This window comes from Pseudoalteromonas sp. P1-13-1a, from assembly GCF_001401875.1.
In the GTDB taxonomy this organism is placed as follows: Bacteria; Pseudomonadota; Gammaproteobacteria; order Enterobacterales; family Alteromonadaceae; genus Pseudoalteromonas.
On the sequence record NZ_LKDV01000001.1, the window covers coordinates 173,015 to 288,357 of the forward strand.

The 115,343-nt window shown below is 39.9% G+C and carries 104 protein-coding genes (2 of these 104 running past the window's edge); 50 read left to right on the plus strand and 54 right to left on the minus strand.

The genetic code is table 11. From position 1 onward, the window contains the following. The 4 genes from AN391_RS00825 to AN391_RS00840 all read right to left on the minus strand — a co-directional run. Positions 1–258, minus strand: partial view of an ABC transporter substrate-binding protein gene (locus AN391_RS00825; RefSeq protein WP_055013623.1) — the start only. The gene continues 636 nt to the left of window position 1, outside the view; 258 of the gene's 894 nt are visible here — the first part of the coding sequence; its start codon is at positions 256–258; its stop codon lies off the left edge, out of view. A gap of 89 nt (positions 259–347) precedes the next feature. Next, a complete protein-coding gene (locus AN391_RS00830; RefSeq protein WP_055013624.1) occupies positions 348–860 on the minus strand; it encodes an RNA methyltransferase in 513 nt (170 codons plus the stop codon). Beyond that, positions 860–1,372, minus strand: a complete 513-nt coding sequence (locus AN391_RS00835) for a YcgN family cysteine cluster protein (protein WP_055013625.1) — start codon at positions 1,370–1,372, stop codon at positions 860–862. Before AN391_RS00835 ends, AN391_RS00830 begins: the two co-directional genes overlap by 1 nt. 96 nt (positions 1,373–1,468) lie before the next feature. Continuing rightward, on the minus strand, positions 1,469–3,310 hold the full coding sequence (locus AN391_RS00840) for a DUF885 family protein (RefSeq protein WP_055013626.1): 1,842 nt from the start codon (positions 3,308–3,310) through the stop codon (positions 1,469–1,471). Positions 3,311–3,462: 152 nt separating this feature from the next. On the opposite strand from AN391_RS00840, the gene AN391_RS00845 reads away from it, so the two are divergent. The 3 genes from AN391_RS00845 to AN391_RS00855 all read left to right on the plus strand — a co-directional run bounded on the left by AN391_RS00845 (position 3,463) and on the right by AN391_RS00855 (position 8,070). After that, complete coding sequence (locus tag AN391_RS00845) at positions 3,463–4,734, plus strand: amidohydrolase family protein (RefSeq protein WP_055013627.1); 1,272 nt, start codon at positions 3,463–3,465, stop codon at positions 4,732–4,734. A 211-nt stretch (positions 4,735–4,945) separates the two neighbouring features. After that, positions 4,946–7,363, plus strand: coding sequence for a TonB-dependent siderophore receptor (locus tag AN391_RS00850; protein WP_055013628.1), 2,418 nt, complete (start codon positions 4,946–4,948; stop codon positions 7,361–7,363). Between the two features lie 155 nt (positions 7,364–7,518). Next, complete coding sequence (locus AN391_RS00855) at positions 7,519–8,070, plus strand: GbsR/MarR family transcriptional regulator (protein ID WP_055013629.1); 552 nt, start codon at positions 7,519–7,521, stop codon at positions 8,068–8,070. 49 nt (positions 8,071–8,119) lie between these two features. On the opposite strand, the gene AN391_RS00860 is transcribed toward AN391_RS00855, so the two are convergent. Together AN391_RS00860 and AN391_RS00865 are read right to left on the minus strand one after the other, a co-directional pair. Then, positions 8,120–9,136, minus strand: a complete 1,017-nt coding sequence (locus AN391_RS00860; RefSeq protein ID WP_055013630.1) for a lytic transglycosylase domain-containing protein — start codon at positions 9,134–9,136, stop codon at positions 8,120–8,122. Next, positions 9,129–9,416, minus strand: coding sequence for a YcgL domain-containing protein (locus AN391_RS00865; protein WP_055013631.1), 288 nt, complete (start codon positions 9,414–9,416; stop codon positions 9,129–9,131). The genes AN391_RS00860 and AN391_RS00865 overlap by 8 nt, the downstream gene beginning before the upstream one ends. A gap of 155 nt (positions 9,417–9,571) precedes the next feature. Here AN391_RS00865 and minC point away from each other — a divergent pair, with 155 nt between their 5' ends. The 4 genes from minC (at position 9,572) to AN391_RS00885 (ending at position 13,216) form a co-directional block, all read left to right on the plus strand. Continuing rightward, the gene (gene minC, locus AN391_RS00870) at positions 9,572–10,282 is read left to right on the plus strand and encodes a septum site-determining protein MinC (protein ID WP_055013632.1); all 711 of its coding nucleotides are present in this window, start codon (positions 9,572–9,574) and stop codon (positions 10,280–10,282) included. A 5-nt stretch (positions 10,283–10,287) separates the two neighbouring features. Continuing rightward, on the plus strand, positions 10,288–11,097 hold the full coding sequence (gene minD, locus AN391_RS00875) for a septum site-determining protein MinD (protein WP_024031716.1): 810 nt from the start codon (positions 10,288–10,290) through the stop codon (positions 11,095–11,097). 1 nt (position 11,098) lies between these two features. Beyond that, positions 11,099–11,362 (plus strand): cell division topological specificity factor MinE, encoded by a 264-nt coding sequence (minE, locus tag AN391_RS00880; protein ID WP_004586362.1) that lies wholly within the window; start codon positions 11,099–11,101, stop codon positions 11,360–11,362. A gap of 180 nt (positions 11,363–11,542) precedes the next feature. After that, positions 11,543–13,216 carry an RluA family pseudouridine synthase gene (locus tag AN391_RS00885; protein ID WP_055013633.1) on the plus strand — a complete coding sequence of 558 codons (1,674 nt, stop codon included), beginning with the start codon at positions 11,543–11,545 and terminating at the stop codon, positions 13,214–13,216. Positions 13,217–13,242: 26 nt separating this feature from the next. Here the strand turns inward: AN391_RS00885 and rnd are convergent, their stop codons facing one another. The 3 genes from rnd to AN391_RS00900 form a co-directional block, all read right to left on the minus strand. Further along, on the minus strand, positions 13,243–14,373 hold the full coding sequence (gene rnd / locus AN391_RS00890) for a ribonuclease D (protein ID WP_055013634.1): 1,131 nt from the start codon (positions 14,371–14,373) through the stop codon (positions 13,243–13,245). Positions 14,374–14,424: 51 nt separating this feature from the next. After that, positions 14,425–16,077: a long-chain-fatty-acid--CoA ligase FadD gene (gene fadD / locus AN391_RS00895; protein ID WP_055013635.1), complete on the minus strand. Its 1,653-nt coding sequence runs from the start codon at positions 16,075–16,077 to the stop codon at positions 14,425–14,427. A gap of 115 nt (positions 16,078–16,192) precedes the next feature. Further along, complete coding sequence (locus AN391_RS00900; RefSeq protein ID WP_055013636.1) at positions 16,193–17,044, minus strand: alpha/beta hydrolase; 852 nt, start codon at positions 17,042–17,044, stop codon at positions 16,193–16,195. A gap of 577 nt (positions 17,045–17,621) precedes the next feature. Between AN391_RS00900 and AN391_RS00905 the strand changes: the two genes are divergently transcribed. After that, on the plus strand, positions 17,622–18,911 hold the full coding sequence (locus tag AN391_RS00905; protein WP_055013637.1) for an alkaline phosphatase: 1,290 nt from the start codon (positions 17,622–17,624) through the stop codon (positions 18,909–18,911). A gap of 64 nt (positions 18,912–18,975) precedes the next feature. Here the strand turns inward: AN391_RS00905 and AN391_RS00910 are convergent, their stop codons facing one another. From AN391_RS00910 to AN391_RS00920, 3 genes are all read right to left on the minus strand, one after another. Further along, positions 18,976–19,305, minus strand: coding sequence for a hypothetical protein (locus AN391_RS00910; protein WP_055013638.1), 330 nt, complete (start codon positions 19,303–19,305; stop codon positions 18,976–18,978). 68 nt (positions 19,306–19,373) lie between these two features. Continuing rightward, positions 19,374–20,078 (minus strand): tRNA (adenosine(37)-N6)-threonylcarbamoyltransferase complex dimerization subunit type 1 TsaB, encoded by a 705-nt coding sequence (gene tsaB / locus AN391_RS00915; RefSeq protein WP_055013639.1) that lies wholly within the window; start codon positions 20,076–20,078, stop codon positions 19,374–19,376. 9 nt (positions 20,079–20,087) lie between these two features. Then, a complete protein-coding gene (locus tag AN391_RS00920; RefSeq protein ID WP_055013640.1) occupies positions 20,088–22,004 on the minus strand; it encodes an ATP-dependent DNA helicase in 1,917 nt (638 codons plus the stop codon). A 344-nt stretch (positions 22,005–22,348) separates the two neighbouring features. Here AN391_RS00920 and AN391_RS00925 point away from each other — a divergent pair, with 344 nt between their 5' ends. Continuing rightward, positions 22,349–23,632, plus strand: a complete 1,284-nt coding sequence (locus tag AN391_RS00925; protein WP_055013641.1) for a sodium:proton antiporter — start codon at positions 22,349–22,351, stop codon at positions 23,630–23,632. A 127-nt stretch (positions 23,633–23,759) separates the two neighbouring features. Then, complete coding sequence (locus AN391_RS00930) at positions 23,760–25,697, plus strand: cytochrome c/FTR1 family iron permease (RefSeq protein ID WP_082422649.1); 1,938 nt, start codon at positions 23,760–23,762, stop codon at positions 25,695–25,697. 79 nt (positions 25,698–25,776) lie between these two features. On the opposite strand, the gene AN391_RS00935 is transcribed toward AN391_RS00930, so the two are convergent. Continuing rightward, positions 25,777–26,025 (minus strand): hypothetical protein, encoded by a 249-nt coding sequence (locus AN391_RS00935; RefSeq protein WP_055013642.1) that lies wholly within the window; start codon positions 26,023–26,025, stop codon positions 25,777–25,779. A 434-nt stretch (positions 26,026–26,459) separates the two neighbouring features. Between AN391_RS00935 and hisG the strand changes: the two genes are divergently transcribed. The 11 genes from hisG (at position 26,460) to AN391_RS00990 (ending at position 35,209) form a co-directional block, all read left to right on the plus strand. Beyond that, positions 26,460–27,359 carry an ATP phosphoribosyltransferase gene (gene hisG / locus AN391_RS00940; RefSeq protein ID WP_055013643.1) on the plus strand — a complete coding sequence of 300 codons (900 nt, stop codon included), beginning with the start codon at positions 26,460–26,462 and terminating at the stop codon, positions 27,357–27,359. A 5-nt stretch (positions 27,360–27,364) separates the two neighbouring features. Beyond that, positions 27,365–28,666 carry a histidinol dehydrogenase gene (hisD, locus tag AN391_RS00945; RefSeq protein WP_055013644.1) on the plus strand — a complete coding sequence of 434 codons (1,302 nt, stop codon included), beginning with the start codon at positions 27,365–27,367 and terminating at the stop codon, positions 28,664–28,666. Further along, positions 28,656–29,765: a histidinol-phosphate transaminase gene (gene hisC / locus AN391_RS00950; RefSeq protein ID WP_055013645.1), complete on the plus strand. Its 1,110-nt coding sequence runs from the start codon at positions 28,656–28,658 to the stop codon at positions 29,763–29,765. The genes hisD and hisC overlap by 11 nt, the downstream gene beginning before the upstream one ends. Continuing rightward, complete coding sequence (hisB, locus tag AN391_RS00955) at positions 29,762–30,823, plus strand: bifunctional histidinol-phosphatase/imidazoleglycerol-phosphate dehydratase HisB (protein WP_055013646.1); 1,062 nt, start codon at positions 29,762–29,764, stop codon at positions 30,821–30,823. Before hisC ends, hisB begins: the two co-directional genes overlap by 4 nt. Next, complete coding sequence (gene hisH / locus AN391_RS00960) at positions 30,820–31,410, plus strand: imidazole glycerol phosphate synthase subunit HisH (RefSeq protein ID WP_004586382.1); 591 nt, start codon at positions 30,820–30,822, stop codon at positions 31,408–31,410. The genes hisB and hisH overlap by 4 nt, the downstream gene beginning before the upstream one ends. Before the next feature lie 33 nt (positions 31,411–31,443). Beyond that, positions 31,444–32,178: a 1-(5-phosphoribosyl)-5-[(5-phosphoribosylamino)methylideneamino] imidazole-4-carboxamide isomerase gene (locus tag AN391_RS00965; RefSeq protein WP_055013647.1), complete on the plus strand. Its 735-nt coding sequence runs from the start codon at positions 31,444–31,446 to the stop codon at positions 32,176–32,178. After that, complete coding sequence (gene hisF / locus AN391_RS00970; RefSeq protein ID WP_055013648.1) at positions 32,160–32,939, plus strand: imidazole glycerol phosphate synthase subunit HisF; 780 nt, start codon at positions 32,160–32,162, stop codon at positions 32,937–32,939. The genes AN391_RS00965 and hisF overlap by 19 nt, the downstream gene beginning before the upstream one ends. Beyond that, a complete protein-coding gene (gene hisIE / locus AN391_RS00975) occupies positions 32,930–33,544 on the plus strand; it encodes a bifunctional phosphoribosyl-AMP cyclohydrolase/phosphoribosyl-ATP diphosphatase HisIE (RefSeq protein WP_054981937.1) in 615 nt (204 codons plus the stop codon). Before hisF ends, hisIE begins: the two co-directional genes overlap by 10 nt. Before the next feature lie 123 nt (positions 33,545–33,667). Beyond that, positions 33,668–34,162, plus strand: a complete 495-nt coding sequence (locus tag AN391_RS00980; RefSeq protein ID WP_055013649.1) for a lipoprotein — start codon at positions 33,668–33,670, stop codon at positions 34,160–34,162. Further along, positions 34,163–34,348 (plus strand): DUF1289 domain-containing protein, encoded by a 186-nt coding sequence (locus AN391_RS00985; RefSeq protein WP_055013650.1) that lies wholly within the window; start codon positions 34,163–34,165, stop codon positions 34,346–34,348. A 63-nt stretch (positions 34,349–34,411) separates the two neighbouring features. Continuing rightward, entirely contained in the window at positions 34,412–35,209 is a 798-nt protein-coding gene (locus tag AN391_RS00990) for a glycosyltransferase family 25 protein (RefSeq protein ID WP_055013651.1), read from the plus strand. On the opposite strand, the gene AN391_RS00995 is transcribed toward AN391_RS00990, so the two are convergent. From AN391_RS00995 to AN391_RS01015, 5 genes are all read right to left on the minus strand, one after another. Continuing rightward, a complete protein-coding gene (locus AN391_RS00995; RefSeq protein WP_055013652.1) occupies positions 35,204–36,820 on the minus strand; it encodes a M56 family metallopeptidase in 1,617 nt (538 codons plus the stop codon). The genes AN391_RS00990 and AN391_RS00995 overlap by 6 nt on opposite strands. An 11-nt stretch (positions 36,821–36,831) precedes the next feature. Then, a complete protein-coding gene (locus AN391_RS01000; protein WP_055013653.1) occupies positions 36,832–37,212 on the minus strand; it encodes a BlaI/MecI/CopY family transcriptional regulator in 381 nt (126 codons plus the stop codon). Positions 37,213–37,469: 257 nt separating this feature from the next. Further along, complete coding sequence (locus AN391_RS01005; protein ID WP_055013654.1) at positions 37,470–38,741, minus strand: O-acetylhomoserine aminocarboxypropyltransferase/cysteine synthase family protein; 1,272 nt, start codon at positions 38,739–38,741, stop codon at positions 37,470–37,472. Between the two features lie 103 nt (positions 38,742–38,844). Continuing rightward, positions 38,845–40,914, minus strand: a complete 2,070-nt coding sequence (locus AN391_RS01010) for a bifunctional diguanylate cyclase/phosphodiesterase (protein ID WP_055013655.1) — start codon at positions 40,912–40,914, stop codon at positions 38,845–38,847. A gap of 151 nt (positions 40,915–41,065) precedes the next feature. After that, positions 41,066–42,847 (minus strand): M61 family metallopeptidase, encoded by a 1,782-nt coding sequence (locus AN391_RS01015; protein WP_055013656.1) that lies wholly within the window; start codon positions 42,845–42,847, stop codon positions 41,066–41,068. Between the two features lie 203 nt (positions 42,848–43,050). On the opposite strand from AN391_RS01015, the gene AN391_RS01020 reads away from it, so the two are divergent. The 8 genes from AN391_RS01020 to ilvN all read left to right on the plus strand — a co-directional run bounded on the left by AN391_RS01020 (position 43,051) and on the right by ilvN (position 52,873). Continuing rightward, positions 43,051–44,586: a GGDEF domain-containing protein gene (locus tag AN391_RS01020; protein ID WP_055013657.1), complete on the plus strand. Its 1,536-nt coding sequence runs from the start codon at positions 43,051–43,053 to the stop codon at positions 44,584–44,586. Positions 44,587–44,665: 79 nt separating this feature from the next. Further along, entirely contained in the window at positions 44,666–46,009 is a 1,344-nt protein-coding gene (gene ppnN, locus AN391_RS01025; RefSeq protein ID WP_055013658.1) for a nucleotide 5'-monophosphate nucleosidase PpnN, read from the plus strand. 10 nt (positions 46,010–46,019) lie between these two features. After that, complete coding sequence (gene xni, locus AN391_RS01030; protein ID WP_055013659.1) at positions 46,020–46,793, plus strand: flap endonuclease Xni; 774 nt, start codon at positions 46,020–46,022, stop codon at positions 46,791–46,793. Between the two features lie 69 nt (positions 46,794–46,862). After that, a complete protein-coding gene (locus AN391_RS01035) occupies positions 46,863–47,249 on the plus strand; it encodes a DUF3192 domain-containing protein (RefSeq protein WP_055013660.1) in 387 nt (128 codons plus the stop codon). 6 nt (positions 47,250–47,255) lie between these two features. Continuing rightward, positions 47,256–48,944, plus strand: coding sequence for a hypothetical protein (locus tag AN391_RS01040; RefSeq protein ID WP_055013661.1), 1,689 nt, complete (start codon positions 47,256–47,258; stop codon positions 48,942–48,944). A gap of 189 nt (positions 48,945–49,133) precedes the next feature. Then, positions 49,134–50,141 (plus strand): isocitrate dehydrogenase, encoded by a 1,008-nt coding sequence (locus tag AN391_RS01045; RefSeq protein ID WP_055013662.1) that lies wholly within the window; start codon positions 49,134–49,136, stop codon positions 50,139–50,141. A 510-nt stretch (positions 50,142–50,651) separates the two neighbouring features. Beyond that, positions 50,652–52,376, plus strand: coding sequence for an acetolactate synthase 3 large subunit (locus AN391_RS01050; RefSeq protein WP_055013663.1), 1,725 nt, complete (start codon positions 50,652–50,654; stop codon positions 52,374–52,376). After that, positions 52,376–52,873: an acetolactate synthase small subunit gene (gene ilvN, locus AN391_RS01055; RefSeq protein WP_004586403.1), complete on the plus strand. Its 498-nt coding sequence runs from the start codon at positions 52,376–52,378 to the stop codon at positions 52,871–52,873. Before AN391_RS01050 ends, ilvN begins: the two co-directional genes overlap by 1 nt. Positions 52,874–52,982: 109 nt before the next feature. On the opposite strand, the gene AN391_RS01060 is transcribed toward ilvN, so the two are convergent. The 16 genes from AN391_RS01060 to AN391_RS01135 all read right to left on the minus strand — a co-directional run bounded on the left by AN391_RS01060 (position 52,983) and on the right by AN391_RS01135 (position 64,850). Continuing rightward, complete coding sequence (locus tag AN391_RS01060) at positions 52,983–53,258, minus strand: HU family DNA-binding protein (protein WP_004586404.1); 276 nt, start codon at positions 53,256–53,258, stop codon at positions 52,983–52,985. Positions 53,259–53,464: 206 nt separating this feature from the next. Continuing rightward, a complete protein-coding gene (locus tag AN391_RS01065; protein ID WP_055013664.1) occupies positions 53,465–54,004 on the minus strand; it encodes a DUF3833 domain-containing protein in 540 nt (179 codons plus the stop codon). Between the two features lies 1 nt (position 54,005). Next, positions 54,006–54,518: a chalcone isomerase family protein gene (locus tag AN391_RS01070; RefSeq protein ID WP_082422650.1), complete on the minus strand. Its 513-nt coding sequence runs from the start codon at positions 54,516–54,518 to the stop codon at positions 54,006–54,008. Between the two features lie 11 nt (positions 54,519–54,529). Beyond that, positions 54,530–55,042 (minus strand): DUF2878 domain-containing protein, encoded by a 513-nt coding sequence (locus AN391_RS01075; protein WP_055013665.1) that lies wholly within the window; start codon positions 55,040–55,042, stop codon positions 54,530–54,532. Continuing rightward, positions 55,017–56,279, minus strand: a complete 1,263-nt coding sequence (locus tag AN391_RS01080; RefSeq protein ID WP_055013666.1) for a cyclopropane-fatty-acyl-phospholipid synthase family protein — start codon at positions 56,277–56,279, stop codon at positions 55,017–55,019. Before AN391_RS01080 ends, AN391_RS01075 begins: the two co-directional genes overlap by 26 nt. Before the next feature lie 53 nt (positions 56,280–56,332). Then, positions 56,333–57,070, minus strand: a complete 738-nt coding sequence (locus AN391_RS01085; RefSeq protein WP_055013667.1) for a DUF1365 domain-containing protein — start codon at positions 57,068–57,070, stop codon at positions 56,333–56,335. Next, a complete protein-coding gene (locus AN391_RS01090; protein WP_055013668.1) occupies positions 57,063–58,319 on the minus strand; it encodes an NAD(P)/FAD-dependent oxidoreductase in 1,257 nt (418 codons plus the stop codon). The genes AN391_RS01085 and AN391_RS01090 overlap by 8 nt, the downstream gene beginning before the upstream one ends. After that, on the minus strand, positions 58,316–59,026 hold the full coding sequence (locus AN391_RS01095; RefSeq protein WP_055013669.1) for an SDR family NAD(P)-dependent oxidoreductase: 711 nt from the start codon (positions 59,024–59,026) through the stop codon (positions 58,316–58,318). The genes AN391_RS01090 and AN391_RS01095 overlap by 4 nt, the downstream gene beginning before the upstream one ends. A 2-nt stretch (positions 59,027–59,028) precedes the next feature. Further along, positions 59,029–59,457 carry a nuclear transport factor 2 family protein gene (locus AN391_RS01100; protein ID WP_055013670.1) on the minus strand — a complete coding sequence of 143 codons (429 nt, stop codon included), beginning with the start codon at positions 59,455–59,457 and terminating at the stop codon, positions 59,029–59,031. A gap of 1 nt (position 59,458) precedes the next feature. Then, entirely contained in the window at positions 59,459–60,853 is a 1,395-nt protein-coding gene (gene phrB, locus AN391_RS01105) for a deoxyribodipyrimidine photo-lyase (RefSeq protein WP_055013671.1), read from the minus strand. Further along, complete coding sequence (locus tag AN391_RS01110; RefSeq protein ID WP_055013672.1) at positions 60,853–61,806, minus strand: DUF523 and DUF1722 domain-containing protein; 954 nt, start codon at positions 61,804–61,806, stop codon at positions 60,853–60,855. Before AN391_RS01110 ends, phrB begins: the two co-directional genes overlap by 1 nt. An 8-nt stretch (positions 61,807–61,814) precedes the next feature. After that, positions 61,815–62,495, minus strand: coding sequence for a ChrR family anti-sigma-E factor (locus AN391_RS01115; protein WP_055013673.1), 681 nt, complete (start codon positions 62,493–62,495; stop codon positions 61,815–61,817). Next, positions 62,488–63,111 (minus strand): sigma-70 family RNA polymerase sigma factor, encoded by a 624-nt coding sequence (locus AN391_RS01120; RefSeq protein WP_055013851.1) that lies wholly within the window; start codon positions 63,109–63,111, stop codon positions 62,488–62,490. The genes AN391_RS01115 and AN391_RS01120 overlap by 8 nt, the downstream gene beginning before the upstream one ends. Positions 63,112–63,180: 69 nt before the next feature. Beyond that, positions 63,181–63,762 (minus strand): LON peptidase substrate-binding domain-containing protein, encoded by a 582-nt coding sequence (locus tag AN391_RS01125; protein WP_055013674.1) that lies wholly within the window; start codon positions 63,760–63,762, stop codon positions 63,181–63,183. 223 nt (positions 63,763–63,985) lie between these two features. Next, entirely contained in the window at positions 63,986–64,264 is a 279-nt protein-coding gene (locus AN391_RS01130; RefSeq protein ID WP_055013675.1) for a hypothetical protein, read from the minus strand. A 226-nt stretch (positions 64,265–64,490) separates the two neighbouring features. Further along, positions 64,491–64,850: a hypothetical protein gene (locus AN391_RS01135; protein ID WP_055013676.1), complete on the minus strand. Its 360-nt coding sequence runs from the start codon at positions 64,848–64,850 to the stop codon at positions 64,491–64,493. A 167-nt stretch (positions 64,851–65,017) separates the two neighbouring features. On the opposite strand from AN391_RS01135, the gene AN391_RS01140 reads away from it, so the two are divergent. Beyond that, complete coding sequence (locus tag AN391_RS01140; protein WP_055013677.1) at positions 65,018–65,647, plus strand: hemolysin III family protein; 630 nt, start codon at positions 65,018–65,020, stop codon at positions 65,645–65,647. A 155-nt stretch (positions 65,648–65,802) separates the two neighbouring features. Beyond that, the gene (locus AN391_RS01145) at positions 65,803–65,979 is read left to right on the plus strand and encodes a hypothetical protein (protein ID WP_235576461.1); all 177 of its coding nucleotides are present in this window, start codon (positions 65,803–65,805) and stop codon (positions 65,977–65,979) included. A gap of 249 nt (positions 65,980–66,228) precedes the next feature. Here AN391_RS01145 and AN391_RS01150 read toward each other — a convergent pair whose 3' ends face one another. Together AN391_RS01150 and AN391_RS01155 are read right to left on the minus strand one after the other, a co-directional pair. Then, complete coding sequence (locus tag AN391_RS01150; RefSeq protein WP_055013679.1) at positions 66,229–66,540, minus strand: MGMT family protein; 312 nt, start codon at positions 66,538–66,540, stop codon at positions 66,229–66,231. Further along, entirely contained in the window at positions 66,530–67,426 is an 897-nt protein-coding gene (locus tag AN391_RS01155; protein ID WP_055013680.1) for a LysR family transcriptional regulator, read from the minus strand. Before AN391_RS01155 ends, AN391_RS01150 begins: the two co-directional genes overlap by 11 nt. Before the next feature lie 123 nt (positions 67,427–67,549). Here AN391_RS01155 and AN391_RS01160 point away from each other — a divergent pair, with 123 nt between their 5' ends. From AN391_RS01160 to AN391_RS01175, 4 genes are all read left to right on the plus strand, one after another. After that, positions 67,550–68,632, plus strand: coding sequence for an efflux RND transporter periplasmic adaptor subunit (locus AN391_RS01160; RefSeq protein WP_055013681.1), 1,083 nt, complete (start codon positions 67,550–67,552; stop codon positions 68,630–68,632). 2 nt (positions 68,633–68,634) lie between these two features. Further along, a complete protein-coding gene (locus AN391_RS01165) occupies positions 68,635–71,712 on the plus strand; it encodes an efflux RND transporter permease subunit (RefSeq protein WP_055013682.1) in 3,078 nt (1,025 codons plus the stop codon). An 80-nt stretch (positions 71,713–71,792) separates the two neighbouring features. Next, entirely contained in the window at positions 71,793–72,053 is a 261-nt protein-coding gene (locus tag AN391_RS01170; protein WP_055013683.1) for a hypothetical protein, read from the plus strand. Between the two features lie 8 nt (positions 72,054–72,061). Next, entirely contained in the window at positions 72,062–72,646 is a 585-nt protein-coding gene (locus AN391_RS01175; RefSeq protein ID WP_055013684.1) for a hypothetical protein, read from the plus strand. Between the two features lie 9 nt (positions 72,647–72,655). Here the strand turns inward: AN391_RS01175 and rluF are convergent, their stop codons facing one another. The 10 genes from rluF to AN391_RS01225 all read right to left on the minus strand — a co-directional run bounded on the left by rluF (position 72,656) and on the right by AN391_RS01225 (position 88,130). Then, on the minus strand, positions 72,656–73,642 hold the full coding sequence (gene rluF / locus AN391_RS01180) for a 23S rRNA pseudouridine(2604) synthase RluF (protein ID WP_055013685.1): 987 nt from the start codon (positions 73,640–73,642) through the stop codon (positions 72,656–72,658). 76 nt (positions 73,643–73,718) lie between these two features. Further along, positions 73,719–74,789, minus strand: coding sequence for a DUF418 domain-containing protein (locus tag AN391_RS01185; protein WP_055013686.1), 1,071 nt, complete (start codon positions 74,787–74,789; stop codon positions 73,719–73,721). Between the two features lie 34 nt (positions 74,790–74,823). Beyond that, complete coding sequence (locus tag AN391_RS01190) at positions 74,824–76,038, minus strand: EAL and HDOD domain-containing protein (RefSeq protein ID WP_055013687.1); 1,215 nt, start codon at positions 76,036–76,038, stop codon at positions 74,824–74,826. A 91-nt stretch (positions 76,039–76,129) separates the two neighbouring features. Then, positions 76,130–77,665, minus strand: a complete 1,536-nt coding sequence (locus AN391_RS01195) for a glycogen synthase (RefSeq protein ID WP_055013688.1) — start codon at positions 77,663–77,665, stop codon at positions 76,130–76,132. 41 nt (positions 77,666–77,706) lie between these two features. Beyond that, positions 77,707–79,008, minus strand: coding sequence for a glucose-1-phosphate adenylyltransferase (gene glgC / locus AN391_RS01200; RefSeq protein ID WP_055013689.1), 1,302 nt, complete (start codon positions 79,006–79,008; stop codon positions 77,707–77,709). A 14-nt stretch (positions 79,009–79,022) separates the two neighbouring features. Beyond that, entirely contained in the window at positions 79,023–81,560 is a 2,538-nt protein-coding gene (locus AN391_RS01205; RefSeq protein WP_055013690.1) for a glycogen/starch/alpha-glucan phosphorylase, read from the minus strand. Continuing rightward, positions 81,553–83,616 carry a glycogen debranching protein GlgX gene (gene glgX, locus AN391_RS01210; RefSeq protein WP_055013691.1) on the minus strand — a complete coding sequence of 688 codons (2,064 nt, stop codon included), beginning with the start codon at positions 83,614–83,616 and terminating at the stop codon, positions 81,553–81,555. The genes AN391_RS01205 and glgX overlap by 8 nt, the downstream gene beginning before the upstream one ends. Beyond that, complete coding sequence (gene glgB, locus AN391_RS01215) at positions 83,609–85,828, minus strand: 1,4-alpha-glucan branching protein GlgB (protein WP_055013692.1); 2,220 nt, start codon at positions 85,826–85,828, stop codon at positions 83,609–83,611. Before glgB ends, glgX begins: the two co-directional genes overlap by 8 nt. Further along, the gene (gene malQ, locus AN391_RS01220; protein WP_055013693.1) at positions 85,821–87,818 is read right to left on the minus strand and encodes a 4-alpha-glucanotransferase; all 1,998 of its coding nucleotides are present in this window, start codon (positions 87,816–87,818) and stop codon (positions 85,821–85,823) included. The genes glgB and malQ overlap by 8 nt, the downstream gene beginning before the upstream one ends. Positions 87,819–87,827: 9 nt before the next feature. After that, positions 87,828–88,130: an isoamylase early set domain-containing protein gene (locus AN391_RS01225; RefSeq protein ID WP_055013694.1), complete on the minus strand. Its 303-nt coding sequence runs from the start codon at positions 88,128–88,130 to the stop codon at positions 87,828–87,830. A gap of 374 nt (positions 88,131–88,504) precedes the next feature. Between AN391_RS01225 and AN391_RS01230 the strand changes: the two genes are divergently transcribed. Further along, positions 88,505–89,443 (plus strand): hypothetical protein, encoded by a 939-nt coding sequence (locus AN391_RS01230; protein ID WP_055013695.1) that lies wholly within the window; start codon positions 88,505–88,507, stop codon positions 89,441–89,443. A gap of 56 nt (positions 89,444–89,499) precedes the next feature. Here the strand turns inward: AN391_RS01230 and AN391_RS01235 are convergent, their stop codons facing one another. Both AN391_RS01235 and AN391_RS01240 read right to left on the minus strand, forming a co-directional pair. Continuing rightward, a complete protein-coding gene (locus tag AN391_RS01235) occupies positions 89,500–90,672 on the minus strand; it encodes a cellulose-binding family II protein (protein ID WP_055013696.1) in 1,173 nt (390 codons plus the stop codon). A 126-nt stretch (positions 90,673–90,798) separates the two neighbouring features. Next, the gene (locus AN391_RS01240; RefSeq protein WP_055013697.1) at positions 90,799–91,227 is read right to left on the minus strand and encodes an Lrp/AsnC family transcriptional regulator; all 429 of its coding nucleotides are present in this window, start codon (positions 91,225–91,227) and stop codon (positions 90,799–90,801) included. A gap of 182 nt (positions 91,228–91,409) precedes the next feature. On the opposite strand from AN391_RS01240, the gene AN391_RS01245 reads away from it, so the two are divergent. The 13 genes from AN391_RS01245 to AN391_RS01305 all read left to right on the plus strand — a co-directional run bounded on the left by AN391_RS01245 (position 91,410) and on the right by AN391_RS01305 (position 105,836). After that, positions 91,410–92,615 carry an aspartate aminotransferase family protein gene (locus AN391_RS01245; protein ID WP_055013698.1) on the plus strand — a complete coding sequence of 402 codons (1,206 nt, stop codon included), beginning with the start codon at positions 91,410–91,412 and terminating at the stop codon, positions 92,613–92,615. 45 nt (positions 92,616–92,660) lie between these two features. After that, positions 92,661–93,695 (plus strand): arginine N-succinyltransferase, encoded by a 1,035-nt coding sequence (astA, locus tag AN391_RS01250; RefSeq protein WP_055013699.1) that lies wholly within the window; start codon positions 92,661–92,663, stop codon positions 93,693–93,695. A gap of 7 nt (positions 93,696–93,702) precedes the next feature. After that, on the plus strand, positions 93,703–95,169 hold the full coding sequence (astD, locus tag AN391_RS01255; protein WP_055013700.1) for a succinylglutamate-semialdehyde dehydrogenase: 1,467 nt from the start codon (positions 93,703–93,705) through the stop codon (positions 95,167–95,169). A gap of 27 nt (positions 95,170–95,196) precedes the next feature. Then, complete coding sequence (locus AN391_RS01260) at positions 95,197–96,000, plus strand: DUF1338 domain-containing protein (protein ID WP_055013701.1); 804 nt, start codon at positions 95,197–95,199, stop codon at positions 95,998–96,000. Positions 96,001–96,055: 55 nt separating this feature from the next. Then, on the plus strand, positions 96,056–96,910 hold the full coding sequence (locus tag AN391_RS01265) for a transporter substrate-binding domain-containing protein (RefSeq protein WP_055013702.1): 855 nt from the start codon (positions 96,056–96,058) through the stop codon (positions 96,908–96,910). Positions 96,911–97,203: 293 nt separating this feature from the next. Beyond that, positions 97,204–98,427 carry a type III PLP-dependent enzyme gene (locus tag AN391_RS01270; protein WP_082422651.1) on the plus strand — a complete coding sequence of 408 codons (1,224 nt, stop codon included), beginning with the start codon at positions 97,204–97,206 and terminating at the stop codon, positions 98,425–98,427. A 629-nt stretch (positions 98,428–99,056) separates the two neighbouring features. Next, complete coding sequence (locus AN391_RS01275; RefSeq protein ID WP_055013703.1) at positions 99,057–99,314, plus strand: DUF3081 domain-containing protein; 258 nt, start codon at positions 99,057–99,059, stop codon at positions 99,312–99,314. Next, positions 99,314–99,619, plus strand: coding sequence for a hypothetical protein (locus AN391_RS01280; RefSeq protein ID WP_055013704.1), 306 nt, complete (start codon positions 99,314–99,316; stop codon positions 99,617–99,619). The genes AN391_RS01275 and AN391_RS01280 overlap by 1 nt, the downstream gene beginning before the upstream one ends. Positions 99,620–100,034: 415 nt before the next feature. After that, positions 100,035–100,610: a transcriptional regulator BetI gene (gene betI, locus AN391_RS01285; RefSeq protein WP_024031790.1), complete on the plus strand. Its 576-nt coding sequence runs from the start codon at positions 100,035–100,037 to the stop codon at positions 100,608–100,610. 1 nt (position 100,611) lies between these two features. Further along, the gene (betB, locus tag AN391_RS01290; protein ID WP_055013853.1) at positions 100,612–102,075 is read left to right on the plus strand and encodes a betaine-aldehyde dehydrogenase; all 1,464 of its coding nucleotides are present in this window, start codon (positions 100,612–100,614) and stop codon (positions 102,073–102,075) included. A 10-nt stretch (positions 102,076–102,085) separates the two neighbouring features. Next, complete coding sequence (betA, locus tag AN391_RS01295; protein WP_055013705.1) at positions 102,086–103,753, plus strand: choline dehydrogenase; 1,668 nt, start codon at positions 102,086–102,088, stop codon at positions 103,751–103,753. Positions 103,754–103,904: 151 nt separating this feature from the next. Further along, positions 103,905–105,122 (plus strand): BCCT family transporter, encoded by a 1,218-nt coding sequence (locus AN391_RS01300; protein WP_055013706.1) that lies wholly within the window; start codon positions 103,905–103,907, stop codon positions 105,120–105,122. 9 nt (positions 105,123–105,131) lie between these two features. Next, complete coding sequence (locus AN391_RS01305; RefSeq protein ID WP_055013707.1) at positions 105,132–105,836, plus strand: TorF family putative porin; 705 nt, start codon at positions 105,132–105,134, stop codon at positions 105,834–105,836. A 241-nt stretch (positions 105,837–106,077) separates the two neighbouring features. Here the strand turns inward: AN391_RS01305 and AN391_RS01310 are convergent, their stop codons facing one another. The 3 genes from AN391_RS01310 to fdxA all read right to left on the minus strand — a co-directional run bounded on the left by AN391_RS01310 (position 106,078) and on the right by fdxA (position 110,917). Further along, positions 106,078–107,982, minus strand: a complete 1,905-nt coding sequence (locus AN391_RS01310; RefSeq protein WP_055013708.1) for a bifunctional diguanylate cyclase/phosphodiesterase — start codon at positions 107,980–107,982, stop codon at positions 106,078–106,080. A 223-nt stretch (positions 107,983–108,205) separates the two neighbouring features. After that, positions 108,206–110,452 carry a carbohydrate binding family 9 domain-containing protein gene (locus tag AN391_RS01315; protein ID WP_055013854.1) on the minus strand — a complete coding sequence of 749 codons (2,247 nt, stop codon included), beginning with the start codon at positions 110,450–110,452 and terminating at the stop codon, positions 108,206–108,208. A gap of 141 nt (positions 110,453–110,593) precedes the next feature. Continuing rightward, a complete protein-coding gene (fdxA, locus tag AN391_RS01320) occupies positions 110,594–110,917 on the minus strand; it encodes a ferredoxin FdxA (protein ID WP_055013709.1) in 324 nt (107 codons plus the stop codon). A 192-nt stretch (positions 110,918–111,109) separates the two neighbouring features. Between fdxA and AN391_RS01325 the strand changes: the two genes are divergently transcribed. Next, entirely contained in the window at positions 111,110–112,717 is a 1,608-nt protein-coding gene (locus AN391_RS01325; protein WP_055013710.1) for an NAD(P)/FAD-dependent oxidoreductase, read from the plus strand. A 130-nt stretch (positions 112,718–112,847) separates the two neighbouring features. Here the strand turns inward: AN391_RS01325 and AN391_RS01330 are convergent, their stop codons facing one another. From AN391_RS01330 to AN391_RS01340, 3 genes are all read right to left on the minus strand, one after another. Next, positions 112,848–114,149 (minus strand): DEAD/DEAH box helicase, encoded by a 1,302-nt coding sequence (locus AN391_RS01330; RefSeq protein ID WP_055013711.1) that lies wholly within the window; start codon positions 114,147–114,149, stop codon positions 112,848–112,850. 68 nt (positions 114,150–114,217) lie between these two features. Then, positions 114,218–114,649 carry a hypothetical protein gene (locus tag AN391_RS01335; RefSeq protein ID WP_055013712.1) on the minus strand — a complete coding sequence of 144 codons (432 nt, stop codon included), beginning with the start codon at positions 114,647–114,649 and terminating at the stop codon, positions 114,218–114,220. Position 114,650: 1 nt separating this feature from the next. After that, positions 114,651–115,343, minus strand: partial view of a MipA/OmpV family protein gene (locus AN391_RS01340; RefSeq protein ID WP_055013713.1) — the 3' portion only. Its footprint extends 111 nt past the window's final position; only the last 693 of its 804 coding nucleotides appear in the window; its start codon lies off the right edge, out of view — the gene reads right to left on this strand; its stop codon occupies positions 114,651–114,653.

A 115,343-nucleotide genomic window follows, 5' to 3' on the forward strand; every position in this document is an offset into this window, starting at 1 on the left:
GCTATAGCCAGCACTGTTAAATATAGATACGGTAAATTGATACACCCACCCTTTATTACACAGTTTGTTACCTATGTAAGGCGGCCAATCTTCAGTAACAACGTGAATAGTTTTAGTGCTGTTAGGTACGCTAAATAAATAACCTGATTTATAGCGCTCACCTGTTACAGTGTAGGATGTATCGTCCTGCATGTAAGTCACAGGGACCTGAGCAAAGCAAAAAGGTGAAAGTAAAAACAAAACTAACAATATGCGCATAGTTACACTTTATTTGGAATATTTCCCTAAAGTGTAGAACTAAGTACGCAAAGTAAAAGAAATTTTATTAAGATAGTTTTGCTCGAAGCTTAGGTTTTATCCCACTTCATTTTATTATTGGTATCGCGCGAATTAATAATGGTTGAATCACTGCTCTCTACACCACCGAGCTTTGCTAAACGGTCGTACAATACGACATTACAAGTAGCAGCAAGGTTCATACAGCCAATAGTTGGCACGTACACGACTTCATCACACCATTTTAAAACATCTTTTGGTATAGAGCCGTCTTCAGGGCCGAATAAATAAAATGCATTTTCTGGGTGCTTAAAATCAGGCAAAGGTGTCGCGCCTTCAATGAGTTCAATAACCACAACAGTTGCACCTTCTGGTTTTACGCTTTGTAGATTATCAGTGGCATTTAAGGGGATCCGCTCAACAACGTTTTTAGTATCGGTATGAAATTTTTTAGCGTTTAAATAACGGCTACCGGTAAAGAAAACTTGCTTTGCATCGTAGCAACCCGCAGCACGTAAAACACCGCCTACATTTGTAGGGCTTTTAGGGTTTATTAGACCTATGCTAGCTTTTAAGTTGCTCATTAATCGCAATCCTTAGTGGGCCACTCAGCTATGTATAAATCAAAGTCATCAAGCTTTACGTCACAGTCTTTTACTGTTTTATCTTTAACGGATATACCTAACTCATGCATTTGTGATTTTTCGCCATTGTTTAAAAGCGGGTGCCACGATGCTAAACCACGGCCTTCGTGTAATCGGCGATAGCTGCAGCTTTGCGGCATAAAAAAGATATCTTTAAGGTTGGCTTTGGTAAGCTTTACACATGAAGGAACAAGCGTCTGGCGGTTTTCGTATTCGCTACAACCACAAGTGTTGTTATCAAGATATTGGCAAACAATGTTAGTGAAAATAAGCTCTTCACCTTCGCGTAATTGATCCGTAGCGGTAAACTCGTCTTCATCCTCACTGTCAATAAAAGTGTTTAAACAACATTTTCCGCAACCATCACAAATCGCTTCCCATTCGTTTTGGTTCATATCGGCTAAACTTTTTTTAAGCCAAAACTGTGTATTTGCTAATTCTTGATCAAACATAATTTACTCGCGCCCCTAAAGAGCGCGCATTCTAACGTATTGCAGCTATACGCGCAAAGCCCGTGCTTTTATCAACACGGGCGTTCGCGTATTGTTTTATTTCTGCGTAGCAACCCAACGTTTAATTTTTTCTTCTAAAATTGGCATTGGTAGTGCGCCGTCAATCAGTATTTGAGTGTGGAAGGCTTTAATATCAAACTTATCGCCTAGCGCCTTTTTAACGTAATCACGCAGCTGCTTAATTTTAAACTCACCTAACTTGTACGAAAGAGCTTGGCCAGGCCATGCTATATAACGCTCAACCTCTGCAATTACATCGCTTTTAGCCATAGATGAATTAGCTAGCATGTAATCAATCCCCTGCTGACGAGTCCAACCTTTTGCATGAAAGCCAGTATCAAGCACCAAACGCATCGCTCTAAGTTGCTCATCCGCTAAACGCCCATACCACATATAAGGGTCGGTAAATAAGCCAAGTTCTTTACCTAAGCTTTCTGCATACAATGCCCAACCCTCAGCAAATACGGTGTAGCCACCAAACTTTCTAAAGTCGGGTAAGCCTTCTATTTCTTGCTGTAGGGCAATTTGAAAGTGATGACCCGGTGCAGCTTCATGTATAGAAAGTGTTTCAAGCAAAAACTTTGGCTGTGCTTTTAAATTAAACGTGTTTATATAAAAAATACCGGGGCGTGAACCATCGGGTGCTGGGGCCGCATAAGATGCGCCCGCAGCAGATTGCGCTCGATATGGTTCAACCGCTTTAACAACATAGGGGGCTTTAGGGGCAATATCGAATAATAAAGGAACACGTGCATCTATTTTTTGCTTAACATCTTCATACGCAGTTATTAATGCCCTTGGCGTGTCGTAATAAAACTCATCTGAATCACGTAAGTGCTGAAAAAACTCAGCCAATGGCCCATTAAATCCAACATCCTGTTTTACTTTTTTCATTTCATCTAAAATGCGTGACACTTCACTTAACCCAATGGCGTGTATTTCATCCGCAGATAAACTCAATGTGGTATTTTTTTTAATTTGGTATTCATACCATGCTTTACCATTTGGTAAATCTCTATAGCCAACCGTTGTACGACTATTAGGAATGTATTCATTAACTAAAAATTCACTCATACTTTTATAAGCAGGTACTAATTGCGTCATAATAAGTGAGCGGTACTGCGCTGTGATCGTCTCTTTTTGATCTGAGGTAAATGATTCAGGGAAGTTTTTAATCGGTCCCCAAAATAAAGAGTCTTCAGCACGTTTAACAACATGCGCTGCAAATTGCGGCTGTAGTTTTTTAGCTAAAGGTTTTGGTAAAGAAATACCTTGCTTTAAACCTTCCCCCATTGAGCGTTGAACACTTGCAAGCCAAGCTACAAAACCTTCGCTGCGCTTTATAAAATGACTATAATCTTCGGCTGTATTAAACGGTTGTGCGCTTTGCCCTGAGCCAAAACCCGCAAAGGTATTATGCGCGCCTGCCATTTGATTTATTGGTAGCATGTAAGATGGAAATTGCATGCCTTCCAAATTAAGCGCCAAATCTCGCGCTAGTATTTCGTAACTTAAAAGTGCCTGCCCTGTTAATTGCGATTTATCAATAAGGGCAAGGCGCTGCTGGTACTTTTTATAAAAAGCGGTTTTTTTAGCTCGATTTTTAGATGAAATCTCTGGGGTAAACTTATCGTTGAATTCACTGCGACCACTGTAGGTTGCATTAATAGGTTTAAAGCTCAGTAACTCGTTATAATATTGGGCTACAAGCACATCTAATTGCTGCTCATAAGAAAGCTCTGAAACAATAGCTGCGGGTGCGTTTGACGTGTTTAGCTGTGCACTACTACCTGTGTTATTACTGGTTTGTGTGTTCATACAGCCGCTTAATGCAAACATAACGCCACTAGCAACTAAGGCAAGTTTAATTGATTTCATGATAATCCTTTTTAGTATCGTCAGCCGATTATGCGCATTTAACCTGCGTTAATAAAGTAATTACGATAAATGGGGATTAACCTATTATATTTACACTTTTATATTAGGTTGTTACATTTTAATTAATGAACCGCCACCAGAAGAAAAACACAATGAAAAAAAAGCTACTCAGCGCCTCCATTGCACTTATGTGTTTAGGAAGTTTTAACGCGCAAGCCCTTACTTATGTAACTGCTAAAGCATTAATAGATGTAAAAACAGGTGAGGTTATTCACTCCCCCCTGCTCACAATAGATAATGGGGTGATAACCGAGGTTACACCAAACAAAAAACCAAAAATAACCAAAGATGATCAGCATATTGATTTACCCGAGCTTACTTTAATGCCGGGACTTATGGATATGCATATTCATTTAACTAGTGACCCAACAGTATCGCGAAGTGAGCGTTTAAGTCAGTCGGTACCGCGCATGGCTATTAAAGCCGCGCATTTTGCTAAAAAAACATTGCTTGCTGGTTTTACCACCCTTAGAAATGTAGGTGCACAAGGCTACAGTGTGATTGCAGTACGTGACGGGATTAACGCTGGCGACATTATAGGCCCTCGAATCTGGGCGGCGGGCCCATCTCTTGGTATTACAGGCGGACATTGTGACAATAACCGTTTACCGCCTGAGCTAAAATATACTTCAACAGGGGTAGCTGATGGCCCATGGGCTGCACGCTTAAAAGTGCGCGAAAACATAAAGTATGGCGCTAATGCGATTAAGTTTTGTGCCACAGGGGGCGTTTTTTCTAAAGGAACAAAAGTAGGTGTACAGCAATATTCATTTGAAGAAATGAAAGCGATTGTTGATGAAGCCCATATGCGCGACCTACCTGTAGCGGCTCACGCACATGGCACAAGTGGTATTAAAACCGCCATAAAAGCTGGCGTAGATAGCATTGAACATGCCAGCTTTTTAGATGATGAAGCCATCTCGCTTGCAAAAAAACATGGCACCTGGCTTTCTATGGATATTTATAATACCGAATATACACTAAGCTTTGGTAAGCAAAATGGCGTAGATGAAGAAAATCTCAATAAAGAACGTCAAGTGTCTAAAAAGCAGCGTGATAGCTTTAAACGCGCAGTAAACGCAGGTGTAAATATGGTATTTGGTACCGATGCTGCTATTTATCCTCATGGCGATAACGCCAAACAATTTAGCCGTATGGTTAAATTTGGCATGAGCGAACTACAGGCTATTCAGGCTGCCACGATTAATAGTGCAAAACTATTAAAAATAGAGAATAAACTGGGTCAGTTAAAACCAGGATTTGCAGCCGACATTATTGCAGTTGACGGTAATCCTCTTGAGAACATTTCTGTGCTTGAGCACATTCCTTTTGTTATGAAAGCGGGCGTTGTTTATAAAAAGTAGTTACTAATACGTGTACTGATTTATAAAAGCATGGAAGTTTCTAGGCCCATGCTTTTTTATTTTCCGCATAAAAGTTAACCTTAAATTTACTTTTTTGAACAATTACCCACCTAACTCGCAATTAATTTCACTTTTTTAGACTTTTTTATTCACTTAACGAATAATAACTATTACTATTCGCACACTTCAATAAATGCGAATTATTATCAACATGAAAAAATTCAAATACTCTCTTATTACACTTGCGTGTTTAAACTCATCGTTAGCTGTTGCTGCAACAACAGCTGAAAAAGACATAGAACGCATTAGTGTTTACGAAAAGCAAAATCAAGTTGTAATGAGCTCAGGCCTTGCTACGAAGTCTGATATGTCGTTAATGGAAACACCGGCACCGGTTGTAATCATTGACCGTGAACTCATAGAGTCACAAGGTGTAGATAGCCTCCAAGAACTTGTACGTAACGTGAGTGGTTTAACTCAAGCTGGTAATAACTACGGTATAGGCGACAATTTAGTTATTCGTGGCCTTGATGCTAACTATACTTACGATGGCATGTACGGCGGTGCCGGCTTAGGAAATACATTCAACCCAACGCGTTCACTTACTAATGTTGAGTCGGTTGAGGTGCTTAAAGGCCCTGCTACGGGTTTATATGGCATTGGTAGTGCGGGCGGTGTGATTAACCTAATTGAAAAAAAGCCAGAATTTGAAGAAAAACATAAAATTTCTGCTGAGCTTGGTCAATGGGATAGCTATTCACTTGCCTTTGATAGCACCAATGCAATTACTGATGACTTAGCCTACCGCGTAATGGCTAAAACGGCCTCAAGCGATGGCTTTCGTGATTTAAAAGAAGACAGAGACGAGCTGTATACCTCACTTAAGTATGTGCTTAGTGACAAGCAAGATATCATGCTCTCTGCCGCTTACATAAAAGATTCTATCGCGGTTGACTCTATCGGCCACCCTATTCGAATTTATAACGCAGAGACCGCCAATGGGTTAACTGCGGGTGAAGTAACCGGAGCCGATTTAGCAAATGATCCTTCAGGCAACGGTGTACAACTCACTGCCGCGCAACAAGAACAACTTGCTAATTCACTTTCAGCAACCGACGGACTTACACCATATGATTTTGGTACTAACGGTATCATTTCTCCAATGGCGGATGACAATGAAGGTGAAGAGCTTCGCTTTAAGCTAACGCATAATTACTTCGTTACCGATGATTTATTTTTAAATCAACAACTACAATACCGTAATTACACATCAAGCTTTGCGCGTCAAACGGGTGCGTTTAACTACGTGTATTCAACACGTAGTGGCATTATTAATAATGACCCACGTGCCCCATTAGTAGAAGACGGCGAGTTATACCCATTTGCTGCTCGGCGCCAAGAATACCGCCAAGTAGAAGCTGATGAAAAATCATGGCAGTATTTTTTAGATTTACGCTATGACTTTATGCTTGGTGACATTGATAACGAACTACTCGTTAATGCAAACTACGAAGACAGAGACATTCGCTTTAAGCAGTACTCTATTTACGATGCAGACAAAGTTATTTATGACAGCGAAGGCGAAGTACTTTACCAAGGCACATTACCGTATATTTATGATATGCGCTCGCCAAATTGGCCAACAGGTAACTTTGATGACTACGACCCACTTAAAACCAGTGACTATAATAAAAAAGTACAGGCATGGGGTTTAGGTATTCAACATGTAGGCTACATAACTGATGCGCTTACTACGCGTGTAGGTGTGGCGTATAATCGTATCAAGCAAACGTATGAGCACTTTGGTGTAGATGAGCGTTACAGCTCAAGCCGCGCTGAGCCAACGCCTGAAGCAAACACATCTGACAGTGGCTTAACGTATAACTTAGGCGCAACATATCAACCAACTGAAGACTTTTCGGTATTTATTAACCATGCTAAAGGACGCACTGCTTACAGTGTACTTGGTTCAGTAGCAGGCAATGAAGCCGACCGTGAAGACTCTGAATCTATCAGTAACGATTTAGGCTTTAGATTTAAAGCATTTGATGATCAATTGTTAGCATCACTTGTGATATTTGAAAGCGCGCTGACTAATTTAGAATACGCTAACCCACTTTATGAAGCCGGTGTATCAGGCCCTGATGTAGTAGAAAGCTACTACGATGGCGAAGAACAAACTAAAGGTGTAGAGCTTGATTTAAATGCACATTTAAATGAGCAATGGAAAGTAAATATAAACGGTGTATACCAAGATGCACGCGATAAATCTAATCCAAATAGCAGCAGCTACGATACGCGTCAAAAAGGTGTGCCATATGTAACTGCAAGTACGTGGGTTACCTACTACGCAGATATGTTTAATTTACCAGAGGCTGTTAATATCAGTGGTGGTATTACATTTGTAGATAACAGAAGCACGAACTCAAGTTCATTTAGTATTCCTGATGGCTATGTACCAAGCTACACCGTTTACGATGCTGCGGTATCTTACACGACCGATAAATGGCATATGCAGCTTAATTTAAACAACTTGTTTAATAAAAAGTACTACTCTAAAGCCATGTTTTTAGGTGGCATGCCAGGCGAAGAGCGTAACGCTAAACTAAGCTTTAGCTACACACTTTAACCCATCCAGGCAATTAATTTACTCCTACTAAAATAAGTAGGAGTAAATTAAACTTATTCCCCATTTAGTGCTCTAAAAAGATACCTAGCTAAGCGTTGCTATAATTTATAAGCGTGCTAGCATTACTTTCTGAATTTACTGAAACTTAATAAGCTATGAGTCTATCTGAAAAAAATTTAGCCTTTGTCATGCATTGTGGTGAGATGGGCAGCCGCTGGGGTTTCAATCGTACGATTGGTCAAATGTGTGGTTTGCTGATCATCACCAAAGAGCCAATGACCGCTAACGAAATTGCCGATGCATTAAGTATCTCTCGTGGTAATGTGAGTATGGGTATTAAAGAGCTGCAATCTTGGCAGTTAATAAAAGTACACCACATACCTGGCGATCGTAAAGAATATTACGCCCCTGCGGGTGAAATTTGGGATATGGCAAACCGTGTATTTGAAGAGCGTAAAAAACGTGAAATAGACCCTACACTTAGTCTTCTTCGGGATAACTTACTCGATAAAGCCAGTAATGAAGAAGAGCTATACGCACAAAAGCAAATGAGTGAAATCCATAACTTGCTGGAAACAGTTACTAAGTGGTCGTCAGAATTACAACGTTTAAGCCCTGAGCAACTAAATAAACTTATGAAACTAGGCTCTGGCATTGGCAAGGTGATCGATTTGAAAGACAAAATTTTTAAAAAAGATCATGATTAAACAAAAAAAGCCGCATCGCGGCTTTTTTTATTACACAGCAGCGTATAAGTTATATTTTTGGATAACCAATTCTATCTGATAAGTAACCCACGCTGGTGGCAAAGTAATACGACCGATTCCAGTGCATAAACACTTTGTAGTTATCATACGCTAAGTACATACGCCCATTAATATCGTCTGGCATTACCAGTGCGGCACGTACATCTACATTAGGTAAATCTGAACCATCGGCTCTGCGAACACCTAAAGCTTGCCACTCAGCTAACGAGCGCTCAGAATCGTTCCAATACTCTAACCATTGCTTGCGCGTTTTAGTGCCACGCTTAAGAACATATTGACTGTCAAAGTTTTCAGGTAGCTTTACTTGGCGACCCCAAGTAAGTGAGTCATCCCAGCCCTCTTGTTTTAAATAATTGGCAATTGATGCAAATGCATCTTCTTTGGTGGTCCAAATATCTTTTCGGCCGTCGTTATTGTAATCAACTGCGTAGGCGTTAAACGAGGTAGGCATAAACTGCGTCTGCCCCATAGCCCCTGCCCAAGAGCCTTTAAATTTATCAAGCGTAATATGGCCTGATTTTAAAATATCTAATGCAGCCCAAAGCTGGCGCTTATAAAGTGCTTCACGTCGTCCGTCAAAGGCAAGCGTAACAAGTGATGAAATAACATTATGGCCACCTTGGATTGTGCCAAAGTTACTTTCAAGGCCCCATAATGCCACTATAAAGCGTGCTTGAACGCCATATTCTTTAGCTACTTGCTCTAGTACGTCTTTATTTTCTGCGTAAAGCTTACGAGCACGATCAATTTTCCATTGTGGTACACGTTTTGGTAAGTAAGTTTCAAGGGTTTCTTTTACCTCTGGCTGATTTTTATCAGCCGATACGACTTTTTCTTTGTAAGACGCAGTGGCAAATGCCTTGTCTATTAATTTGCTATCGTACCCTTTAGCAATGGCCTCTTGTTTTAAATCACTTAAATAAGTTTGAAATTCGGCCTGTGTTTTAGCGGCTACAGAGCCACTTAAACACACTGAGCATAAAATTACGGCTAACTTTTTAATCACTATCAACTCCGTTTTCTTTTCGTAATTGGCTAAGTAAATTTTCTTGTGGCGGTGGAATTTGCAAATAGTAGCCTTTATCGGGATCGGCTAAAGCCTCTTTTACAGTTTCAAGGTCGGCACCGCCTAAATGATCTCGCTTTGCTAAGTTAATGATCATTACATAAATAGGTTGACCAAACATTGCCAGTAATGGTTCAGGCACTTTACTAAAATCATCTCTTTTTTCAACAAATAAGAAGGTATCCGCTTTTTTCTTACTTTTATATACCGCAGTGAGCATAATGGCCCTATTTAATCTTGCTTAACATTGCCGCACACTATAACATGAGAGTAATAATAAGTTAGAAAAATTAGATTAGAAATTTCATTAAAGGCCTTATTCAGCCTACGTTTATCTAAAATTAATTTCTAATCAGACAAATCAATTGAGCGTGTATGTCGGAACAAATTTTTGAACTAAAAGGGAATCTTTTTACGTTATCAGTATTGCATCTTTATAGCACTGATATTGCCCTTTTAGCAGAACAGTTGTATGTAAAAATAGCCCAAGCTCCTCGTTTTTTTGAAGGAGCGCCTATTGTTGTTAATTTAGAAGAAATTAAAAACAGCTCACTTGATTTTGACCATTTAAAGTCTCTCATTGAGCGTATGAGCTTTAATGCAGTAGGTGTATGTAATGGCTCTGATGAGCAACACACCCAAGCTAAAGCCGCCGGCCTATCTGTACTTAATTACTCTCAAGATGCTAAAAGTGCCCCTGTAAAACAACAAGAGGCACCCAATACCTCTATTGTTGAAAAAAACGTATACCTGCCTGCGCAAGTAATTAAAGGTACGGTGCGCTCAGGGCAACAAGTTTATGCAAAAGATAGAGACTTAATTGTACTCGGTGCGGTCAGTCATGGCGCAGAAGTAATAGCCGATGGAAATGTGCATATTTATGGCACCCTACGCGGACGCGCTATTGCAGGTGCTAAAGGGACAAAAGACGCCTGCATTTATTGCCAAAAACTTGAAGCCGAATTAGTTTCAATTGATGGCAATTATTGGATCAGCGACTCATTACAAGGTGAGCACTGGGGCAATGCAGTACAAATACAACAAAAAAACGAATCATTAGAAATTTCAGCTTTGGTTAAAGGATAAATCTCATGGCAAAAGTAATTGTCGTTACCTCTGGTAAAGGCGGTGTTGGTAAAACAACATCAAGTGCTGCAATAGGCACCGGTTTAGCTTTAAAAGGCTATAAAACAGTTATTATCGATTTTGATATTGGCTTACGTAATCTAGATTTAATTATGGGGTGTGAGCGCCGTGTAGTTTATGATTTTGTAAACGTAATAAATGGCGAAGCCAATTTAAATCAGGCGCTTATTAAAGATAAACGCGTTGAAAAATTGTTTTTACTACCTGCATCACAAACACGTGATAAAGACGCCCTTACCCGTGAAGGCGTAGAGCGCGTATTAAACGAATTAAAAGAAGACTTTGACTACATTGTGTGTGACTCACCTGCAGGTATAGAAGCCGGTGCAATGATGGCGATGTACTTTGCTGATGAAGCAATTGTTACAACAAACCCGGAAGTGTCTTCTGTTCGAGATTCAGACAGAATTTTAGGTATTTTACACAGCAAGTCTAAACGTGCTGAAGAAGGCCTAGAAAATATTAAAGAGCACCTTTTATTAACACGCTACAACCCTGAGCGTGTTGAAAAAGGTGAAATGTTATCGGTAGAAGATGTCAAAGATATTCTATCGATTCCATTACTTGGTGTTATTCCTGAGTCGCAAGCGGTATTAAGTGCGTCTAACTCGGGGCAACCGGTGATACTTGATGGTGATTCAGATGCAGGGCAAGCTTACGCTGATGCAATTAATCGCTTATTAGGTGAAACAGTCGATTTTCGCTTCTTAGACGTTGAGAAGAAAGGCTTATTTAAACGGATTTTTGGAGGTTAATGTGTCTTTACTTGACTACTTCCGCTCAGAAAAGAAAAACAGCGCGTCATTAGCAAAAGAGCGATTGCAGATCATTGTCGCGCACGAACGTTCTCAACGCGGAACGCCGGATTACTTACCACAATTAAAACAAGATATTTTAGATGTGATCCGTAAATACGTGAACGTAAACACTGATGCAGTGCAAGTACAGTTTGATCAAAACGAAGATGATTTAGCGGTACTTGAGCTCAATGTGACATTGCCTGACGAAGAAAAAAAGTAGTACAGCAAAAAGCGGCATTTAAACTGCCGCTTTTTTCATTTTTAACTAAACCTTACGTTTATAGAAAGGTTAGTGAGCGCGTGTGTTTAGAATATTTAAGCTGATAATCGCTTTTGATCACTTATAAACAATGAATGTGGTAATATGTAGCCACTATTTCGTTATGTATTCGCAATTGCTATGTTTAATCCCCCGCCCTGTTTTACCTCGTTTTCTAAATCAATAGATAATATAGCTCTGCCAGAGAAATTTACGTTTCCATTTTATTATCAGCCCCACGAACTTAGCGTTTTGGCATCAAAGCAATTACAGCAGCAGCTGGCAACGCATCTACCTTATGATAAAAATAATCACCATGGTGACGGAAAGATGTTCGGTGTACTAGTTGTACAAAACCCACAAAAACAAATTGGCTTTTTATCGGCTTATTCAGGGCAACTTGAAAATTTAAGTTCTGAGATAAAATGTGTGCCTAATGTATCTACAATGGCATTGGAGGATGTGGGTTATTTGAAAGAAAGTAAAATAATTAACGAAATAAACACACAGATACATGCCCTTGAAAATGCCAGTACATTAAATAAATTATCGGCATCGTTAAGTCGAGATACAGAAAAATTTGAGCAGCAGTTACAAGCGCAACAAAGCGTAATGCAAGCCAACAGAAAAGCACGTAAAGAGGCGCGCAGTGCACTTGCGATTGAGCACAGCGATGCAATAACGCCTGAACAACAAGCAAGCTTGAATGAACTGGCAAAGCAAAGCATAGAAGATAAAAAACACTATCAAAGCATAAAAGATCACTGGCGCGATAAAATAACTCAGCAACAGCAGGCGCTTTATACCCTTTACGATGAAATAAAACAGTTAAAAAAACGCCGTAAAGTTTTATCTAAAAACCTACAAAAACAGTTATTTGCCCAGTATCAATTTTTAAATGCCAATCATGAGATTAAAGATCTCAACGCTATATTTGCAGCTTTGCCAGAGCATACTCCGCCATCAGGGGCGGGCGATTGCGCAGCCCCCAAGCTATTACAATACGCTTATCTTAATAATTTAAAGCCGCTAGCCATGGCCGAATTTTGGTGGGGCGGCGCTCCAAAATCGGCGGTACGCCAACATAAAAACTATTACCCATCTTGCTACAGTAAATGCCAACCTATTTTATCGCATATGTTAAAAGGCCTTAGCATAGAAGATAACCCACTACTCGTTAATCCTGCTGAAGGTAAAACGCTGCCCATAGTCTATCAAGACGATGATATTGTTATTGTAAATAAGCCAAGCGAGTTTTTATCTGTACCAGGTGTCAATATTGAAGATTCAGTGTATTTGCGTATTCAAACGCAATTTCCGCACGCTACAGGCCCGTTAATTGTCCACAGACTAGATATGTCTACATCAGGTTTACTCGTTGTGGCCCTTAATAAACGCGCCCACAAAGCACTCCAAAAGCAATTTATTGCCCGCACCATTGATAAACGTTACATTGCGTTAGTTGATGGTACAGTGCCACAAGACAGTGGCAAAATAGAACTACCATTACGACTTGATTTTGACGATAAGCCACGCCAACTTGTGTGTTATAAAAACGGCAAACCTGCACTTACTACATGGCAAGTGCTTGAACGTAAAAACAATATTACACGCCTACAGCTCTATCCTAAAACAGGGCGCACTCACCAACTTAGGATACACTGCGCTCATCACTTAGGGCTGAATACGCCTATTATCGGTGACACACATTATGGTAAAAAAGCCAACAGGTTACATTTACATGCCGAGTATTTGGCGCTAGATCACCCTATTACCCATAAGCGTTTAACATTTAGCATAGCGCCCGATTTTTAACAAAGCCTGTAGCTTAAGAAGTGGGTTTAATTGTCCCACTCTTTAAGCACATCTTTAACAAAACTGTAGCGCCAAGAATTAAGTAAATCAGGTTTAATATGATTTACCTTTTGGTCATTGGTGAGTTTCCAATTCCAGCTAATAAGCTGATTAATTTGCTTTTTAGACGCCATTACATCTTCTGGTATGCCCTGCTCTTTCGCTACTTTAGTGATTTTTTGTTTAATGTCTTTAGCCACTTTTTTATAAGCCGGAAAATCGATTAAACGTTTAAGCACAGGTGGATGCTGATCAACTGGCAGGGCTTTGGCTTTTTCAATACACTTTAGAATTTCGACCCCTGAGCGATTTACTTCCATCGATTCAACACCCGGAATTTGTCTTAGCGTATTTAAGCTCGAAGGCCCACGCTTAGCAATTTCCGTCATGTTGTGCTCTTTAAGCACAAAGTTAAGCGCTAAATTTTTACGAATAGCTTTATTACGACGCCATACAGCTAATTCTTTTAATACCGCTAGCTCATGTGGTTTTAGTTGCCATGCGTTTTTTATATCTTTATAAAGCAGCTCATCTGGGGTTTGAAAGGCGCGTTTATTTGCAATTAACTCGCTCTCATTTATTACAATATCAAATAACTCAGCTTTATTGATACGCTCAATTATTAGTCCAAAACAAGGCAATAAATGAAAGGTATCAGCGGCTGCATAATCGAGCTGCTTTTTAGTTAATGGGCGCTGTAGCCAATTTGTACGTGATTCACTTTTGTCTATTTCTATGCCTAATAGCTCTTTTACCATTAGCGCAAAGCCCATACAGTTGCCTTCGCCTAACAGCTGAAGAGCAAATTGTGTATCAAATAATGGAGCAGGTACAAAGCCTGCATATTTTTGAAAAACTTCAATATCTTCTGAAGGCGAATGCAACACTTTTAGTACGGATGGATCTTTTAATATTTGCCAAAATTCAAATAGCGATAGTTCTGCAAGTGGGTCTATAAGCGCGAGGTGCTCACCATCATATACTTGAATAAGTGCAACTTCAGGGTACAAAGTACGGCGACGCATAAACTCAGTGTCTATGGCTAAAATAGGCTTGTTTCTTATTTGTTCAACAAAGGTATTAAGTTGATTTTGTGTTTCGATCAATTTGTATTGCACTTAATCTCCTACAATAAAAAAGCCGGCTAATGCCGGCTCTTTTATAGTTTACTAATCTTTTAGGGCTCTTCTGAGAATTTTACCTACATTAGTTTTAGGTAATTCATCCTTAAACTCAACGAGTTTAGGAACCTTATAATTAGTTAAATTATCACGACAGTGATTTATTATATCTTTTTCAGTTAAAGAAGGGTCTTTTTTAACAACAAAAACTTTAACTTGTTCACCACTTACATCGTGTGGAATGCCGATAGCGGCGACTTCAAGTACGCCATCATGCATAGCAACTACTTCTTCTATCTCATTTGGGAACACGTTAAAGCCCGATACAATGATCATGTCTTTTTTACGGTCAACAATATAGAAGAAACCTTCATCATCGTATGTGGCTATATCACCAGTGGCGAACCAGCCATCTTGCAAACATTCTGCGGTTGCATCTGGGCGATTATAGTAACCTAACATAACTTGAGGACCTTTAACCCATAGTTCACCGGGTTCACCTTTTGCTGCCTCTTCACCGTTTTCAAGCATTAACTTAATTTCAGTATTAGGAGCAGGTAAACCAATTGAGCCATTGTAACCTTCTAAATCATAAGGGCTTACTGTCACAAGCGGTGCACACTCGGTTAAACCATAACCTTCCATTAATTTAGAATTAGTCACTTTTTGCCATTTTTCGGCTACGGGACGTTGTACCGCCATGCCACCGCCTAATGACATTTTTAAATGACTAAAGTCAAGCTCTGCAAACCCTGGTGTATTAAGTAGCCCATTAAATAGGGTATTTACACCGGTAATAGCGGTAAAATTATGCTGATTAAGCTCTTTAACAAACGCTGGCATGTCACGTGGGTTTGTAATTAATACATTTAAACCGCCGTATTTCATAAACGTTAAGCAGTTAGCCGTTAACGCAAATATATGATAAAGCGGTAATGCAGTAACAACCACTTCAGTACCACGGTCTAATACTTTATCTAAACAGCCCGATACTTGCTCAAGGTTACCAACCATATTGCCATGACTTAACATTGCCCCTTTAGATACGCCAGTTGTACCACCTGTATATTGTAAAAAGGCCAGATCAGATAAGTTCATTTCTGGACGCGTATACTTTGCAGGGTCACCGGCTAATACATCTGAAAACTTAATGGTATTTGGCAGGTTATAGCTAGGCACCATTTTTTTTATGTATTTAACCACAAAATTAACGATATGCTTTTTAATACCACCGACCATGTCGCCCACTTGGGTAACTACAATGTGTTTTACATCTGTTTTAGCAAGGGCTTTCTCAAGCGTGTCTGCAAAATTAGCCAGTATAAAAATAGCTGACGCGTCAGAGTCTTTTAGCTGATGCTCAAGCTCACGAACTGTGTAAAGGGGGTTTACGTTAACCACAACACACCCTGCACGTAAAATACCTAAAATAGCAATAGGCGTTTGCAATAAGTTAGGCATCATCACAGCAACTTTGTCGCCTTTTTTGAGACCTAAGTCATTTTGAATATACGAAGCAACACGCAGTGTCGCTGTATCTATTTCATCATACGATAATGTTTTACCCATATTAGTAAATGCAGGTAAATCTTTGTAATCGGTAAAACTTTTTTCAAACACTTCGAGTAACGAGTTGTAATGCTCAGGATCGATTGTTTCAGGCATACCTTCTGGGTAGCGCTTAAGCCAGATTTTTTCCACTCTTAGCCCCTGTTTATAATTATATTTTTATTAACCTTAATCTAAGTAAGGCACTTTAACAATTGAGCAAATACTCTAATGAAGGAATAATCCCACATTTGGCGCTAATTTACAATTAACATGCACCATTTTGCAGCATAAAGGCTTGAATATGCTCAAAACATAACCCACTGCTTTGCATATGGCAATGATGCCCACCATCTACATTAATTACCTTCAAGTTGTTGTAATAGCTAATATACTTGGCCAAATTTTGTTTTACAAATGAATAACCTTGGTTACCTAAAATTAATTGGCTTGGTGCTTTTAATTGCTTTATTGCACCAATACATTGCGCTTCATTAAACCTAAAACCTGAGTGATTTTTAAGCTTAGGGTCTGTCGTTAACACATACCCTAGTTCACTTTTCTTAATATTACGACTCATCAACAATGAGATAAGTTCGTTATTTAAATCTGTTGTACTTGCTCGCGCTTCGATAATTGCGGATTCGGATTTATAAATGCGCTGCTTTTTATTGTTAACACGCTCTCTATTGAGTATCGCCCCTTTTAATTGCTGACAGACCTCGTCAGATGGAGTCGTAACACAACCAATCCCCTCAATGAAGGTAACCGAATACACGTATTCACTAAAACAGCTAGCAAATAAACCTGCAACCATTGCTCCCATCGAGTGGCCGACTAAGTGCACCTTCGTTGCTCCTAAGGCCTTTATAAGTTGGTACACATCATCAATATAATCAACAAAATAATAATGCGCATCACTGCTTTTCCAATCAGATAATCCATGCCCTGCAAAGTCAATACAATACCAAGTATGCTGCGGATTAACCTTATCAAGCATAGGTGTGAAACTATTACTGTTATCTAGCCAGCCATGCATAGCAATAACTAGCTCACCACCACGTCCCTTTTGTAAACCACGTAAGGTTATATTTCTTGTTTTTATTTCAAATGGCTGCAAAAGACACCTCTTTTAACGTCCGACATTATTTATAACATACTAGTTGTCAGACCTCTAATACGAAAATATTTTGTATTTTTTGTATTTATAAAGACTCATCTACCATAAAGCTTTATTACCCTTTTTAATAATCACCTTTATTATTAATCAGTTATCACCATCACCGTTATGCCAACTAAACAAAAAAACATGAAATGAGCACGAATTTTTTTCGTCTTTGCAATGCGTATCACTATATTCGCTTCTTTATAATTAACATACATAAAAAAAATGGCTGTATTATTTTAATGACAGTTAATCAGCTCGAATTGTACACTGCGCTTTTTATTCTTACTTCAATTCATTATTATACAAGCGCATGTTGAATTTTACGGGTTGAACTTGTTTAACCTTGGGTCAGTTTATTCACGCTGAGAGTTTAATTACCAACCTGACTAAAATACCTAGCGATAAACCTTAGTCGCCTTTGATAAAATCGTTTATGCAGCGCATGTTTAGTGATTTTGCTGCAAATTCAACACGCCCTAACCATATACAATTGTGGTGCTGTTTTAAAAGCACATTCATAGGGATAAAAATGAAAAACCAACTTAGCTTATTAGCGCTTTTATGTGCATCTAGCAGTGTTTATGCAAGCGATGCACCTAAAAATGTAATTTATATGATTGGTGACGGAATGGGTCCTGCCTATACAACCGCTTATCGTTATTTTAAAGATGATCCAACCACCAAGCAGATTGAAACGACCGTATTTGATACTATTTTAACAGGCATGGCGCGTACTTACCCTGACGATCATACATATGTTACCGACAGTGCTGCAGGTGCAACGGCTCTGAGCAGTGGCCATAAAAGTTATAATGGCGCTATTGCCGTCGACACTGACAAAAAGCCTGTAAAAACCATGTTAGAAATAGCAAAAGAGCGCGGTATGACAACAGCGTTAGTGGCTACCTCGCAAATTAATCATGCCACGCCAGCCAGTTTTGCTACACATAATGAATCACGTCGTAATTACGATGCGATTGCAAATGAGTATATAGATAACAAAATTGCCGGAAAACTGCCTGTTGATTTAATGTTAGGTGGCGGTACGAAGTACTTTATTAGAGAAGATCGTAACCTAGTAGATGAATTTAAAGCTGCGGGCTATCAATACAACGACGATATAAAAAATCTTGGCCAAATTACGCAAATACCTGCACTTGGCTTGTACGCCCCAATTGGTTTGCCTTATGCGCTTGATGCTAACTCAAATCACTTAACACAGCTCACAGCTAAAGCATTTGATTTACTCGATGGACAAAATAAAGACGGCTTTTTTGTCATGATTGAAGGCAGTCAAATAGACTGGTGCGGCCATGCAAACGATGTAGCCTGTGCGATGGCAGAAATGGATGACTTTGCACAGTCGATTGAAAAAGCAAAAGCTTATATTGATAAAAACCCTGATACTTTATTGGTTGTTACAGCTGATCATTCAACTGGTGGTTTAACCCTCGGTGCGCACGGACAATATAAGTGGGATACAGACGTTATTAAAGGGGTAAAAGCAACTGCTAGCGAGCTGACCAAGCAATTACTCGCTGCCGATAACCTTGAGCCTATTTGGCGCGCCAACACAAATATTGAATACACACCGGCTAACAAGGTAAAACTTGAACAAGCGAAAAAAATGGGCGAAACAGCGCTTAATTTAGCCATTAAAAGTATTATTAGCGACGCCAGCTTTACTGGCTGGACAACAGGCGGGCACACCGCTGTAGATGTACAAGTATTTGCTTACGGTAAAGGCAGTGAGCACTTTAGTGGTGCTCAAAATAATACCGATATTGCTGATAAACTAATTGGCTTTATTAAACAGTAGCCATCAGCAAACATAAAAAAGCCCGAACCTGTGTTCGGGCTTTTTATTTTTTACTATTATTGGGCTAAGCGTAAATATCAACGCCAATTAAATCTTGTACTTCTGCTCTGCGCTCTAAGTTTGCAAATTCAGTATACGTAGAAATCGCTTTGCTCACTGTTGGGCTTGGCTGGTCATAAATAGTTTGGCTGTACTTTGCATTAGTAGTATTTTGACTAAAGTATTGATTAGCAAGCTCTACACCCGCTTTACTACTTTTTACATAGTCCGTATTTGTTTTATTACTGGCGCTATCGTCCGCTAAACCTTGTGGTTTAGAGGGTATAATTTTTGTAGAAGTAACCTTTGCAGGGATATCACCCGTAAAAAAACCAGCACCAATTGGCAAAGTCATAAATAACTTCCAACAATAAACAGTTTAAAAATTATGATTTAAAAACATTCAATATGCAACTTTTGAGCTTATTCACGACCCGGTAGTTTTTTCCATGTTACTGTATCGCGCACATATTTAGGTTGTGCATCACTTGCTTTTACAACGTCTCCGGCTAAAAAGGCCGTGTCTACATGGTTAAGCATATAGCGAGCATCTGGCAATGTAATATCTGTATTTATGGTTATATTGCTCGTGTTTTTAAGTGCATCAGGGTAACTTTTAAAACCCGTGCCTACAGCAATCGCGTGTTGCTCTTCACAACTTATGTGTTCTTCGCTTAATAGTTCAGGTTTTATAACGCACTCTTCATTGACCAATTGCATATGGGCGTTATTTACTTGGTATTGCGCAAAATAAATTTCCCCCATGCGTGCATCTATTGCAGAGTACACTACTGATGCCTGCACTTGTTCGTACGCTTGTTGGGCCATAATGGCCAAGGTAGATACACCCACTAATGGTAAGTTGGCCGAATAAGCTAACCCTTGTGCAATAGCAACACTAATGCGTACTCCGGTAAAACTCCCTGGCCCTTGGCCAAAACCAATAACGTCTAAGTCTTTTAATTTACACTGTGCTTTATTAAGAAGCTCATCAACTAAAGGGAGTATTTTTTGACTATGTTGCTGCGGGCATTCTTCAAAATGATGAAATGTTTGGCCCTCGAAGTGTAAAACTATAGATAACGCTTCTGTAGAGGCGTCTAGGGCAAGAATATTACTTTTAATCATTTTAGTACTCTAGTTAATGTGTTTTAAAAATGTGTTTGCATCTTCTAAGCTTCGCGTGCGACGCATCGGCGGTAAGCTTTTTAAAAATACTTGGCCATATTGGCGTGTTACTAAACGATTATCGCAAATAACCAGCACGCCTTTGTCTTTATTATCTCGTATCAAACGCCCTACACCCTGTTTAAGCGCAATAACTGCTTGCGGCAACTGTATATGCGCAAAGGGGTCTTTACCTTGCATTTGGCAATCTTGCATTTTGGCTTGCAGTAATGGGTCATCCGGTGCTGTAAAAGGTAACTTGTCAATAATAACACAGCTTAGCGTGCTACCACGTACATCAACGCCTTCCCAAAAAGAGGCTGTGCCTAATAATACAGCATTACCATGGCGCGTAAATTTTTCGAGTATTATACGCTTAGACATTTGCCCTTGCATATAAACTGGGTAGTCCATTTGTGTGGTTAATCCCTCAGCCACCAAATGCATCATCCGATAACTTGTAAACAGCACAAAACAGCGCCCTTTTGCCGATTTTATTAACTCTAGAGTTAATTTTATAATTGCATGAGGCATGTTCTCTGCGTGCGATTCTGGCAAATATCGGGGTAAGCATAAAAGCGCCTGATTAGGGTAATCAAAGGGGCTGTCAACCATCATACTCTTTGCAGGGGTAATACCTAAGCTGGCGTTAAAGTGATCGAGCTTATTATCAACCGATAGCGTGGCTGAGGTAAAAACAAACCCGGCGCCAGTGTCTTTCATCATTTGAGCAAATTTAGCAGAGACATTAAGCGGCGTAATATTAACCGTTAAATAACGCCTCGTGGTTTCGTACCAATAACTAAATCCGGTTTGAGCGGTATCAAAAACACGCTCCAACTGACCTTTAAACGCTAATGTACGTTCAAACGGGTGCTCTATTTTATCGCTTCGCTCTAGGCAGAGTTTTAATACTTGATAAACAAAGTCTAAATCGCTAATTACTCGGTGCAGCGCCGCACAAATCAGTTTGTCGCTGAGTTTTTCACGCCAATCTCCTCGGCTACCATCTACACCAAACTGTAAACGTAAATCAGCCACACTGGTTTCAAGCTTATTTAGGCTTTTTCCTAGTTGCAGCATATCGGGAATTTCAGCCCGGTATATTGCACGCAAATCGTTAATTAAATCCACCAGCTTTTTAGTACTAATGCTTTCCCCAAAATAGTCGCTAGCAATTTCACTAAGCTGGTGTGCCTCATCAAAAATATAGGCGTCGGCTGTGGGCATCAGCTCAGCAAAACCAGAGTCTTTTACCGCCATATCAGCAAAAAACAAATGATGATTTATAACAACTACATCCGCTTCAGCTGCATTTAGGCGTGCTTTACGTATGTAACACGATTGAAAGTCAGGGCACTCTTTACCTAAACAGTTATCAGCTGTCGAATTAACGTAGGGCAGTACTTTGGCATCTTCTTCAATACCAATACAATCAGCTAAATCACCCGAGTGTGTCTCACTTGCAAATTTAGCAACCATTGCAAGCTGATGCATAACATCAGGATCGTCAGTAGGTACATGGGCCACATGTTGGTTAAGCCTATAAGTACATAAGTAATTTGCGCGCCCTTTTAACAGGGCGGTTTTTTTAGATGCGTTAAGTGCTTTTACTAGTTGCGGTAAATCGCGGTGATATAACTGCTCTTGCAAGGCCTTAGAGCCTGTTGAGATAATCGTTTTGCCCTTAGATTTAAGTGCAGGCGCTAAATAAGCAAACGTTTTACCTGTACCCGTTCCCGCCTCAACCACTAACTGCGTGCAACTTTTTAATGCATCGTTAACGGCAACGGCCATATCAATTTGAGGTTGGCGAGGCGTGTATCCCTCTAAAGATAACGCTAACGGCCCGGTTGCACTAAACAGCTGTTTGATAATACCAGTCACTTTATAAAAAATAATAGCGCGATTTTACGTAAGCATGACTTTAAGGGCAAGCCTATTGGAATTAAAGGGCACGCATATTTAGGGTAAGGCTAAAATTGAATAAATTTAAAATTTAAAATTTAAAAATTAAAAATTAAAAATAAAGATTGTTCAGTCACCTTGTATTAATCTCTTTATTACAAGCAATAACACCAGTAATTTTGCATTAACTAACTGTCTCTTAAACACATAAATTAAGTACTAAAAGCCCCATAAATACTGTGACACATCCACATCACAGGAGTAATATACGCCCCGTTAAACTCGCTGTTTTTTGTTCTTTAAAATAAATTTAAGGTTAGCCAATGAATGCTTGGTATCTCATTTGTTTTCTCTCTGCTATTGCTATTTTTATTGCTTATGCAAACCAATATGTTCTTAAAATGCAAACCACCATTGCTATAACCACAGGCTCTGTAGCTATATCATTGCTATTAATTTTTTCTGTGAAATTACTTGGCGATACTACCGCATTAGAAATGACGCAAATTGTCGCCAGTATTAATTTTAATGAATTGCTTTTAAAAGGCATGCTTGGATTTTTGTTATTTGCAGGTGCGTTAGAAATTAACCTGCTGGCACTGCGCAAGCAACGATGGGAAATAACCGCGTTAGTTTTATTCTCAACCGTGGTGTCTACTTTTTTAATTGGCTATTTAAGTTTTTATATTTTTGCCGCGCTGGGCTGGCCCGTCCCTTTTATATATTGTTTACTTTTTGGTGCGTTAATAAGCCCAACCGATCCTATTGCGGTACTGGCAATTATCAAACAATTACGCGCCCCTGAAGGTATTTCGGTCCAAGTAGAAGGTGAGTCTTTATTTAACGATGGTATTGGCTTGGTCATTTTTACTACTTTATTTTCTGTAGCATTTTTTGGCACAGATGCTAACCCAGCTGACATTGCAAAGCTATTTTTTGTTGATGCTATAGGCGGAATCGTATTTGGTTTAGCAATGGCTTTAGTGGGACACTTTTTAATAATTAACTGTAAAGACGTAAACATACGTTTATTAATTACCTTAACTATTCCAACCGCTGGCTTTGCTGCTGCCAATCTATGGGAAATATCTGGTGCCTTAGCTATGGTGACAAGTGGTATTATTTTAGGAAATATTACCCGAGCAAAAGCAACTGAGCGCACTGGCCCCGAAAATACGCGCTATATAAAAGACTTTTGGCACGCTACAGATAGCTTTTTGAATGCGCTATTGTTTTTAATTATTGGTATGTTGATTGTCACAATGCCAGTAACAATGGGTGAAATTGGCCTTGGACTAGTTATGGTGCCCGCTATTTTATTAGCGCGCTTTATTAGTGTAGGCGCGCCGTTTGTGATATTTAAGCGCTTTAGAAATTACGATAAGCACAGTGTTAAAATTTTGACCTGGGGTGGTTTACGCGGGGGGTTAGCATTGGCTATGGCAGCTGCTATCCCACGTGATGAAGTGTTTATATCTGGCAGCGATCTGCACGATTTAATCGTTATTGTAACGTATGTTGTGGTTATATTTTCCATTATTGTGCAGGGTTTAACTATCTCGCCACTTATTCAAAGCAGTATAAAATCTACCAAACACACTCACTAACTTTCTATATTTAACCCACAGTGTATTAACTGTGGGTTAGTTATTTTTAGGGTACTATTTTTAATACAGTTTTATATAAGCGTAATAAAAATAGTTTTGATTTTTTAAAATTTTTATAGGGCTAATTATGTCCAGTAAGTTTAAAAGTATTTTTCCATTATTTTATGGCGTTAAGCCTCATAAGTTTCTTCTCTTTCCTGTGTTATTACTTAGTTTTTTTTGCTTTTCAACACTCGCATCACCCCCTCTTGAACAAACGAAAATTAAACAAATTGCTCAACTCGCCGAATATGTTGGGGTAGATTACGTTGCCGCTGTAGGCAATGGTGAAATACTCGATGCTGATGAATATGAAGAAATGAGCGAGTTTTCATATGTTATTCTTGAGCAAGCAAGCCAGCTTTCAAATCAAACAAATAAATTTGATACCGTCAAAGCAAATGCACAAGCGCTGCATACAGCAATTTTTAATAAAGCGAGTGTAGTAGAGGTACGAAAGGCAAGTTCTGCGCTTCGCGAATCACTACTTACTTTTATGCCTCAGTTATCTTTACCCACAACACTTTTACCAATTGAACAAACAAAAGCACTCTTTGCTGCTAATTGTTCTATGTGCCATGGCTTAAGTGGACAAGGTAATGGCCCGCTTGCTAAAAACCTAACACCAGAGCCAACCAATTTTACTGACAAAGAGCGCGCAACTAACCGGTCGCTAATGGGCTTATATGATGCTGTTACAAATGGTATTAACGATACACCCATGGTTGCTTTTACACAGTTAAATGAGCAGCAGCGTTGGTCACTCGCCTTTTATGTAGGGAGCTTGGCATTTAAAGATATACAAAAGCCCGAAGGGCCTTTCGAAAATGTTACCGCTTCGCAAATTGTAAACCTAAACCCAGCGCAGCTTTCTGCTGGTCAAAGTGATTTACAGGCGCATTATGTAAAATGGTTACGCGCTAATCCAGCGCAATTATTTACCACTAAAAAGAACCCGATAACTATAACCCGTACACAATTACTCGCAGCACAGACAGCGCATGCTAAAGGCAATTACTCTCAGGCGAGTGATTTAGCAATTAGCGCCTACCTAGATGGCTTTGAGCTTGTTGAAAATAACTTAAATGCTTACGACGAAACTTTGCGTAAAAACATCGAAATACAACTGATGAACCTGCGCCAAACCTTCAAAAATGAGAAAGATGCTGCCATCGTTGACGAAAAAGTAAGTGCAGCGCTAACTCAACTTGCTAAAGCAGATAGCTTGTTAAACGAAACCAAGTTAACTGATGGTGCACTCCTCTCAGCAAGTTTAGTTATATTGCTACGCGAAGGCTTAGAAGCATTATTAGTTGTTATTGCGCTCATGACTGTGCTTATAAAAACGCACCGCCAAGATGCGCTTAAATACGTTCATATTGGCTGGGTTATGGCACTCATTGCAGGCGGCTTAACATGGGCAGCAGCGCAAACATTAATACAAATAAGCGGTGCAAGCCGCGAAGTTATGGAAGGTGCAGGCGCCCTATTTGCAGCTATTATTTTGCTATACGTTGGCGTATGGATGCACAGTAAAACCAGTGCACAACAATGGCAAAAATACATAAAAGACAATATTGATGAGCGTCTTGAGTCGGGTACATTATGGGGATTAGCGGGGCTTTCTTTTATTGCTGTATACCGTGAAGTTTTCGAAACGGTATTATTTTATCAGTCGTTATTAACGCAAAGCTCTCAAACGCAGTATTCATCCGTGGCTGCTGGATTTGGACTGGGTGTCGCTTTATTAGCACTTATTGCATGGGTGTTAGTCAAATATTCGATTAAGTTACCTATTGCAAAGTTTTTTGCCTATACAACGTACTTATTATTTGCACTTGCCTTTGTATTAATGGGTAAAGCTGTCATTGCATTACAAGAGGCTGATATAGTTGCTATAAGCTCAATGCCGATAAACTTTGATATTGCACTACTTGGTTTAAAATCTACGTGGCAAGGCTTTATAGCGCAAATTGCTGTTGTAGCCATATTTAGTTTTTATATTTTTAAAGCAAAAAAGCACTAACAAGTAGATAAGGCGTAAAGAACAACACGCCCATAATAGTAAAAAGTCATTCGTGGCTTTTTACTATTATTCATTCAGATCATGCCCACGTATCTAAATGTTTATTCCCTTCATCATCTACGGTAATCGCTTTTTCATTATCGGTGTTTGCGCTTTTGTTGCCCTGAGCCTGCGCTAACCTTTTTTTGTTGAGCGTTTGCTTTTTTTCGTTCTCAAGCTTAATTTTTTGCGCTTGCGGCATATTTTGCACACCAGCAATATGAAATGCCCTTTTTGGCTCAAGCTCTAACCGTGAAATTTTCCCTAAAAAAGGGATCATTATATCCATACTCCCCTCCTTAACCTGTTTATTAGTAATTAGATAAGTTGTCTCATAATGGTTAATTTGCCTACAATTTAAGCATTAAAACAGCTATAAATACTGTTTAGCTTTCAATATTATCGGCAGTTATAAGATATGCTTTAATTTGGCAAAAAAAAGCTTGCCTTAGTTAGGCGGTTTATGTTTTTATGAATGCGAAATTTATTGAAACAGATTAAAGCTTAACGCTCACTAAATAGCGCTAAGCAAAATAGGATAAAAAATGCGCTTAAACCTGACAACAGTACATCATCACCACCATTCACCGGAATAACCTGTCAGGTCTTTCGCTGAGAGGTTATTCCTAAAAGGAACCTCTGGCGATTCAAAACACATTGATTCATTTTCGCCCTGAGGTTCCCCTCGGGGTTTTTAGTTTTTAAATTAAAGGAAAATGAATAATGAATAACACAAATCGTCTACGTATCGCCATCCAAAAAGGCGGTCGCCTGTCTAAAGATTGTCAAGATTTACTAAAGCAACTAGGTGTTAAATTAAACCTACGTGAGCAACGCTTAATTGCACATTCAACTAATATGCCAATTGACGTACTACGTGTGCGCGATGACGATATTCCGGGCTTAGTAATGGACGGTGTATGTGATTTAGGTATCGTTGGCGAAAACGTACTAGTTGAAGTACAAGCTGAACGTGAGCGCCAAGGTGTACCAAGCGAAGTTAGCAAACTAGCTAAACTAGATTTTGGTTACTGTCGCCTTGCACTTGCATGGCCGCAAGAGCTTGGCCCACGCGATAAAAGCTGGTTTGAAGGCAAGCGTATTGCAACAACTTACCCTGAAATTTTAACGCAGTGGTTAAAACGCGAAGGCATCAACGCAAGCACTGTCATGCTGACAGGTTCTGTAGAAGTGGCTCCACGTGCAGGTCTTTCAGATGCAATTTGTGATTTGGTTTCTACCGGCGCAACGCTTGAAGCTAACGGCCTAATTCAAGGTGATACAATTTTAGAATCAAACGCGTGTTTAATTCAAAATAAAGACCTTCAAGATGAAGAGAAACTAGCGCTAATCAATAAGCTTATGCCGCGCCTTCGTGGTGTTAAACAAGCAAAAGAAAGCAAATACATTATGCTACACGCACCAAAAGCTAAACTTGATGAAATATGTGAGCTTTTACCAGGCACTGGCCAACCAACTCTGCTGGCACTTGCTGGTAATGAAGAGTATGTAGCGCTTCACATGGTAAGCAGCGAAACATTATTTTGGGAAACCATGGAGCAGCTTAAAGCCCTAGGCGCTAACTCTATTTTAGTAATGCCAATTGAAAAAATGATGGAGTAAGTACCATGCTTCGTTGGAATGAGGAATCTTCACAAGTACAAGCAGCGGCGCTAATGCGCCCTGCGGTTTCTGCCAGCGCAAAGGTTGAAGCAATATGCCAAACAATTATGAGCGATGTTAAAGAGCAAGGCGATAAAGCCTTACTTGATATGGCTAAAAAGTTTGATAATAGAGCTAACCCTCGTTTACGTGTACCCCTTGATGAAATAAATGCATCAGAGCAAGCACTAAGCGCAGAGCTTAAATACGCAATTGACAACGCTTATGCAAACGTTAAACGTTTCCACGAAGCGCAATTGCCTAAAGATATTAAGTTATCAACTCAACCAGGCGTTGAATGTGAACTGAAATATCAGGCCATCGAAGCTGTGGGTATTTATGTACCAGGTGGCAGTGCTCCACTGCCATCATCGGTTATTATGCAGGGTGTACTAGCACAATTAAGTGGTGCTAAAACCGTTGTACTTGCAACTCCAGTGCAAGGTGATGAACGCATTAACCCTGCTATTTTATATGCAGCAAAACTGTGTGGCATTACGACCTTAATTGAAAGTGGTGGCGCAGGCGCTATAGCCGCAATGGCCTACGGTACGGAATCAGTGCCTAAAGTGAACAAAATTTTTGGCCCGGGTAACAGCTTTGTAACGATGGCCAAACAACTTGTTGCGCAAACTATTCCTGGCATGGCAATCGATATGCCAGCAGGCCCATCAGAAGTATTAGTAATAGCAGATGAGCGTGCAAATCCAGAATTTATAGCGGCCGATCTACTCTCGCAAGCTGAGCATGGCGCAGACTCGCAAGTTATTTTATTGTGCAACAGCGAAAGTATCATCGAACATACGCAGCAGGCGCTTACACGCCAACTTGCAAACTTAAGCCGAAAAGAGACTGCCGAGCAAGCACTGGCTAATTCATCACTAATTTTAGTGGACTCTGTTGAACAAGCATTTGAGGTATCAGCGCAATATGGTCCTGAGCACTTAATTTTGCAATTAGCAGATTCAACACCTTATTTAGATAAAGTAAAAAATGCAGGCTCAGTATTTGTAGGCGACTATACACCAGAGTCAGCGGGTGATTATGCATCGGGTACTAACCACGTGTTACCGACCTACGGTTACAGCGCAACGTATTCAAGCTTAAACTTGCTTGATTTTTTCCGCACTTACACAGTACAAACTATAACTAAAAGTGGCTTAACACAGCTGTCAAAAGCTATTTTACCACTAGCAGATGCAGAAGGCCTTGATGCACACGCAAATGCGGTTTCAATTCGTTTAGAGGCAATTAAAAATGAGCAATAAGAGCGCACAAGCGACAAGCTTATTACCACAAAATATTGCAGCACTTGCTGCCTATAGCTCTGCTAAAAGTGAAAAGCTAACAGGAACAACGTGGTTAAATGCCAACGAAAGCCCGTACGCTAAAAGCCTTGAACTGAGTATTGAAGATTTAAATCGCTACCCAGATCCACAACCGCAACTGGTTATTGACCGTTACGCTGCGTATGCAGAGCTTGAAAGCGAAAACGTATTAATGACGCGCGGCGCAGATGAAGGCATTGAGCTTTTAGTACGCACTTACTGTGAACCAGCAAAAGACAGCATTGCCCTATTTTTGCCAACCTACGGTATGTACAAAGTAACGGCTGATACCCATAACGTTGCAATCAATGGCTTAACGCAAGCGCTATTACTTGATGGCAGTGTTGATGAAATAGTAAAGGCTGTTGGCAGCTCAAAACTGGTGTTTATTTGTAATCCAAATAACCCAACGGGTAGTTTAACACCGCTTAATAAAGTAAAAGCAATTGCAACAGCGCTTGCGGGTAAGGCCTTAGTTATAGTTGATGAAGCCTATATTGAGTTTTGCCCAGAGCAAAGCGCCACCACACTTATAAATGAATTTAATAATGTAGTGGTACTGCGCACCTTATCAAAAGCGTTTGCACTTGCAGGCCTTAGAACCGGTTTTACACTTGCACAAGAAAGTGTACTTGCGCCAATTCGCAAAGTAATTGCGCCGTATCCGGTATCGGGTGTGGTGGCAAGTATTGCAGCGCAAGCAATTGCACCTGATGCAATTACATCAATGCGCCGCCAAGTGACTATTTTAAATAGCTTAAAAGCTAAGCTGGTAGATTGGCTAAACGCCTCCCCTGCAGCATTAAAAATTCTCACTGGTGAAGGTAACTTTGTTACCTTAAAATTAGCCAACAAAAACTCCTTTAAAGTCGCCCTTGAGCAAGGTTTAGTAATGCGCGCGTTTACCCTATACGGTGAAGACGATTGGCTGCGTATCTCCATTGGTAGCGAACAAGAGCTCGAACAAGTAAAAATTTGGTTAGATGGCTTAAAAACGCCAACTGCCGCAGCACCATTAGCAGGAAACGAAGTATCATGAGTAACCCCTATTTATTTATAGACCGTGACGGCACCATTATTGAAGAGCCAGTCACCGACAAACAGGTAGACAGCCTTGAAAAGCTTGCCTTTTTACCTGGTGTTATCCCAGCTTTATTACAATTACAAGCCGCCGGTTACCGCTTAGTGATGGTATCGAATCAAGATGGCTTAGGCACAGACAGCTTCCCGACTGCTGACTTTGATATAGCACAAGATAAAATGATGGACATAATGCAAAGCCAAGGCATAAGCTTCGACGAGGTATTGATTTGTCCACACTTTGATGAGCAAAACTGTGATTGCCGTAAACCTAAAACAGGTTTATTAACTGAGCTTATGCGCTCTGGCAAAGTTGATTTAGCACGTTCATATGTAATTGGCGATCGCCAAACAGATATTGGCCTTGCACAAAATTTATGTTGTGAAGGCATTTTATACGATGGCAGCTGGCCAGCCATTGTTACTAAGCTTACAACTGCCAATCGCGAAGGTCGTGTTACGCGTAACACCAAAGAAACCCAAATTGATGTAGCCATAAACCTAGATCAAACTAAAAACGGTAGCATAGATACAGGCCTTGGCTTTTTTGATCACATGCTTGATCAAATTCGCACCCACGCCAACATTGGTTTAAACATTAAAGCGAAAGGCGATTTACACATAGACGAGCACCACCTTGTTGAAGACATTGGTATTGCCCTAGGTGTTGCACTTAAACAAGCGCTTGGCACTAAATCGCAAATAGCGCGCTATGGTTTTGCACTGCCAATGGATGAATGTAAAGCAGAGGCACAAATTGATTTATCGGGTCGCGCTTCGTTTGTATTAAACGCTAACTTTAGCCGCGAAAAAGCAGGCGATTTAGACGTACAAATGGTTGAGCACTTTTTCAAAAGCTTAAGCGATAATGCCGCTATTAGCCTTATTTTATCGGTAAGCGACGGTAACTGTCATCACCAAGTAGAAGGCTTATTTAAAGCGTTTTCACGCGCCCTTCGTATGGCAATAGCACAAGACACGAGCCAACAAACGGCCAGCTCTAAGGGATGTTTATGATTGCCATAATTAATACAGGTTGTGCCAATATAAATTCAGTACGTTTTGCGTTTGAACGCCTAGGCCAAACGCCAACAGTAATTACTTCACCAGAGCAATTAGCGGGTTTTGAGCGCGCTATATTGCCAGGTGTTGGCCATGCATCGGTTGCCATGAAACGCCTAGTAGATAACGGCTGGCAACAAGCTATAAATGAATACCAGCGCCCGCTTATGGGTATTTGTTTAGGTATGCAGTTACTGTGCGAAAGCACCGAAGAAGGTAATGTACAGTGCCTAGGTAAAATACCAGGGCAAGTAAAAGCGCTTGATGTAGGCAACTTAACGTCGCCGCATATGGGTTGGAATAACTTAAGCGTAAATAAAGAGCATGCACTTACTAAAGGGTTAACACAAGACGAGCAAGTGTACTTTGTACATAGCTTTGCACACACCGTAAACGATGCAACACTTGTAAGCGGCGAATACGGCCAAACCTTTTCAGCCATAGTTGCAAAAGACAACTACGCTGGTATGCAATTTCATCCTGAGCGCAGTGCAAAAGTAGGCACACGTTTATTACAAAATTTTGTTGATTGGCAGCTATAAACTGCCCATTGACCAACAATAAAGAGATTATTTGTGATTATTCCAGCATTAGACGTATTACAAAATCAAATTGTTCGTTTATACCAAGGTAAATACGACACCGCTCAGTTTTACCCTTTTGAGCTTGGTGCACGTTTAAAAGAATACGCCGACAGCGGCGCAGGTAAGCTACACCTTGTAGATTTAGAAGGCGCACGCGATCCGAGTAAAAAACAGTGGCAACATATTCAAGCCGCAACTAAAGCGCTTAATGTACCGTACCAAGTGGGCGGCGGTATTCGCTCAGAGCAAGATGTAAGTGATTGGCTAAAAGCCGGTGCTAATCAAGTTGTTATTGGCTCAATGGCGGTAGAAAAACGTGAGCAAGTAAAAGCCTGGATTGAACAATTTGGTGCAGAGCACTTTGTTATTGCCCTTGATGTAAATAAAACAGCCACTGGCTGGGCACCTGCTACGCACGGTTGGTTAAGTGAATCTGAGTTTGGCTTACTAGAGCTTGTTGATTTTTATGTAAGCTTAGGCGTTATTGATTTTTTATGTACGGATATCAGTAAGGATGGCACCATGACAGGTCCATCGTTTGAGCTTTACGAAGATTTAACTCGTCACAACAGCACTATTAAAGTGCAAGCTTCGGGTGGCGTAAGTTCACTTGATGACATTAAAAAACTTAAAGAGCTTGGCGTAGGCGGCGTTATTTTAGGTAAGTCACTGCTTGATGACGCATTTAGTGTTGAGGAGGCGTTGGCATGTTATCAAAACGCATAATCCCGTGTTTAGATGTTAAAGACGGCCAAGTAGTAAAAGGCGTTAAATTTAAAGGCCATGAAGTTGTTGGTGATATTTTAACAATGGCAAAAGCCTACAGCGATGCCGGTGCCGATGAACTGGTTTTTTATGAAATAAGCGCAAGTGTTGAAAAACGCTTACTTGATGTAAATTGGGTAGAGAGCATTGCCCGCCATATTGATATTCCATTTTGTGTGGCTGGCGGTATTAAATCGGTCGCCGATGCAGCACGTGTACTAGAGCGTGGCGCCGATAAAATAAGTATTAACAGCCCTGCGATTGCACGCCCTGAGCTTATAAAAGAGCTTCACGATGAATTTGGTAAACAATGTGTTGTGGTAGGAATTGATAGCTTTTACGATGAAGTGACCGGTGAATACTTAGTGTATCAATTAACCGGCGATCCTAATGCATCAAGCCGTACACGTTATAAAACCGAGGAATGGATTAAACGCGTACAAGACTTAGGTGCAGGCGAAATTGTTTTAAACTGTATGAATCAAGATGGCGTACGTAACGGTTACGACAATGAGCAGCTAAGTAAAATGCGCGCATTATGTAATATCCCACTTATCGCATCAGGCGGTGCAGGCAGCATGCAAGACTTTGTTGATGTATTTAAACAAAGTGAAGTCGATGGCGCGTTGGCAGCGAGCGTTTTTCACAAAAATGTGATTAACATTGGCGAATTAAAACAATTTTTAACAGATAACCAGGTGGCAGCAAGGCTATGCAAGTAACACAACAGAACCAAACTCAAGTAGATTTTGCTAAAAGCGAAATGATCCCTGCGATTGTTCAAGATGCCCGATCTGGTGTTATTTTAATGCAAGGCTTTATGAACAGCGAAGCGCTTAAGGTAACCCTTGAAAGCAACAAAGTGACATTTTATTCGCGCTCTAAATCGCGTTTATGGACCAAAGGCGAGTCATCGGAAAACTACTTAAATGTGGTATCGGTTCATACCGATTGTGACTACGATTCAATTTTAGTTCTGGCTAATCCAGAAGGCCCAACGTGTCACTTAGGCACACAAAGCTGCTTTGGCGATGATGCTAAACCTAGCCTGAGCTTTTTAGCGCAATTAGAAGATGTGATTGTTGAGCGTAAAAATGACGACCCATCTAAAAGCTACACCGCTTCATTGTTTGCTAAAGACTTAAGCCGCAGCTGTCAAAAAGTGGGCGAAGAAGGTGTAGAAGTAGCGCTTGCTGCAATGAAACACGATAACGATGAGCTTACTAACGAATCGGCTGATTTAATTTATCACCTTACTGTATTGCTTCAACGCCAAGGCTTAGCCCTAGAAGACGTTGTAAAATGCTTGCAAGGTCGCCATAAATAATACACCTGCTTTGTTTTAGCGCATTTACAGGCCCATATTTTATGGGCCTTTTTACGTTATGGTATTTATTTTTTTACATAGGTTGCGTATGGTGCAGCTTAACTATTTCTTTTAGCGTTGCTTATGAATAAATCAATTATCACAGCCTTATCCTTATTGGTACTAACAGGCTGTGTAAGCCAAAAAGCCCCTGCGCCTAAACTAGTAAAAACACAAAACACATGTAGTCCACTAAACACATTACTTAATGCGCACACTAATGGCTTTAATGCAGTAAAAGCAAATAAAGTGGGTAATGATTTTATAAACCAGTGGCATGCTAATACTCATTTTATAGGCAATACCTGCACCATTACTCAACATAATAAACAGTTTAGTTATCAATGCACGAGTGAAAGCAAACAAGCCCATGCCACACATCTACATATACAAACAGTGGATAAAATACGTCAATGTTTAGCGTCACAAGGCTGGTACGAAAATACCAAAGAGTCAGCAACTTCAATGAGTAGTAACTTTGTTTTGAATGAAGCTCATCCAGTTATCACCTTATTTACCTCTCAAAGCAGAACGCGCTATATTACCCGTTTTGAAATTGCTCCACCGCTAGGAAATTAAATGCAAAAACCCACACACTCAAACACTAAGTTAAAAACAGACTGTTTAGGCATATGTGAGCGCCGCAGCGGTTATTGCACTGGCTGCGGGCGAACTAATCAAGAAATATTTGATTGGATCATCCTCAGCCAAGAAGAAAAAAACGCCATTTTAGCGCAGCCTCGCGCTGACTTAAAAAAGCCATAAATTTGCCACTTGCGTGTAACAGCCCCCCTTTAGTATTACTAAAAAAAGTATGGGGTGATCATCATGGCGGCAATATTTGTAATAAACTTAGCGCGCTCAACGCAGCGACTAGCAAATACTCAAATGCAACTTGCACGGGTTAACTTGCCATTTGAACGTATTGACGCCGTAGATGGCGCACAATTGAGTACAGAACAAAAATTTCTGCATTACAGCTTACAATTAAACAAACAAAAGTATCACTACCCGCTCAGCAATGGCCAAATTGGCTGCTATTTAAGCCACCGTAAAGCATGGCAAAAGATAGTGGATGAGAAATTAAAATACGCAATTGTGCTAGAAGATGATTTTTATATTGATGACAGCATTCATGATGCGATTAAAAATATTGAGCAGCTAAACCAACCCTGGCAACTTATTAAACTCGCCGCGTATGAAAACCGCCCCCGCCCTATTGCCTATCAACAAAATCTAAATAACCACCAGCAATTAGTAATACATAAAAAACTAATGACTGGCTGTTGTGCTACGGCAATAAGCTATGAAGGGGCTAAGCAATTACTTAAAGCCACAGCCCAATTTGGGCGCCCTGTAGATTGCGACTTACAACATATTTGGGAAACCCAAGTAAATGGTTTTTCACTAATGCCATACCCTGTTTCGCAAAATACAGACATACAAAGCGATATTGCAAGCTGCGATTCTAAAACTAAGGTTAAAAAAGCATTTTTGAGGCGTAAAGCACAACAAATTAAAAGCTGTATTTTTAATAAGGTTTATACAAGCGCCTTTGTAAAAAAATTTAAACAGAATGAAAAAGGAGCCTCAAAGGCTCCAAGTTTAATTACTCAACGTTTATAACATCCTTAAAAGTTGAGAACTTGGTATGCCCGTTTGCGGTAATAATGCGGGGGTAACTGCAAATACTTCTGGAATTTTACTTTTGATTTCGTTCATTTTTTTTCGGTTATTTTGTTTATCATAAACATAGTATTTAAGGATATTTCCGTATACATCATCTTTTGCATCAACCTTCTCAAGAGTTTTTAATGCCTTATCGTAATCAGCGAGGTAAATGTATGCCAGTGCTAAGTTATCAGCAGAGCCAACATGTAGCTTCCCTTCAAGCTGTTTTGATAAATCTTCAAGTTCTACAACTGCAAGCTCATAACGCCCTAGTTGTATATACGCGGTTGCTAGTGAATTTTTTAAAAAGTAAGGCGGGTTACTACCAGGCTCATACCATTTTTCGTAAGCACTCAGTATATCTTCATATTGCTCAAGTTTAGAGTAAACGTGATCTAGCAGCCTAAAGCTTTGTAGTTTAATTTCTGCTTCTTCAAAACCAGCAAGTTTATCTCTATTTAAGTGCCATTGTTGTATGCCTTGCGCAGCTTGGTTTAAAAGTTCAGGGTTATCACTTTTTGCCCCTGCTGCACTTTTAAGAAGCTGTGCAAGTTGTTGATTATATTCTTCACTTTTAACAGGAGCCTGAGACGTATTATTACTTTGCTGCTTGTTATCTGAACTACCATCTACAATTTGCGCTGCAGCTAAAGCACTAAAAGACATTGCCGCCGCAACCATAACCAAATATTTACTTTTCATTGTTTTTTCCTTGTTTAACATTTTGATCCTCTGAATATTAAAACTCTTAGAATGAGCAATATTCAAAAGTGGGGGGGTAAAAAAGTTAGGCGAGCTTTTAGCACTTTGCTCTTGTAGCAATAAACTAGCTAAATCCAATTGGTATTTACCTTTTAGCTTTTGCATACACAACTCATCACAGCTAAGTTCGAGTTGCTCTCTTGCTAAACCTGTTAACTTTAAGCAAATAGGATTCCACCAAAAAACGCTTTCTATAAAACAAATAAGCCACGTCCAATAAATATCACCTTGTTGTAAATGGGTTACCTCGTGCTGAATGACTGAATCTAATTCTTCACGATTTACCATCGTCGACTCTAACCAAATAACAGGCTTTATTAATCCTGTAGCAAAAGCTGGCTCTGTATGGGTTGTTAGTCTAATTGAATACTGATTATTGATGTGTTTAAGTTCAGGACTAGGCTTTGAGTTAATGTATAAATTTTTTATAAGCTTTACATATAAGCCCATGCGTAATAAAAACAATCCAAAACCAGCTAAAACTAAAACCGTAAAAACAATACTAAGTGATGGCAATAAGTCCCATATACTCATATCGCTTTGTAATTGATCCTTAATTGCTATTTGTTCAGCGTTTGGTATTAATGCTTTAACATCGGGAATCAATTGCGTCACGTTGAATGTGTAACGATTTGCCCCTTCAAATAACGGTAGCTGGGAAAAGTACTGCCAAGGGATAAACCAACATGCCAAGGCAATCATTAAAATGTAAAAATTTAATCGTGCAGGGGCATTTTTTAATCCTTTTACTGTAAGTAAAATGCATAAGCTAATGAGCGTGCAAGTTAGTAAATAATCCGTCATTACCCTCTCCTTTAATCTAACTTCTTATTTTTTAAAAGCGTTTGTAAGTATTCTATATCTTCATCATTTAGCTTTTCTTCTTTGATAAAGTGGGCAATTAAACTACGAGAATTACCTTTAAAAAATCGTTGCATAAAACTAGGCATAGCTTGCTCCGATAACGCGTCTTGTGTCACGATTGTTCTAAAAACAATGGCTCGCCCTTCATGTCCACAGCGCTCAATCGCTCCTTTATGTTCTAACCTATCTACTATAGTTTTGACTGTTGTATAGGCTACTTGTTTATCTTTTTGCTTATCAGCTAAAAGCACTTTATGTAGTTGACTCGCAGTACAGGGTTCTTCCTGCCAGAGCAGCTGCATAATATCCATTTCAAAATCACTAAGTTTCATTGTCGCTCCTATTACTACACTTGTAGTTGTACTGTTACAAATGTAGTAGTTAGAAACCTTAGTGTCAATACAAAATTGACATATGAATAAAAAACACACGGTAGAAATATAAAAGCCTTAGGAAGGTTTTAAAATAAAGACATATGAAACAAGTAGGTATAATTATTAATTGATTTTAGAAAAACATAAAAAACGAGAGTATATTTTCAACTAACGCTTTTTATGTTTTAAGCTTTTTATGAAAGGTAGTGAGGTAACTATGCTTTATCGAGCGCTTGGCTCACATCGGCAATAATATCGGCAATATTTTCAATCCCTACCGATAAGCGAATTAAATCACGGCTTACGCCTGCACTAGCCAGCTCTTCATCGTTTAATTGGCGGTGTGTAGTTGACGCAGGATGGCATGCAAGCGACTTAGCATCGCCAATATTAACTAAGCGTAAAATCATGTTTAGTGCATCAATAAAGCGCGTGCCTGCTTCAAGGCCGCCCGCAATACCAAAGCTTAAAATACCGGATGCTTTACCACTGGTAATTTTTTGGCTCATTGCATTATACGGGCTTGATTTAAGCCCTGCGTAATTAACCCAAAGCACTTTTGGATGACTTTCTAAAAACTCTGCTAACTGCTGAGCATTTTCGCAGTGGCGATCCATCCTTAAGCCTAAAGTTTCAAGGCCAATTAAAATGTCAGAAGCATTTTTAGGGGCAAGCGCTGCGCCTGTATTTCTAAGAGGTACAACCCTGCAACGTCCAATAAAAGCCGCTTCAGCAAAGGCATCGGTATACACCACGTTGTGATACGACGGGTCAGGCTCGTTCATCATTGCAAAACGCGTGGCATTGGCTTTCCAATCAAATTTACCAGAATCGACAATCATTCCACCAATAGCTGTACCGTGTCCGTTTATATACTTGGTCAGTGAATGAACCACTATATCGGCGCCTAGTTCAAATGGGCGGCATAAATACGGGGTAGCAACGGTATTATCAACAATCAAAGGCACGCCTTTACTGTGTGCAATTTTTGCTAGCCGTTCAATATCAACAATGTTCCCAGCTGGGTTACCAATTGACTCACAAAATACTGCGCGAGTATTATCGTCAATGGCCTTTTCAAATGCCGTGAAGTCATCAGCTTTAATCATACGAGCCTCAATACCTTGGCGCGGTAACGTATGAGCAAATAAGTTATATGTACCGCCATATAATTGGCTGGTACTCACAATATTAGTGCCAACTTCACACAAGCATTGAATGGCATAGGTAATCGCTGCCATACCCGAGGCGACCGCAAGTGCACCAATGCCCCCTTCCATTGCGGCAATACGTTGCTCAAGCACGGCATTTGTTGGGTTCATAATACGAGTATAAATATTGCCTGGTACTTTTAAGTCGAATAGATCAGCGCCATGCTGTGTGTTATCGAACGTGTAAGATGAGGTATGGTAAATAGGCACCGCTGCAGATTTAGTGGTTTCTTCAGACTCGTAACCATGGTGCAGTGCTAATGACTCTAATTTCATATTTATATCCTTTAATATTGTGTTTCTTAAACCTAGCATTTTTAGGTTATAAAATGCACATGAAATATATTAAAGGGTGTTGAACTGATTAAATTTAAATACCTCAACCTTTAAAACATAGTAACTGCGAAGCGGGCAGCGGTTTACTAAAGTAGTAACCTTGAATCAGATCGCAGTCTAGCTTAGCAAGTAATTGTTGTTGTGCTGATGTTTCTACGCCTTCAGCGACCACACTTAAGCCTAAACTATGCGACATTGCAATGGTTGCTTTAACTAAGCTGTAGTCTTCTTTGTTTTCGGTAATACCACAGATAAAGCTGCGATCTATCTTTAATACCTCAAACGGGTATTGCCTTAAATAGCTAAGCGATGAGTAACCTGTGCCAAAGTCATCCATGGATAGTTTAATACCTAGCTTATTAAGTGCATGCAAAGACTCTGTAATATTTGTTTGTACACTCATTAGCACACCTTCGGTAATTTCAAGCTCAACATATTTCGCACTCACGCCAGTTTTTTCTAACGTGCTTGCTATAAAACTTAGCAGCTCTGAATCTCTAAACTGGCTTGGTGATAAATTAATAGCCATGCTGTAGTTTTGTTGAGAGCTTGCCTGCCACCGTGTTAAAAATGCTAATGCCTGCTCAATAACAAACTTGCCAATAGGAATAATTAAACCTGTTTGCTCTGCTAACGGAATAAACTCATCGGGCATAACTTTACCAAGCACATTATTGTCCCAGCGTAATAATGCCTCTGCTCCGATTATTTTATGTGTTTTAGCATTGCATTTAGGTTGAAAATACAATTCAAATTCGTTTTTTTCTAATGCAACATGCATCTGCTCTTCGATTGCTAAACGCCTTTTTATGGCTGTATTCATCTCGTTGGTAAAACAAGCGTAGGTATTTCTGCCAAGTGCTTTTGCTTGGTACATGGCTGTGTCTGCATGGCGCAATAAATCGGAGGCCGTTCCCCCGTTACCTGGGTATAAAGCCACGCCAATACTCAGTGTTAATAATAGCTCGCGACCATCTATTTCAAAGGGATTTCTAAAGCTTTTTAGTAAGCGTGTAACAATCTCATCAACTTGTTTTTTACTCTTCAGATCTGGTTGTAAAATAATGAACTCATCACCTCCTAATCTGCCTACGGTCGCGTTTTCATTAACTATTTGACTAAGTTTATCCGCAGCGCTAATAAGTAATGAGTCGCCAATTTCATGCCCCAGTGTGTCGTTTACTTTTTTAAAGTCATCTAGGTCTATGAAAATAACAGCGGCTAAGGTGTTTTTTTCTTTTGCAGTGTTAATTAGCTGAGTTAGTCGTTTTAAAGAATTAAAACGATTAGGAAGTAGTGTTAAGCTATCGTAATAGGCTTGTTTGCGTATAAGTTTATTAGACTCGTGCTGCTCTGTGATATCACGTATTATCACCATGATTTGATTTGAATGATGTAAATAGCTCACCCTTGCCTCGAAATACAACACACCTTTTGGGACTAAAAGTTCATATTCAAAGCATACAATGCCTTTATTTATTAGAAGTTCTTTAATATTTTCTTCAAATATTTTAGCTACGCCTTTGGGTAACACACTAAACATCGACTTATTTAAAAATTGTTCTGGTTGTAAATGAAGGTTACTAAAATCATTAGCATGATAATCAACTATGGTACCCTCGGGTTTAAGCAAAAAATAAAGGTCAGGGATAGCTTCAAATACTTTTTCAAGCATCTGCTGTTTATCCATGGCTTGTGCTTGTGCCTGCTTTACCTCGCTCAAATCTATGTCAATGCAGTACATTTGCTTTACACCATGTTGATTTGTAAACATAACATGGCTTGAAAACACTGTTACATTGCCCCCATTTTGATGAACTAATGTAAGCTCTGCGGCAGGTATCTCTATATCATTTATAAGCCATTCACTATGGGCGGCTATAACTGCATCGCGCATAGGTGGTGGAATAATTAAATCTTCAAGTTTTTTTCCAGTTGCGTACTCTTTTGTGTAGCCATAAAGCAGCTCACTGCCTTTATTCCAGTAAATAACGCGTCGTTGCTCATCGTATCCTTGAACTGAAATACTGTGTATCGCATCAAATAACTGATGAAGCGGATCGTTCAGTACAAATTGGTGTGACAGTGTTTGAACCGTTTTTAATGACTTCATTTATACGTTACCTAAAGAACTTATTAACTAAATAATAGGACGTACTTTTTAAATTAACACTTTTAGGTTGGTTTTTAACTGATATACGTTTACATAAGGTATAAAAAAAGGAGCCAAAGCTCCTTTTTAAATGTTATTACAGTTAATTAGCTTACATATTAGCTGGGTGCTCTACCCCGACCCACGCCTTAAATAAGGCGCGTTGAGATAAAGTGGCATTTTTATCAGCAACCACCTTTTTAGGTTTATCATAATCCTGCGATAAAACCAGGGTTGTTGATTGAAGTGCATCTCGGCGAATAAAATCAATAGTCACCTTTTCACCCGCTTTAAACACCTCTAAGCTCGATTTTAAATCTTTCCCTACATGTTGCTTGTTTACAGCCACAATTTTATCGTCAGTAGTTAAACCAGCTTGCCATGCGGCGCCCCCTCTGCGCACATGAGTAAGCGTTAATAATTCACCACTATTTTTTGCAGTGGCATCAATACTTGCTAGTGGCTTAGCGTTCTCGGGGCGGGTTAGTTTCAAGCCAACTTTGGCCAATAACGCATCAAAATCTATATCAGCTGGGGTGCTTACTTTATCGTGCCACCAAGCTGTATAGTCTTCACCTGTGAGCTCTTTTAATATGGTAAGTACATCTTGCTCAGTAAATCCCTGTGGTAACCTGTGCTTATTGTATAAAGCATTGTGTACTTGGCGGTAGTTAACTTTTGCTTTGGTTGTTTCTAATAAATGTATATCAAGCAACATAGAAAGCAATGAGCCTTCTAAATATATATTGGTGCTGTAATTTCGCGCGTGGTCACCGCCTTGGTTTATCCACTTATCAAAGCTTGTTTCACTGGCACTTTGTACTTCTCGCCCTGGTGTTTGTAAATGACGGTTGATGGTTTTACTCATCACTTTAAAAAATTCATCGGTGGTTTCTATGCCAGAGCGCACCAATAAGTGATCTTCAAAATAGCTAGTGGAACCTTCCGAAATCCATAATAAATTAGAGTAGTTCATGTTAGTGTAATCATAAGGTACCAACCCTTTAGGACGGTAGGCTTTTACATTCCAGGTATGAATAAACTCATGCGCGGCGGTACTTATAAAGCCTAAATAATCTTCGCGACTACCAAACCGATCTCTTGGGCGCTGTATAATGGTTGAGTTTAAATGCTCAGTTGCTCCGCCGGCACCTGATGTAGCATGGACCATAAATACATAACGCTCATACGGGTAGCTATTCCAAATAACATTACCTGTGGTCACCAATTTTTTTAAATCAGTCAGCATTAGTTGCTCATCGTAGTTGCCCTCGCCCCATATTACTAGCTCGTATTGGCGACCATCTACTTCAAATTTATGAAGTTTGTTAATTCCTGTTTCTATTGGTGAGTCTACCAGTACATCGTAATCTGCGGCTTTAAAACTGTGTTTATTACTACCATTTTCCATACCAGATACAGAGCGCCACGCTTTAGGCACCTTTAAATCTACGGTAACAGGTTCTTGGCGAAACGATTCACTAAACATGAAAAAGCCAGATGCATCAATGAAGGCATGGCTATCGTCTATGTGGCGTGCACGTTTACCTAACTCGTTTGCATATACTTGATAATCAATATTCACCTGTGTTGGCTCAACTAAGTGCACACGCCATGTGCTGTGGTTAATTTTTTCCCATTTTAATGCATTGCCATTGTCGTCTGTGGCCGCAAAATAACGTACCCCATTAGCTAAATTTAATATTTCGTAGCGCCCAGTGCGCCATGCAGGCAATTTAACATCGATATGCGATTGCGCCGATTTTGGAAATTCTACACTCACATTGCCTAAATGGTGTTGAGGCTGTGTAATACTTAATGAGTAGTTAACATCAGCTAACGCAGGGGCAGCACAACAGGCCGCTAACATAGACAGGACAAAACGCTTTTTCATAATGACTCAAAGTTACTTATTATTTGAAATAAGCCTAACAAGGCATAAATTAAAAGTGAATTAAAAACGATAAACAACCTAATAGCTCAGTTTACATGCAGGGTCTAAGTAAAAATGCTAAGTTTTTAATTAGATAACTACACTTAATATGATTTTGTTGTAAACTGAAGGTAATGTAATTAATACGATGGCGGTATGCTTAGGTGTCTGAAAACTCTAACGCTGTAGATAAAAAGTTAAAGCAAGCAATTGAAGCAAGGATAGCCATTGAAAATGCGCGTAAGCTCCAAGTTGATACTTTATCAAATCTAACTGCAAAGCTGTCTTTAAGCTGCAAAGGGCTTGATATTGAGCTTGATAATAAACTCGCTAAATTTAGAAATTCGCTAAATAAAGGTGTTGGGTTTGAAGTATTATCGCCTTTAATAGATGACATATTATTGTTATTACAAAACCAAGAAACGTTACAAGCTGCCCATCAACGAGAGCTGTTTTCGAGCGTACAAACAGCCGGTAAGCTTTTACAAAAAACCAAAGGCTTGCCAGACGATACCCGTCGCACCTTAAGACATTTGCTCGACCACGAAATTAATAATGTACAGTCTACGCACGATTACATTCCGATTTTAAATCAGCTAATAAACTTTTATCATCATGCTTTACAGAGCAAGCTATCAGCCACGGATGAAACAAGCGTTAATGCCTCTCCTCGTATGGCTAAAAAGTTATTAGAGCTTGCAAATGAGCTGGTATTAGAGGATGAATCGACAGAGCAAATTAAACAAATAAAAAATGCGATTACCGAAAACGATAATGTAGAAGCGCTGTTGCAAGCCGCTTTAAATATAATTAGCGTTGTGGTTAAAAATATTAGTAAAGAGCGCCAATCGGCTCAAAGCTTTTTAGTCTCGCTTAATCAAACCTTAGAAGAGTTGCACTCATCTATTGTATCTACCAGCCAACACTCTAAATCAATGGGTGAAGAGTTCGATACGCTCAACAAACGTATTGAAGGGAAAATAAAGCACCTAAACGAGCAAACCCAATCGGCTACGTCTATTTCCTCATTAAAAGAATTAGTAGACAACGAGCTAAGATCGCTCAGTAAAGACTTTATTGCTAAAGAGCAGCTAGAAAGAAAAGACCGCGAAACACTGATTGCCAGTTTTGATGAAATAAACGATCGAATTGGTAGCTTAGAAGGCAAACTAACTAAATATAAAAAACGCCTAAACGAGCAACGCTTTAAAAGTTTACTCGACAGCCTTACAAAACTTCCAAATAGAGCAGCCTTTGATGAGCGTTACAACCATGAGCTTCACTTATTTAATGTGCAGGCTTCGGATGTTACCCTAGTGGTTATTGATGTTGATCACTTTAAGTCAATTAATGACAGGTTTGGGCATACTGCAGGCGATATAACATTGCAAGTTATTGCAAAAGCGCTACAAAAATCAGTCCGCCAGTCAGATTTTATAGCCCGCTACGGCGGAGAAGAATTTGTTTTACTTATGCCTGGGCTTTCGTTGTCGCATGCAGCACAACCACTAGAAAAGCTAAGAAAAGTGATTAAAAATATTCCTTTTAAATTTAGAGAAAAAGAAATAGAAATCACTATTTCGTTAGGTGCTACACAATTTAAAAAAGGCGATACACCGCTCAAAGCATTTGACAGAGCAGATGACGCCCTCTATGAAGCAAAAAAAACGGGTCGGGATCGCCTTTGTATGAGTAAATAATGTCATAATTCTCAATTAGTTTGAGTGCTAAAGTAAATGACATGCAGTTTTTACATTTTAAGCAACAAGGAGAATGCCGATGTTAATACAGTTAAACCCGACTGGGGTTTTAGATTTACTGTCACAATTGGAAGTTGATTTATTAGAGCAATCTTCAGCCAGTGAACGTTATCGACTTTTTAGAAACTGTGCCTTAGCCGTCCTAAACGTAGGCAGCCACACAGATGCTAGTAATGAAATTTACGACAAATACCAAGACTTTGATATACGCCTAGTCAGTCGCGAACGTGGCATTAAAATTGAGTTAGAAAATCCTCCCGAAACCGCCTTTGTTGATGGTGAAATAATTACCGGTATTCACGAGCATATTTTTTCGGTGATCCGCGATATTTTATTTATTTGCCAAAAATACGAAAAAGATCTTAAACAGCAAAAAGCCATTACCCACATGGTATTTGATATGCTTAGAAACGCCGGCGCACTGCGTGTTAACAGTGAACCAAATATGATTGTATGTTGGGGCGGACATTCAATTAACGAAATAGAATATAAATACACTAAGCAAGTAGGTTACGAGCTTGGTTTACGTGGTTTAAATATATGCACTGGCTGCGGCCCAGGTGCGATGAAAGGCCCGATGAAAGGTGCCACTATTGGGCATGCTAAACAGCGCATTAGCGAAAACCGTTATCTTGGTTTAACTGAGCCCAGTATCATTGCCGCAGAGCCGCCAAACCCTATTGTAAATGAGCTGGTAATTTTACCCGACATTGAGAAGCGCCTTGAAGCATTTATTAGAACGGCGCACGCAATTATTATATTTCCTGGTGGTGCAGGTACTGCAGAAGAGTTACTTTATTTATTAGGTATTTTGCTGCACCCAGATAACGAAAAACAGTGTTTGCCTGTTATTTTAACTGGCCCTAAAGAAAGCGAAGCGTACTTTAGCGAGTTATGTAAGTTTGTAGAGCTAACATTAGGCAAAGAAGCCCTTGATAAGTTTGAGGTGATCATTGATGATCCTGCTTTAGTAGGGCAAAAATTAAAATCTGCTATGGCAAGTGTGCGTAATTACCGTAAAAGCCAAGGAGATGCCTACTACTTTAACTGGACACTTAAAATCGATAACGACTTTCAGCAACCTTTTGCACCTACGCACGAAAACATGGCCAGTTTAGATTTACACCTAGAACAGCCTAAGCAACATTTAGCGGCTAACCTACGTAGAGCGTTTTCAGGTATTGTTGCTGGCAATGTAAAAGATGAGGGCCTACGCGCCATAAAAGCACACGGACCCTATGTGTTAAGCGGTGAGCCTGAGTTAATGAAAGATATGGATAAACTATTACAGGCATTTGTAGACCAAGGTCGTATGAAGTTACCCGGTAGTAAGTACGTCCCTTGTTATGAAATAAAAGCATGAGTTTGACTATTTGAAACCCCATTTACTTTTAATTGATGCGCTTAATTTAATTAGGCGCATTTACGCAGTTGACGCCAACCAAACACACCATAGTGAAGAGCACATGCTAAAGGCCAGTTGTGCCCGCGTTGCACACGCGTGCAAAAAGCTTTTACAGTCAACAAATGCCACTCACGCTATCGCTGTTTTTGATGGAGATAAAAGCTGGCGCTATCACTTTTATAAGCAATATAAACACTCTAGAGCCCCCATGCCCGACACGCTCAAAAATGCCCTGCACAATTTTAAACAAGCTATAGAGCAAACGGGTATCGTTGTATTTGAACCGATTAACGATGAAGCTGACGATATCATAGCCACCTTAGCCTACAAAGCTGCTAAAAATAAGATAAACAGTACTATTGTTTCTACAGATAAGGGATTTTTACCCTTTTTGAACGACTATATTTGTGTGTACGATTATTTTAAAAAATGCTACCTAGATAACAACAGCATCGAGCAGCGTTTTGGCATTGAGCAAAGTAAGCTAATTGATTTTTGGGCCTTAGCTGGCGATAAAACTAACGATGTACCTGGCGTTAAGGGCATAGGGACTAAATCGGCTCAACTTATTGTAAATACCTACGAAAATATAGATAAGGCCATAGAAGACGACGCCCTATCAAGCAGTATTCAAAAAAAGTTAGTTGAGCAAAAAGACATGTATGTTATTTCTAAGCAATTAGTCACTTTACGTACAGATATACAGCTAGGCTTTAGTTTAAAGCAGCTAAGGTTACATTAGTCGCATGTTGATAGCACTGTTTACGCTCACAATTTATACTCTCAATATTGTTGCGAGCATGAGTGAAAAATGATTAAAAAGTTTATAAGGTACTTAATATTAGGGCTAGGATTATACGCGCTCATTGCGACTTTAGTGATCACCTTTTATAAAGATGACCCGCAAGCAATGATTTGGCAAGACCGTGAGGCCTTTAATGAACGCTACATCAAAAAGCTCTCAATTGATGAGGCAGTTACGTTAAACAGTGTACTCGATTATTTAGGCAGCCCGGATTTAACCTATGCCAAGCGCAATAAAGACCAAGTATGGCAGATTGTTTTTTACCGTACTCAGCACCAAACTTCAGATGGCATAACCACAATGGATGAATGCACCGGCTTATTATTTAAAAATGGTGAGTTATTTTTATGGGGCCCCAGCGCCTATACAACTTACCAGGAAAAGATCAGGTGATGGCCAATGGATGAGCCTATTTCAAAACAGTTAGTGCGGTTACTGCATAACACACAGCAAATACTGACAATTTATAATGACAAAACGCAGTGGCAACATCTTTATCCGCTTGTTGCGCAAACAGCCCAGCACTATCGTGTTTTATATCAGCAACATCCGCATGCGTTACAAGCGCGTTTGAGTTTGTACACCAGTCACTACGACTTTGCTACAAACCTCGTTATTAACCAATGTGTTATTAGCACAGCGCTGTGCGCTAGCCAACAGTTTGATGACGAGCTAACCGAGCTTTATGTTGGCGTTGCTTTAGTAGAGCATTGCTGTGTTGTAGCACAGCATAATAAAATTTCGCAGCAGCAAATGCTTACACTCAGCGATAAAAAAATATGGCGTTTTCGCCATCAGCTAGCAGCAAAAATGCTGCTCAGTGGGCAGCACCCTACTCAAAATAGCGTGCGTATGTTGGCTAAATTAAATAAATATAAACAAGCTTTATTGAGCAGCAGCGACATCATGCTATACGACAATGCCATAACCTTGTGTGCATTAAGTAATATTATAGCGATGAACATCACTTATACACCCAAAAAGAATCCATTAAATTTTTATAAAGCGCTGGGTGAATTATATGTCAAAACAACTAACCCATTTGCGCAAAGGTTAGTTAAAGATTTAATAGCGCATATAGGCCCACACCTCCCAGGCAGTAAAATTGTTTACAGCGACCAAGCAATGGTTTATCTCGCAAGTGATGAGACTAATAAACATATACTTATTAATGCCAATAATGAGAAAAAACTAGCATGGTACAAGGTTAAAGCCTCACTTAAAGATCAGCCACTGCAATGGCTATGTACTGATAAGCGGGTATTATTTTTAGCCTGGAACAATGAGCACTTGGTACGTAAAGCCCCGGCGCAAATAAGTTCTAAGGCCGAATTAATCGCATTAGTGAGCCATATAAAAGTAGCGCATGAATACAGTTTTAAAGGCTTAGATAAGTTACTGGCCCCTTTTAATGAAATAACACAAAAGCTCTGCCAAGCAGTCAGGCCCTATAACAACCAGCACCAAGCCGCCAAAGATTTACGCCATAGCTTGTCGATGGTCGGGTACGATAATGCACCGGCGATTATTCAGCGGGTTATATTTGAGCAGCTAGTTGATACATCGCACCATCCGCACAAACACATTGTACTGAATAAGCTTAACAGCTTTATTCGTATTTTAGCTTTAATGGTAAGTAATAACCCTAAACAGCAATTTGAACAAATAGCTTTGCCTATTTATGGTTACGTGCACTACTTATTAACCCATTGTAGTGCGCAGCTCTGTGCAAAAGTATGTATAAATAGTGCGCCTAACCAAACCTATAGTGCACCCTTAGCCGCCTTTTTTGGGGTTGAAACGTTTAATAATGAGCATTTAAATACTGAATTAGCACAGCTACTGAGTGATAACCCATGGACTAAGCCACTGCTCGATGCTGAGCAACACCCCAAAAAAGAGCTAAATGAGCAGCACAAATTATGGATTAGTTTAAAGGTTGTGGCGCAAAGTGTTTTCAAACCCGCCTTACCCTTGACCCCTTGGCAAAAACAAACTTTAAATGCGCAATTAAAAGCACAAGGATTTAAATCTAAGGGTGACTTTTTTGCGCAACTGCAAGGCTTATCGCTGTATAACAGCATTTAAGTCACTTATGCTCACTATAAACATAGGTTATACCCTGTATTTATAGTATAAACTGGCAAAATGGGCAATAAGTTGGTATAAATGCGCCCTCAAAATTTATCCACATACGTCACATAAATGACCTAACAAGCAGTTACTATTTTCAGTGATAATTTATGTGCGTTTTTTATTCTTTTAAAGGAAAAGTCAATGGCCAAACAAACCATCACAGTGATCAAAGGCGACGGCATCGGTCCGAGCATTATCGACTCAGCACTTGAAATATTAAAAGCCGCAGGTTGCGATTTTGATTATGAATTTGTTGATGCAGGCCTTGCTGCACTAGAAAAAACTGGCGAGCTACTTCCTCAAGAAACAATTGATACAATCGCTAAAAACAAAATCACGCTTAAAGGCCCATTAACAACTCCGGTAGGTGAAGGTTTTACGTCTATTAACGTTACATTACGTAAGCAGTTTGGTTTATACGCGAATGTGCGCCCTGTTAAATCATTTGTTGGTACTAAAGCACGTTACGATGATATCGATATCATTACTATTCGTGAAAATACCCAAGGTATGTACTCAGGTTTAGGTCAAGTTGTAAGCGAAGACGGTAACGAAGCAGAAGCTAAATCTGTAATTACTCGCGAAGGCGCTGAGAAAATCATCACCTTTGCTTATGAGTTAGCAGTACGTGAAGGCCGTAAAAAAGTAACCGCAGTACACAAAGCAAATATCTTAAAATCTACTTCTGGCTTATTTTTAAAAGTTGCACGTGAAGTTGCTGAGCGTTACCCGCAAATTGAATCAACTGAAATGATTGTTGATGCAACATGTATGAAGCTAGTAATGACACCAGAAGAGTTTGACGTTGTAGTAACGACTAACTTATTTGGCGACATATTATCAGATCTTTGTGCTGGCTTAGTTGGTGGTTTAGGTATGGCACCAGGTGCAAACATTGGTGAAGACGCTGCAATTTTTGAAGCAGTACACGGTAGTGCACCAGATATTGCTGGCAAAAACCTAGCAAACCCTACTTCTGTAATTTTAGCGTCTATCCAGATGCTTGAGCACTTAAATATGGGTGACACGGCTGAGCGTATTCGCAGCGCAGTAGCTGATGTAATTAAATCTGGCGATCGCACAACACGTGACTTAGGCGGCAGCCACGGTACAACTGATTTCACTCAATCAGTAATCGACCGTTTATAATTTAACAAAGTAAATCTTGTTTTAAGTCTAAAAAGCCAGCATCTTGCTGGCTTTTTTGTATTTTTAGTTAACAATAAACTAGTTCAACTACTGTCCAGTCACAGTCAATACGCATTAAGTAAAGCGCTCAAACCACTTATTTAACCATTATGTTTACTCGGTAAAATTAGCATAATTTCTTCATATTTTTTATGTAACTACAAATACCGTGCAATTTTTTAGTATTAAAATAAATTAATTTGAAATTTTAATCCAAAAAAACCTTTTCAAGGTTGACACGAGCACGTAAAACCCTTAAAAATAACCCCATATAGAATTTTTAATCTAAAGCAGCATTTTGCTTTTTATAAAGTGACAATTATGAAAAAACAACTTCACCTTTTAATCGTACTCGTAGTGGTCTTAGTGATAAGCCCAGCGGGGATGTATTAAAAAGTGAAATTGCTTTTTAAAAACCCTCGCATTACGCGGGGGTTTTTTTATGCATAAACAGCGCACAGAGGAATGAGGATGAGCAAACAAGAATATAATGGTTCTGAATTAGTTGTTCAGGCATTAAAAGATTTAAAGGTTAAGTATATCTTTGGCTACCCAGGTGGATCGGTTTTAGATTTATATGATGCACTTTTTCAACAAGAAGATATTGAACATATTTTAGTGCGTCACGAACAAGCCGCAACCCATATGGCTGATGGTTATGCCCGAGCTACTGGCGAAGTGGGTGTTGTACTTGCTACCTCTGGCCCTGGCGCAACTAACTGTATTACAGGTATTGCCACCGCTTATATGGACTCAATCCCGATGGTTGTTTTATCGGGGCAAGTACCTACAGGCTTAATTGGTGACGATGCATTCCAAGAAACCGACATTGTTGGCTGTTCTCGCCCAGTTGTAAAACATAGTTTTAACTGCAGAAGTGCTGAAGAAATTCCCGCTATTTTGGCAAAAGCGTTTTACATTGCAAGTACTGGCCGCCCAGGACCCGTTGTTGTTGAGCTACCAAAAGATATGCTTAACCCTGCTATTAAGTTTGAGTACCACTTTCCTAAAACCACCGAGCTTAGAACCTACAGCCCAAATACAAAGGGCCACTCTAAACAAATTCGCAAAGCAGTTACCGCAATTTTAGAAGCTAAAAAACTGGTAATTTACTCAGGCGGCGGCATTATTCTATCTAACACCTCTGAGCAATTAACCCGCTTAGTTGAATCGCTAAATGCACCTATCACTAATACATTAATGGGCTTAGGCGGTATTTCGGGTATTCACCCAAATTACGTGGGTATGCTGGGCATGCACGGCACGCTTGAAGCCAATAAAGCAATGGCAAATGCCGATGTGATTTTAGCACTGGGCGCGCGTTTTGATGATCGTGTAACCAATAACGTGCAAAAGTTTTGCCCCAATGCAACCATCGTTCACGTAGATGTAGATCCGACCTCTATTTCTAAAACCATTAAAGCCCATATTCCAGTTGTGGGCTGTTTAGCCACTGTAATGGATCAACTACAAGCGGGCATAGATAAAAGTAGCATTCAAATTGATCGCAGTGCCCAAGAAGATTGGTGGCGACAAATTATTAGCTGGCGTGAGCAAAAGTGCCTAAGTTACAACACCGATGGCGATAAAATTAAACCACAAGCAGTTATAGAAGCAGTGTATAAAGCCACTAATGGTGACGCCTATGTAAGCTCTGATGTCGGTCAGCACCAAATGTTTGCAGCACAATATTATCCATTTAAAAACCCTCGCCAATGGATCAATTCAGGGGGCTTAGGCACTATGGGCTTTGGCTTACCAGCAGCGATGGGGGTTAAGCTTGCTTTTCCTGATAAAGAGTCAGTATGTGTAACTGGCGATGGCTCAATTCAAATGAATATTCAAGAGCTATCGACATGCTTACAGTACAACTTGGCTGTAAAAGTAGTTTCGTTGAATAACCGCTCATTGGGCATGGTACGCCAATGGCAAGATATGATTTACGGTGGGCGTCATTCATCTTCCTATATGGACTCATTACCTGACTTTGTAAAACTTGTTGAAAGTTATGGCCATGTAGGCATAAAAGTAGATACGTTAGATGAGCTACAACCTGCTATAGATAAAGCTATGAGCATTAATGACCGTTTAGTATTTTTAGATATTAACGTTGATGAGAAAGAACATGTATACCCAATGCAAATCAAACTAGGTGGCATTGATGAGATGTGGTTACGTAAAGGAGTAAAAGCATAATGCGTCGTATATTATCTATTTTATTAGAAAACGAACCAGGAGCCTTATCTCGCATTGTTGGGCTTTTTTCACAGCGCGCCTATAATATAGATAGCTTAACAGTAGGCACTACGGATGATGAGTCACTGTCGCGTATCACCATTACTACTATGGGTGATGATAGAATCGTTGAGCAAATTACTAAACAAGTAAACAAACTAGTAGATGTACTTAAAATTATTGATTTGACCGAAATGAGTCACATTGAACGTGAATTATTACTTGTTAAAGTATTTGCCCAAGACGAAACCACACGTGCAGCTGTTACACGTGTTGTTGATGTATTTCAAGGTGCTATTTTAGATATGGGCCGCCAAAGTTACAGCTTACAACTAGTGAGCAGCACAGACAAAATTGAGTCATTTTTAGACACCCTACGCCATGAAACCGACATTATTGAAGTTGTGCGCTCAGGCGCTGTAGGTATTGGCCGTGGTGATAAGGCTCTAAAAGCATAAAGGTTAAACAGCTAAATTTTTAAATTAAAAGCCACTATTTAGTGGCTTTTTTGCAGGCAAAAAAAAAGAGCTAAATAGCTCTTTTTTAAAAAATTCTGTAAAGCGCCAATTAAGGGTTTACTTGGTCTTTAAGACCTTTACCTGCTTTAAAGCTTGGGATAGTTGCCGCTGCGATTTGGATCTCAGCACCCGTTTGTGGGTTACGGCCAGTACGTGCTGCACGTTCTTTAACTGAGAAAGTACCAAAACCTACTAATGCAACTGAATTACCTTCTTTTAAAGAAGAAGTTACAGCGCCAGTAAACGCATCAAGTGCACGTGTAGCAGCAGCTTTAGAGATTTCTGCATCAGTAGCGATTTTTTCAACTAATTGAGCTTTATTCATTGTTAGATTCCTATTCGTTATTATTTTGCCTTCGCAAAACCTATCTTTATGCATTTTTAAGGAGTTAGCAACAGCAAATTGCATTTTTTGCTTAAATACTTCGAAAATGCGTAAAATTTTAATAATTCTCGGTAAAATACAGCGTGTTGGGTTAACTAAAACTTAATTTAAGTACACAAAAGGCACACTTTAAATAACACACTGCTCTATATTTTTTCGATAACTAAGGTCACTTCCCCAACCTCGACACCAAACTTAACAATAGACGTACGGTTTATCAAGCGTGATTGTGTAACCAGGTACATCCAATCATCAAAGTTTACCTCAAGCGTACTGCCGTCATAGGGTAAAGCCACATTGTAGTTCCAATGAAACACACTGCCAGCACTGTTACCGGTTGCAATACCAAGCACGTCATCAGCACGACCCACTAAGCTATTATCGTCATTAAGAGTGATATACCAAATACGCTTTTGTGTTTCACCATCGTCATACACAAAGTCTTCCTCTATAACGCCTTCGTTGCCTTCCCAGCGCGCATTCATAGTAACCACAAGTTTACGTGTGAGTTCGCCTTTATAATCTTGCACAACACCATATGCTTTTAAATCACCACTAAAAAACGCTTTAAAATCAAATTCTGGGGTGCTGCTATTGTAGTGCTCTACTTTTGGCGCGGAGCAGCTCACTAAAAATAATGCAGCCATTAAAATACATAGCTGTTTAAATTTATTTATATTGCGCATGCTAATTTCCTAATAATTGTTTTCTAAGTGTTGGCTCTGAGGTGTTCGGGCTTAGCCAAATAGCTAAAAACTGGTTGGCAAATTGTGAGTCTGTTATCTCACCTAATTTTTTATCATTATGATAAAAAGTAGCCTGACCGCTTGGTGATGTTTGTAAGCTCAACGATTCGCCTTTTTTAATGTTAGGCCAAAGAGCGAGCAATTTATCAGCATACTTAGCTGATAAATCACTTTTACCTAAATGCAGCCATTGCTCTTTAGTGGCTTTAACAATGTCTTTTGCTGCGAAGTCTCGCAAATAGGTGAGCGTAAATTTAACTGGGTGCACTCCCTGTTTGTAAGTCCCTGAAGGGGTATATAATGTAGCATCGTAAACATCCCAGAATAAATATTCCATACGCGCCTCGCCCACTTTTTTAAAGTCAGCCTGCTCTTCGCTAAAGCTCAAAGGGGTAAACAAAGTTGCCATAATCATTGTGGCGGTTATTGCACATTTTTTTGCGGTATTAATCATACAAGCTCCTGTTATTGCTTGCTAATATTCAAAAACGCTTTAATTTTTTGGTTGATAAAAAGTATAAGTGTAAAGGCTGCAGCCCAAAGTGCGCCGTACAGAAGCCAAAATGCCCATACAGGTGTATAAATACTAAGCACGCCAAATTTAGCGCCAGAATAATAACTAATAGGCGCAAAGACTAAGCACACAAAATAGGCTTGCCAAAATTTTAGTTTAGTAATAAACGCCATTGATGTGTTTATGCAAAGCAATAATGCTGCCCATAGCAAGGCTAACCAAAGCGGGAAAGGTGATACTTTAAATTCCAAAAGGCTTAACTGCACAGCCGTGTATTCACATAACAGCGCAATAGGTAAAGCTTTAGCTAGAAGCAACGCGTCATGCTTATGTTGCTTCGATAAAACGAACATAAGCACAACAATAACAGAGGTGTATAATACAGATTGGGCTTCTAAAAACAGCGATAAAAACCACACCGTTTGAAAAAGTACAAAATTAATAATTAAGGGCAATTTCGTCATTTTGACTAGTGAAACGTGGTTTACGCGCCGTTAAATGAACGGTACTGGTTGCTCGCGTTCTAAAAGCGCCTTCACAGTAAGCAAAGTAAAACAACCATAACCTGTAAAAACGCTCATCAAATTTGTCACTGTCTAGGGTGTGCCAGTTATCAATGAAGCGAGTACGCCAATCAGCGAGTGTTCTAGCATAATGCGCGCCTATGTCACTTACCGTATGAATAACCATATCGGTGTTGTTTTTAATTTGCTCGCTCATCTCATTAAGTGAAGGCAAACAACCTCCAGGGAAGATATACTGCTGAATAAAATCTGAGTTTTTTAAATAATGTTGATAACGCTGATCGCCAATAGTAATTGCTTGAATAAGCATTGCACCGTCTTCTTTAAGTAGGTTATTACACTGCTTAAAAAAGCTAGGTAGGTATTCATGCCCTACTGCTTCTATCATCTCTATTGATACGAGCTTGTCGTATTGACCTTCTAATAAACGATAATCGAGCTTAAGCAATGTTATGTTATTTTCAAGGCCTAACTGTTTAACCTTGTTTTCAACATAAGCATATTGTTCATCCGAAATCGTTGTTGTGGTCACATGGCAGTTATAGTGAGTCGCTGCGTAAATGGCAAACGCACCCCAGCCTGTACCAATTTCTATAACTGTATCGCCTTCGTTTATTTCTACTTGCTCACAAATTTGCTTAAGCTTATTTTGTTGAGCGTCCTCAAGGGTTGCCTCTTTTGTTGGATAAACAGCACAGGAATACAGCATTTCATCACTTAAAAATGACTCATATAAATCGTTTCCTAAATCGTAATGGGCAACAATATTCTTTTTCGAACCAGATTCTGAGTTGCTGTTTTTAAGATGTTTAAATCGGTGGGCTAGGCCACTAAAAAAAGAGAATTTTTTTTCAAATGCATCAAGTTGCTTTTGGTTTATAGCAAAAATTTCGATAAGTTTGGTCAAGTTATCACACGACCATTGCCCAAGAATATAAGACTCACCAGCCCCCACACTTCCAGACATAGCAAATGCCTTGTACATGGCAGTGTCGTTAACGGTGATAGTGGTTTTTAAGTCTGAATGCTGATGACCAAATACTGTTGAGCGGCTGTTCTCAACTAACACTATTTGGCCTATTTCAATACTTGCAAAGGCTTTGGTGACTAGCTTTTTATATAAATTTGTAAACCATCCAGTTTGCTCTTGGCAGTTTATACTCGAGACTTTTTCCATCTTAAACCCTTTATAATTTTGTCACTACCCGCAACTAAGCTAGTTTAACTATACTAAGGTTTTCCTGAATGACCTAAAAAAGGAACCCTTTTTATAAACAACTTAAGTGCTTGCACATAAATACCTTTGAAAATAGACAAAGTCATCGCAGGAAATTTTTTTAATAATTTAGTAACTTCTTGCTTAGTTAACTGACTTCGCTTTAATCGTAAAGACGCGTCAAATAACAACTCATCTCCACGTTTATTTTCTATATGAATTAATGTGTTATCGGCAGTATGTTGTACCTGCCAATGGTAGTCCATATCTAAATTCATAAAGGGTGATACGGAGAAAGCTTTTTTAAAGTTCACTTTTTTTTGTAAGGGCACCAAATAATAATGGCGTTCATTCCAGGGTGTATTACTCACCTCGGCCACCATATATTCAAAATTGTCGGCGCTATTACCGTAAAAGTAAAAATTTACAGGGCTAAAATAAATGCCCAAACACCTAAGTTGGCCAAGCATATAAATATGCGAAAACGATTCTTTAACCCCTAGTTTTTCTATTTGGCATTGTGCACGTTCAAAAATGCTGAGTGGTTCTGAATTAGATTGTAAAGTTAAATAATCAGCCTGGTTAAACCGCAATACTTTAAAACCAAATGTACCCAACATAGGATGAATGTTGTTAAGCAATAAAGGATTTTTTAAATCAATCCACATCATGTAGAGAGGGTATTTAAACTTATGACTTTTTTCAGAGAAGCGGCGATGCCTCACATCGCCTAAGTAAACAGCGCTATTCAAATTCAACACCTAACTGCCTAGCGACATCAACCCCACTGCGTACGCCATCTTCATGAAAACCGTTATACCAATAAGCACCACAAAAATAACTATTGTTTTGGCCATCAACAGTGTGTTTAAGTTTTTGTGCGGCAATGGAAGATTCGTTAAACACAGGGTGATGATAAGTAAACTCACGTAATATATTCGCTTTGTTAATCCCTTCTAAGTGGTTAAGGGTTACACAAAATTGCGTATCAGAGTCTATACCTTGCAGTATATTCATCTGGTAGGTTACAACGGCTGCTTTATCTGTATTTTCATTTAGTAAATAGTTCCAACTTGCCCAAGCTGCTTTTCTATCGGGTAACAAACTAGTGTCTGTATGCAAAACTACCGAATTTTCTGTGTATGGAATTGCACCTAATACAGATTGCTCTTGCTCAGTAGCATCGCCAAGTAACGCTAGTGCCTGATCAGAATGACACGCAAATACCACTTTATCAAATTCAGCTTGCTCCCCATTTTTTAGGGTTATGATTACTTTATCACTTACACGAGTAACCGTCTCAATGTCGGTATTTAGTTTTATTTGATCTGCAAACCCTTTGATAAGTGGCTTAATATATTGTTTGGAGCCACCTGGAATTACATACCACTGCGGCCTATTTGTAATATCTAGTAAACCATGGTTGTAAAAAAAGTTTACAAAAAACTCTACGCCAACATTTTGCATCTCTTTAATGCTGGTTGACCAGATAGCGGCACCCATAGGCAAAATGTAATGGTATTTAAAAAAGTCATTAAAGCCGTGTGTATCCAATAACTGACCTAACGTTTGATTTTTAGGGTAGTTTTGCTCGCTGTGCATTGCTTTACATAATTTATTAAACTTAACTATATCGCTTAACAAGCGCCAAAACTTGGGCCTAAATATATTCCTTTTTTGGGCGAATAAACTGGCAAAAGTGTGACCGTTGTACTCAAAACCGCTTGCTTGATTGTGAACACTAAAGCTCATTTGCGTTTCTTGTCTATCTACGCCAATGCGCGCGAGTAGTTTTTCAAAGTACGGGTAAGTACGGTCATTAAATACTATAAAGCCTGTGTCTATTGCGCGTTTAACTCCAGCATCAGATATTTCTACTGTTGCGGTATGACCACCAATATAATCGTTTTTTTCAAATACGGTAATATCGTAATGTTTATGCAGTAAATGAGCACAGGTTAAACCCGATACGCCAGAACCTATTATTGCTATTTTTTTCAACGGGCTAGTCCTTTTGCTAAACGTAACCAAAGTGGTAACGGTAAGATTCGTAATGCTTTTAAAATAAGTGTAAACCGATAAGGAAAGTGAACTTCTTTACGGCGTTTATTAATTCCCTTAATCATGTAATCGGCAGCCTCAGTTGCGGTAACGGCCATAGGCATTGGGAAATCGTTTTTATCGGTCAGAGGGGTTTTTACAAAGCCTGGGTGCACTAAAGTAACATCAACGTCGTTTAAGTCGATTGCTAAACTTTTCGCTAAATAGCTTACCCCGGCTTTAGATGCACCATAAGCCTCTGAGCGTGGCAGAGGTAAATATGTAACACTTGAACTAACCAGTACAAGTTGTCCGCCTGTGCTAATTTTTGGCAAAAGAGCCTCAAGGCAATAGCCCATTGCTAGCAAGTTAACCGAAATAACGCGCTCAAACAGGGCGCTGTCAAAGTTGCGGGCATCATCAACGTATTCACAGTTACCGGCATTAAGAATAACCTTATCAAAAGCAGTAAACCCAAGGGTTGCTTGCTTTATATCTTTGAGATCTGTGGCATCGAACTGACAAGCTTTAATGTTGGTATGTTTTTCAAGCTCAGCTAGCTTTTCAAGGTTTCTACCGCAAGCAATCACCGTGTTACCTTGCTGGGCGTACTTTATTGCCAGTTGCTCGCCAATACCTGAGGTTGCACCTGTAATTAAAATATTCATCGCTACCCTGCTCGTTTATCTATGTAATTTATAATGCCACCCAAAATAGGAATATGCTTGTATAGCATTTCACCTACATTAAAATAGTCGCGGTGATTTATAATTTTACCTTCTTTAAATACCAACTTACTGTGCCCTTCTACCGATATAGTTTTGCCAGAAGCCAGCTTTGGGTGAGCGTAATGCATAGTCCAATACAAAAATGCTTTGTCATCACGCTCGTAGGTGTCGCTAATATCAAACTGACAATGCTTAACATTACTATATAAGTTAGAAAAGTATCGGGTAAGCTCTGTTAACCCGTTTATTTCGTGCATTGGGTCTTTAAATTTAATTTGCTCGCTGTATATATCATGGAGCAAATGCAAGTTTGATTTATCGAGTTGTTGATATATTTCTACAAATTTTTCTAGCGGTAATGCTGTTTCCATATCACACCTTAAATGCAGCTATTGCACGTTCGCGAGCTGCTTTATGATCAACAATTGCCGGCCAGTAACAGTGCTTATCCCCCCCTATTGAGCCTAAGTAAGCATGAGGAAAATGGATATGTTTATCTGGCACTTTTTCAAGCTCTGGTAAATATTTACGTATGAATTTACCATTAGGATCAAAGCGCTCACTTTGAGTAATAGGATTAAACACGCGAAAATAAGGTTGCGCGTCACAGCCTGTGCTTGCAGCCCACTGCCAGCCGCCATTGTTAGAGGCTAAATCACCATCAATAAGATGCTGCATAAAAAACGATTCGCCCTCTCGCCAGTCAATTAATAAATGTTTGGTTAAAAAGCTGGCAACCACCATTCTTAATCTATTATGCATCCACCCAGTTTGAACTAACTGCCGCATTGCAGCATCAACGAGTGGGTAACCTGTTTTTCCCTCGCACCAGGCTTTAAAGTCAGCCTCGTTTTTACGCCATGTTACGCTATTGTATTTTTCATTAAAGTTATCACCACGAGAAAGCTTAGGAAATTGCGCAATTAAATGACGATAAAATTCGCGCCAAATTAGCTCGTTTATCCAAGTAAAAGTTTTACTTTTAGAGGTAGTTAAAATATCTGGGTAGCGGTTTTGAATATTAACGAGTAACTGCTTTGGGCTTATAATACCCAGCGCTAAATACGGGCTCAAACCCGAAGTGCCCTTGATACTAGGTATATCACGCTGATCGTCGTAACTACTTAATTTGTCGCAAATAAAATTATCAACAATGGTGGCTAAGCTGTCATCATCAACAGGCCATTTTTCTGAGCTACCATCGCCTTTTAAAACCGGTGAATTGGTTTTACCTTCTGCCAGCTTTTTTAAAGGCCACGGTAGTAAACTAAAGTGAGTATCTTGATACTGTTTAAGCCACTGTTTTTTAAACGGCGTAAACACCTTATACATTTCGTTACTTTGATTTTTAACAGTGCCTACAGGTGCTATTACATCGCCTTCATAAAGCGTAAACGTGATATTTTTTTCATCACACTTTGTAAGAATTTGCGCATCGCGATTGACTTCATTTAACTCGTACTCTTTATTAGCAATTACATGTTCTACCTGATGTTTATCGCAAAACGATAAAAGCGCACTTTCACAATCAGCAAAGTAAGGTGCATCAATAATGTGAAGCTCTATCGCGTACTGCGCAAGCTGCTCACGTATATAATTGAGACGCCTTTTCAGTAAGTCAATTTGAATGGGAGCGGCATTGTGTTGTTGCCATTGTTTTTCGCAGATAAAAAAAATGGCCTTTTTAGCGCCATTATTTAGCGCTTCAATAAGCGCTTCGTTAGAAAAAAGGCGCAGATCGCGCCTAAACCAAAAAAGTGTATTCATTATATGCCGTAACGTAATTTTAGTTCATTAGGGTAAGGATTAAAAAACACCTGCTTTTCTAAGTATTCATTAGGGTGTACTTTAAGATGGTGCTTTAGCAAAGTAAGTGGCACATATAAAGGAACTAAACCTTGACGGTATTCATCGATTGCGTCACGCAATTCTTGCTTTTCAATCTTAGATAAATCTTTTTTAAAGTAACCTTGCAAGTGCATTAACGTATTACAGTTATTCCTACGCGATGCAGGCTTCTTAAGGCCATTCATTAACCCCAGAATGTACTCATCTGCTAAAGCGTTAATATCATCGCCTTTGTAAGTACCAAGTAAGTTACCTAAGTCGCGGTAGGCTTGATAATTATGAGCCATCAATAAGTACTTATATTGAGAATGAAATTGAGTAAGCTTATGTACTGTAAGCGGTTCAGAAGCTAATAGCTGCCACTGTTTGTAAGCGTACACCCGCATTACAAAGTTTTCGCGTAAGTGCATGTCGTTTAAGCGACCGTTTTCTTCACAAGGTAATAATGGATTGTGCTTCATTATTTGCTCAGCAAAAAAACCAACGCCTTCAGATGTATTACCGGTACCCGCTTCGTTATAAATTTTGATTCGTTCCATGCCACAACTTGGACTTTTAGCGCAAAATACAAAACCGCTTAAATGTTTAGCTTGCTCAGTGGCTACTTTTTTACCGTATTCAGTTAGCTTAGGCCCAACATCGCCAGTGCCATCAGGGCGGCATACTTTAATTGTATCGCCCACACGAACTTGGCGAATGGTTGGCCTAGGAATTGGTAAACCAACAGCTACCTCTGGGCAAAAACGCGTGTACTCTACATGTTTTCCAAGTTCATCCATACAAAAGTTAGACTTTTTATGGCCTGTATCAAAACGTACTTTTTCGCCTGCTAGGCAGGCGCTAATACCTATTTTTATTGTGTCTGTTTGCATAAATTCTCTTAATAAATCAAGTTACCTATAGGATTAAGTAACTTACTGAGCCCTTTATTAAAATGTAGCGCACTACTGACTACTGTAAAGCATAAACAGCCATCTTTTGTAAGTGGAGTATGTTGATGAGAGCCATCTTGCCAAATAAAGTCACCAGGCACGTAACTACCCTCTTCATCACTAAACTCGCCATCAAGTAACAGGGTTACTTCAAAGCCTGTATGAGTATGCTCTGGGATCTCTCCTCCTGCACCAATATGTAAAAGGCTTGATCGCAGCGGGCCATCATCAATAGCAACACGCGAGCGAGCAAGCTTACCCACTTGGGTAAAACGCCCATGAGAAATGCGTGTCAAAGCACGAGGTAATTCATAGTTGTGCTCATTGATTTGTACAGTTACTGGTTCTACTTCGTAAACTTCATCAATGCTAGCATCAGCAGTGATTAAATCTAACATGTCGGTGGCAAAGTCAGATGTTTGTAAATCATTGCTCAGGTTTAATTCATCAGACACATCTGGCGCCTCACTAAAGGCATCATTTGCATTGGCGGCTTCGAGCTTTGCTACTTTTGCTTGGCAAACCGGACACATATCAACATGAATAGAAACCGCAACACTTAACGATGCAGGTAACTGCGCTGAACAATATTGTGCTAGTAAAGATTCACTAGGGTGATGTTTAATCATGCTGATCTCCCATTTCATTACGTAATTTTTGCAAGGCTAAACGCAATCGTGATTTTACCGTGCCTACAGGAATATTAAGTTGTTGAGCAAGTTGCTCTTGCGACATATCTTGGAAATAAACACCTCTGACTACCTCTCGCTGTGCAGCTGGCAATTTATCTAGGTAGCGTTTTATTTGCTGGTCTTCCAAATGGTCGCTAAATTCAAGTGTTGTGTCTTGAGATTCGTTAATGAGTGGCCAAATATCTTCGCTTATGTTTTCTTCTTTATTACTTTTCATTTTACGAAGCATATCGAATGAAGCGTTACGCATCACGGTGTATACCCATGTAGTTGCAGCCCCTTTATCGCTATGATACAAATGCGCTTTACGCCACACTGAGGTTAATGTTTCTTGTACAAGCTCCATTGCTTGTGCCTCTGAACCAAACTGCTTTATTCCAAAGCGTTTGATTTTTGGCGAAAAATATTCAAATAAGTAAGCAAACGCTCTCTTGTCTCGCGAAGTAGCTACATCAAGCAAAGCTTGCATAAGCTCTGCACTTGGCGTTTCTGGCATGGCAGTATATTTACCTGTATTAGGTTCACAACGTTGTGAGGGTTGTTGACTTACCATAATAATTAATCCCGTGTATGCTTTTGTACACATCTATACGCTAAGCAATTTATCGCAGATCACATTATTTTAGGCAAATTCATTGTTAATCACAGTATGGAGGAAGTTTAGTAAGTTAGCAAAGTTACTTTCGAACGCAAGTTGCTGTTTTTTATCAATAGATATAGGTAATAGTTCAAGCCAGCGCGCGGCAACCCAGGCTAAATTATCAAACTTGGTTTGCCTATATAAACTAGAGAGCTCTTTATTGTTTAAAAATATGTCCTGCAAAGAATCAGACAAACGTTGATTATCAGCCGAAATATCACTGTGTGAGTCATTGTACCAATACGGCGTATTGCAATCGCTTAATAAGCCGTGGCGCAATTCACTTTCATCTTGGTATACATCATTTATTTGCACGCTTTTAGCAGCGTACACATCAATGAGTAGCATATTGCTAGGGTCTTGATCAAAGTCGATAATATCGACCAAACAGCCCTGAGCGCTAATATTAAATGGCGTGTCGTGCTGATAGGTGCATAGTACAAAACCGACATTATTTTGTAGTGCGGTTTTTACCATGTTTAAATACCGAGGCTCAAATATACGTAAACGCGTATAGCCTTCTGGTAACACAAATATTGGTAATGGGAAAATCGCACGTTTCATAAAGTCTACTTCTTTAAATTACACTGCCTTTATTTACGTGCGCTTTTACTAAGTCGATCAGCTTACCTAAATCGAATTATCTACCCATTATTTAAAAGTTAATCCAACTACCCATACTTTTTATAACTTGAACCATATAGTAAACACTCATCATGCTTACAACAGGCGCCAACATAAGTGCAAATAATCCTAATTCGTTGCTCATCGTCTTATCCTTTTACACTTATTTAGCTTTAACTTCTGTAGTTACCACCATTGTAGACTGCGTGGTAACGTCAGTTTGTTCTTGCGCTTGATTAACTAATTGCTCAAGAGCTGCTTTGGCATCAAAACTAAGGCTCTGCGAAATTGATTGCTCGAGTTCTGCCGTTACTTGGTTAATATAGCTTGTTACGTTTTGCGTTATAATATCAGTTACATCTAGGTCCACTTCACTCGCCTGTGCCTGCGAAGAACCTAATACTAATAAACTTGCCATAGCGATTTTAATTGAATGTTTCATAATGGTATTCCTTGTTATGTATATTGTTTAGACGCAATAACATAATCAAGGGTTGTGCCAACAGAAAAATAAAAAGTAAACACTTGATATTTAAGAATTTAATTAGACTAATTAAAAATAGGCAGCGTTCAGTGCTGGTTAATTTAACTAACCTTTTTAATTTTTTGACTAATTATTAGCAAATAAATAAAGTTTAACTCTTCACAACTAAAAGTAACTCCCTGCGTTACTCTTTTGTGTGTTTAGCTAGTTTCACTTTTTTACCTAACCGATAGGCATCAGCCATACTTAATAACCATATAACCACCATTAAAGGAAGGTATTGATATTCCCCAAGCTGTGCACATTCACCTGATGGATTACGAGCAGCTTGTAAAATGCCAGAAGCCGTCATCGGAATTTTACCTGCTAAAATTTCATTTGCACTACATTGCGCTACAGCCAAAATATCACCTAATGTCATAAACAAAAATAGCGTAAATACACCTGCAAAAATGCAGCCTATTAAATGCTTTTTAAGCGAAAAATGCCCTGCCCCAGGATACACAATGGCAGTAAGTAAAACGGCTTTAAGCTCTTTTTTCATAATAAACGTGCCTTAATTAATTGAGACTATACGACCACACTATAACCGATTAATTCCTTTTAAAATCAATAAAAGTAACCAGACTAATTTACAGTAACAGTGATGGTATTGAAACATTGAGCGTACACCTGTACACTCAAGTTCAATTAATAAGTGGTAGGACTAGTATGACTATAGATGCACCCTATTCTCGCAAAGAAGAAAAACTCAATGTACTAAGTCATGCACTGGGTATATTTTTTGCTGTGTTTGTAATGTGGGATTTATTTAAACAAGCCACCAGCATAAAAGCTTATATTAGCACCGCTGTATATGGGGCTAGTTTATTTGTATTGTTTTTATCATCCACACTTTATCACGCCAGTGTGCAGCCAAAAATACGCGCTTTTTATAAAAAGTGTGATCACTGCGCTATTTACGTATTAATAGCGGGTACGTACACCCCATTTTTATTGCTATCTCTTAATGGATGGTGGTCTTGGGGCACACTGAGCTTTATTTGGGCCGTAGCAATTAGCGGCGTTGCTTATAAAGTGCTGGTTAAAAATGGTAATAAAAAAATATCGCTGGCTACCTACTTACTTATGGGCTGGTTTGCCCTCGCTATTGTATACCCGCTTTATTTAAATATTGATGTAAAAGCACTTTACTGGTTACTGGCCGGTGGCATTTTTTATAGCCTAGGTACTTTGTTTTATAGTGCTAAAAGCACTCAATTCAGCCATGCTATTTGGCATTTGTTTGTGATTGCTGGGTGTGTTTGCCATTACATTTCAATTAGTAAATATGTTTATTGATGGCAGCTCAGAGCGAACAGCGGTCATTGGAAAAGTTAAATTTATTCTAGTGCTTTGAGTAGAAATCTAATTTTGTCCAATAACATTATTAAACGCCGTTTTGGTGTGTTATAAGCTGTTAGTAAGACACGAATATTTCGCATATGGAGTTGCTAATGAATAACGAAACAAATAACCCTCGCATTAAAGAAGATGTTGAGCCAAAAGACCTAATTAAAATGCAAACTGAAGTCGGTTTAATTGAATCAATGCTTCAGCTCACAGCTATAGTCATCATTGCAATTATTTTGTTGGGTGGCTTTTTCATGTTCTTGTCCAAGGTGACAGGTTAGCCGCAACAGAATGTATTGCTAACAAGCATCTAAATCCTACATTGCCGGCAGCCACACTTTTAGCAAGCAACGCAAAAAGCCCGCCAGTGCAAGGCGCATTAGGCGAGCGTTAACAATGTCCGCAATTGGCACTTTCCAGCCACTCGACAACATAAAATATTGATTATAATTGGCTAGGTATTTTACTGTGTCGGATGGCGCTTCGCTTATCCGACCTACATTAGAATTAATCTGCCCGAAGTGGTCTTATCACTCCCACCTGTACTCGCGCATATTTACTTTATCGTTTTTAAAGCTAACCCCTTCAGATAACAGCTTTTGGCGCTGCTCTTTGTATTTATCACTACCTGAAGGAAACGATATTTTACCTTGGCTGTTTACTACTCTGTGCCACGGTATAACAGAGTCATTTGGCATTTGCTTTAAAAGCCGCCCTACTAGACGTGAGTTTTGCGGGTAACCGGCAAGCGTTGCTACTTGCCCATAACTTGCTACAAAACCTGCAGGTATACTGGCAATGATGGTGTAGATGAGGGTTTCTTTATCGATATCAGCGCTCATTCACGTACGCCTCACTGAGTACTTTAAATTGCTCCCAAATAGAGCGCGCAACAGGGCCATGGTGTATTGCATCACGCCTAAATGCACGTACCTCTATACCAAACTGATCTTCTCTGTCGTTTATATGAATTTGCTGCAACAGCCCGGCTTCTATTTCAGGGGCGCAATAGTCTATATTCATCATTGCCCAGCCACCACCCGAAAGCAAAAACGACTTTAAATTAGTTACATCGTCAATCTTCATTAAGGCAGAACCTTTTGAGTAAGAAAGCTTGTCGCTGTCTATGCTTAAGTCGCTTTCAAACATGGCCAAACACGGGTAATTTTGTAGCTCGTTAAAGGTCATGTGCTTAGGGTATTTATTAGTAGATGCAATAATACCAATATTTAGTTTACCAATAGGCAAACTTTCTAAATGCCCTGTTGCATGAAACAAATCAAACCATGGGCCTATGCCTAGCTCAACTTGCCCACTATTTACTTGCTCTAAAGAAACAAAGCGTTTGCCACTGGTTAAATTAAACTCTGTACGCTTAAATAATCTAAAAGTATTACTTATGATCTCGTTATAACTGTCTTTATGACATATTTGTTCGTAGCAAATGCGATATTGTGGCTCGTTACCGAGTGCAAGCTCTTTGGCAAGCTGTGCTAACTCGTCATTGGCATGCAATAGTTGTTGTGCTTCGCGGTGAAAAACACGCCCTTTTTCAGTTAGCTGTAATCGGTACTTGCTTCTATCAAGTAATTCAAAGCCAATTTTTGCCTCTAAGTTTTTAATTGCTAAGGTAAGTGCAGGCTGAGTTTTATGTAATTTAAGCGCCGCGCCACTTAAACTTGCACTTTGTACAATGGCATCTAAAATTTGTAATTGATTCAGCTTCATACTGCGCTCAACATGATCATAAATAAAACTTATTATGTTTCTAAAATTTAATGAATTTTATTTTATATGGTTGCGGCGTATCCTGCACTTAATTATTTTGCCCATCATTGCCACGGAGAAGACATGAAACTCTTTCGTCTATGTATACTTACTACGACTTTACTTACTTTAATGGCCTGTTCAGAGCCAGAGCAGCAAGTAAAAGAAGAGCCCATTAGGCCTGTAAAGTTATTCAATATAGGACATGATTCGCAAACAAATGTGCGCAGTTTTCCTGCTGAAGTGGTTGCTAACCAAGGCTCATACTTAGCGTTTAGAGTTAATGGTGAATTGGTAGAGTTTCCTGTTTTAGCAGGTGAAGAAGTTGAGAAAGGCCAGCTTTTAGCAAAACTCGACCCAGAAGATTTTCAATTACAGTACGACGATAGAAAAGCCCGTTATGAACTTGCTAAATCGCAACTTAGTCGTATTAAGCAACTATACGAGAAAAAAATAGCGAGCCAATCAGAGTACGATGAAGCGTTGGCAAATATGCAAGTGGCAGAGTCAGCATTTAAGATTGCTGAAACTAATCTAGAATACAGCGAATTGCGCGCTCCATTTGCTGGTACTGTTGCCAAAGTATTTGTTAAAAACTTTGAAAACATTCAAGCCAAACAAAACATATTACGCTTAGAAACACGTGATTTAATGGATGTTGAGATCCAAGTTCCTGAAAAAATCATTGCGCGTATCAAAAAAGGCAGCGACTACCACCCAACCGTTGTGTTCGATGGTTTTACTAACAAAGAATACACCTTAGATTTAAAAGAGTGGGATACGCAGGCGGATCCGACAACGCTCACTTACAAAGTTGTTTTTTCATTGCCTGTTCCTAAAGACTTTAACCTCCTTGCAGGAATGACCGGGCGTGTATTTATTGATTTATCTAAAGTAACCAGCTCGCAAGTGGCTTACACTATTTTACCAATAGAGTCGGTTTTTTCTGAAGCTAAAGAAAGCGTGTCAGATAACGCTTATGTGTGGATATACAACCCCGAAACCGGCGTTGTTAACAAGCAAGCTGTTAAAGTCGGTCAAGTACACCGTGACGGCATTGAAGTACTGAGCGGCGTTAAAGAAGGCCAAATTGTCGTTTCTGCTGGCGTGCATTCATTAGATGAAGGCATGAAAGTACGCCCATGGAATAAAGAGCGAGGCTTATAATTATGAGCTTTGCACAACTCTCTATAGAGAAAAAAGTAATTAGCTGGATGTTTGCACTACTGCTGTTAATTGGCGGGAGTGTGTCGTACTTTGATTTAGGCCAACTAGAAGACCCAGAGTTTACGCTTAAAACCGCCATGGTTATTACTATGTACCCAGGTGCGTCACCACAACAAGTAGAGGAAGAAGTCACCTTCCCAATTGAAAATGCAATTCAGCAACTCCCTTACGTTGATTTTGTAACCTCTATTTCGTCAAATGGTAAGTCGCAAATATCGGTAGAAATGAAAAGCACCTACCGCAAAGATCAGCTGCGCCAAATTTGGGATGAAATGCGCCGTAAAATAAACGATTTAGCGCCTTCACTCCCAAGTGGTGTTTACCCGAGCACTATTTTAGATGACTTTGGCGATGTATACGGCGTTATGTATGCGGTTACCGGCGATGGCTACTCTTATGATGAGCTTAAAGATTACACCGATTACTTAAAGCGTGAACTCGTACTTGTTAAAGGCGTGAGTAAAGTAACCATTGCAGGTGAACAACAGCCACAAGTTATGGTTGAAGTGTCGACCCGCAAGTTAGCGCAGCTCGGTATTGCCCCAAGCCATATTTTTGGTTTACTGCAATCTCAAAATACAGTCTCTAACGCAGGTAAAATTAGAGTGGGCGATGAGTCTATACGCTTTCACCCAACCGGCGAATTTAAAGATGTTAAAGAGCTCGAAACCCTACTTATATCAAAACCCGGTGCTAGCGAGCTTATTTACCTAGGTGATGTAGCCAAAGTATTTAGAGAATACGCAGAAGTACCCAACAATGTTATTCGCTACAACTCAGAGCAAGCACTTTTAATTGGCGTTTCGTTTATGAATAGCGTGAACGTAGTCGATGTAGGTAAGCGTATTGACGAACACTTAGCAGAGCTTGAATACCAGCGCCCCTACGGCATACATGTAAAATCGGTATATAACCAGCCTAAAGAAGTAGAAAAATCGGTAGATGGCTTTATTGTCAGCCTAGTAGAGGCGATTGCCATTGTAATTGTGGTACTGCTTATATTTATGGGGTTAAAAAGCGGTATTTTAATTGGCGGGATTTTATTACTAACCGTTCTAGGCACCTTTATATTTATGAAGCTGTTTGCCATAGACCTGCAACGTATTTCTTTGGGTGCGCTGATTATTGCCCTTGGTATGCTGGTAGATAACGCCATAGTAGTAACCGAAGGCATATTAATAAATTTAAAGCGTGGCCAAACTAAGTTAAAAGCGGCGGTTAATATTGTAGAACAAACTAAATGGCCGCTACTAGGCGCTACAGTTATTGGTATTACTGCGTTTGCCCCTATTGGCCTAAGCTCTGATGCGACCGGTGAATTTGCCGGTAGCTTATTTTGGGTGTTGTTTATATCGCTTTTACTAAGCTGGATCACCGCCATTACGCTTACACCATTTTTTGCAAATTTAATGTTTAAACAAGATGAGTTTAAAAAAGGTAAAAATGCTGAGGGCGAAGAAAACGACGACCCATACCAAGGCTTTATTTTTACCGGCTATAAAGCACTTTTAGATGTGTCTATGCATTATCGTAAAACCACGCTTGTGCTTATGGTTGTACTCCTTTGCTCGGCAGTGGTTGGTTTTGGTGCAGTTAAACAATCGTTTTTCCCTGCCTCTAACACGCCTATGTTTTACGTAGATTACTGGCAGCAACAAGGCTCTGACATAAGAGCAACGCTCGAGGGAATTAAAAAGCTTGAAAACTACCTTCAAAAAGAAGAGCTAGTAGAAGAAATAACCAGTACTACAGGTCAAGGTGCTCCGCGCTTTATGCTCACTTATGCACCGCAAAAGTCGTACTCGTCATACGGGCAGCTCATTATTAGAGTAAAAAACCGCGAGGCGGTAGCTGTAGTAATGCAAAAAGTGCGAGAGTACTCTCAAAGTACACCCCTTTCAGCTGAGCTTAAAATTAAGCCAATGGAAATTGGCCCCTCAACCGATGCTAAAATTGAAGCTCGCTTTACAGGCCCAGACCCGGTAATACTGAGACAATTAGCCGCCCAAGCTGAAGAAGTTATCGCACAAGACGACGGCGCTTATAATATTCGTGATGATTGGCGCGCACGTACTAAAATGATTCGCCCACAATTTAACGAACAAAAAGCGCGCCGCTTAGGTATTAGTAAGTCGGACCTTGATGATGTGCTGCTTACTAGTCTTTCGGGCAAGCAAGTGGGTGTATACCGCGATGGTACACAACTACTGCCAATAATTGCTCGCTCACCGGCAAATGAGCGCCTAAATGTAGAAAGCGTTCATGATTTACAAATATACAGCCCAGTACTGGGGGTATTTGTACCAGTAACACAAGTGGTTGACGAATTTGTAGTTGAATGGGAAGACAGCCTAATTATGCGCCGCGACAGAAAGCGCACAATAACGGTTATGGCCGATCACAACGTATTAGGTGATGAAACTGCCGCCAAGCTTTTTGCTCGCATACGCGGACCTGTAGAAGCAATAGAGTTACCACGTGGCTATAAATTAGAATGGGGCGGCGAGTATGAATCGTCATCGGATGCGCAAGCCGCTATATTTGGCTCATTACCGCTGGGTTATTTAGCAATGTTTGCGGTAACCGTACTGCTGTTCAATTCACTTAAACAACCTTTAGTTATTTGGGCTACAGTGCCACTTGCCATTATAGGCGTGAGTGCAGGCATGTTAATAATGAATGCACCATTTAGCTTTATGGCGCTACTTGGATTACTGAGTTTAAGCGGAATGCTAATTAAAAACGGTATTGTGTTGGTTGATCAAATAAACCTTGAGCTTCGCGATGGTAAATCGCCTTATCAAGCTGTATTTGAATCGGGCGTTAGCCGTGTACGCCCTGTAGCCATGGCGGCTATTACCACTATTTTAGGTATGATCCCGCTGTTATTTGACGTGTTCTTCCAGTCAATGGCGGTAACGATTATGTTTGGTTTAGGCTTTGCGACCATACTTACGCTTATCGTAGTGCCTGTGCTTTATACTGTTGTATTTAGAATAGACTACGAGCCTAGAAAGTAATTTAAAAGCCTTACAGGACGCTTAAAACGCAGCTTACCTCACCGTAGCTGCGTTTTTTATTATTTAAACCGAGGTTAAAGATGGACATAATAAGCACGCTCATACTAATACTAGGCTGTATATGTATTCTCTTTGGCTATTTTCGCTTTATAAGCGACGAAAATGGCAATGTAGATTTAAACAACTACCGTTTCACGGGCGGTATTGCGTTGGTAATAACGGGCATGTTTGACGGTACTCATGATTTAATTAAACAGCTGCGCTCTAAAAACAGCGTATCTGCATTAGCCGTTTATTTAGGGCTTTTTTTACTTTATATTGGCGTTGTGTTTTATAAATAACCCCTCAAATGACAGCAAAACAACTTTTTAGAATAATAATTACCGCGAGCTTACTACTCCCTCCCCTATTTTTTATTGCTTGGGATGAAAATCTCGATCCCCCCTTTATTGCCAATACTACTTATGATTTTTTAACACGTAAGCTGCTTCCTGCTTTGTCAGTAGTAATTAGTATTGCAGCAGGTATGTACGGATACAAAAAGTACAACGCATGCATAACCTTTAAATCAAATTTTAAAGATTATTTAGAACACGATGGAAAGCTTAGGGGCTGGCTGGGTATTTTGTTTATACCGGTTTTAGTTTATTTATGGCTGTGGGCTAGTTTTTGTATTTCTGTAAAGCTTTGGACTTATTATTATAGCGAGAATAGCTGGCAGCAAGAGTACCAGCTAATGGCTGTAGAGGCCTGCCCGCGTGATTACGAATACAGCTGCGCAAAACTGGTTGTGCTTGATTTACACACTTATAGAAAACGCTCTTTTAGATGGTATTTAGATAAGCAAAAACTAAAACGGTTAAAAAATGAAAAAATAAACATCGTGGGCGTTAAAAGCCCACTCGGTTACGTTGTGCATCAAATACAGTGGTAAGTGCACACGCTATTTTTTTAAACTTAATGTACCATATGAGCGCGATTTACCGTTTGATGACTTTTTGTTATTTGCGTTTTTGCTATCGCCTTGCGTATTTTTAACTACGCCCCCTTTACCTACATAGGTGGTTGAGCGCTTTTGAAAGGGGGTGTTACTTCTTTGAGTGCGAGTGCCTCGCTCATTATTAAATGCACGTGGGTTTTCACCCTGAAAATTACGCTTTTTAGGCTCACCTTTGCTATTGGCATTTTGCTTATTAGTATCAACCGAATGCTCTTGCGTTTTACCCGAGTCAGCAATTGAATCATTAATTTGCGCCATTTCTACGTCAGTTAAATGTCGCCATTGGCCTACTTTTAAACCCTTTAACGTTACATTCATAATGCGGGTACGCTTAAGGGTCACCACTTCATAACCTAGGTATTCACACATACGACGAATTTGGCGATTTAACCCCTGCGTAAGCACAATTTTGAATTCTTGCGGCGCTGTTTGTGTCACTTTACATTTTTTTGTGACGGTATCTAAAATAGGAATACCGTTGGCCATTTTGCTCACAAACTGGCGGTTTAGTGGTTTATCAACCGTCACCACGTATTCTTTTTCGTGGTTATTACCTGCTCGCAAAATTTTATTAACGATGTCGCCTTCGTTAGTTAAAAAAATCAACCCTTCAGAAGGTCTATCTAAACGGCCGATAGGAAATATGCGGGTGGGATAATTAACAGCTTTTACAATATTACTTTGAATTTTACTCTCGGTGGTACAGGTAATACCCACTGGCTTATTATACGCAATATAAACACGCTTTGGTTTTTCGCGCAGCGGTTTTCCATCTACTAAAACAGTATCAGTATCTGCCACTTTTACGCCCATTTCAGGCGTATTACCATTAACCGTTACACGACCTTGCTCAATATATTTATCGGCTTCACGGCGTGAACAAAAACCTGTTTCACTAATAAATTTATTTAAACGTTTTAATTCGGTCATGGCACTTAATGGTCCTAATTTTAAAGGCGACTAGTGTAAACCACACGCCATTATTTTTCGCCCCTAATTTAAACCTTTATGCATTAATTTTTGCTTGAGCTAACTTACGCCAAACATATTCCAGCGGCCCTTGCTCATAATAGCGACAATATAAAGCTGTAAACAATAGCTGCAAAGTAACCAGGCCGGTCGCGACTAACCAATAGTCTATGCGGTTAAAACTCAATACCCACTGCGGATACAATACTTTATAAAGCAGCAGCTGCATAAGTGTTTGGCCTATATATAGGGTAAACGCTAAACGTCCAGCCTGCTGAATAAGCCGCCCTACATGGGCACGGTTATTACAAAATTTAACGATAAGATGAATATAAAATACAGCCATGAACAACGCGGCAAAGGTATTTATAAACTCTTGTATGGCGTAACCTGCTCCCCCTGTAAACTGTGACGCATACAGCCTCATGCCCGAAAAAATAAAAGCACCAGCTATACAAACAATAAGGTGCGGCTTGGTTAAACCTTTATTAAAAACCTCATTTTTATATAAATAGATGCCAATCAGCATTAGCCCTACGCACAGCCACATGATCATGATAGGAACAGCTACCAGCATTAATACATTCATACCTAGATTACTCAAAAAGTAATCGCTGTAATGCGGGCTATATAAATCGATATACTGCGCTGTGTCACGATAAATTACCTCATCTGGTACACTAAAAAGTACCAACGCCGTGGCTACACAACCAATTAAAAGAAACTCCCCCGCCCTTTTTAAAAGCAGTTGGTTATTACTTTGCAAATATTTTAGGGTAAACCAGCCAGATACACCGTACAAAAATAAAATGTCGCCAGCCCACAGTAAAAAACCATGTACCAAACCAAAAATGATAAGCCAATGCAATCGCGCTTTTAAAGGGGCTGTTGATTTAACTTTGTGCCATTGAATATACAGCCCTGCACCAAACAATAAGCAAAACAGCGTTCTAAATCGGCCATCCACAAAAAAAGTACTCACAGCATGGATAAGGGCGTCGCTAAAAGGCGGGGTAGATAAAGGAATATAGCTATAGTCCATTAAGCCAAACGCATAGCCATTCATATACACTAAGCAAAGCACAGCAATGCCACGAATAAAGTCCATATTATAATTTCGCATAATGAGCGGTTACTGTCCTTTAACTATTGTTTTTATAATTATCTGCCCAATCTACGGCTTGTTTATATAACCCTGGCAGCACATCACTTTTAACATTAAGTAATATAACGGCTTTTTCTAATGTCCACCAGCTACCTGTTTCGTACGCTTGTACTACATTTAAGATATAATATAGGGTGTTTTTTTCGTCTAATAATGCCGCTTTAATGTCATCAGGAAAAGGTAATTTTTCGACTAATAAACTCATGGGTTGATCAAGTATTGCATCGAGTAACGAAAACAAGCCGGTTAAAAACGCCTCACCCGCAAGCGATTTAGACACCTGCTTTGCTATTAGCTCACAAAAGCGTGCTCTAACTACACACACTTGCATTAGTTCTGCTGGCTTTTTACCCGCGGTGTGCGCGGTAACAATTAAACTAACAAACTTTTTTAAACGCTCATGCCCTAAATACACTAACGCCTGCTTAATAGATGATATTTTACTCTGAATAGGAAAAACACCGCTGTTAATTAGCCGCATAAGCTTATAAGCCAAGGCCGCATCGGCTTCAAATAACGCACTAATTTGCTTTATATCTGGGCTTGGTTTCATTACTTGCGCGTAAATAGCCACAACTAACGCATAGTTATAATCAATGTCTTGCTGTTCGTGCATTGTGGGCTTGGCAAAAAAGTAGCCTTGAAAGTAATCAAACCCCATTTTATGTGCTTGGTGATAATCGGCTTGGGTTTCTATTTTTTCTGCTAATATTTTTATTTTTTTATGCTGTTTTAGTTTTTCTACAATCTCAGCAATATCTGATAAAGGCGTTTGCGCAATATCAAACTTTACTAGCTTAATAAACTTTAAAAATCGCTCCCATTGTTCGTTATAAACAAAGTCATCTAATGCGAGTTTATAGTTTTTATGAAAAAGCTCTCTGCAAAGTTGGTAATTATCATCGGTGGGTTCAATGGTTTCTAACAGCTCAATGACCACATCTTTACAGGGTAAAAAGTCACATAAATTGTGCTTTAAAGAGTCTGGGCCTATATTTATCAGTGCCGTTTTACCTGAGGTGATGTGGCGTGTACCTAAATTAAGCTGATTTTCCATTATTAGGCGAGCAGTTGCTTGACCTTCTTCTATATTGGGAAAAAAGTTTTCAGCACTATTACGAAATAAAAGCTCGTAAGCAACTACATTTTGCTTACGATTAAATATTGCTTGCCTTGCAACAAATACAGACACATTCCCTACTTCTTATTTATATACTCAAACTAAGTAATTAATAGCCTAAATAGGTAAAAATGTCACTTCTGTTGCATTTAAATTTAATGATTTAGCAATACATGCTTGAAATATAATCAGCAGCGACCGTTTCCCACGAAAAACGTGCTCCTTTAGCATTAGCTGTAATTTTTTCCCATTGCTTAGGATTTTGCTGTTTTAGCGTAAGGGTTTCAGTTAAGCATGTCATTAACCCATCAACTTGCTCATCCAACGAGCCGCCAAAAAACGCAAAGCCATTGTTTTTGTGGCTTACGGTGTCTTTTAAACCGCCAACACTGTGTACTAAACAAGGTTGCCCTGCGCGCATAGCAAGCATTTGACTAATTCCGCATGGTTCAAACGAGCTCGGCATTAAAAATAAATCCCCAAGCTCATATAGGCTATCGCCAATACCTTGCCCATACCCTTTTAAAAACAGTAAGTTTGCATTGCGTGCCATGGCCTTAGTAAAAATACTTTCAAGGGCTTTGTCACCAGAGCCTAAAATAATGAGATGGCCATTATAACGGTTAATTATTTCACATACTTTATCAAGCGCTAATGCATTACCGTATTGTTGACAAAGTAATAGCACCTTTTGCTCGGTCAGCCTGCCAACACTTGTTACAAGGGGCCCGTCTATTGGCGTGTTTTTAAACTGCAGCATGCGCTGATGCGCAACATAGTAGCTCGTTTCAAGCTGTTCATGTTTTACCATCCAGTTAAATAAGGTATGTTCAATACGCTCATACAAAAGCGATAAAGTAACCTGTTCAGGACTTTGCTCAGGGTATTCACAGCCATTTAATATCCCCACCACCTTGCCTTGGGCCGATTGATTTTGTAAATCAAGCTCTAAGCCTTCTCCACCAAAAAAACCTTGCTGATAATTACTCGGCTTTAGTACCTCAGTACTGTAAGTAGGTGAGACTAAATGCACTTTATCTGCCAAATTTATAGCGCTGCGCATAGGGTTAAAGCAATGTGGGTAACGAGGGTCGCACAAATGTTGCCCGTTATAACCTAACGAAGGAAACCAGGCCTCTAAACTCGAGTCATCGTGTTTAAAAGGCCTGATCCCTTGCAGTGCTAAATTATGAACAGTGTAGGCAATGTGTAAATTAGCAAGCGTATCGTAGCGTTTATCAAATTTTAATAACACGGCAACACAGGCGCTGTGCCAATCGTGAAGATGCAGTGCTTGAGGGCGCTTTAATAATCCCTGCAATAACACTTCACATATTGCGGCACTAAATAATGCATATTTGGTTGCATCTGTTGCAAAAGGTCGCCCGGGTTCGTCATTGCAGTACACCGACCCCGATTGGCTAAACAGTGGATGCGAAATAACAAATTGATTAATGTGTGTGTTGTCATCACATATTTTAAATACAGATAATACCTGTGGCTGCGCTCTAAATATAACAGTGACATCACCTATATATTCACGTTGCAGTTGCTCAAACCCATAATCAGGAATAACAACATCTACGCTCACGCCTTGTGCGGCTAGTGCTTTTGGGGCATCTCTGACTACATCTGCTACCCCGCCCACTTTAGCGTTTGGTAAAGCATCGTTTTCTGCGGCAACCATTAATACATGCATTTATTTACTACTTCCTTAACCTTTGTTATTCGCATCCGATTTTAAGCGAACTTTTTATTTTCGTGTGCTTGACGCTCAAGCTTTTTAGCAAGTTCAGTGAGCATATCACGGGTCACAAGCACTATGCCTTTTTTAGACACCCTAAAGCCATTTTCTTCATCGGCTTTTCTATCGTAGCCAATTTCAAGCCCTGCCGGTATTTCACAGCTTCGATCAATTATGGCTCGCTTAATTTTACAATGACGATTAATGAGAGCCCCAGGTAAAATAACCGATTGGTCTATTTCACAAAATGAGCGCACATGCACGTTAGAAAACAGCAGTGATTTTCTAACCACTGAGCCCGATACAATACACCCTCCTGATACAGTTGAGTCTACCGCCATACCGCGTCTATCTTCATCATCAAAAATAAACTTAGCCGGTGGCAACTGCTCTTGGTAGGTCCAAATAGGCCAGGTTGGATCGTATAAATCTAGCTGTGGCTCGGGCATTACTAATTCCATATTGGCTTCCCAAAACGAGTCTAACGTTCCTACATCGCGCCAATAAGGTTGCCCTTCTTGCATGGGATCTCTAAACGGAAACGCATACACACTGTGCTCCTCTATAATGGCCGGAATAATATCGTGCCCAAAATCGCGGCCAGAACCTTCATTTTCAGCATCTTTTTTTAGCTGCTCAAATAAAAACTCAGTATTAAACACATAGTTGCCCATAGAGGCTAAGCAGGTTCCTGGCTTACCAGGAACAGAGCTGGGGATAGAAGGTTTTTCATCAAAGCGGCATACCCGATTTTTTTCATCAACGGTCATTACCCCAAAGGTGTCTGCGGCCTCTTCAACAGGTACTTCAAGACAACATACAGTCATGTCGGCGCCTTTTTGCACATGCTCAGCTAATAGGGCGCCGTAATCCATTCGATAAACGTGATCGCCTGACAAAATCATCACATATTTTGGCAGTTCGTGGCGAATTATATCCATGTTTTGAAAAACCGCATCGGCAGTCCCACAATACCACTCATCACCATTACGCTGAGATGCGGGTAAAATTTCAACCGACTCCCCCAGCTCCTTTTTAAAATGGCCCCAGGCGCGATTAACATGGCGGATCAAAGAGTGTGATTTATACTGTGTGGCGATGCCTACACGTCTCACACCCGAATTAATACAATTTGATAATGGAAAATCGATAATACGGTGCTTGCCACCAAAATAAACAGCGGGCTTCGCGCGCCAATCTGTCAATTCGTGTAAGCGTGAGCCGCGTCCACCAGCCAGTATTAACGCGTACGTATCTCGGGTTAAGCTACTTATGTAACGATTTGCATAACTAGGCATAATACTCTCTCCGTTTAGTCTGTGCTCTTAGTGGCATGGCTCGTAGTTGCGTGTAAGTCTGTTTCACTAATAGTTAGGGGGGTTAGGTGCCAAATATCTTCACTGTATTGGCTTATGGTTCTATCACTTGAAAATATGCCACTTGCGGCCGTATTTAAAATACTCATTTGCGTCCAATGCGTTTGGTCAAGATACGCAGCCTCTACCTGCTTTTGCGCAGCCACGTAGCTTTCAAAGTCATGTGCAACCAACCACGGATCGTGAGGGCTTTTAATTGCATTAATAATGTCGTCAAATAAATTAGGCTCAAACAGATTAAATTGCCCGCTTTCGAGTAACTGCATTACATGGCTCAGGTCGCTGTTTTGCTCTATTAAATGAGAAGGGTTGTAGCGCGATTTAATATCATCTATTTCATGAGCCTGCGCACCAAACAAAAAGAAGTTATCTGCGCCCACAGCGTCTCTAATTTCAATATTCGCCCCATCTAACGTACCAATAGTAAGCGCGCCATTCATCATAAACTTCATGTTACCAGTACCTGATGCTTCTTTACCTGCGGTCGAGACTTGCTCTGATAAATCAGTTGCCGGGCAAATCGTTTCCATTGCGGTTACATTATAATTTGGCAAAAACGCAACTCGTAAGTATGGTGCTGCAAGTGGGTCTTTATTAATAACCTCAGCGACATTATTAATGAGCTTAATTATTTTTTTAGCCATGTAATAACCAGGCGCTGCTTTACCTCCTAACAGCACACAACGTGGTACTAAGTTTGTTGTATCGCCACGGCGTATACGCTCATATAAATGAATAACATGCAGCACATTTAATAGCTGGCGTTTGTATTCGTGAATACGTTTAACTTGTACGTCAAACATCATCTCTACATCAAAATCAACACCACAGCGCTCTTTCACTAAATCGACGAGGCGTTGTTTGTTTTCGCGTTTAACATTTTGCCATTGCTGATGAAACGCCCCGTCGTCGAAGTAGCGACGTAATTGGCTAATATTTGCAAAATTGCTAACCCATTTTGAGCCAATTTTTTCTGTAATTAACGTGCTCAAGGCCGGGTTGCAGTGTGCTAACCAACGCCTTGGCGTAACCCCATTGGTTTTATTATTAAACTTATTAGGCCAAAGCTCATAAAAGGTTTTAAATAGGCCTTCTTTTAAAAGTTGAGTATGTAGTGCGGCCACACCATTTACCGAATAGCTACCCACAATGGCTAAATATGCCATGCGTATTTGCGGCACGTCGCCTTCTTCAATTAACGACAGCGCACGCTGTTTACTTGCATCACCAGGCCAATGCTGAGCCACTTGGGCTAAAAAGCGGGCATTTATTTCATAAATAATTTCTAAAATTCGCGGCAATAGTTTTGCAAAAAGTGGCACCGACCATTTTTCTAATGCCTCTGGCAATAATGTGTGGTTAGTGTATGCCATTGTGCGGGTTGTAATTTCCCACGCGTTATCCCAATCAAGCTCGTAGTCATCAACCAAAATGCGCATTAACTCTGCCACGGCAATACTTGGGTGGGTATCATTTAATTGAAATACATGATGTGTAGCAAAATCACTAAAGTCTTCGCCGTACTGCTCAACCCATTGCGATACAATATCTTGAATACTCGCTGATGATAAAAAGTACTGTTGGCGCAACCTAAGCTCTTTACCATTTTCACTGCTGTCATTTGGGTAAAGCACCATTGTGATTTGTTCTGCTAAGTTTTTTTGCGCCACCGCTTCTGAATAACTCCCTGCATTAAACTCGGTTAAGTTAAATTCGTCGGTCGCTTCTGATTTCCATAACCTTAGCGTATTAACAATGTCGTTTTTATAACCAGGGATAGGCACATCATAGGGCACGGCTAAAACATCATGACAACCAACCCACTGGCGGTGTTCTCGCCCATGTTTGTCGGTATAACTTTGTACGTGCCCGAAAAACTTCACTCGTTGTGATTGCTCAGGGGCGGCAAGCTCCCACGGGTGCCCCTCACGAAGCCAGTTATCGGGTTGCTCAACTTGATGGCCATTTTTTAATGACTGGTTAAACATGCCGTATTCGTAGCGAATACCGTAACCCACCACGGGAAGCGCAAGGCTTGCACAGCTATCTAAAAAACAGGCAGCTAAACGTCCAAGGCCACCATTACCTAGCCCTGCATCGTGCTCTGCTTGGGCTACAGTTTCTATAGTGGTGCAATATTCTTGTAGAGCACTGGAGACTTGCTCGTCTAAATCTAAGTTTAAAATGGCATTGCCAAGTGCCCTACCCATTAAAAACTCTAACGATAAGTAAGCTGTTTTGCGGCGTTTTTCTTGCTTGATTTGTTGTTTGGTTTCTCTGCAACGAGCAACAAGCCGATCTCTAATTGTCAGCGCGAGCGCATGATATAAATACAGTTGCGACTCACCGACTTTGTCACGTCCTAAACTGTAATAAAAGTGCCGAGTTAAATCATCTTTTAAAGTGCTTTCATCAATTACAGGGCCTTCTTGCCACCCTTTTACCACACACACATTTTCGTCTTGCTTAGACATGACCTTCGTCCTCTAAATTTGCACTAAAAACCCAGCTGCTTTGTGCTGAAATTTCGACTATTGCATCCTCTTTACTGCTTAGCGATGCGTTATGTACACTTGATAAAACCATCTCCCATTGCGCCGCGATAGGCGATGGGGGTAACTTACAAAAAACTGTTTTTTTACTCGGATTTAAAATGATTAATAAGGCGTATTTATTTTGCTTATCTAACAAGCTATACATTAAAAACTGGCGCTGTGGCTCATGCCAATGCTCGTTAGTCATTTTTACGCCTTGCTCGGTAAACCATTTAACTGTAAAGCGCTCGTCAATATCTTCTGAAAATACACTGTGTTTAAACGCGCTGTGACCACGCCTTATTTTTAGTGCATCGTCAATAAAACGGGTAAGTGAGTGATTTAGCTGCGAGTCTTTCCATGCCAACCAACTGGTGCGGTTATTTTGACAATACGCATTATTATTACCTCCCTGCGAGTGGCCCATTTCACTGCCTGAGGCAATCATAGGTACTCCTTTTGAGAGTATTAGCGTAAGTAAAAAATTCTTTTGTTGTTGCAGTCTTAAGGCAATAATTTTGGCATCATTAGTAAATCCCTCAACACCACAATTGGTTGAATGATTAGCGCTATGGCCATCGCGATTTTGCTCACCATTTGCTTCATTATGTTTGTGCTCATAACTGACTAAATCGGCAAGCGTAAAACCATCGTGGCTGGTAATAAAGTTAATACTATTAAGCGGCCCGCGCTGGCTGTGTTCAAAAATATCAAATGAGCCATGAATACGCTTTGCCACATTGGCTATAACGCCTTCTTCGCTTTGCCAAAATCGGCGTATTACATCTCTGTACTGATCATTCCACTCTCGCCACGGGGAGGGAAATGCGCCAAGTTGGTAGCCACCGGGCCCTATATCCCAGGGCTCACTAATAAGCTTTACACGGCTTAATACAGGGTCTTGCTCAATTGCTTGAAAAAACGCATGGGCGGTATTAAAACCATGGGCATTCCTGCCTAAAATAGTAGCTAAATCAAACCTAAAGCCGTCGACTCCCATTATTTGTACCCAATAACGCAAGCTATCTAGTACCAGCTTTAAAGTTTTAGGGTGGTCAATATTAATGGTGTTACCACAGCCTGTATCGTTTATATACACCTGTGGCTTGTCAGCAACCGTACGATAATAAGCAAGGTTATCTAGTCCTCTGAGCGATAAAATCGGCCCATCGGCGCCCGCTTCTGCGGTGTGGTTATAAACCACATCTAAAATAACCTCTATATCCGCTTTATGAAGCTCGCTAACCATGCGCTTAAATTCGTTAATATCATCGTCAACTAAATAATCTTTATGGGGAGTAAAAAAATTGAGTGTGTTGTAGCCCCAATAATTTTGCAGCCCTTTTGCCGTTAAAAACTGCTCACTTATAAAGGCATGCACAGGGAGTAGCTCAAGTGCAGTAACCCCTAAATTATGCAAATGCTCAATAAAGCTAGGGTGGCTTAAACCTAAAAACTTGCCTTGCAAATTTTTAGGAATATTAGGGTGCCGGCACGTGGCACCTTTTACGTGGCACTCATAAATAACGGTATTAGACCAGCTATGGTTTGGCTTTTTATGTTTATAAGGCTGGCTATTAATAACCCGTGATTTAGGTATATCAATGGCATTATTAACGGTGCTTTTAGTGCCAATAGGCATTTGCCCATAATGGCGCTCACTCCATGTAAATTCGCCAAATAAATCTTTTGCATAAGGGTCAATCAGCAACTTGTGCTCGTTGAACAACAGGCCTTTTTCAGGACTGTACTCACCTTCAATGCGATAACCATATAATGCGCCTTCGGCTAAAGGCACAACATGGGCTGTCCATATACCGCCTTCGTTGATATGCATGGTTACTTTTAATATTTCAGAGTGACCACTTTTATCAAATAAACATACATAAGCTTGTGTTGCTTTAGGCGCATACAAGCTAAAGTTAACGCCGCCACTGCAAATAGTTGCGCCAAGTGGCTGTGGTTGCCCATGTGAAACCTCAAATCGATTACTCATCTTCAACCTTTTGTAAATAAATCGTCGTTAACCCGCCCATTGCAATTTTAATACTATGCGAAAAGCCATGAGCACTTGCCTTAAAGCTACTAACCGTATCGTTGTTGTTTGCTGTTGCTTTAATGCCTGAGCCAAAGAAAGCGTCATCATCGGTGTTTAAAATAACCTTGTATTTACCGGCTGCGGGTACCCCAATTTCATACTCTTGGTAAGAAACAGGCGTAAAGTTTGCCACTACGACAATAAAGTCGTGGGCATTTTTAGCATAACGTACAAAACTAAATATACTTTGCGCGTTATTGTTATTATCTATCCATTCAAAACCCGCAGGGCTTGAGTCGAGTTCATATAGTGCAGGTGACTTTACATAAACAGTATTGAGCGCTTGTACAGTGTTTTGCATACCGCGGTGGCTTTTATGCTCTAGCAAGTGCCAATCAATAGAATGATTGTGATCCCACTCTTTTCGCTGTGCTATTTCGCCGCCCATAAACAGCAGTTTTTTACCTGGATGCGCCCACATAAATGCATAATACGCACGCAAATTGGCAAATTTTTGCCAATCATCACCGGGCATTTTTTCTATTAAAGAGCCTTTACCATGTACGACTTCATCATGGCTTAGCGGTAAAATGTAATTTTCGCTAAATGCGTATACCATAGAAAACGTCATTTCGTGATGGTGGTGCTGCCTATAAAGTGGGTCATATTTCATGTAATGCAGGCTGTCGTTCATCCACCCCATATTCCATTTGTAGCCAAAACCTAAGCCATTGTGATCAACACTTTGAGTAACGCCCGGCCATGCAGTAGACTCTTCAGCCACCATCATAATACCCGGATTATTTTTATAACTGCGCAGATTTACTTGCTTTAGGCACTCAATAGCGCCTAAGTTTTCTCGCCCACCATAACAATTAGCAACCCATTGCCCTTCTTTGCGGCTGTAGTCTAAATAAAGCATGGAAGCCACCGCATCTACGCGCAGTCCATCAAGGCCAAATTGCTCTAGCCAATACATCGCATTAGAGATTAAAAAGCTTTTCACCTCCGGGCGGTCGTAATTATAAATATAGGTATTCCAATCGGGATGAAAGCCCTGTCGAATATCGGCATGTTCAAATAAATGCGTGCCATCAAAGTGATGTAATCCATGCGGATCACTAGGAAAATGCCCAGGCACCCAATCAAGTAGCACACCTAAGTTTGCTTTGTGGCACTGCTGAACAAAGTATTTAAAACTGCTGTAATCACCAAAGCGACTAGTTGGTGCAAATAACCCCACCGGCTGATAACCCCACGAGCCATCAAATGGGTATTCACTTATTGGCATTAATTGAATATGCGTAAAGCCCATTTCAAGCGTGTAATTAACCAATTTGTCGGCAAGCTCGCTATAGCTTAAATAGCGGTTTTCTTCAGCCCTTTGCCATGAGCCTAAGTGCACTTCGTAAATACTTATGGGCGCGTCTATATGGTTACGCTTTTGACGATTTTTAAGCTCGCTATCGCTCAGCATAATAGCCGCCGCTTGCTGTTGTAACACACTGGCCGTGCCTGGTGCTTGTTGCATTTTAAAGGCAAACGGATCTGCTTTTTCAAGTACATCGCCTTGCTGTGTCACAATAGAAAATTTATAACATGTATCGGGCTGAAGCCCTGCGATAAAAATCTCCCACACACCACACGCAGGATGAAAACGCATATAGTGACGATTAGCTTGCCAAAGGTTAAATTCCCCAATAACAGATACACTGGCTGCATTAGGCGCCCACACACAAAAACGCACTCCATCAACCCCTTGTTGGTTAATAAAGTGTGCACCTAAATGTTTATATGCATGCTCTAAACTGCCTTCGTTAAATAAGTACATTGCATCCGTATCTAGGCTGCTTGCAAAGCTATATTCATCGTAAAAACATAGTGTTGAATTTTCATATTCAACGTTACACTTATAAGGCTGCGCGGGCATTTCGTTGCTTGTTGCTATAAATAAATCGCTGTGGTTGTAACGCTTTGCAATAACTTTTTTATCATTAATAAAAATACTTACACTTTTCGCTGCGGGTAAATACACGCGTATTTCGTAACCATTTTTATAAGCATGCGCCCCTAAAAAACTAAAAGGGTCTTTGAACCTGCCGCCTTGGAGTGCCCTAACCTGCTCGTCGTAACGGGTTTGTAATGAATCCTTTGGTGCAGTACTACTCATATTCTTTCCTTATTGAATTAACAGCAGCCAAGGTACTGGCATTATGTTTAAAAATGTCGTCACATGAGTGCGTTAAAACACGGCGCCAATTTGGGTATTCGGTATCAGTACCGGGTATATTCACCGGATACGTTTGTTTATCTAAATCATCAAGCTGAAGTGCAAATAAACGGCTATCACTATGTGCAAGTGCTTTAGCCAGTTCACCATACACACACATAGCATCGCTAGATTCGTTAAGTTGCTCTATGCTATGTAACCGTATAAAACGAAGTAAGCGCTGTTTTTCATGGTGTCGTTCTTGCAATTGTTGTTGGTACTGCTGCTCATCAATAAGTTGATACTGGCGTTTAATATCTAAATCATCTGTTTGCCACCAGCCGCAAAATGGCGGAACGTCATGATTGGCTATCATAATTAAACAATGCTTAGGTAATTGCTCTAATGGCAAAAACTCACCATCATGTTGTTTTTCAAAATAAAATAAGCTATTTGAATAAATACCGCTTGTTGCAAGTGCGTGTTTAACCTCGGGTGGGACTATGCCTAAATCTTCTCCTATTACTATGCACTGATTAAGGTGAGACTCTATTTTTAAAATAGCCAATAAGTGCTCGAAAGGGTAATAAACATAACAACCATCTTGTGCGTGGTTATTTTCAAAACACCACCATAAACGCCTGAGTGCCATAACGTGATCAATTCGCAAACCGCCAACGCCTTGCATGTTTGCGCGAATAAGTGAGCGATAAAACGCAAAGTGATCATTTTTTAATTGTTGTGGGTTAAGCGCAGGCAGCCCCCAATTTTGCCCTGCTTCTGCCCAAGGGTCTGGGGGAGCGCCAACATTAGCATTATCGCTAAAAAGTGATTGCTGTGATTGATACTCAATACCATCTCCTGCACAGCCAACAGCAAGGTCATTAATTAAACCTATTGCCATGCCTTTACTTAAACAGTGCTGCTGGCAATGCCTTAATTGTAGTTTAGCCTGCCATTGTAAGTAGTAATCAAAGGTAGGATTGGCTGAATTGAGCGTAGTTAAGGTCTGGGCGTTTTGTTTGCAAAACTGTGCAAACTCATCGCGCCGCGAAGCACTGGCATGTGCTTCAAAATGACTAAATAGCGCATTAAATAATGCATATTTAACTGTGCTTACTTTTTCATAATTTATAAACTGCTGATTGCTGTTTAAAAGCGCTTTTACCTCATCACTGTGTAATAAAGCATTCAACTGCGGATTATTTTTACTATCAGCTGATAGTTCAACAGAAATATACAGAGGATTTAATAACGCACGGCTATTAGGGCTATAAGGGCTGGCCCGCTCACTTTGCTGTGCAAATAGCAAGTGTAGTGGGTTGAGTAATATGTAGTCCATGTGATGCTGTGCACATAAATCACATAGCGCTAGTAAATCATTAAAATCCCCTACGCCAAGGCCTGCTTTGTTTTTAACTGTGTATAACTGCAGCGAAAGCCCAGTGCGCTTAGTGTCATCTACTTGAAAAACTTTTTCTGGGGTAGCCCACAATTGAATCTCTTTGCTTTGCGCTCCAACACTAACAAGCGCCTGATGATAACCTACCGGTATAGCTCCTAAAGGCACTGCCACTTCAATATAACGTACGCCATGTGCATAATAATCGCCGGTAATGGTTAAATTATGTAAGTTAGTGCGCTCATAAGTTACATTTAATTTTGGCAGCGTTATAACAACAGGTAAATCAAGTTGGCGCTCATCTATGCGAATATAAAAAAGATTATCAGTTAAATTCACTAAGCTAGTATCGGGTGCTAACTCAAGCCAAGGCGCCACATCCAATTGGTAATTAAGCTGTGCAATATGGTGTTCATCATCAGTATTTATACCACAACACTGTAAGGCACGTTTGCGCGTGTCTTCGCTAAATATAACCTGCTCACCCGTGTATTTAGTAAATTCATAACCAATACCGTGCAGATAAAACAACTGCGAAAGTGCGTCCATTTACTCGCCTTAATTTATGCGTTGAGTGTTCACTATGCTATTTTCTGTGCCAAATGTATTAGGTAGGTAGTCATCTGCTTGGTGGTCGTTATCCCAAGTATCGCCATTAATTAAATAACGAAAATGAAACTGCTGATCAACGGGCAAACGCTGCTTATATTTAAAGACCCCGTCTTTTTTATTAAATTTCATAGGCACTGGCTGCCAATCGGTAAATTCGCCTAGTAAACTTACTTGCTCTGCATCTGGGTGGGTAAACTCAAAGGTAACTTCTGCTTCATCTTTAGTTTTAAAAAAACGTTTATTCAACATAGTAGGCTCCAACTAATCCAAAATGGGTACTTAATCTTTGCCACAGGGCCGATACAACACTTCAAAAGGCGATGTGGGTGCTTTTAAACAACATCAAACACAGGTAATTTAATCAAACTTTTATTTACGCATTATTACAGTGCAAAAAAGTTTTTAAACCGCACAAAAAAAGTGCGGTTAGGCTAATAAACCTGGCTTTTTAATGAGTAAATAAAGTACAGCAAGTATTAAACCAACTTAATCATTTTAAATATAAGGAGGTGTTAGCAAAAAAATGACACAAAGGCCCACACCAACCTATAAATTTCTTTCGTTGTCACTGTCCTTAAGTAATAATACACAGCATCTTATGTCTCTGAAATACCATAAATTTCATGTTGAAAAAAAGCATTCTATTTACTACCGTAGTTGTATTTATTGCATTAGCCTCCTTTGTAAGCCTTTCTGCATATACGCTTTATAGTAAAAAGCAATTATCAGTTGACCCAAAATTAAAAGAAATTTCAGGCATAGAGTTTGATAAAAAAAAGCGTTTGTGGGCGATTAATGATGGCGGCGACGACCCAAAACTTTATCGTCTAGGTCAAGATGGCGCTATTGAAAAAGAAATCCTTGTCACTAATGCTAAAAATATTGATTGGGAGGACATGACGCAAAATAAATTTGGTCATTTTTTCTTAGGTGATTTTGGCAATAATAAAAACGATAGGAAATGGTTAACTATTTATAAAATAGAAAACCCTATTGATATAAAAACACAGACCACCGAAGCCGAAATTATCAAATTTACCTACCCAGAAATGGACGGCACGCCTATTACACCTAATAAACGCAACTTTGATTTAGAGGCCTTTGTAGAGTACAAACGCCATTTATATTTATTTACCAAAAACAGAACCGAACCTTTCGATGGGATTACCAATGTTTATAAAGTAGGCGATCATGCAGCTAATTTTGATGCGCAGTTAATTGATTCATTTAAAACATGTACAACTCTTGAAAAGCTATGCTGGATAACCTCCGCTGCGCTTAGCCCAGACAGGACTAAACTAGTACTTCTGGATTCTACCAGTATTTGGCTATTCGAAAATTTTAAAGGCGACAAATTTTTTTCTGGGGATGTATCTCGAATCGATTTAGGTATTGTTACGCAAAAAGAAGCGATTACCTTTTATGACGATAATACCCTTATATTTACTGATGAGGAATTTAAAGGGCTTGTGGGAGGAAATGCTTACGTTATTAAACTAGATGAAGCAGAAAAAACCATTATCAAACAAGTCACCAAGCCAATATCTATAGTAGCTCAATAGCCATGAATACCTTATTAAACATATCATGGGGTGTTTAATAAGGTACTGTTTAAGGTTTAATTTAATACGTTATTATTAAATGAGTGCAGTGCTTTTTCTACATCAACACCCAAAATAATAACGCCAATATGTTCACCTTTTGTATTTTTTATCGGTAAACTCAAGTGCACCTGAAAATGATGTGTTGATGCATCGTACTCAACACTATCAAAGCGATAATCTAAATCCTGCTGGTATAGGAGACTAAATTCCTTCTCATCACCTTGCCAATAATCACTGGTGGCTTTGCTTATTGCCGCATTTTTACCTTGCTTATCTGTCACTATGGTTTCTGTCACTATACCATTGAACTGCATTTGCCATTGTTGTAAAAATAATGACGCGTCAGTTACTAGCATTTTTTTAGCTATGCCATGTTGATGTGTTTTTACTTCTTTAACCCAAAGGTCATCGGTTTTTTCAAGCTCTTGATTAGACAAATTAATATGGTTGCTTTGTTCAACTGCATCGCTAATTATTGGCTCTAATAGCAGTGTATTGATGGAATCTAATAGTTTATTTAGTATTTGAACCTGTTCAGCCTGTGATAAGTAAAAAGGCGCTGGTGCACACTGAGGTATTGTTTCATCGAATTTTTCTAAAAAAGAAGCATGCGTATTTATAAGCTTATTTGCGGCAAATACACCTAGCGGCACATAGCGATAAAACGAACGTTGATACACAGAGGCATCAATACCTAAGTTATCAGCGGCATTGTTAAAATCATCTAAATCAAGTAATACTTTATCTACTCGATGATGATGAAGCACATTCACTATTTCCTCTAACGAATTTACTTCAAGTAGTGAGGTTATATTTTGTGTTTTAAACCAATTAGCTTGATAGCTTCCATGTACTACACCATAACGTAGTTTTTTGGGATCTTTATTTACGCTTTCAGGGTGAGTAAACCAGTACCAATTTTCTAAATAAATAGGTGATGACAACTTACCATACTGGCTCATTTCAGAAGTTAAGTGCGTTGTAAAATACCCATCTAATCGCCCTAACTTTACCTCCCTGCGTGCTCTAAGCCAAGGCAGAGATTGCAATTCAAAAGGCATATTCATGTTATGTAAAATACACTCTACTTGTTCAACCGCATTATCGGGTGTTGTAAGCGATACATTGGTACCAAACTTTAACGGTTCAGCTAAAGTCAAAAGTGCAAAAAATAACGTTGTGGGCATAATCCATTGCTAAATAATTATGTTAATTACACCAAGTATAGTAAGGCTTCGAAAAAATACCTAACTGAGTTAAAATTAAATATAGTTAAATCAGCAGGTAACCTGAAGACTAAATAAATCAAAACTTTAACGCTTAAATTTTGTTTCTAAAATCACTGACGATGTTGTGCGCTCTACCCCGTCTAAATTACCTATATCATCGAGTAAGTGACTTAACTTCTCTAAATTTTGCGCTTGTACAACGGCAATTAAATCGAACTCGCCGCTTATTGCATAAAGCTGAGAAATCGCATCAATTTGTTTAAGCTCTAAGTTAGTTTTAGTGGTGAGTTTTTGCATCACCTTAATAGATACATGAGCCGACACCATACTGCTTAAATAGTCTTCACCGTAGTCAACGCTATATCCTTTTATTACACCTGTTTCCTCAAGCTTTAACATTCTGCTTTGCACGGTAGAGCGTGATAAATTAAGCATGCGTGCTAAGTCAGAAATACTGGCTCTTGCATTTTTTTTTAAAATTGAAAGTAGCTTTTCGTCTTGTGAAGTTATCATATTGCTTATTAATTTCGTTATTTTGACTTTTATTGTAATCAATTTTCACAAAATAGCACTGCAAATTTAACCTATAACCTTCGATAATAACCATCAATAACAAAAATTACCTAGCTGAGAAAACGCTAACGTTTTTATTTTGCTAATCTTTATTCAATTTTTACAATTTTTAGGTGTACATAATGCAAGTAACAAGAGACTTATTTAACGATGTAATGGTGCCAAACTACAATCCGTCGGCAGTTATTCCTGTGCGCGGCGAAGGGTCACGTGTGTGGGATCAAAATAACAATGAGTTTATTGATTTTGCAGGCGGTATTGCCGTTAATTGTTTAGGCCACTGTCACCCAGCGCTTGTGTCTGCATTAAAAGAGCAAGGCGAGAAAATTTGGCACTTATCAAATGTAATGACTAACGAGCCTGCCCTGCGTTTAGCACAAAAAATGGTTGAAGCGACGTTTGCAGACAAAGTGTACTTTGCAAACTCAGGTGCAGAAGCCAACGAAGCGGCTCTTAAGCTTGCTCGTCGGTTTGCACTAGACGAACACGGCGAAGAAAAATCACAAATCATTGCGTTTAACAAAGGCTTTCACGGCCGCACATTTTTTACCGTAACAGTGGGCGGACAAGCAGCTTACTCTGATGGCTTTGGCCCTAAACCTGGCGACATTATGCATTGTGATTACAACGATATTGCAGCATTTGAAGCACTTATTAGTGATAAAACATGTGCCGTAATGATGGAGCCCCTACAAGGTGAAGGCGGTATTATTTCACCAACAGATGAATTTGCTAAAAAAGTACGCGAGTTATGTACTAAGCACAATGCACTGCTTATTTTTGATGAAGTGCAAACAGGCGTTGGCCGCACGGGTGATTTATACGCATACGAAGGCTTAGGCGTAGTGCCTGATATTTTAACTACGGCTAAAGCGTTAGGCGGTGGTTTTCCAATTGGCGCTATGATCACGCGTACTCATATCGCAGAGCACTTAAAAGTAGGTACTCATGGCTCTACGTATGGTGGTAACCCACTTGCCTGTGCAGTAGCAGAAGCTGCCTTTGATACAGTAAACACACCTGATGTATTAAATGGCGTTAAAGAGCGCGAGCAGTTATTCCGCGATGGTTTAAACGCTATTAACGAAAAATACAACGTATTCAGTGAAGTACGTGGTAAAGGTTTACTTATTGGTGCGGTATTAAACGATAAGTTTGAAGGCCGTGCCCGTGACTTTTTAGTTGCTAGTACTAACAATGGCTTAATGAATCTAGTAGCTGGCATGAACGTGATTCGTTTTACCCCATCTTTAGTTATTCCAGTTGAAGATATTAAAGAAGGCCTAGCACGCTTTGAAAAAGCAGTAAGCGACGTAGTAAACGGCTAATTTACATAGGCGCGCCGCAAGGCGCGCTGTTGGAGAAAGTAATAAATGCAAGTATTACGTCCTATTACAACAAAAGACTTTGCTGCACTTAAGCAGATTGCAATTGAATCAGGCCATGGGTTTACCTCACTACCTGTCGATGACCAGTTATTAAATGATAAAATAGCGCGCGCAGAAAAAAGCTTTGCAAAAAATATCAATCAACCACTTGATGAAAGCTACCTATTTGTTCTAGAAGACAGTGAAACAGGTGAGGTCATAGGCACAACCGCCATAGAAGCCGCAGTGGGCTTATCGGTGCCGCTGTATCATTATCATTTAGGTAAAACAGTACACCACTCGCCTACACTGAATGTTTATAACACCGTTGATATTTTAAGCATGTGCAACGATTACACCGGATGCTCTGAAATATGTACTTTGTTTTTACGCGAAAACAGCCGAAAAGGGTTAACGGGCCGCTTTTTATCTCGCTCACGCTTTTTATTTATGGCGCAGCACAGCGAACGCTTTGCCGATACCGTGATTGCTGAAATGCGCGGTGTAAGTGACGAAGACGGCCATTCACCGTTTTGGCAGTGGTTGCAAGAGCACTTTTTTAGTATTGAATTTCCACAAGCTGATCACTTAGTGGGGCTTGGCGATAAGGTATTTATTAGTGAGCTAATGCCTAAATACCCTATTTACGTCAATTTATTAAGTAACAAAGCTCAAGCGGTAATTGGTAACGTGCATGAAAAAACTAAACCCGCACTCAAGCTGCTTGAAAAAGAGGGATTTGAGCATCGTGGCTATGTTGATTTATTCGATGCAGGGCCAACCGTAGAGGCAAAGCTTGGTAATATTCGTAGCATTCGTGAATCTCAAGTATGCCCTATTACAATTGGTGAGCTCGAGCATATTAGCCAACACAGCTCAGATACACTTGCCGTTTGCAACCAAGGCGTAAGTGGATTCAGAGCTACCTTTACCCAGCACGCCCACTATAACCACGCTAAACACACCTTAGTAATAAGCCAAGAAGTGGCTAATGCCCTTAATTTATCCCAAGGAGATGCAGCGCGTTTTTTCCGCCTGTAAAACATATATGAACACACATCTTATAAATAACCAATGGCATACAGGCCAAGGCCCCGCTTTTAGCTCTGTTAACCCAAGTAACGGCGAAGTTGTATGGCAAGGTAATGGCGCAACCGCAGATCAAGTAGATACTGCAATCAATGCAGCTAGAGCCGCACAAATACAATGGGCAGATACACCAATTGAGTCGCGCATAACCATACTTGAAAACTTTGTCGCACAGTTAAAAGAACATAGCGAAGAATTTGCAGCCATTATAGCGCGCGAAACCGGCAAGCCACTTTGGGAAACACGCACAGAAATAGGCGCTATGACTGGTAAAGTAGCCATTTCAATCAAAGCCTATAATGAGCGCACCGGTACAACAGAAAACCCAATGCCCGGAGCTAAAGCCTTTATACGCCATAAACCACACGGCGTTGTGGCTATATTTGGGCCATATAACTTTCCTGGACATTTACCTAATGGCCATATAGTTCCGGCTATTTTAGCGGGTAACACCGTGGTATTTAAACCGTCTGAGTTAACCCCTCACGTTGCTGAATTTACTTTATCACTTTGGTTAAAAGCGGGTTTACCAGAAGGTGTTATTAATTTAGTGCAAGGTGAAATAGAAACAGGTAAAGCACTTGCTTCGCATCAAAACATAGACGGCTTATTTTTTACTGGCAGCTCTAACACAGGTCATTTATTACATAAACAGTTTGCAGGTCACCCAGGTAAAATATTAGCGCTTGAAATGGGCGGTAATAACCCATTAATAATTAAAGATGTAGCCGATGTAAGCGCTGCAGCTCACGATATTATTCAATCGGGCTTTATTACTTCTGGCCAGCGCTGTACCTGTGCGCGCCGCGTGTTTATTGAGAATTCAACCAATGGCGATGCTATTTTAGAAAAACTTATTAGCGCAACAAAAAACATTGTTGTTGATGACAGTTTTGCAACTGACCAGCCATTTATGGGTGCCATGATCAGTGAAAAAGCCGCACTGGGTATGGTTGCAGCGCAGGCTGACCTAGTTAAACAAGGCGCTGAGATACTTGTTGAGCTTAAGCAGCTTAAAGCAGGCACAGGGTTTGTAAGCCCAGGTATTATTGATGTAACTAACATCACCAACATGGTCGATGAAGAACACTTTGGCCCGCTTATAAAAGTGTACCGCTACAACGATTTTGACAGCGCAATAGCAGAGGCTAATAATACCAGCTTTGGTTTATCTGCAGGCTTACTTGGCGATAACGAAGATGATTACAACTACTTTTTAAAGCGCATTCGTGCCGGCATTGTCAATTGGAACCGCCCTATTACGGGTGCTTCTAGTGCTGCACCGTTTGGCGGCATTGGCGCAAGTGGTAACCACAGAGCAAGTGCGTATTATGCTGCTGATTACTGCGCTTACCCTGTCGCATCAGTTGAAGCCGATAAGGTAAACCTGCCACAAACTTTAGCGCCAGGCTTAGTAATTGAATAAGTGAATAACCCAATTTAAGGATTTAACATGCACACCAACGTAAATACATTATTTGACAACCTATGGGATAACTATTTAGCTGTTACCCCATCGGCAGATAAAATTCATGACCTTCTGGGCTCAACGCAAAAAGATGACATTATTAACGACCATATTGCGCTGCGTACCTTTAATATTGAAAAAGTAGGCCTAGAAAAGCTAGCTGCTCACTTTTTAGCGCTTGGTTACACAGAGTGTGGCGAATACCACTTTGAAGCTAAAAAGTTATACGCTAAACATTATGAGCATAGCGACCCAAAACAACCTAAAGTATTTATTTCTGAGCTATTAGTTGAAAAGTGTTCACCAGAGTTACAAGCCATTGTGACAGATATGGTTGCGCAAATTGATGAAAACGCAGTCACTGCCAATAACTTTTTATATTCAGGCACCCATTGGCAAGTAAGTAGCGACACTTACAAACAGTTACTCGCTGAAAGCGAGTACGCAGCGTGGATGTCGGCATGGGGTTACCGTGCAAATCATTTTACTGTAAATATTAATATGCTTGCTAAGTTTGATAACATTCATGATGTTAATCAGGCGCTTAAAAATGCAGGCTTTGCGCTTAATACATCTGGCGGCGAAGTAAAAGGCTCACCAGAGGTGTTACTAGAGCAATCATCAACCCTTGCAGACGATTACGCTGTCACCTTTAGCGACGGCGAACTGCGCATCCCTAGCTGTTTTTATGAGTTTGCCATTAGGTACCCTAAAGCTGATGGCGAGCTTTACACAGGGTTTGTGGCAGCCTCTGCTGATAAAATTTTTGAAAGCACTAATGCGCGATAAATTAAGGCATGCCTTAATGTTTTAACTTAAAAAAAGCCCGTTTGGGCTTTTTTTTATGACAAAAATATTTAGAACATTTACACTAAGTTTTATGCCTGTATTTACTAAATTTTTGATTATCTTGCATGTACTGCTTTTATTACCATTGAGCCATGCAAACGAACCCCTTACATTACTCTCAAGAGCGAATGCGTCTACTGATGGCTTTTTAAACTCAGATAAAACGTTCGAAAGCCTGCTTAACCACACAATTGATACTAAATTGCAGTGGACCAATCAAGCCCGTTTAATTAAGCGACTTATGGGCACTGAAGCAGTATGCAGTTACGATATTATAAAAACGCCCGAGCGTGAAAAACATATTTTATTCTCAGATATACCCACCACAATTTACGAGCAGCGAAAAATATATGCTTTTAAACGCACTTTACAAAGCTTTCCTGAACGAGTCCATGTAGCCCAATTACTAGAAAAGGATTTTACTCTTGCCGTAGACTCGGGAACGAGCTATCAAAAACTTGAGCCAATTTTAACAAAGTATAAAGACCAAATTGCGGCGATAAGCTCAGAAGATACCAGCTCTCAATTGCCTCAACTTCTCATTCATAACAGAATAGACATGATTGTTGATTACGAGGTTAACGTACTTGATGCACTCACCTCTGAGCAGTTAAAACAAATTGATAGCCGAGAAATAGCTGAATTTCCAGAATTTGTTAATGGCTACTTTGCATGTAGTAAGACAGAGCTTGGCGAAAAAGTAATAAAAACCATCAATATTTTAATGATCACCCCCGAGATTTATGACCGCTTACAAAAAAGTTTACAGCAAGCCTATAGTGCTGATACATCTAGCGCTATGATGCTTGCTTACTCTCAAGAGCACGTATACTTAACAGCTGATGAGTAAAATTAATCGTCTAGATAAACAGTCTAAATCAACGTAAACCTATGATTTAAAAGCAAAATAAATTATTTTAAATTTATTAAAAATTTTTATTGCGCTATATAAAAACCTACATTACTATCTCGCCGCTTCTTGATGATAGCCAATCCGAGTACATTACAAACCCCGTTTGTAGCAAGGCGATAGAGCAACTATCCAAGAGTGAATTTGACTGTGCGTTTGCACTATTGATCTCACTCAACTGACTCGTGGATACACCCTACCCGAGCAGTTGCTTAATTGACTCGGAAAATAAAATGGCTTTATCAACACAACGACAAGACACCGTAACTAAAGTACCTGCAGCAGCGGTTGCTGCAAACCAAGCAATTGATTACGCGCAACTGAGTACTGCTCACATTGAACAACTTGCTGCACAATTTGGCGCACCTCTGATGGTGCTTGACTGCGACGCTATACGTTCTCAATACCGTGCACTTAAACATGCACTGCCCGGCGTTGTGTTACATTTTGCTTTAAAGCCTTTACCGCATGCTGCTGTAGTGCGCACTTTGCTAGAAGAAGGCGCAAGCTTTGATTTAGCAACCAGCGGCGAAGTTGACTTAGTAGCAAGCCAAGGCGTACCAAGCGAGCGTACAATTCACACGCACCCAATTAAGCGCGACAGTGACATTCGCGACGCACTTGCCTACGGCTGTACCGTATTTGTGGTGGATAACATTAACGAACTTGAAAAGTTTATTACCTACAAAGACCAAGCTGAAATTTTAGTGCGCTTAAGCTTTCGTAATAAAGATGCATTTGCTGATTTATCTAAAAAGTTTGGCTGCAGCCCAGAGGCGGCAATCGACATTATTAGCCTTGCTCAGCAACTAGGTATTCGTATTAAAGGATTATCGTTTCATGTTGGCTCGCAATCACCTAACCCAACTAAATACGTTGAAGCAATAAATGCATCTGCAAAAGTAGTTAAACGGGTGGCTGAGTTAGGGTTACCAGCACTTAGTACGCTAGATATTGGTGGTGGGTTTCCTGTGCCGTACAGTGCGGATGTGCTACCAATTGATGTATTTTGTGCGCCAATTAATAGCGCGCTGGCACAATTACCAGAAACAATGCAAATTATTGCTGAGCCTGGGCGTTTTATTGTAGCAAGTAGTGTAACCAGTGTTGCCTCTGTAATGGGACAAGCAACGCGCGAAGGTAAAACATGGTACTACTTAGATGATGGCATATATGGCTCCTTTAGCGGTTTAATGTTTGATGAGGCAGCTTACCCTATAGATAGTGCCAAACAAGGCGGCGAGCGTTTTGAATCGGTATTAGCAGGCCCCACATGCGACAGTATAGATGTAATAAGTGATTCAATTATGCTGCCAAAACTTAATAACGGTGATTTAATTATTAGCCGTATGATGGGGGCCTATACGCTAGCTACGGCAACCGATTTTAACTTTTTTAAGCGCGCTGAGGTCGTTGTATTAAACGAGCACATGCACAGCCAAGTATTAACAGGCTAGTAAACTAAGTTCCTCACTATAGGTACGCTGGCTTGTACCTATACACGCCAACGCAGTTGCTCATTCCAACTGCGTTTTTTATTTGCTCATATTAACCGTTGCGGGTTTAAGCTTATTTAATATATGGGCAGTTAAATGGCGTACTAAGTTTGTAACTTAATGGGCTCGATAACAGCGCCTTCGTTATTCTAATGCTGCATTCATGAAAGAATGAGGTAAGGTAGTGCTCCTCATCGACATTCAAACAGATAAAAGAGTTGCTTGTCCTTTAAATGAGCCCTGCGGGCCGAATAATGCTATTTGTAGGAAATAGCTCATTATTAGAGTCTCAATGTTGACTAAGCTTTAAACAAATGGCTGTTAACCGGCCCCAAAACGCCTAAAATACTCACTTAAAGCGCCTTACTGCTATAACGCAAACTTTACGCCACGCAGCATAGTACGTTTTAAGCCCTAACAATTACCCCCCCCCTTTAGCGTTAAGCATTGCTGAAATAAACGCGCCCTGCTATTAAACAGCGATAAGCGCTCTTATAAAGTCATCGTAAAATATCCATTATTTGATTGTTTTTACGATGATCGTCCCTCATATATAAAACGTAATAGGTTGAAATAGCTAAGGGTGAATGATGAAAAACGAACTCGATAATAAGCAGATCCTTTCTGTGTATGAACGTATTCAAAAGCGCGGTAAGCAAAACGATATAGGTAAACACTACCAGGGAGTTACCGCTTACTCTGACATTGACGGCTACACAATATACTTAGAAGGTAGCGGCGTATTATTGCGCTTTGGATTTCATAATGCTTACCATCTTGATTATGAGCATGAAAAACACAAAGACGACTTTCTAAAAAAACTATATAACATTGCTAATGAGGAATAATGCAGCCAAGACGCATTCGTAAACGCACCACAAACAAGCAAACCACCTCGTTTATAAACCAGGTAATTGCGGAGCTACAAGCGCACCCAGAAAAACTCGATATAGTTCGTCAAAATCTAGATGAATATCGCGAACAAACCTACCTTAAACGCGGTTTTTTGCTGGCCATAGAACGCTTTGATTGGGTGTTTGAAGCCAGTAACGACGTTAACTTTATCTGCCAACAAATCTTAGCCGATGATTACATAGGTAATCGCCTTAGACGCTATCCGCTATTATTTAAAGGCGTTATTAATAGCACCTAATTTACACGCCTTTTATAACATTAAGCCCCTCTTTTCTAACCAGTATACACTGCTAGTATTTTTAATTAGTACACTAATTAAACGTGTAAAATGGTTATGTTTGTCTAATTAAAATACCCTTCGTACTCTAACTATTACCATTCTAACGAATATTTATCTTTTTTATTACTCATACCCCGTAAACAAATCCTTACTATTTTTACCATTTAAAATTTTAAGTGTAAACCATTGAATATATGCGATTTTATTTATAAAGACCGGCGTGAGGCACAACTGTAAATTAACCCGTTTTTATTAATAATCCATCTACATCTTGGTATCTGGTTGTTTACTTACGCCTTGAATTGTTAGAGCTATTACATTAAGCTTATCTTTATTGAACGTTCAATTAATAAAAATTATGCCTAAAGTCGGAATGGAACCTGTCAGGCGTCAGCAGCTAATTGACGCGACTATTGAGTCAGTAGCACAGCGCGGTTTGCAAGGAACAACCATTAACACCATTAGCAAAAATGCAGGTTTATCATCTGGCATTATTAGCCATTACTTTGGTGGCAAGCAGGGGTTAATAGAGGCAACCGTTAGGTATTTGTTATCGAATTTAAAAAATGAATTAATTGAAAAAGTTGAGCCAACCACCAGCGCAATTGAGCGTTTGATGTTTATTGTAGAGGCCAACTTTGCACTTGTTCAACAGCGCAATGACACCACGCGTACGTGGTTAAGTTTTTGGGCGCAGTCAATGCACGATCAAGAGCTGCACAGGCTGCAAAATGTAAACAGTAATCGCTTGCAAAGTAATTTAGCATTTTCTTTTAAGCAACTAATGCCCGTAAAGCAAGCAAAACAAGCTGCAGAACTTAGCGCCGCCATGATTGATGGCCTATGGTTAAGAGCAGTATTAAGTCAATCTGACGAAAACCAATTTAAACACAGTGAAACATTAGCGAAAAGCTATGTACATTCACTCATCAAGCAATATGGAGCCTAGCGTGACTACACCTGTCTATCAAAACTTTATTAATGGCCACTTCCTTGCAAACCAAAGTGGTGAAACTTTTGATGTAAAAAACCCAGCCACAGATGAAGTTATTTACTCGGTAGAAGTTGCCGACGAATTTATTCAAAACGCAGCTATCGAGAGTGCAAAACAAGGCTTTGTTCAATGGTCAAAAATGAGCCCTATAGAACGTAGCCGTATTTTATTAAAAGCGGTTGCTTTATTGCGTGAGCGTAATGACGAGCTTGCCTTAGTTGAAGTGCTAGATACAGGTAAACCAATGCAAGAAGCTAATTGCGTTGATATAGAAACAGGCGCAGACGTAATTGAATACTTTGCCGGCTTAGCACCAGCGCAAGTTGGTCAGCAGCAAATGGTTGGCGAAGACTTTTACTATACTCGCAAAGAGCCATTAGGTATTTGTGCTGGTATTGGTGCATGGAACTACCCACTGCAAATTGCTTGTTGGAAATCGGGCCCTGCCCTTGCCGCAGGTAATGCATTTATCTTTAAGCCTTCAGAAGAAACCCCTTTAGGTGCGATTAAACTTGCTGAAATTTTTGTTGAAGCAGGTGTACCTGCCGGCGTATTTAACGTTGTGCAAGGTACGGGTGATGTAGGTCAGTGGTTAACCTCTCACAGTGAAATAGACAAAGTGTCGTTTACGGGTGAAGTAGGCACAGGTAAAAAAGTAGTGGCAAGCGCTGCAGGCACATTAAAAGACGTGACAATGGAGTTAGGTGGTAAATCACCTTTATTAGTGTTTGAAGATGCCAATATTGAGCAAGCAGTCAGTGCAGCTATGTTAGGTAACTTTTATACCCAAGGCGAAATTTGTACTAACTGTACCCGTATTTACGTTCATAAAAATGTATATCAGCAGTTTATTGATGAGCTTAAAACACGTACTGAGCAAAATATTATTGCTGGCGATCCGCAAGATTTAAATACTAACTTTGGTGCACTAATCTCTAAAAAGCATCAAGAATTGGTAATGAGCTATATACAAAGCGGTAAAGACCAAGGTGCAACACTATTGACTGGCGGTACTACGCTTTCTCCTGAATCAGCGCCTAATGGTTACTTTGTAGCACCTACGGTATTTACCGATTGCAACGATGACATGACTATCGTCAAAGAAGAAATTTTTGGCCCAGTTATGAGCGTGCTTGTTTTTGAAGACGAAGACGATGTAATTGCGCGTGCTAATGGTACACATCTTGGTTTAGCCGCCGGCGTATTTACTAGCAATATTAAACGGGCGCATCGTGTTATTCACCAATTAGAAGCCGGTATTTGTTGGATTAATGCCTATGGTAACTCACCTGCTGAAATGCCTGTTGGTGGTTATAAGCAATCAGGTATTGGCCGTGAAAATGGCATAGAAACGCTTGATCATTACACGCAAACTAAGTCTATTTATGTGGGCATGGCCGACATAGAAAGCCCGTTTTAAGGTGGCAACTATGAGTAACACTTACGATTATATTATTGTGGGCGCCGGTTCTGCAGGTTGTGTACTTGCAAATCGCTTGTCTGAAGATACAAACAATAAAGTGCTTTTGCTAGAAACTGGCAAAAGCGATAAAAGTATATTTATAAAAATGCCAACAGCGCTTTCTATCCCTATGAATACAGATAAATACGCGTGGCAGTTTCACACTCAGCCTGAGCCGTATTTAGATAACCGTGAAATGCACTGCCCACGCGGTAAAGTGTTAGGCGGCTCGTCATCAATTAATGGCATGGTTTACGTACGCGGCCACGCGAAAGATTTTGACGAGTGGCAGCAACACGGTGCTAACGGCTGGGATTATCAGTCGTGCTTACCTTACTTCAAAAAAGCAGAAAGCTTTTATTTAGGCGAAAATGCGCACCGTGGTGGCACAGGCCCGCTTGGTGTTAATAACGGTAACGAAATGCAGAACCCGCTTTACACCACTTTTATAAAAGCAGGTGTACAAGCTGGATATGCACACACAGACGATTACAACGCAGCGCAGCAAGAAGGCTTTGGCCCTATGCATATGACTGTAAAAGACGGTGTGCGCAGCTCCGCCTCACGCGAATATCTAGACCCAGTAAAATCTCGCAGTAACTTAACCGTTATTACAGGTGCGTTAGCACAAAAAGTAATTTTAGAAGGCAAAAAAGCCACAGGCATTGAATACACAGTAAATGGCACGCTTAAAACGGCGCATGCTACTAAAGACGTTGTATTAAGTGCAGGCCCAATCGGCTCACCGCATATTTTACAGCTTTCGGGTATTGGCGATAAAGCCATACTTGAAGAAGCCGGTGTTGAGGTAAAACATCACTTACCAGGCGTTGGTCAAAACTTGCAAGATCACCTTGAGTTTTACTTTCAGTACAAGTGTAAGCAACCTATTACCTTAAACGGTAAATTAGGCCTGTTCTCTAAAGGCTTAATTGGCGCTAAATGGCTGCTGACCCGAAAAGGCTTAGGTGCAACCAATCATTTTGAGTCGTGTGCGTTTATTCGCTCAAAACCTGACGTTGAGTGGCCAGATATTCAGTACCACTTTTTACCAGCGGCGATGCGCTACGACGGGCGCAGTGCATTTGCGGGTCATGGTTTTCAGGTTCATGTAGGTCATAACAAACCTAAAAGCCGTGGTAGTGTGACTATTCAATCAGCTAATCCTGAGCAACCGCCAAAAATTTTATTTAACTACTTACAGCATAAAGACGATATTGAAGGTTTTAGAGCATGTGTGCGCCTAACTCGCGACATTATTGAGCAAAGCGCATTTGATGACTACCGCGATGAAGAAATTCAACCAGGTAAGCACATTCAAACCGACGAAGAAATAGATGCCTTTGTACGCCAAGCGGTAGAAAGTGCCTATCACCCATCTTGTTCTTGCAAAATGGGCGAAGATGACATGGCCGTGGTTAATTCTAATACCCAAGTTCATGGTATTGAAGGGCTACGTGTTGTTGACTCGTCAATCTTCCCAACGGTACCTAACGGTAACTTAAATGCCCCTACAATTATGGTTGCAGAAAAAGCAGCAGATCTAATTTTAGGTAAAACACCGTTACCGCAAGCATCTGTAGACGTTGCCATGAGCAGTAATTGGCAAACAACGCAACGTAATAGCGAGATTTAATTTAATTAAGTCATAACGTGCCTAACACGATGTAGGGCACGTTCAACTTGCAGTGGCTCACGGCGTAAATTGGTTACGCGGTGTTTATGCAAGCAATAAAACAAAAACGGAGAACTTATGAGTTACTTTTATTCATTTTGGGAGGGCGATAATGACTATATGGCTTAGTGCTGGCATTATATTTACGCTACTTGCAGTTATCACTATTTTATTTAAATGGGGTAACGTACGCGTAGTAGGCGTAACACCAGTGAGAACGTTTACCTTTATCGCAATCTTATTTACCTCAGGCCTAGACGTTGGCCTAATCATGTTTCCATTAACCGAATTTGCAGGTTATGCAGACATAAAAGCAAGCCCAGAATACGCGTTTGCAAACCCACTGGCTATTGAGTTTGGCTACTGGGGATTCTTGATCTGGGGATTTTACTTTCTTACGTGCTTTTATTTCTGTGTAATAGAGCCCAAAGTTAAATTTTTCGAAATTTCATGGGTTAAGTTCATTAATAACGTGGTTATTATTGGCACATGTGCCTTTACGGCTTACCTACTGCTTTCTAACTTACCCTGGTACTTACCAGAGCTAGGTGATGGCTCGAGCGTTATACCTACCTTTTACTTTATTGTATTTGCAGCTATTTGCTTTGCTGTGTACTCAAGTACAGATATTAAATACGTGCGCTTTTTAAGTATTTCTACAACTTGGTTGTTTATCGCGTTAATTGCCTTTATGTGGGTGGGTGCATTTGTCGTTGGTGACAGCGAAATGTCGGCATTTACCAATAACCTTGCAGAAATTGGTACTTACTTTGCCAATATAAATGAGTTTGTTTTACCGCTTAACGACTACCATGAATTTTACCTTTTTTGGTGGTTCGCGTGGAGTATTATGATTGGTCAGTTTACGTCTCGTTTTGTAGGTGGCCTTAAAACATACCAAGTGCTAGGTGCAATGTTGATATTCCCATCTATCCCGATTGCAATTTGGTTTAGCGTACTTTATCACTACCATGAAATGGGTATTTCAACAGCGGGTATTAAAAACTTTGCCATGGTATTTGTTGGGATAGTGTTTGTTATTAATTCGCTTGATTCATTAATACGCCTATACACAGATAACCTTAATTTAACGGTTAAACGTTTAGGTAAAATGAACTATATGCTGCTAAATATTGTGGCCTTATCGCTACTTACTTTGTTATTTAAACTTGAATTTTTACAAATTCAATGGGTTGGCGCGTTAGTAATTGCACTGTTTTTTGGCTGTGCTGCGTTTATTGGCTATAGCAAATTTAAAACGGTTAACAATATAGACAGTTCGCCAAAAGCAAACAAAATCGATTACACAAAAATAGAAACTGTACATTAGGGATCAACAATGAATAACAAACTAAAACAACTAGCAGTAGCGCTACCTTTCGCACTTTTATCAACAACGGTGTCAGCTAACTGGTCAACAACCATTACAGCGGCATCTGACTATACTTTTAACGGTGTAACACAAACAGATAGCGACCCTGCAATTCAAGCAAGCCTTGATTACGCGTTCGACAGCGGTGTTTATGCGGGTGCATGGGCATCTAATGTAGATTTTGGTGATGACACTGATTTTGAACTTGATGCGTACCTTGGTAAATACGTGCAACTTAACGAGCAAGTGAGCGCTGATTACGGTATTGCTTATTACACATACCAAGGTAATAACAGCGATGGTAACTACGCAGAAGCCTACACAAAATTTGGCTATGCAAGTGAGTATGGTCAAACAGAGCTTAACTTTTGGTATAGCTGGGATTACTTTGGTACCGGTGCTGGCCATGTTATTTCTATGATTGCGCACACCTTTGAAATTGCCCCGAATCATGCCATTCGCGCAAGCTTTGATATTTCAAACTCACTCGATGGCGATAAATTTCAGTGGGATGCACCAAAAGGTGATAAATCTTACAGCCATTATCGCCTAGCGTATCAAACGAGCTACGAAGGCTTTGGTATTGAGATTGCTGCAGAAGACACAAGCCTAGACTACGACTACGCTGATGAGCGTATAGTGCTTGCTATATCACGCACATTCGATTTATAAAGTTGTAGTTGTTAGATTCTACAAACAAAAATGCCACTTTTAAAAGTGGCATTTTTTTATCTAACACAATTTTACTATTCTTTAAGCATAAAGCTTTTCATTTCAAAATTTTTAGTAACACCATCTTAAATAAAGGAACGTCGGTCCACTAGCAATGCTAATACATCACGTAATAGTCAGCATTAGGCCAAAAACGACTTTATTCATTCTATTCATACAGCCCATATAAAACATACACGCTTTAATCAATTTCCCATGCACTAGTACCCGCGGCAGATAAATTGGCTGTATTTTTTCGTAATACTTTATTACCCACATTGATAGATGACTCTGGGCGGCTAACCAAATACCCTTGCACAGAGCTTACTCCCATGCGTTTTACAAGCTCAAACTGTTCAATTTCCTCTACGCCCTCTGCCACTATTTTAAGCCCCAGCTTTTGACCTAGTTCGCTGATGGTATTAAGAATATCATTGTACTTTGGACTTTTATCAGCTTGAGAGATAAACGAGCGATCTATTTTTATTACATCGATAGGTAAATCAGCTAATGTACTCAATGAACTAAAGCCGGTACCAAAATCGTCAATCGCAATCGTCACCCCTTCAGCGCGAAGTCGCTCAAGCTCTTCAATCATACTTTTACTGGCTTTGATAAACGTAGATTCCGTTATTTCTAACATTAAAGAATGTGATGGCAGCCCTGTGTTTTTTAGATTTTTCATTATCCAATCGTACACTGAGCGATGTTTTAATTGCACGCCTGATACATTAACCGAAATTTTTACTTTGCGCATACCCGCATTATGCCATGCCGCCATCTGCCTGCACGACTCATGCATAATCCAATCGCCGAGCTCTAAAATAAGGTTAGATTCTTCAGCAATAGGAATGAACTCAGCTGGTGAAATCATCCCTTCTATAGGGTGCTCCCAACGTGTAAGCGCTTCGAAATAATCTATCATGCAGTCTTCTACATGGACGATAGGTTGAAACGATAAGTAAAAGTCTTTACACGCCACGGCCAAACGCAGCTCTTCCAATAGATAATGATAACGGCGCATTTTATTACCCATTTCTGGGGAGTACACTTTAAAAATGCCTTTACCGTCGCTTTTTGCACGGTACATTGCCACATCCGCTAACTGTAATAGTGCTTGTGGGGTTGAGGCGCTCTCTGGGTAGGAAGCAATACCAATACTGGCACTAATTTTGACTATTTTGTTACCCAGCACAAAGTCTTTCTCAAGCTCACTGAGTACATGCTTTGCAATATCAACCACTTTATTTTCGTTATCAACTGACTCTATGAAAATTGAAAATTCGTCTCCACCTAAACGAGATAAATTTTGCTCTAACTGATTAGCCGAATTGATATTGCTTAGCTTATGGTGACGTAATACGTTAGCTAAGCGTGTAGCTACTTGTACCAAAATTTCGTCACCAAAACTGTGACCAAATGAGTCATTAACTTGTTTAAATCCGTCTAGGTCAATAAACAGCAGCGCACACTTAAGATCCTCCTCATCATTAAAATTAATTTGCCTATCTATGTGCTCAATATAGGCATGGCGGTCGATAAGCAAGGTTAATTTGTCTTGGCAGATACTTGTTTGTGTTTGCTTTAAATAGTTAGCTACGTGAATATTTAGATTGTTTATTGATTGGCTCAAATTGCTAAGCCCCGACGAGTTGTCGTGTTGGGGTTGAAGGTTAAAGGCAACAAGCAATTGATTAGCGCTGTTATTAAGCTTTGCTATTTCACGTTGATAAGAGATTTTTTTACGCTCTTTTCGAATAATTGTAAAGCCCACAAACAATACCATACACACCAAAATAAAATTTATTGGCGATGTTAAAGTCATTAGTATTAGTTTTGTGGCATTTGCAGCAATAAATTCAGTATCAGTAGTTTTGACTAATAAAAAATCGGCAGAGGGCTGGTGTATTAAATAGTGCCCGTTGAGCATAGGGTTATACCAAGGCGCCATTTCGAGCGTTGTATCTGCAATATCAAAGTGGCGTAAATCTATGTCAGGGTTGAATAAATTAATGCGGTTAATTTGGTTTGTTAGTTCAATGTTTAAACAAAAGCAAAACAAGATAAATACAAAAAAAATGCTGCCTAAGGGTTTAAATTTATTCATCAATAAAATCCATCTAAATTACTTATCCTATAAACCCGTTACTAAAAGGCGATTATATCGCCTGTTTTTAGTACTAAGCAAGCCATAGCACAGTCCTTATGTATTAAAATTTTTAGAACCGTACTCAAAAAGAATAATTTAATGCTTAATAATTAAGTAATTATAGAGTGTGATGAATAAAAATAAACCACTTTGTTAAAGTTACATATTTTGGCTTAATAACTTATAGCTGCCATGCATAGCTCACTTTTGTAAAAAATGTGCGTTGTTCTCTTTCAACGTGTTGTAAGGAGTCGTCTTGGTAGCTTTTATCTGAATAGCCTAAATAAAATAATGTTTGAGCATTAATTTTGTACGAGTAAACTAATTGGCTGCCATAGTCTTTATTAATGTGGCTAACTTGGTAGTAGTAGGCGTCTTTGTTTCTATCAATGTCTTCAAATTGCAAAATAAGCTTGAGCATAGCGCGCATGCTAAATTTATAATAAAGCCTAAAGTCTAATAATTTAGCGGTATAAACTCGCTCCCCTTGTGGGTTATCTAAAACGCTGTAGTTATGCGTAGCGTCTACTTGCCAATGATCGTTTATATCCCACGTAACTTGTGTTTGCGTTGCATACGAATCGCCAATTTGCTCATTGGCGTAATCAATGCGGCTGCCATACTCACCATAAAACGAAAGCCATATATTATTTTTAGGTTTAAAGCCCGTATAAACAAAGCCAATATTTTGGTTATAAAAAGCATCATTATAGTTTTCATAACGATGCAGTAAGCCAATTTCAAAAATAGACTGCTTTTGACCTTTTAATGTTATAAACCCTTGGTATTCTTCTTCAAGTAGGTCGCCATTTTGCGCCCATGTTTTATCCCAATCAGCCTCATAAGACCATGACGTTAATAAGCCAGACTCATCTGCATACCAGGTTTGCCCGCCCCCAAAGCCTACGTTCTCATAATCTACTTTTTCTTGATAACCTAAGTCAGTGCGATAGTCTTTACCTACTTTTTCGTAGCTAGCAAACAAATTGTAGTCACGTTTATCACGGGTAAACTCTAAAGCGTACGCTTCATCAGATTGAGTTTTAGATAAGTTATAGTTACTTTTTAAAAAATCAGAGTTTTTAGAATCGGTTGTAGCTACTTGGTAGGCCAGCAGATCTGTTTGATTAAACCAATAGCTGCCATCAACAGAAAGCACTGTATTGTAGTAATCATCGCTTTCGCGGTGGGTCGTACTTAGCCCGATAGTGCCTTGTTGGCCAATATCGTATTGATAACGCGCCGCTGCTGCATGGGTTTTATCCTCTAACATTGCAAAACCAGAGCCTTGATTTGTGGGCAATAAAATAGTGCTATTATTGTCATCGGCATACATAAATGCATAGCTATGTTGCCCTGTTTTACCTGTTAATTTTGCCCCAACTTCAGGCTCTGCAATAGTGCGGGTATACAATAGTTCAAATAAACTGCTTTTAAAGTAGGATGCGCCATCTAAAAAAAATGGTCGTTTTTCTGCATAATAAATTGAGTAAGTGGTATTTACATCAAGGGCTAACGCATCACTTTCTATTTGCGAAAAGTCGGGGTTTATAGTGGCATTAATTACCGCATCTTGTGTAACCCCCCAGCGTAAATCAAGGCCAGCTTCGGTGTCTATATCGCCATTATCCCACTGCCCTGGCAAGGTAGGTTTTGAATCATTTCTGAGCGCAGTAAGCGTGGGCGTTAGTTGCAGATTCTTACTGGCTTTTATATTCTTAAAACCATTTAATTTATCAAACTGACATAAACTGCATTTTATATCTCGGTCAAACCCCATGTTTGAAAGCTGATACAGTACATCACGTTGATAATTTCGCATAAGGGCAAAGCCCCATGTTAAATCTGTTTTATTTTCAGGAAATCTCAGCGCTTTAAAAGGTATGCGCATTTCAACCACATACCCTTGCTCAGTAATTTTCCCAGCACTATCCCATATTGCATCCCAAGACGGATCTGATTGCCAGCCATCGGTGTCGCTCATTCGAGTATCACCTTGCGCACCCAGTGGGTTTACATAAAATTCGTAAGCTGAACGTTCATCGTTAAAAGTATCAATAATTAAAATAACCGTATCATCTTGCCAAAGTGTATCTCTGTCGCGAAGTGACGCAGTAATTTCGCTCGGTTGTGGATCTTCGGCTACAAATGCAACATATAAGTTGCTGCCATCTTCGTACATGTAAGCATCGGTTTTAACCGGTGGGGTGCCCTTTTCGTTAGGCTCATCTTGAAATGCTACAGGGATTAAAGTGGCATTCTGCCAGTGGGGCTCATCCAGTACGCCATCTACAGTAATATCTGCATTTATATGTACAAGAGAATGCTGCTGTTTTTCACTGGCATAAAGGTGGTTAGAAAATAAAAGTGCAATTAAGAAGGGAAATAAAGCACTGCATTGTTTTTTTATAATTATTAAGTACTGCATAAACATCCATTTAGACGTGTTTACCCTTAAAAGGTAAACTTATTTATGCAGTGTAATTTAAGTCAGTACATTTGTTAATAGCTTGATACTAAAAACAATCGCTTTTTTAACTAATTAATATTAAAGGCTTAATTTAAAAAGCTAGGTTTCAATTAATTTAAGCTTATTAGCCACACCATTCCAACTATCGGCATCAGTAGGCGCTGGTTTTACCTCAACAATGCGTGGCCACACCAATGCAAGCTCAGCATTAAGCTCGGTAAACTCTTTTTGGTCTTCTGGCAGCTCATCTTCTTGGTAAATTGCTTCAGCTGGGCACTCTGGTACACATAACCCACAATCTATGCAATCAATAGGGCTTATTGCTAAAAAGTTAGGGCCTTCGTAAAAGGCATCTGCAGGGCACACTGCCACACAATCTGTGTATTTGCATTTAATACAGTTTTCGGTGACCACAAACGCCATAATAGTTTAAACCTAGTAATTAATTATCTGAAGCGCGGATCATACCCAACCCCTTTAAAAACACAATAAATATGTGCCATCTGTGGTCAATTTAACGTAATATATGCGCCCTTAATGTATAGCCATTACGTGCCCTACACTTCTTATTGTGAGCGGATACTATTACCGCTAAGACACCTAAAAGAGATAACAATGATACGTTTAACCGAAATAAAGCTGCCGCTTGATCATAACGAAGACGCTATAGGCCAAGCCATAGTTAATAAACTAAAAATACAGCCAGCGCAGCTACACAGCTACAATGTGTTTAAACGTGGGTACGATGCACGTAAAAAAACGGCTATTTTACTTATTTATACCCTCGATATTGAAGTAGATAACGAAGAAGCGCTGTTAAATGCATTTGCTAAAGATCAGCACGTAAAACCTGCACCTGATACCTCATACAAATTTGTTGCCCACGCCCCCGCTAACCTTACTGAGCGCCCTGTAGTAATTGGCTTTGGCCCGTGTGGATTATTTGCGGGCTTAGTGCTGGCTCAAATGGGTTTTAACCCTATTATTCTGGAACGTGGTAAAGAAGTACGCGAACGCACCAAAGACACCTTTGGCTTTTGGCGTAAACGTACCCTCAATACAGAGTCTAACGTACAGTTTGGCGAGGGTGGCGCAGGTACATTCTCAGACGGCAAACTATACAGCCAAGTAAAAGATCCAAAACATTATGGGCGTAAAGTAATTACCGAATTTGTAGAAGCTGGCGCGCCAAGTGAAATTTTATATGTAAGCAAGCCGCACATTGGTACATTTAAACTGGTTACCATGATTGAAAAAATGCGCGCGCGTATTATTGAACTTGGTGGCGATATCTGCTTTAGTACCCGCGTAGACGACATTCATATAGATGACGGGCAAGTAACCGGCTTAACGCTTTCAAACGGTGAAAAGTTAAGTACCCGCCATGTAGTACTTGCTGTGGGGCATAGCGCACGCGATACCTTTAAAATGATTCACGATAAAGGTATTTACGTAGAAGCAAAACCATTTTCTGTGGGCTTTAGAATCGAGCACAAGCAATCGATGATTGATGAGTGTCGTTTTGGACCTAATGCGGGTAACCCCATTTTAGGCTCTGCTGATTACAAGCTCGTTCACCATTGTGATAATGGCCGCACCGTTTACAGCTTTTGTATGTGCCCAGGGGGAACCGTTGTAGCCGCCACGTCTGAAGAAGGCCGGGTAGTAACAAACGGTATGAGCCAATACTCTCGTAGTGAGCGCAATGCAAATAGTGCTATTGTAGTAGGTATTACACCTGAAAAAGACTTCCCAGGTCACCCGCTTGCCGGCATTGATTTGCAACGTAAACTAGAAGAGCAAGCCTATGCATTAGGCGGCAGTAACTACGATGCACCAGCGCAGTTAATTGGCGACTTTTTAAAAGGAAAAGCATCGGGCGACTTAGGCGATGTGCAACCCTCGTTTACACCCGGCATAAAGCTCACCGATTTAGCAAATGTGCTTCCGCAATTTGCTATTGATGCAATACGCGAAGCCATTCCAGCCTTTAATAAGCAAATCCGTGGTTTTTCAACTAACGATGGTTTATTAACGGGGGTAGAAACCCGTACATCTTCACCTATTAGTATCAAGCGCGATAAAAGCTTCCAAAGCATAAATACTAAAGGTTTATACCCAGCGGGTGAAGGCGCAGGCTACGCAGGCGGTATTTTATCTGCCGGTATTGATGGTATAAAAGCGGCTGAAGCCGTTGCACTTTCGATGATCAAAAACGCTTAAACCACATTTAAGTTGTTTACCGAAAAACCTCACTAAGTGAGGTTTTTTTGTTTAAACCTTGAGTTAAACTGAGGCATAAAAAAACCTGAGTAAACTCAGGTTTTTTTTATAAGAACGGCACTTTGTACACTTACTTTTTGAGGGTAAGTTTGGCGCCTTTTAACCTTTTACGCACATTTGAAATACGTGAACGATTTACCGCACGTGCTTCGCCTGTTGCCTGGCCTGTTGGCTTATTAGTACGGCTACGACGTAAATGCGCAGGTTTTTTACCTATTTTATCAATAAGTACTTCACGGCTACTTACTTCATAACCCTCTAAGTAAACACGCTTGATTTTTTGACCAATTAGCGACTCTATTTCAAATAAGGTGTTTTCTTCTTCGCGGCTTACAAACGAAATAGCTTGGCCTTGATTACCAGCACGACCTGTACGGCCAATGCGGTGAACGTAATCTTCTGCAAGCCATGGTAAATCAATATTAATGACTCGTGGTAAGCCTTCAATATCAATTCCACGCGCTGCAACTTCGGTAGCTACTAAAACTCGTACTTTGCCTTCTTTAAATTCACGAAGTGCACGTCGGCGATTACCTTGCGATTTATCACCATGACATACGGTAGCAGGAATACCATCAAGGTTAAGCTCTTTAACCAGCTCATCCGCTGTTTCTTTCATGTTTACAAACACAAGCACCTGTTGCCAGTTCTTTTTACCAATAAGCTCAGACAATAGCTCTTGCTTACGGCGCTCTTCAACAGGGTAGACAACATGCTGTACCGTACTTGCTGTACTATTAGTTTGATCAACACGTACAATTTCAGGCTGCTTTAATACTTTAGATGCAAATTGTTTGATAGCCGCAGGGAAAGTAGCTGAGAAAAGTAAAATTTGACGTTGCTCGTCACAACTTTTAATCACACTTTGCATATCTTCAATAAAGCCCATATCAAGCATACGGTCGGCTTCATCTAGTACTAAGTGTTTAACGCTTGCAAGGCTTACATTACCCAAACGAATATGATCAAGTAAACGCCCTGGGGTTGCAACTACCACATCTACACCGTCTTTAAGTGCATTTGCTTGACCTACGGTATTAACACCGCCAAATAAGCTCACTACTTTTAAAGCGGTATGTTTTGCATAGGCTTTAAAGTTATTTGCTATTTGCTCTGCCAGCTCACGTGTTGGCGCAAGCACTAACGCGTGTGGAGCATTGCTTGTGCTTAACTCAGATTCAGTTAATTTTTGGATGATAGGTAAAGCAAACGCTGCCGTTTTACCCGTGCCTGTTTGGGCACTTGCTAAAACGTCTTTACCTTTACGAACAGCTGGAATTGCTGCACGCTGAATGGGCGTAAGGGTGTGGTAATTAAGTTCGTCTAACGCCTGAATAAGTTCAGGGGAAAAACTAAAAGATTTAAAATTCATGCTGTATAACCTGCGGCCACATTTATCAAGGGTCGCAAATTATACAGCAAAAACGCGTCAACAGTTAGTTATAACTTCACTAAAGTGCCTTTTAATGCAACACCTGCCATCAGCATACCTGCGCCACACTCATATTCTGTGCTGCTAACAAACTCACGCTTTTTATAGTAAGACTGAATATTAACTACTGCGTTCATGCCTTCTTTAACTGCACGCTCTTGCAACGCCTTTAATGCACTTAACATTACCCATTCGCACGCTTCGCGATCACTTTTATTAAATGCGTTTGTTTTTTTATTAGTGATCACTTCACCATACTTACCACTCTCACTACCATAGCTTTGATCTGCAAAGTACAGTGGGACATCTAATAAAGCATTTTTAGCTTTACTAGTTTCAAGCAGTGATTGAATTGGGTATTTTCCGATGTCATCGCGCGCTTCTACTGCAGTGGCTGTTAACATTGATGTAGCTAGTAACAAGCTAGTAATTAATTTCATTTTATTTTCCTTGTTGTGTATAAAACTTCCAAGCAACACCAAAGCCAAACGAAATATTACTATCTTGCTTCACTAAAGGACTACGTTGCTGTTTACTTTTAGCTAAGTAGTGATATTTAACAAAACCACCTAGCCAATATTTCTTGCTATCAAAGTTAAACCCTAGGGAAATATCAGCCCCAGAATAGCCTGACTGACTATTAAACTCAGAGCGGGAGTCGTGTGTATCTAATGCAGATATACCATAATAATAATTTAAGTAACGGTCATCGGCAAAATTGGCATTTGCGCGTATACTGGTTGTAATTTCAAAAGTTGGGGCAATAAAGACTGGAGTCTCATAGTAAATGCTCGGACCATAGCGCCAACCAGCATTAGCCACTGAGCTAAAATCTGTTGCCATCGCTTTACGAGTGAATAAACCAATATAAAGTTGTTCTGCCGCTTGGGGATCACCTTTAAAGTAATAATTTAGTGAAGGGCCCAATTCAAACACCCAATCTAAATCATCCATGCCTTCCCGAGCTTGGTTGTCTACGCTCTTTACGGCGATACTAATTCCTGCCGAAAAGTCTAAGTGTAAGTTATCAAAATGCCATAAGTAACTAGTTAAGCTATTGCGGTCCACATCTAACTCATCACTTTGGTAGCGTACATAAGGCACAGGCATTATGTACTGCTCACTTTGATCGGC

What these genes read in the sequence shown, in the direction of transcription:
- AN391_RS00830 (WP_055013624.1), bottom strand. Translation starts at nt 860, where the DNA reads ATGAGCAACTTAAAAGCTAGCATAGGTCTAATAAACCCTAAAAGCCCT.
- AN391_RS00835 (WP_055013625.1), bottom strand. Translation starts at nt 1,372, where the DNA reads ATGTTTGATCAAGAATTAGCAAATACACAGTTTTGGCTTAAAAAAAGT.
- AN391_RS00840 (WP_055013626.1), bottom strand. Translation starts at nt 3,310, where the DNA reads ATGAAATCAATTAAACTTGCCTTAGTTGCTAGTGGCGTTATGTTTGCA.
- AN391_RS00845 (WP_055013627.1), top strand. Translation starts at nt 3,463, where the DNA reads ATGAAAAAAAAGCTACTCAGCGCCTCCATTGCACTTATGTGTTTAGGA.
- AN391_RS00850 (WP_055013628.1), top strand. Translation starts at nt 4,946, where the DNA reads ATGAAAAAATTCAAATACTCTCTTATTACACTTGCGTGTTTAAACTCA.
- AN391_RS00855 (WP_055013629.1), top strand. Translation starts at nt 7,519, where the DNA reads ATGAGTCTATCTGAAAAAAATTTAGCCTTTGTCATGCATTGTGGTGAG.
- AN391_RS00865 (WP_055013631.1), bottom strand. Translation starts at nt 9,416, where the DNA reads ATGCTCACTGCGGTATATAAAAGTAAGAAAAAAGCGGATACCTTCTTA.
- minC (WP_055013632.1), top strand. Translation starts at nt 9,572, where the DNA reads ATGTCGGAACAAATTTTTGAACTAAAAGGGAATCTTTTTACGTTATCA.
- minD (WP_024031716.1), top strand. Translation starts at nt 10,288, where the DNA reads ATGGCAAAAGTAATTGTCGTTACCTCTGGTAAAGGCGGTGTTGGTAAA.
- AN391_RS00885 (WP_055013633.1), top strand. Translation starts at nt 11,543, where the DNA reads ATGTTTAATCCCCCGCCCTGTTTTACCTCGTTTTCTAAATCAATAGAT.
- AN391_RS00905 (WP_055013637.1), top strand. Translation starts at nt 17,622, where the DNA reads ATGAAAAACCAACTTAGCTTATTAGCGCTTTTATGTGCATCTAGCAGT.
- AN391_RS00910 (WP_055013638.1), bottom strand. Translation starts at nt 19,305, where the DNA reads ATGACTTTGCCAATTGGTGCTGGTTTTTTTACGGGTGATATCCCTGCA.
- tsaB (WP_055013639.1), bottom strand. Translation starts at nt 20,078, where the DNA reads ATGATTAAAAGTAATATTCTTGCCCTAGACGCCTCTACAGAAGCGTTA.
- AN391_RS00925 (WP_055013641.1), top strand. Translation starts at nt 22,349, where the DNA reads ATGAATGCTTGGTATCTCATTTGTTTTCTCTCTGCTATTGCTATTTTT.
- AN391_RS00930 (WP_082422649.1), top strand. Translation starts at nt 23,760, where the DNA reads ATGTCCAGTAAGTTTAAAAGTATTTTTCCATTATTTTATGGCGTTAAG.
- AN391_RS00935 (WP_055013642.1), bottom strand. Translation starts at nt 26,025, where the DNA reads ATGGATATAATGATCCCTTTTTTAGGGAAAATTTCACGGTTAGAGCTT.
- hisG (WP_055013643.1), top strand. Translation starts at nt 26,460, where the DNA reads ATGAATAACACAAATCGTCTACGTATCGCCATCCAAAAAGGCGGTCGC.
- hisD (WP_055013644.1), top strand. Translation starts at nt 27,365, where the DNA reads ATGCTTCGTTGGAATGAGGAATCTTCACAAGTACAAGCAGCGGCGCTA.
- hisC (WP_055013645.1), top strand. Translation starts at nt 28,656, where the DNA reads ATGAGCAATAAGAGCGCACAAGCGACAAGCTTATTACCACAAAATATT.
- hisB (WP_055013646.1), top strand. Translation starts at nt 29,762, where the DNA reads ATGAGTAACCCCTATTTATTTATAGACCGTGACGGCACCATTATTGAA.
- hisH (WP_004586382.1), top strand. Translation starts at nt 30,820, where the DNA reads ATGATTGCCATAATTAATACAGGTTGTGCCAATATAAATTCAGTACGT.
- hisF (WP_055013648.1), top strand. Translation starts at nt 32,160, where the DNA reads ATGTTATCAAAACGCATAATCCCGTGTTTAGATGTTAAAGACGGCCAA.
- hisIE (WP_054981937.1), top strand. Translation starts at nt 32,930, where the DNA reads ATGCAAGTAACACAACAGAACCAAACTCAAGTAGATTTTGCTAAAAGC.
- AN391_RS00980 (WP_055013649.1), top strand. Translation starts at nt 33,668, where the DNA reads ATGAATAAATCAATTATCACAGCCTTATCCTTATTGGTACTAACAGGC.
- AN391_RS00985 (WP_055013650.1), top strand. Translation starts at nt 34,163, where the DNA reads ATGCAAAAACCCACACACTCAAACACTAAGTTAAAAACAGACTGTTTA.
- AN391_RS00990 (WP_055013651.1), top strand. Translation starts at nt 34,412, where the DNA reads ATGGCGGCAATATTTGTAATAAACTTAGCGCGCTCAACGCAGCGACTA.
- AN391_RS00995 (WP_055013652.1), bottom strand. Translation starts at nt 36,820, where the DNA reads ATGACGGATTATTTACTAACTTGCACGCTCATTAGCTTATGCATTTTA.
- AN391_RS01000 (WP_055013653.1), bottom strand. Translation starts at nt 37,212, where the DNA reads ATGAAACTTAGTGATTTTGAAATGGATATTATGCAGCTGCTCTGGCAG.
- AN391_RS01005 (WP_055013654.1), bottom strand. Translation starts at nt 38,741, where the DNA reads ATGAAATTAGAGTCATTAGCACTGCACCATGGTTACGAGTCTGAAGAA.
- AN391_RS01010 (WP_055013655.1), bottom strand. Translation starts at nt 40,914, where the DNA reads ATGAAGTCATTAAAAACGGTTCAAACACTGTCACACCAATTTGTACTG.
- AN391_RS01015 (WP_055013656.1), bottom strand. Translation starts at nt 42,847, where the DNA reads ATGAAAAAGCGTTTTGTCCTGTCTATGTTAGCGGCCTGTTGTGCTGCC.
- ppnN (WP_055013658.1), top strand. Translation starts at nt 44,666, where the DNA reads ATGTTAATACAGTTAAACCCGACTGGGGTTTTAGATTTACTGTCACAA.
- AN391_RS01035 (WP_055013660.1), top strand. Translation starts at nt 46,863, where the DNA reads ATGATTAAAAAGTTTATAAGGTACTTAATATTAGGGCTAGGATTATAC.
- AN391_RS01040 (WP_055013661.1), top strand. Translation starts at nt 47,256, where the DNA reads ATGGATGAGCCTATTTCAAAACAGTTAGTGCGGTTACTGCATAACACA.
- AN391_RS01045 (WP_055013662.1), top strand. Translation starts at nt 49,134, where the DNA reads ATGGCCAAACAAACCATCACAGTGATCAAAGGCGACGGCATCGGTCCG.
- AN391_RS01050 (WP_055013663.1), top strand. Translation starts at nt 50,652, where the DNA reads ATGAGCAAACAAGAATATAATGGTTCTGAATTAGTTGTTCAGGCATTA.
- ilvN (WP_004586403.1), top strand. Translation starts at nt 52,376, where the DNA reads ATGCGTCGTATATTATCTATTTTATTAGAAAACGAACCAGGAGCCTTA.
- AN391_RS01060 (WP_004586404.1), bottom strand. Translation starts at nt 53,258, where the DNA reads ATGAATAAAGCTCAATTAGTTGAAAAAATCGCTACTGATGCAGAAATC.
- AN391_RS01065 (WP_055013664.1), bottom strand. Translation starts at nt 54,004, where the DNA reads ATGCGCAATATAAATAAATTTAAACAGCTATGTATTTTAATGGCTGCA.
- AN391_RS01070 (WP_082422650.1), bottom strand. Translation starts at nt 54,518, where the DNA reads ATGATTAATACCGCAAAAAAATGTGCAATAACCGCCACAATGATTATG.
- AN391_RS01075 (WP_055013665.1), bottom strand. Translation starts at nt 55,042, where the DNA reads ATGACGAAATTGCCCTTAATTATTAATTTTGTACTTTTTCAAACGGTG.
- AN391_RS01080 (WP_055013666.1), bottom strand. Translation starts at nt 56,279, where the DNA reads ATGGAAAAAGTCTCGAGTATAAACTGCCAAGAGCAAACTGGATGGTTT.
- AN391_RS01095 (WP_055013669.1), bottom strand. Translation starts at nt 59,026, where the DNA reads ATGAATATTTTAATTACAGGTGCAACCTCAGGTATTGGCGAGCAACTG.
- AN391_RS01100 (WP_055013670.1), bottom strand. Translation starts at nt 59,457, where the DNA reads ATGGAAACAGCATTACCGCTAGAAAAATTTGTAGAAATATATCAACAA.
- phrB (WP_055013671.1), bottom strand. Translation starts at nt 60,853, where the DNA reads ATGAATACACTTTTTTGGTTTAGGCGCGATCTGCGCCTTTTTTCTAAC.
- AN391_RS01110 (WP_055013672.1), bottom strand. Translation starts at nt 61,806, where the DNA reads ATGCAAACAGACACAATAAAAATAGGTATTAGCGCCTGCCTAGCAGGC.
- AN391_RS01115 (WP_055013673.1), bottom strand. Translation starts at nt 62,495, where the DNA reads ATGATTAAACATCACCCTAGTGAATCTTTACTAGCACAATATTGTTCA.
- AN391_RS01120 (WP_055013851.1), bottom strand. Translation starts at nt 63,111, where the DNA reads ATGGTAAGTCAACAACCCTCACAACGTTGTGAACCTAATACAGGTAAA.
- AN391_RS01125 (WP_055013674.1), bottom strand. Translation starts at nt 63,762, where the DNA reads ATGAAACGTGCGATTTTCCCATTACCAATATTTGTGTTACCAGAAGGC.
- AN391_RS01130 (WP_055013675.1), bottom strand. Translation starts at nt 64,264, where the DNA reads ATGAAACATTCAATTAAAATCGCTATGGCAAGTTTATTAGTATTAGGT.
- AN391_RS01135 (WP_055013676.1), bottom strand. Translation starts at nt 64,850, where the DNA reads ATGAAAAAAGAGCTTAAAGCCGTTTTACTTACTGCCATTGTGTATCCT.
- AN391_RS01140 (WP_055013677.1), top strand. Translation starts at nt 65,018, where the DNA reads ATGACTATAGATGCACCCTATTCTCGCAAAGAAGAAAAACTCAATGTA.
- AN391_RS01145 (WP_235576461.1), top strand. Translation starts at nt 65,803, where the DNA reads ATGAATAACGAAACAAATAACCCTCGCATTAAAGAAGATGTTGAGCCA.
- AN391_RS01150 (WP_055013679.1), bottom strand. Translation starts at nt 66,540, where the DNA reads ATGAGCGCTGATATCGATAAAGAAACCCTCATCTACACCATCATTGCC.
- AN391_RS01155 (WP_055013680.1), bottom strand. Translation starts at nt 67,426, where the DNA reads ATGAAGCTGAATCAATTACAAATTTTAGATGCCATTGTACAAAGTGCA.
- AN391_RS01160 (WP_055013681.1), top strand. Translation starts at nt 67,550, where the DNA reads ATGAAACTCTTTCGTCTATGTATACTTACTACGACTTTACTTACTTTA.
- AN391_RS01165 (WP_055013682.1), top strand. Translation starts at nt 68,635, where the DNA reads ATGAGCTTTGCACAACTCTCTATAGAGAAAAAAGTAATTAGCTGGATG.
- AN391_RS01170 (WP_055013683.1), top strand. Translation starts at nt 71,793, where the DNA reads ATGGACATAATAAGCACGCTCATACTAATACTAGGCTGTATATGTATT.
- AN391_RS01175 (WP_055013684.1), top strand. Translation starts at nt 72,062, where the DNA reads ATGACAGCAAAACAACTTTTTAGAATAATAATTACCGCGAGCTTACTA.
- rluF (WP_055013685.1), bottom strand. Translation starts at nt 73,642, where the DNA reads ATGACCGAATTAAAACGTTTAAATAAATTTATTAGTGAAACAGGTTTT.
- AN391_RS01185 (WP_055013686.1), bottom strand. Translation starts at nt 74,789, where the DNA reads ATGGACTTTATTCGTGGCATTGCTGTGCTTTGCTTAGTGTATATGAAT.
- AN391_RS01195 (WP_055013688.1), bottom strand. Translation starts at nt 77,665, where the DNA reads ATGCATGTATTAATGGTTGCCGCAGAAAACGATGCTTTACCAAACGCT.
- glgC (WP_055013689.1), bottom strand. Translation starts at nt 79,008, where the DNA reads ATGCCTAGTTATGCAAATCGTTACATAAGTAGCTTAACCCGAGATACG.
- AN391_RS01205 (WP_055013690.1), bottom strand. Translation starts at nt 81,560, where the DNA reads ATGTCTAAGCAAGACGAAAATGTGTGTGTGGTAAAAGGGTGGCAAGAA.
- glgX (WP_055013691.1), bottom strand. Translation starts at nt 83,616, where the DNA reads ATGAGTAATCGATTTGAGGTTTCACATGGGCAACCACAGCCACTTGGC.
- glgB (WP_055013692.1), bottom strand. Translation starts at nt 85,828, where the DNA reads ATGAGTAGTACTGCACCAAAGGATTCATTACAAACCCGTTACGACGAG.
- malQ (WP_055013693.1), bottom strand. Translation starts at nt 87,818, where the DNA reads ATGGACGCACTTTCGCAGTTGTTTTATCTGCACGGTATTGGTTATGAA.
- AN391_RS01225 (WP_055013694.1), bottom strand. Translation starts at nt 88,130, where the DNA reads ATGTTGAATAAACGTTTTTTTAAAACTAAAGATGAAGCAGAAGTTACC.
- AN391_RS01230 (WP_055013695.1), top strand. Translation starts at nt 88,505, where the DNA reads ATGTTGAAAAAAAGCATTCTATTTACTACCGTAGTTGTATTTATTGCA.
- AN391_RS01235 (WP_055013696.1), bottom strand. Translation starts at nt 90,672, where the DNA reads ATGCCCACAACGTTATTTTTTGCACTTTTGACTTTAGCTGAACCGTTA.
- AN391_RS01240 (WP_055013697.1), bottom strand. Translation starts at nt 91,227, where the DNA reads ATGATAACTTCACAAGACGAAAAGCTACTTTCAATTTTAAAAAAAAAT.
- AN391_RS01245 (WP_055013698.1), top strand. Translation starts at nt 91,410, where the DNA reads ATGCAAGTAACAAGAGACTTATTTAACGATGTAATGGTGCCAAACTAC.
- astA (WP_055013699.1), top strand. Translation starts at nt 92,661, where the DNA reads ATGCAAGTATTACGTCCTATTACAACAAAAGACTTTGCTGCACTTAAG.
- astD (WP_055013700.1), top strand. Translation starts at nt 93,703, where the DNA reads ATGAACACACATCTTATAAATAACCAATGGCATACAGGCCAAGGCCCC.
- AN391_RS01260 (WP_055013701.1), top strand. Translation starts at nt 95,197, where the DNA reads ATGCACACCAACGTAAATACATTATTTGACAACCTATGGGATAACTAT.
- AN391_RS01265 (WP_055013702.1), top strand. Translation starts at nt 96,056, where the DNA reads ATGACAAAAATATTTAGAACATTTACACTAAGTTTTATGCCTGTATTT.
- AN391_RS01270 (WP_082422651.1), top strand. Translation starts at nt 97,204, where the DNA reads ATGGCTTTATCAACACAACGACAAGACACCGTAACTAAAGTACCTGCA.
- AN391_RS01275 (WP_055013703.1), top strand. Translation starts at nt 99,057, where the DNA reads ATGAAAAACGAACTCGATAATAAGCAGATCCTTTCTGTGTATGAACGT.
- AN391_RS01280 (WP_055013704.1), top strand. Translation starts at nt 99,314, where the DNA reads ATGCAGCCAAGACGCATTCGTAAACGCACCACAAACAAGCAAACCACC.
- betI (WP_024031790.1), top strand. Translation starts at nt 100,035, where the DNA reads ATGGAACCTGTCAGGCGTCAGCAGCTAATTGACGCGACTATTGAGTCA.
- betA (WP_055013705.1), top strand. Translation starts at nt 102,086, where the DNA reads ATGAGTAACACTTACGATTATATTATTGTGGGCGCCGGTTCTGCAGGT.
- AN391_RS01300 (WP_055013706.1), top strand. Translation starts at nt 103,905, where the DNA reads ATGACTATATGGCTTAGTGCTGGCATTATATTTACGCTACTTGCAGTT.
- AN391_RS01305 (WP_055013707.1), top strand. Translation starts at nt 105,132, where the DNA reads ATGAATAACAAACTAAAACAACTAGCAGTAGCGCTACCTTTCGCACTT.
- AN391_RS01310 (WP_055013708.1), bottom strand. Translation starts at nt 107,982, where the DNA reads ATGAATAAATTTAAACCCTTAGGCAGCATTTTTTTTGTATTTATCTTG.
- AN391_RS01315 (WP_055013854.1), bottom strand. Translation starts at nt 110,452, where the DNA reads ATGCAGTACTTAATAATTATAAAAAAACAATGCAGTGCTTTATTTCCC.
- fdxA (WP_055013709.1), bottom strand. Translation starts at nt 110,917, where the DNA reads ATGGCGTTTGTGGTCACCGAAAACTGTATTAAATGCAAATACACAGAT.
- AN391_RS01325 (WP_055013710.1), top strand. Translation starts at nt 111,110, where the DNA reads ATGATACGTTTAACCGAAATAAAGCTGCCGCTTGATCATAACGAAGAC.
- AN391_RS01330 (WP_055013711.1), bottom strand. Translation starts at nt 114,149, where the DNA reads ATGAATTTTAAATCTTTTAGTTTTTCCCCTGAACTTATTCAGGCGTTA.
- AN391_RS01335 (WP_055013712.1), bottom strand. Translation starts at nt 114,649, where the DNA reads ATGAAATTAATTACTAGCTTGTTACTAGCTACATCAATGTTAACAGCC.